Here is a 112812-nt window from a genome sequence, read left to right as displayed (position 1 = left end):
TGCCGCGATCGTCGGTACGCCCGTAGGCAGTGGGCGCATTCTCGGCATCGACGTCAGCGCCGCTGAGGCGTTGCCCGGTGTCATCGCCATCATTCACAACGATCCGCGCATGCCGGCCGGCGAGTCCAACTCTCGCGCGATGCCGATGTTCGATACCGACGTCATTCTCCACCTCGGCCAGCCGGTCGCGATCGTCGTTGCGGAGGACCAGGCGATCGCGCGCGATGCCGCGGCACTGGTCGTGGTCCGCACCGAAGCGGGCGAGGATCGGTTCGATGTCGAGGCGCAGCCGGTCGACACCGCGCCGAAGATCGGCTTCCTGCCGCCGATCGACAATGGCGATCTCGACGCGGTGATGGCGGACGCGGCGGTGACGTTCGACCGGACCTACACGACGCCCGTGCACTTCCCCGCCGCGCTGGAGCCGCACGCGACCACTGCGTGGTGGGAGGGCGACAAGCTCACCGTGCGGTCGAGCAACCAGGTGATCGGCGGGGCGCGCAAGACGATCGCGAAGGCGCTAAAGATCGACGCGGACAAGGTGCGCGTGTTGGCGCCGTATGTCGGCGGCGGGTTCGGGGGGAAGACCGGCGTCGGTCCCGAGGCGATCCTCGCGGCGATCGCGGCGGAGGTCGTCGGGCGGCCGGTGAAGGTCGCGCTGCCACGCCGCCAGACTGCGTACATGGTGCATCACCGCTCCCACACTACGCAGCGCATCCGGATCGCGGCCGACGCAAACGGCGTGATCCTCGGCATGGGGCATGAGAGCGTCGTCGCGCAGAACGATGATGGCGAGTTTCTCGAGCCGGTGCCGTTCGGGACGCTGCCGCTGTACCGAGGCGACGCGCGGCGGTTCAAGACCGACCTCGTGCGTGTCGACCTGCCCGCGAGCGGTGCGGTGCGGGCGCCGGGCGAGGCGGTCGGGACGTTCGGGGTCGAGTGCGCGATGGACGAGCTGGCCGAGCAGCTCGGGATCGATCCGATCGAACTGCGGCGGCGCAACGAGCCGGAGACCGATCCGGTGAGCGGCAAGCCGTTCTCCACGCGGCGGATGCTCGATTGCTACACGCAAGGCGCCGAGCGGTTCGGCTGGCCGGCGAACGTGCCGGCGCCGGGGTCGGTGCGCGACGGCGATTGGCTCGTCGGGATCGGCATGGCGGCGAGCTTGCGCGGCAACTTCACCGTCGAAGCGCAGGCGCGCGTGCGGCTGGAGGCGGATGGCCGTGCGACGGTCGAGTGCGACATGACCGATATCGGCACGGGGACGTACACCATCCTCGCGCAGACCGCGGGCGAGATGCTTGGGCTACCGGTGGCCGAGGTGAACGTGCGGCTCGGCGATACCGACTTCCCGCCGAGCGCGGGGTCGGGCGGGTCGTTCGGTGCCGGCAGCGCGTGTTCGGCGGTGGTGCTCGCGTGCGAGGATATCCTTGGCGAACTGGCGCTGCGGATGAACGCCGCGCCCGAGGATCTGAGCCTGCACGATGGCTGCGTGAGCGCTGGCGGGCGATCGGTGAAGCTTGCCGATCTCGTGCGTGGTGAGCCGATCGTGGCGATGGGCAAGACCGGGCCGGGGGCCGAGAGCAAGCGCACCAGCCAGGCTAGCCACGGCGCGCACTTCGTCGAGGTCGCGGTGAACGCGGTGACGGGCGAGACGCGCGTGCGGCGGATGCTGGGCGTGTTCGATGTCGGACGGGTGCTCAACCGCAAGACGGCGACGAGCCAGATCACCGGCGGGATGGCGTGGGGAATCGCCTATGCGCTCAGCGAGGAGGGCATCGTCGACACGCGGACGGGGGCGTTCGTGAACCCCGATTTCGGCGAATATCACGTCGCGGTGAATGCCGACATTCCGCAGCTGGAGGTGCATTTCATCGAGGAGATCGACGACTCCGCGAACCCGGTGGGGGCGAAGGGCGTTGGGGAGCTCGGGATTTCCGGCGCGGGGGCTGCGGTGGCGAATGCTATCTACAACGCGACGGGGGTGCGGGTTCGGGAGTTTCCGGTGACGCTCGACAAACTGTTGGCGGGTTTGCCCTCGATTTAAGAGCTGTTCCCCCGCGCAGGCGGGGGGCCAGGGTTTCAAACGGAGCGTTCGTGGCTCCTGGGCTCCCGCCTTCGCGGGAGAACGAGAAGAGAGACAACATGGCCGAAAACGATAGCGTGCTCGCTGCTGCGAAGACCTGGAAGGGCGAGAAGATGGCGATCGCCACGGTCGTCTCGACCTGGGGCTCCGCGCCGCGGCCCAAGGGTAGCCACATGCTCGTCCATGCCGATGGGCGGTTCGAGGGATCCGTGTCCGGCGGCTGCGTCGAGAGCGATATCCTCGCCACCGCCGCCGAGGTGATCGCGGGCGCGCCGTTCCAGGTGCGCAACTACGGCGTGGCGGATGCGGCGGCGTGGGAAGTCGGGCTGCCGTGCGGCGGCGAGATCGCGGTGATGGTGCAGCCGGTGTCCGCCGAGGGGTTCGATCCCGAACTGTTCGACCGGATCGCGGATGCGCGCGACCAGGGCGATGCGCTGACGGTGACGACCGATCTCGCGACCGGACACAGCGATGCGCGGCCGTTGGAGACGGGCGAGGTGTTCGTCAACCGCTACGACCCGCCGCGTCGGCTGCTGATCGTCGGCGCGGTGCAGATCGCGCAGGCGCTGGCGGGGCTCGCGCGAGAGCTTGGGATCGAAACCGTAGTGATCGATCCGCGCGCGCGCTTCCTGACCGAGGAGCGGTTTCCGGGCGTGACTCTCGACGACCGCTGGCCGGACGAGGCGATTGCGGCACTCCGCCCAGGCCCCTCGACCGCAGTGGTGACGCTGAGCCACGACATCAAGATCGATGACCCTGCGCTGATCGCGGCGCTCGCGTCCGATGCCGCCTATGTCGGTGCGCTCGGCAGCCGCAAGAGTCATGCGGCGCGGCGCGAGCGGCTTGCCTCGGAAGGCGTTACGGCGGAGAACATCGACCGGATCGACGCGCCGGTCGGGCTCGACATCGGCGCGATCGGACCATCGGAAATCGCGCTGTCGGTCGCGGCGGCGATGATAGGAGCGTTCAATGATCGCCGCTGAAAACGTCTTCCTCATCCTCCTTGCGGCCGGGCGCTCGGAGCGGTTCGGCATCCCGAACAAGCTCGAAGTGCCGTTCCTCAACAAGCCGCTCGGGATGCACGTCGTCACCGCGTTCGAGAACATTCCGTTCAAGCGGCGGCTGGTCGTCACCGACGGCTGCAAGCTCGACTTCATCAGCCATCATTTCGAGGTGGTGCATAACGACGATCCGTCGTCGGGCATGTCGCAGTCGGTGAAGCTCGGCGTACAGTGCGCCAAGGATGAGGGCGCGGAGGCGGTGCTGATCGCGCTGGCGGACATGCCGCGGGTGACCGCGGCGCATATCTACCGGATGCTCGATGCCGCCGACAGCGCGGATGCGGTGGTCGCGTCGAGCGATGGCGAGAAGCCCTCGCCCCCTGCCCTGTTCGGGCGCGAGCGGTTCGATTTCCTGCTGACGCTGGACGGCGATGCGGGCGCGCGCGATCTGGTGAAGGCGGGGCGGCACGTCGTGACCGCGCCCGCCGAACTGATCGACATCGATACGCCCGAGGATCTGGACCGGCTGCAGGCGCTGGTCCACGATCCCAAGGCGGCGATCACTCGTGCCTTAACGCGTCGATAGGGTTCATCGCCGCCGCGCGTCGTGCCGGGAAATAGCCGAAGACGACCCCGATCACTGCGGAGATCGCGAACGCGAAGATGTTGATCTCGGGCACGAACAGCCACTGAACCTTGATCAGCGGCGCGATGATCGCGATCGCAGCCTGCGCGACGATCAGCCCGATGACGCCGCCGAGGCACGACAGCGCGATCGCCTCGACGAGGAACTGCAACAGCACCTCGCGTGCAACCGCGCCGATCGCGAGGCGGATGCCGATCTCGCGCGTGCGTTCGGTCACCGACACCAGCATGATGTTCATGATGCCGATCCCACCGACCACCAGGCTGATCCCGGCGACCGCGGCGACGATGCCGGTCAGCAAAGTCGTGGTGCCGGTCAGCGTGTCCGAAATCTGCTTGGTATCGAAGATGTTGAAGTCGTCGGGCTTGTCGCCGGTGATGGTACGGCGTTCGCGGAGCAGGTCAGTGATCCCGGCCTGCACGGTGCTGGTGGAGAAACGCTCGTCGACGCCGACCAGCATCAGGCGGATATCGCGGTTGCCGGTGAAGCGCCGCTGGACCGCCTTGATCGGCATGACCACGGTGTCGTCCTGATCGCCGCCGAACCCGGCCTGGCCGCGCGTGGTCAGCACGCCGATCACGTCGCAGCTGATCGGGCCGATACGGAAACGGTGGCCGACCGGATCGCCGCCGGGGAACAGGTTTTTCGAGACGGTATTGCCGATGATGCAGACCGCGGCACCGGCGCTTTCCTCGACCGGCGTCCAGCGGCGCCCCGAGGCGAGCGGCCAAGGCTGGACCTGGAAGATTGTGTCGGTGGTGCCGTTGATCGTGGTCGACCAGTTGGCGCCTTCGTAGATCGCGGTGGCGGTGGCGCTGGCTTGCGGCGCTACCGCGGTGACGCCGGCGATCTGGTTGGCGATCGCGGCGACGTCCTCGGGCTTGAAGTCGGGCGGACGAGGGCCGCCACCGCCACGACCGAAGCCCTGGCCGGGGCGGACTTGCAGGATGTTGGTGCCGAGCGCGGAGATCGACTGCTGGACGGCGGCGGTGGTGGCCTTGCCGAGCGTGACCATCGTCACCACCGCGCCGACGCCGATGACGATCCCGAGGATGGTGAGGAACGACCGCAGGAGGTGGCGGCGGATCGAGCGGAGCGCGAGGACGAGGGTGGTGCCGAACATTATCGCGTCGCTCCGGTGTCCAGGACGCTGCACTGCTGCTCCCCTTCCGCTTGCGGGAGGGGTTGGGGGAGGGGTTCGCCCCACCGACCGGACGCCAGTACGTACGTCACGCCCTCCCCTGACCCCTCCCGCAAGCGGGAGGGGAATGCTTCGCGGGCGCCGCTCACGACTCCACGCTTTCGCCTTGGCGGTGCTGGCTTTCGATGCGTTCCACCAGGCCGTCCTTGAAGTGGACCACCGTCCGCGCGAACGCCGCCATGTCGGGTTCGTGCGTGACCATCAGGACCGTGATGTTCTTCTCCGCGTTCAGTCGCGTGAGGAGTTGCATGATCTCTACCGAGCGTTCGCTGTCGAGATTGCCGGTCGGCTCGTCGGCGAGCAGCACATCGGGGCTGGTCACCAGCGCGCGGGCGATCGCGACGCGCTGTTGCTGGCCGCCGGAGAGTTCTGCCGGGGTATGATCCCACCAGTCCGCGAGCCCGACCGTGTCGAGGCTCGCCATCGCCGCGTCACGGCGCGCGCGCTTCTCGTCGCCGCGGTAGAGCAGCGGCAGTTCGACATTCTCCAGCGCGGAGGTGCGCGAAAGGAGGTTGAAGCCCTGGAACACGAAGCCGAGATATTTCCGGCGGAGCAGCGCGCGCTGGTCCCGGTCGAGCGTCTCGACGTGGTGGCCGCGGAACAGGAAAGTGCCGTCGCTCGGCACGTCGAGGCAGCCGAGGATGTTCATCGTCGTCGACTTGCCCGACCCCGACGGCCCCATCACCGCGACGAAATCGCCCGCCGCGATGTCGAGGTCGACGCCCTTGAGCGCTTGGAACATCGTCGCGCCCTGCCCGTACGTCTTGGTGACGCCGCGCAGGGTGATGAGCGGTTCGGCGGTGAGCGGCGCGTTACTGGCCACCGCCCCCACCCTTGCTCGCGCCGCCTGAGCGACGTGCGCCGCCACTGCGCTTGGCGTCGTCGCCGCCGCTCGCCAACTGGCCGGTGATGACCTGCGCGCCGGGCTGGAGATTGCCCGACAGGACTTCGGTCATCGTGCCGTTGGTGTCGCCGGTGGTGATCTGCACCGGCTGCGGCGTGCCGTCCGCGCCCTTGACGTAGATCGTCTGCTGCGCCCCGCGAGCGACCGTCGCGGTGCGCTCCGCACCGCCGCCACGGCGCGGACGGAAGGTCAACGAGCCGGCGATGCCACCGCCTGCGTCGCCGGACGCCGCCGTCGGCTTGAAGCGCAACGCGGCGTTCGGGACGAGCAGGACGTTGCGCTTGTCCGACGTCACGATGTCCGCGGTCGCGGTCATGCCGGGGCGCAGCGTCAGCGACTGATTACCCACCGTCAGGTCGGCTGCGTACGAGACGACCTGCCCGGTGGTCGAGGTCGCGGTGGTCGAGGTCGACGAGGTGGCCGAACTGACCGTCAGGTTCGAGCCGAGATCGACCCGGCTGATCGTCGCGGGGAAGGTCTGTCCGGGGAACGCGTCGACGGTGAAGCTGGCCTTCTGGCCGATCTTGACCTCGCCGACGTCGGCTTCGTCGATCGCGACCTCGAGCTTCATCTTGGTGAGATCTTCGGCGATCACGAACAAAGTCGGCGTATTGAACGACGAGGCGACGGTCTGGCCGGGATCGATCTGGCGCGCGAGCACCACCCCCGTCACCGGCGAGCGGATGATCGCGCGGGCACGCTGAGTCTGGTTCTGCGCGAGGAGCGCGCGGCTGGCGACGACGTTGGCCTCCGCGACCTTCTGCGCCGCGACCGCACGCGCGTAGTCGGCGCGGCCGGTCTGGAGTTCGGTCTTCGACGGCACGCGACCACCCGACAGGCGCGAAACCTCTTCGAGACGGTTCAACTGCGCGCGCGATTCCGCGACGGTGGCCTGTGCCTGCGCGACCTGCGCCTGATTCGCCGCGAGCTGTGCACTGGTCTGGCGGATCTGGTCGTCGAGCTGTTCGGGATCGATCAGCGCGAGCGGTTGCCCTGCGGTGACGCGGTCGTTGACGTCGACGACGACCTTGGTGACGAGGCCCGACAGCTGCGAGCCGACCGTGACCTGCGTGGTCGGGGCGAGCTTGCCGGTCGCCGAGACGCTGACGGTCAGGTTGCCGCGTTGCGCCGCCTGCGTCGAATATTGCGTCTGCTCCTTCGCGCCGAAGCACTTGGCGAGCAGCAGGCACAGTAGGACTACGCCGACCGCGATCACGACCCACTTCACATAGCGTTTCCAGGGGGCCTGCGGCTTTACGCCGAGGAAGTCGTCGATCGATGCGTCGGCCATCAGCGTGCCTCTGGATTGGATATGGGCGCTTGCGGGATCACGGTGGAGTCCCAGCCGCCGCCGAGTGCGGCATAGAGTGCGATCAACGCGGTCGCGGCATCGGCGCGCGCCTGCGTCGCGCCATTGCGCGCGGACAGGAGCGCGGTTTCCTGCTGGTTGAGCGTGGTGAAATCGGTGAGGCCGGTGCGGTACTGGCTGCGGCTGAGGATCGCGGAATTGTTCGACGCGTCGAGCGCGATCGCGAACTGGCGCTCGCGTTCCTGCGCGGCCTGCAAGGCGACGACGGCGTTCTCGACATCCTCCAGCGCGGTGAGGATTGTGGATTTATAGAGCGCCAGCGCACCGTCGGCGGCGGCTTCGCTGGTGCGGACCTGGCTGCGCAGACGGCCGCCGTTGAAGATCGCCTGCGTCAGCCCGGCGAAGAGGCTGCCGGTGATCGCGTCGCCGATGTTGCCGATCGAGGTCGCGTTGGTGTTCAGATTGCCGGTGATCGCGAGCGCGGGATAGAGCTGCGCCTTGGCCACGCCGATCCGCGCGGTGGCGGCGGCGAGCGCGCGTTCGGCGGAGCGGATGTCGGGGCGCTGGCGCAGCGTGTCGGCGGGGATGCCGACGCCGACCGCGGCGGGGCCGGTCGGGATCGCCTTCACCGGCGCCATCATCGCCCGGAGCGCGCCGGGCGCCTGCGCGGTCAGCACGCCGATGCGGGCGACCGCGGCGGCATATTGCTGGTCGAGGCTGGGGATCGTCGCGGCGGTCTGCGCGCGCTGGGCGCGGGCCTGTTCGGCGTCGACGCTGGAGACGAGGCCGGCTTGGACGCGGAAGCCGGCGATCTCGAGATTGTCGTCCTGGATCGCGAGCGAGGCGCGGGAGTTGGCGAGCTGCTGCTGGTACGAGCGCGCGAGCACGTAATTGCGCGCGACCTCGCTTTCGACGGAGATGAGGACGGTGGCGTAGTCGTAGCCCGACGCGGCGTACTCCGCGCGGCTGGCCTCGACGGTGCGACGGATCTCACCGAAGACGCCGACCTGGTAGCTGGCGCTGGCGCCGAGCGTGAAGCTGTTCGCGCCGCCGCCGCCGGTGTCGACGACGGTGCCGTCGGGCAGCGTGAACGACCGCCCGCCGCCGCGGACGTTCTCGTTGCGCTGGTAGCCGGCCGAGCCATTGACCGTCGGGAGCAGCGACGCGCGGTTCTGGAGCAGGCTTTCGCGGGCCTGGCGGAGGCGAGCGACCGACTGCGCTATGTCGAGGTTCGCGGCGGCGGCCTGCTCGACGAGCTGGCCCAGGACGGGGTCGTCGAACTTCTGCCACCAGCGGGTGAGGTCTTCGGGCTTGGTTTCGGGGGTGACCGAATACGCGTCGGGGACACCGAGCTCCGCGGCGGCCTTGGGATGGTAGTCTGGGCCGACGGTGCAGCCGGCTAGCAGGACGGCCGCGGATACGGGTGCGATGAGGAGGGCGCGGACGCGGGACATGGGCGGCAGGCATGACCAAGCGGCTGGGGCTAGTCCAGCGGTTTTGTGTCGCGAGGTGTCGCAGGTGGGGTGGATTGGAGGGGTGGCTTCATCTAGCGCCGTCCACGCGAACTTGCCTGGCCGCTATCCAGAAGGGACGTTGATGCGCTGTAACGCGGACCACCCCCCGCTGCTTGTTCTCCCGCGAAGGCGGGAGCCCAGTCTGGGTCCCCGCCTTCGCGGGGAAACAATGTTTGCAGGCCTCAAGGATTGAGATGTGCATCCTTTAGCACCCCCCGCTTTAGCACCTCCCCGGCGGAGGCCGGGGCCCAGCTGGAACGTCTGAGGTAATAGCGCGCAACGTGCTTCATTGCCGTCCCCCAACTGGGCCCCGGCCTTCGCCGGGGTGGTGGGATGGGATAACTTTCGTGGCGTTTATCGCAGCCACCCCACCCCACCCCGAAATTCGAACCGCACCCGTTCCAATTTTGCAGTGCAGCGGAACGTAGCGGCGGCGCTATGGGTTCAGGGATGATGCTAGCCGAACGCCAGCCCGCGACTGATGTCCTCGCGCCGCCCCTTGCCGTGCCCGACGCCGTGAGCCTTTTCTTCGATTTCGACGGGACGCTTGTCGACCTTGCCGCGACGCCGGATGCGGTTGTGGTGAGCCAGACGCTGCTCGATACGCTCGATACGCTCGCCGAGCGCTTCCCCGGTCGCGTCGCGATCATCAGCGGGCGGTCGATCGCGCAGCTCGACGCGATGCTCGGGCGGCACGCGCATTTGTTTGCGGTCGCGGGCAGCCACGGGGCCGAGACGCGCACGCCCGACGACGGTCATGTCGCCGCCGAGCGCCCCGCCTCGCTCGAAGCCGCCGCCGACGCCTTTCGCGACTTCGCCGAGGCCAACGGTCTCGTCTACGAAGCCAAGAGCCTCGGCGCCGGGCTGCACTACCGGATGGCGCCGAACTTCGAACCCGCCGCCGTCCGCCTCGCCGAGGACCTCGCCGCTACCCACGGCCTTACGCTCCAGCGCGGCAAGATGATGGTCGAACTGCGCACCCCCGGCGACAAGGGCGCCGCGCTCCGCGACCTGATCGCCGCGCCGGCGATGGCGGGCAGCGTGCCGTATTTCTTCGGCGACGACGTCACCGACGAGGACGGGTTCGAGGCCGCGCGCGACCTTGGCGGGGCGGGCGTGCTCATCGGTGAACAACGGCCTACCGCCGCCACCTACCGCCTGAACGACGTTGCCGCACTTCGCGACTGGATTGCTGCCATATTGGAAACACCCACGTTGGAAACACGATGACCGCACCTACCCAAAAAGCCGACATGAACCTGTGGCCGATCGGCAATTGCCAGGTCTCCGCGCTGATCGACAAGACCGGCACGTTCGTCTGGGGCTGCGTGCCCCGCGTCGACGGCGACCCGGCGTTCTGCGCGCTGCTCGGCGGCGATGCGCCCAAGACCGGGTTCTGGGCGATCGAACTCGAGGGCGGTGCGAAAACCACGCAGGCGTATATCCGCAACACGCCGATTCTGGTCACGCGGCACGAGGACGAGGCCGGCAACGCGGTCGAGGTCATCGATTTCTGCCCGCGCTTCGTGCGCGAAGGCCGCACCTATCGCCCGACCAGCTTCGTGAGGATCGTCAAGCCCGTGGCCGGCTCGCCGCGCATTCGCGTTAGGATGCGGGTCGCGACGAACTGGGGGAAGCCGACCGAGCACACGCAGGGCTCGAACCACATCCGTTTCCTGATGGACGACCAGACGCTGCGGCTGACCACCGATGCGCCGGTCGGGCATATCGTCGGCGAGAACTGGTTCCGCCTCGAGCGCCAGATGCACCTGTTCCTCGGCCCCGACGAGAGTTTCGCGGGCGTGCTGCACGAGGCGGCCGAGGCGATGCTGTCGCGGACCAAGGACGAGTGGCGGCACTGGGTGCGCGGGCTCGCGACTCCGGTCGAGTGGCAGGACGTCGTCATCCGCGCCGCGATCACGCTGAAGCTGTGCCAGCACGAGGAGACCGGCGCGATCGTCGCCGCGCTCACCACCTCGATCCCCGAGCATGAGGGGTCGGAGCGTAACTGGGACTATCGCTACTGCTGGATCCGCGACGCCTATTATACCGTTCAGGCGCTGAACCGGCTGGGTGCGCTCGACGTGCTCGAGGGCTATCTCGAATATCTGCGCAACATCGTCGACGCGTCGAAGGGGGGCCATGTCCAGCCGCTCTACGGCGTCGGCGGCGAGGCGACGCTGGTCGAGCGGATCGAGAGCGACCTGCCCGGCTATCGCGGCATGGGTCCGGTCCGCGTCGGCAACCAGGCGTACGAGCAGATCCAGCACGACGCGTACGGCCAGATCATCCTGTCCGACGTCCAGGCGTTCTTCGACAAGCGGCTGTTCCGGATGTCGAGCGAGGAGGATTTCAAGAGCCTCGAACTGGTCGGCGACCGCGCGTGGGAGACGTACGACAAGCCCGATGCCGGGCTTTGGGAGCTGCGGACCAAGGCGCATGTCCACACCTATTCGGCGGCGATGTGCTGGGCGGCATGCGATCGGCTGGCGAATGCGGCGGAGGTTCTCGGGCTCGAGGATCGCCGGACGTTCTGGGAGGAGCGTGCGAACACCATCCGCACGACGATCGAGCAGTCGGCGTGGCGCGAGGATACGCAGCGTATCTCGGCGACGTTCGGTGGCGACGACCTCGACGCGAGCCTGATCCAGCTGCTCGACCTGCGCTTCTTCGCGCCCGACGATCCACGCTTCCAGTCGACGCTCAAGGCGGTCGAGGAAGGGCTGCGGCGTGGCAGCCACATGCTGCGCTATGCGACCGAGGATGATTTCGGCCTGCCGCACACCGCGTTCAACGTCTGCACCTTCTGGCTGATCGAGGCTCTGCACGCGACCGGCCGGACCGCCGATGCCCGCGCGCTGTTCTGCGAGATGGTCGCGCGTCGCACCCCTGCCGGGCTGCTGTCGGAGGATATCGACCCGAATACCGGCGAGCTGTGGGGCAATTATCCGCAAACCTATTCGCTGGTGGGGCTGATCAACTGCGCGGTCCTGCTCAGCAAGCCGTGGAGTGCCGTCCGATGAGCCGCCTCGTCGTCATCTCGAACCGCGTCCAGTCGGTCGATGCGCCTTCGGGCAACCAGGGCGGCCTCGCGGTCGCGTTGCTCGCTGCTTTGCGCGAAAAGGGCGGGGTGTGGTTCGGCTGGTCCGGCTCGACCACCGAAACCTTCACGGGCCACATCAATTTCCAGCAGGGCAAGGGCGTCACCACCGCGACGATCGATCTCGAAGAGCAGGATTTCGACGAATATTATAACGGCTATGCGAACCGCACGCTGTGGCCGCTGTTCCATTACCGGATCGACCTGACCGAGTTCGAACGCGATTTCTCCAGCGGCTATGCTCGCGTGAACAAGCGGTTCGCGGAGACGGTGCTGCCGTTGATCGAGCCCGAGGATCTGGTGTGGGTTCACGACTATCACCACGTCCCGCTCGGCCAGGAACTGCGCAAGCTGGGCGTCGAGAACAAGATCGGGTTCTTCCTCCACATACCGTGGCCGCCGATGGCGATGCTGCTGTCGCTGCCGAGCCACCGTGCGCTGGTCGAATCGATGTTCGCGTACGATGTCATCGGCTTCCAGACGCAGGACTGGCTCGACAGCTTCCTGCATTACGTGACGAGCCAGCTCGACGGCGTGGTCGGCGAGGATGGCTGGGTGACGGTCGGCGACCGGACGATCAAGGCGATCACGACGCCGATCGGGATCGAGACCGCGGACTTCGAGAAGTCGGCGAACAGCGACGCCGCGCGGCATGCCAAGGAGCGGATGTACATGTCCGCGACGGGCCGTAGCCTGATCGTCGGGGTCGACCGGCTAGATTATTCGAAGGGGCTCGCCGAGCGGTTCGCGGGGTATGAGCGGTTCCTCGGGTCGCATCCGGACCGGCGCGGGCTGGTCTACATGCTGCAGATCGCGCCGCCTTCGCGCGAGAAGGTCGACACGTACCAGGAGATTCGCGCGAACCTCGATTCGATGTCGGGGCGGATCAATGGCGAATATTCGGACATCGACTGGACGCCGATCCGCTACGTCAACCAAGGCTTCCCGCGTGACGTGCTGGCCGGGATTTACCGCGCGGCGCGCGTCGGGCTGGTGACGCCGTTGCGCGACGGGATGAACCTCGTCGCGAAGGAATATGTGGCGGCGCAGGACCCCGAGGATCCGGGCGTGCTGGTGCTGTCGCACTTCGCGGGCGCGGCGACGCAGTTGAAGGACGCGGTGCTGGTCAATCCGTACAGCCCCGAGGAGATGTCCGACGCGATCGACCGGGCGCTGAAGATGCCTCTCGCCGAGCGTAAGGCGCGCTGGGAGAAGCTGATCGACAACGTCCGCAAGGAGGACGTGATGTGGTGGTGCGAGCTGTTCATCACTGCGCTCGAGGCGGTGCCGGAGCACGTCGAGGCGTAATTCAATCCTCCCCCGCCAGGGGGAGGTGGCTGGCACTTGCCAGACGGAGGGGGAGGACACGGAACGCACGTGGCGCGTGCCTCCCCCTCCGTCGCCTTCGGCGCCACCTCCCCCTGGCGGGGGAGGATTCGCTTAGGTCCGCGGCACCGGATCCGGCGCCATCAGCAGGCGGTTGCGCGGGATGGCTTCGGGCATTTCCTCGCGGATATACTTTAGCAGCGCTTCCCGCACGTCACACCGCAGGTCGAACGCGATCGCCGCATCTTTCGCGGTCATCAGCCCGCGCAGTTCGATGCAATCCGTCTTCACGTCGGTCACCTGGAGGTTGTAGAACCTCTTGTCCCAGCGCGGGTTAGACGTGACGATCTCGCCCAGTTTCTCGCGCAGCCGCGGCACGTCCGCGGACGGATCGAGATACCAGAACACCGAGCCCATCAACTGGCTGGTCTCGCGCGTCCAATTCTGGAAGCTCTGCTCGAGAAACTTCGAGACCGGCACGACTAGGCGGCGCTCGTCCCAGATCTTGATGACCACGAACGTCAGGTTGATCTGCTCGACCCGCCCCCATTCGCCGTCGACTATCAGCACGTCGTCGATCCGGATCGGCTCGGTGAAGGCCATCTGCACGCCGGCGATCAGGTTCTTCAACGCAGGCTGTGCGGCGGCACCGACGACGAGGCCGGCAATACCCGCCGACGCCATCAGCGTGACTCCGATCGAGCGGATACCGGGCACGCTCAGCAGCATCAGGCAGACGCTGACGAAGATGATGAAGAACGTGCCTATCCGCCCGAGAATCGCCGCGCGCGTGCGTTTCCGGCGGGCGCGGAGATTGTCCTCGACCGAGATGTCGGCGCGGATCTCGATGACGTCCTGGAACGCGCGGAGCGCCGCGACCGCGAGCCAGCCTAGCAACCCGGGGACGAGGAAGCCGAGCAGTTGCTTCCACAGATCCTCGATGTCGTTGTCCATCGGCAGGATCCGCGAGACGAACGCGACCGCGACCGAGACGAATACCGCACGCAGCGGGCGGCGCACGCGGGCGAGGACGAGGCCATCGGTCTTGGCGGTCGAGCGACGCTGGGCATGGCCGCCGATCCGCATCGTCAACCAGTGCGCGACCAGCGCGACGAGGACGGCCGCCGAGACGACGGCGACGCTCTCCAGCCAGACCCATTCGGGGGGTATGTGGAGCGATCTGAACATGCGCATTTTAGCGCAACGGCCGGGTGGGCATGCGAGTTCCGCTGCAGTGCAGCATAATCGCGCGATACATGGCAGCTTTTTTCCTGCCACACTTCGTGCGTAAGTCCGCGCCCATGAAGGCCATCATCCTTGCTGCCGGTCACGGATCGCGACTGCTGCCCTTGACGCTGACGACGCCGAAATGCCTCGTGCAGGTCGGTGGCCGCGCGATCCTGGATCATCAGCTCGACGCGGTGGCGGAGGCCGGGTTCGAGGGGGCGGTGATCGTCGGCGGCTACCGGATCGAGCAGGTCGCGGCGCATCTGGCGGCACGCGTGTCCGAACTGCCGACCGAGCTCGTGTTCAATCCGTTCTGGTCCGCCGCCAACAGCATCGGCAGCGTGTGGGCGTCGCGGGCGTATCTCGAAGCGCCGTTCGCGTTGATGAACGGCGATACGCTGTTCGACGCGGCGATTTTGCGCGCGGCGCTAGCCGATCGAGGCGTCGATCCGGGATTGGGCGTGAAGCTGGTCATCGAGCGGCTGGCGGCGCCGGGGCTCGACGACATGCTGGTCGAAGCGGACGGCGACGCTGTCGTCGCGGTCGGCAAGCATCTGGTCGGGCACCAGGCGACCGATCGATCACTCGGGCTGATCGTCTCGACCGGCGGCGGCGCGTATGCCGAGGCGTTGCGCGCGGTGATCGGCGAGGAGGATGGTATCCACGCCTATCATCATGCGGTCGTCCGCCGCGTCGCGGAGACCGTCGGCGTCCGCGCAGTGCGGATCGGGGGCGATGTCCGCTGGCAGGAGATCGACCGACCGGAGGACATCGCGCTGTGGCAGCATGACCATGACGCGCCTGCGGGCGGCCCTTCCGGGTCATGACGCGGAAGGTCGCGTTCCTGTTTCTCGGCGAGACGCTGCTGATCCCGCATCTGTATCCGATCGTCGAGGCACTCGCGGTGACGTCGGCCATGCCGATCGAGTTGTGGGTAAGCACGTCGGTGCACGAGACGCTGCTGACGCGGTGGACGGCGCCCTTCCCTACAGTCCGCATTCGGCGCGCGCCGGGGTTTCGCGTGGTTGCAGACGATGGGACCGGGCGCAATCCGGTGCTGCCGGCGAAGATGCCGATGCTGCTGCGGCTGCTGCCGTATCTGCGCAGCGCGACGGTCGTCGTGTGTGCCGAGCAGACGAGCCTGTGGCTGCCGCGGCTGTTTCCGATGCGGGCGAAGTTCGTGAAGACGTCGCACGGAGTCGGCTCGATGAGCGCGCGCGACGATCCAAGGCGGCGGGCGGCGGCGCTGACCTTGGTGCCGAGCGAGTTGGAGCGGCGGACCTATCTCGACCGCGGGTTCGCGGCCGATCGGTTCGTCACGACGGGCTATGTGAAGGCCGACTTCACGCACCGGACGCACGCCGCGCCGCCGTTCGCGGATACGCGGCCGGTCGTCCTGTACACGCCGCATTGGCAGCAGCATCGCTCGTCCTGGTGGCGCTGGGGGGCGGAGGTGGTGCGGCGGCTAGTCGCGGACGGGCGCTACAATCTGATCTTCGCGCCGCACCAGCGACTGGTCGAGCGCGCGCCCGAGGTGGCGGATTTGATGCGCGAGATCGGGGACTTGGCGCATGTGCACTGCGACATCGATGGGTTCGCGATGGTCGATGGGAGCTATACCGGCGTGGCGGACGTGTATCTGGGCGATACGTCGAGCCAGGTGATCGAGTTTCTCATGCGGCCGCGGCCTTGCGTGTTTCTTAATGCCGGGGGCGTCGCGTGGGAGGGTGATCCGAATTACGCGATGTGGGCTTGTGGGGAGGTGGTTGAGGACGTGGCGGATGTAGTGGCCGCGGTGGATCGGTCGGCGCTGAAGCATGCGGGGTATGCGGCGGTTCAGGCGGAGTTTGCCGGGCGGTCGCTCGGGGCGGTCGAGGGTGGCGCGGCGAGAGCGGCGAGGGAAATCCAGCGATTGCTGGAAACCACGCTCATTCGATAAATGCACCACCCCGGCGGAGGCCGGGGCCCAGTTGGGGGACGTCGCTAACTACGGACTGCGCGCAGTTACTCCGGACATTCCAACTGGGCCCCGGCCTCCGCCGGGGTGGTGGACTTGGGTAGCGCCCCTTCCTTCGCCGTACGCTCTCGATCTGCCCCTCTCGCTTTCACGACCAGATCGGGTAACGGGTGCGGCATGGTAGATTCGACAGCCCCTACGCCAGCGCTCCGGACCGTCCGGGCGAACGACACGCTGCTCTGGGGCATGACCAATGCCGAGCGGATCCGGCGGATCGGCGTCGCGCAGGGATTGCGGGCCGATGGCGACGGCGACACCGGGCCGGTGATCCTCGCCAACCTCGCCTATGCGTTCGACCCGATGTGGATCGCGTATCTGAAGACGCGGCCCGGCACCGCCGTGACTCGTACCGGCGTCCCCGTGCTCGCGCATGTCCGGGATGCCGACGAGCATGCGCGGATGACGGCGGCGATGCTTGGCGAGGCGCCGCTGGTGACCGGACTGACGGTGATCGCCGCGGAGGCCGAGGAGGGCATCCTCAACGAGGCGCTGCGCAAGCGCGAACGGCCGTTCGCCGAACTGCTGACTCCGGCCGCGGTGCCGGCGATCGAGCGCGCGAGCTATGTCGGCGCGTACAAGGGCGTCACCGACCTGCTGACCAAATACCTGTGGCCGGAATGGGCGCTGGCGATCACGCGGGTTTGCGCCCGCGCCGGGATCACGCCGAACCAGGTGACCGCGCTCGGATCGGTGCTGTGTATCGTCGCTACCGTAGCGTTCTGGTATGGCTGGTTCTGGACCGGGCTCGCTACGGGTCTGTTCTTCATGGTGCTCGATACCGTCGACGGGAAGCTGGCGCGGTGCACGATCACCTCGTCGAAGCTCGGCAATGCGTGGGATCACGGGGTCGACCTGGTGCATCCGCCGTTCTGGTGGTGGGCGTGGGCGGCGGGGTGCGCGCCGTACGGGCGGCCGCTCGAGGACGGCATGTTCTGGGCGGTGATCGGGACGATGCTGTTCGGCTATGTCGCGCAGCGGTTGATCGAGGGGGCATTCATCGTCCGGTTCGGGATGCATATCCATGTGTGGGAACGGTTCGACAGCTGGTTCCGGCTGATTACCGCGCGGCGCAATCCGAACATGGTGATTTTGTTCGCGGGGTTGCTGGTGATGCGGCCGGACTGGGGAATCGTCGGGGTGGCGGCGTGGACCGCGATCTCGTTGGTGGTGCATCTGGTAAGGCTGGTGCAGGCGATGGTGCGCAAGGCCAGGGGTGAAGTGTTGGTGAGTTGGCTGGCTTGAGGGCTTCGCCGTTATCCTGACGAAAGTCAGGACCCAAGGTGACAAAGGTGGACGTCCGTTGCTCTGGGTCCTGACTTTCGTCAGGATGACGGTGAGTGATTGGTGCCCTGTTCTCCTGCGAACGCAGGAGTCCAGGATTACGAGGGGTGGCATTTGTAACCCTGGGCTCCTGCGTTCGCAGGAGAACGGGGTCAGAAAGTGGTGACAGCCAAGGCTTTGGGTCGCCCGATCCACCACAGGCAGTAGATCGCCAGCGCATACAGGAAGCGGCTGTAATCCCGCTTGCCCGCACGGTGATCGGCGAACACCTTGTCGACCGCGCCCGCGCGCCACATCCCTTGCTCGCGGACGCCGCTGTCGCGCCAGAGCTGCTCCGCATACGCACCGAAATCGCCGGCGAACCACGCCGCCAGCGGCATCTGGAAGCCTTGTTTGCGGCGGTCGAGGATCCTTTCCGGCAACCACGGTGCGATGGCCTGGCGGATGACGTATTTGCCGATCTTGCCGTGCAGCTTCATGTCGGCGGGCATCGACAGTGCGAGGTCGACCATGCCCTGCCCCAGCATCGGTACGCGGACTTCGAGCGAATGCGCCATGCTCGCGCGGTCGACCTTGGTCAGCATCGCGCCGGGGAGGTTGAGCGCGAGGTCCGCCAACCCGAACTGCTCGAGCGTGTCGGTCGAGATCGCGTCTGGATCGGGGAAATATTCCGCGACCAGTGCGGCGATCCCGCCCTCTTCCTCGGCGATGAACTCGGCGGAGAATATCTGGCGGCGGAAGGCTTCGTTCGTGATCTGCGTCTTGGCGAAGAACCGTGCGATGCCGTTCGGGAGTGCGGCGCTGCCGGTGGTCTTCCGCCAGCGCTGCAACACCGCATTCGCATGCCGCGACGGCAAGGTCGGCACAGCATCGAGCGCTCGCGCCAAACGACGCAACGGCGCCGGCAGCGCCCCGATCCGTCGCTCGGTCGCGTGGCGTTTATACCCGAAAAACAGTTCGTCGCCGCCATCGCCCGACAGCGCGACCTTCACCTCCTGCGCGGCGATCTGGCTGACGTACCAGGTCGGCACCGCGGACGGATCGGCGAACGGCTCGTCATAGCAATGCTGGACCTCGGGGAGCATCGCCTGCGCATCCGCCAACTCCAGCGTGCGCGTGACGTGGTGGCAGCCGAGATGCCGCGCGATCGCCTCGGCATGCGGCGATTCGTCGAAGCGCGGGTCGGGGAAGCCGATCGTGAAGGTGCGCACCGGCCGATCCGAGACCCGCGCCATCGCCGCGACTACCGCGGAGGAGTCTACGCCGCCGGACAGGAATGCGCCGACATCGACATCCGCGACCATCTGCTTGCCGATCGTGTCGAGCCATTCGTCTCGGAAACGCTCGATCCACTCCGCCTCGGACCTCGGTTCAGAGGGATGATAGGCGGGCGTCCAATAGGCGCGCAGCGTCGGCGCACCGCTCGCCTCGATCGTCATCACATGGCCCGGCGGCAGGGTGCGGACCTGCGCGTAGATCGAGCGCGGGGTGCGGACATGGCCGAAGCTGAAATAATCGTGGAGCGCGCGGCGGTCGACGTCGAACGCCATGCCGGGCAGCAGCGTCAGCGTCTTCAGCTCGGAGCCGAACGCGAACCCGGCGGCCTGGTCGGTGTAGTAAAGCGGCTTGATCCCGATCGGGTCGCGCGCCAGCGTGAGGCGGCGGGCGTGCGTATCCCACACCGCGACCGCGAACATCCCGTCGAGCCTTGCCCAGACATTATCGCCCCAGCGTTCGTAGCCGGCGAGGATGACCTCGGTATCGCCCGCGCTCTCGAATACGCGGCCGAGCGCCTGCAACTCGCGGCGCAGTTCGTGGAAATTGTAGATCTCGCCGTTGAAGACGAGCGCATAGCGGTGGTCGGGCGAGTGAAACGGCTGGTGCCCGCCCTCGATGTCGATGATGCTCAGCCGGCGCATCCCGAAGCCGAAATCGCCATCGGTCATGACGCCCTGGTCGTCGGGCCCGCGGTGCAGGATCGTGTCGCATTGCGCAGTGATCAGGCGCGGCGAAACGACACCGCCCCCCCGCGCGTAAAGTCCGGCAATTCCGCAGATGGCGAACGATCCCTCGCATGACGGCAGCACCGCCGCCCGATCGCGTGCGGTCTAGGAGCCACCCGGCGCTTTGTCACGTTTGCCGAGATTCGCACGCACCTTGCCGCACCGCCGATCGCGCTCTAGGGGCCGGTGACTTATGGTCCAGGACCCCGCTCCTACACCCGCTCGTGCCGGGACCACCGGCATCTTCCGGGCCGCGGCGCGCAATCTCGGCTGGCTCCTCGCCAGTCGCAGCGTGCTCGCGATCCTGTCGCTCTTCTATCTCGGCTTTGCTACGCGCACGCTGGGTGTGGTCGATTTCGGCCGGTTCGCGCTGATCAGCGGCGCGGCGCAGGCGCTGGCGACGTTCGTCGGGTTCCAGACGTGGCAGATCATCGTCCAATACGGCGTCGAGCCGATCCAGCACGACGACACGCCCCGGCTGGCCCGGCTGTTCCGACTCTCGGCGCTGCTCGATCTGAGCAGCGCGCTGGTTGGCGCGGTGCTCAGTGTCGGGATCCTGTATGCGTGGAGCGACGGTTTTGGCATCCCGCCCGACCTGATGCGCGACACGCTGATGTTCGCGGTGGTGCAACTCGTGACGATCCGCTCGACTCCGCTTGGGATCCTTAGGCTACGCGACAAATTCTCGCTGTCGGCGGTGGCGGACAGCATGACGCCGATCATGCGGTTCGTCGGCGCCGGCGCAGCGATACTCTTCGAACCGACGATCCGTGGCTTCATGCTAGCCTGGGCGGTCGCCGAGATCGTCACTGCCGCGACCTACTGGATCATGGTCGCGAAAAGCGGCGACCTGCGGCTGCTGTCGCGCGGGCGTGGCACATGGCGGCAGGTGCGCGACGAGAACCCCGGGATCGTCCGCTTCTCGCTGAGCACCAACGCCAGCGCGACATTGGGCCTGTCGAGCAAGCAAATTCCGTTGCTGCTGGTCGGCGCGTCGATCGGGCCGGCAGCGGCGGGCGCATTCCGGCTGGCGACCCAGTTGGCGCAGGCGCTCGCCAAGCTGTCGCAGATGATGTCGCGCGCAGCCTTCCCCGAAATAGTGCGGGCGGTCCGCACCGCAGAACCGTCGCGGCTGCGCCGTATCCTCTGGCGGACGATGCTGGCGAGCACGGCAGCCGCGCTCGTGATCCTTGTCATCGTCGCGCTGGTGGGCGAGCCAATCCTGAAGCTGGTCGGCGGCAAATCGTTCGCCCATGCCTATCCGGTGCTGCTGTGGCTGGCGGCGGCGGGATGCTTCGATCTCGCGACCGTCAGCCTCGATACGGTGATGACCGCGCTGCACCGTGCGGGCACCGTCTTCGCGATCCGCGCTGTCGGCGTCGTACTGCTTTTCGCAGCGGCGTTCACGTTCATGCCCGCCTATGGATCGACCGGTGTGGCCGCAGCGGTGGCGGCCGGCTCGGTCGCGGTCGCGATCCTGCTGGGCCTGGCAGCGGCCCGGATGACGCGGACGATCGACTAGAGTTCGCCCGCAACGATATGCCGCACGACCACGCAGGTGGTGATAAACGCCTCGTTCACGTCGCAAATGTCATGCCCCCGCCGCGCTATCGCCATGTTTTGCGGGTCTTGGTCTGTCGATGAACTATCCCCTGTCCTTGGCCGTCGTTGCGGCAACCACGCTCCTTGCGCCCTGTGCGGCGCAGGCTGCCGACATGTGCGAAGGCACGCCCGGCAACGGCAATGCCAAGCTGGTCCTCGAAGCGACGGCGATGCACAACGCGGTCGGCCAGGTCGCGTTCACCGTCTATCCCGACGACAAATCACGGTTCCTGTCGAAGGGCGGCAAGCTGGTCCGCGCCCGCGTCTCCGCCGCCGCCCCGCGCGCCTGTTTCTGGCTGAAGCCCGGTTATTACGCGATCGCGCAATATCACGACGAGAACAGCGACCATAATTTCAACCGGACGCTGTTCGCGCCGAAGGAGGGCTTCGGCTTCTCCAACGACGCGCCGACCTCGATCGGCCTCCCCTCCTTCGATTCGGCGCGATTTGCGTTGTCTGCGGGGGGAACCGTCGTGCGGATGAAGATGCGCTATCGTCGCTGAGACGAAACCGACGCAAATTCGACATAAATTTGTAGCGGTTCCATGCCGTGACGGGTAACTTGTATTGTGGCCGATGCCGTATCCAACTTTCAGGCCTTCAAAGGTCCCACGCTGTCGCCGCCGGGCTGGCTGCCCGATATCGTGTCGGATCCGGTCGGCGTGAGCCCGCGCGAGGCGGCGGCGAAGATTCGCACCGGCATCATCTGCAATCCGAAAAGTCACCGCAACCGTAGCAGCGTCGAGGCGACCAAGCCGTTCCTGTCGGGCACCGTGCTGGCGGTGACGCCGCGCACCCAGGCCGAACTCGCCGACGTGCTGACGGATTTCGCGCGCCACGGCATCGAGCTGCTCGTGATCGACGGCGGCGACGGCACGATCCGCGACGTGATGACTGCAGCGGCGCGCGTCTGGACGGGGGCCGCTCCCCGCGTGGCGATCGTGCCGTCGGGCAAGACCAACGCGCTCGCGCTCGATCTCGGCATTCCCGACGACTGGACACTCGACCAGGCATTGACGGCTGCGCGGCATGGTCGCGTCAAGTCGCGTAGCCCGATCGAGGTGATCCGCAAGGACACCGGCGCCAAGCTCTGCGGATTCCTGCTGGGCGCGGGCGCGTTCGTCGATGCGACCGCCTTGGCGCAGCGCACGCATCGTGCGGGCGCCTTCAACGGCGTCGCGGTGGGCTTGGCCCTGTGCTGGGCGATCCTGCAGACGCTGTTCGGCGGCGCCAACAGCGCGTGGCGCGCGGGCAACCGGATGCGGATCCGATTCGATTCGCGCGGCGACGAGGGCGTGCATGCCGCCGGAAAGAATACCGAGACCGACCGCGCGCGCTACATCCTGCTTGCCTCGACGCTGAAGCGGATGCCGATCGGCATTCGTCCGTTCGGCGTGCCACGGGCGGGGCTGAAGACGCTGGTGGTCGATGCACCGCCGCGGTGGCTCGCCGCCGCGACGCCGCTGATCGTCGCCGGGTCGCCCGCCGCATGGCTCGATCGCGCGGGCTACCATCGGATCGATTCGCCGAGCTTCGACCTGTCGATCGAGTCGGGCTTCATCCTCGACGGCGAAGTCTATCCGGGTGGCGACCTGACCGTCCGGGCGGCGCGCCAGCTTAGTTTCGTCGTTCCGTGATTACGCTCGGCGACGTCGTCTGCCGCCAGTTGCACGTCCCGACCATCCCCGCAGTCCGCAATGTCGCGGCGACGCTGGCGGAAGGTCCCGATGTCGTCGCGGTGCTGTTCTACGGATCGAACCTGCGCACCGGCGAGACCGAGGGTGTGCTCGACTTCTACGTGCTGACCGCCGGCCCGCCCGAGCGCGGCATCTGGCCGACCGTCAGCTACCGCGAGTTCTGGCTGCACGGCGACACGCTGCGCGCGAAGATCGCGACGATGCGGCTGGCGACGTTTGCGAAGGCGGCGGCGGCGCAGACTCTCGACACAACGATCTGGACCCGCTTCGTCCAGCCCGCCGCGCTGGTATGGGTACGCGATCCGGCGACGGCGAACATGGTGGCCGCTGCGATCGGCGATGCGGCGATATCGGCAGCACGCTTCGCCGCCGCGCTCGGCCCCGAAACCGGGACTGCCGACGATTATTGGCGCGCGCTGTTCCGCCAGACCTATGCCGCCGAGCTGCGCGTCGAACGCAAAGGCCGCGAGGGCCAGATCTTGGGCTTCGATCCCGCCCGCTACGACGCACTCCTGCCGCTCGCCTGGACCGCGGACGGCATCGCCTTTCGCGATGAAGCGGGTGTGCTGAAACCCGAGATCGCCCCGGCAGCCCGTCGCGCGCTGCTCACTAAGTGGGGGCGGCGGCGGCGGGCCGGGAAGCCGCTCAACATCGCCCGCCTGGTCCGCGCGGCGTTCACGTTCGAAGGCGCGGCACGCTACGGCATCTGGAAGGTCGAGCGGCATACCGGGGTCGTCGTGCCGCTGACACCGTGGCGCGAGAAGCATCCGATCCTGGCTGCGCCCGGCGTGTTCTGGCGCGTCTGGCGTGCGCGGTCGCAGACGGCATGAGCACGACCATGACGACCGGTTTCAACGCGCTGATCCTCGCCGGCTCGCGCGGCGGCGTCGATCCGGTCGCGACCTATGCGAGGGTAGCGCACAAGGCGCTGATCGTGCTCGACGACCGGACGCTGCTCGCGCGCGTCGCGCAGGCGTTGCGCGACGCCGGCGCCACCCACATCGCCGTCTCGGTATCCGACGATGCGGTGGGGGCGGAAGCGGCCGCGCTTGGTCTGACCGTGCTCAACGCCGCGACCGGCCCGAGCCTCAGCGTTCGCGCGGGAATCGTCGCGCTCGGCACGCCGTTGCTCGTCACCACCGCGGATCACGCGCTGCTCCAGCCCGACTGGATTCGCCGGTTCCGCGCCGATACGCCGGCCACCGCCGACGTCGCCGCCCTGCTCGCCCGGCGCGACGTGATTGAGGTCGCCGCCCCCGGCACCGCGCGCACCTATCTGCGCTTCGCGGACGGCGCCTGGTCGGGGTGCAACCTGTTCCAGTTCGCCACCCCGCGCTCGGTCGCTGCGCTCGACCTGTGGGCGCAGGTCGAGGCCGACCGCAAGCGACCGTGGCGGATCGTGCGGCGGCTCGGGATCGGCACGCTGCTGCGCTATCTGTCGGGTCGGCTGACGCTGGTCGAGGCGATCGCGCATCTCGGCCGGCTCGCCGGACTCGAGGCGGCGGCGGTGGCCAGCCCGTTCGGTCTGGCCGCGGTCGATGTCGACAAGCCGTCCGATCTCGATCTCGTCCGGACGCTGTCGACCGGCTGACGCTGCCAGGGGATGCCGGACCATCACGGTGGGGGCATGATCGCAAAGCCGGACGCCACGGCCCGCCCCGATTAAATCACGCCTATTGCGATCCACCCTGCCCCGCGCAGCGGTTTTGTGGCAGGGTCGCACGATGCAAACGACGACGCTCTCAACCCTGCCGGACCGCCCCGCCCCTGCCCTCCAGCCCGCGATCGGCATCTACGGCAGTGCCGGCCGGATGGGTCGCGCGATCGTCGACGCGATCGAGGCTGCGGGCGCGACATTGGCCGGCGGAGTCGATGCGGGCGAGGATCCCGCCCCGCTCGCCGGAATCGCCGACGTGCTGGTCGATTTCTCCACCGCCTCCGCGATCGAGGCCCATCTCGCCGCGGCGCGTGCGGCGGGCACCGGGATCGTCATCGGCACCACCGGCCTGTCGCCGCACCACCAGTCGCTGATCGACGATGCCGCCGCCGACATCGCCGTGCTGCAGACCGGCAACACCTCGCTCGGCGTCACGCTGCTCGGCATCCTGGTGCGCGACGCGGCCGCCCGCCTCGGCCCGGACTGGGATATCGAGATCGTCGAGATGCATCATCGTCACAAGGTGGACGCGCCATCGGGCACCGCGCTCCTGCTCGGCGAAGCGGCCGCCAAGGGCCGCGGCACGTCGTTGCTGGAACTGCGCGTCGACAGCCGTGCCGGCCTGGTGGGTGCTCGCAGCGAGGGCACGATCGGCTTTGCATCCTTGCGCGGCGGATCGGTGATCGGCGATCACAGCGTGATCTTCGCCGGCGAGGGCGAGCGGATCGAACTCAACCACCGCGGCGACGATCGCAGCATTTTCGCGCGAGGAGCCGTGCGCGCGGCGGTATGGCTCGCGGGGCAGCCGGCCGGACGCTACCGGATGGGCGACGTGCTCGGCCTGTGAACAAGGCCGACGTCGTCGCGTTCTATGCGCGCCTGGCGGAAGCCGACCCGCATCCCGAAACCGAGCTCGAATTCGTCAATCCCTATACGCTCGTCGTGGCCGTCGCATTGTCCGCGCAGGCGACCGACATCGGCGTCAACAAGGCGACGCGCGCCCTGTTCCGCGAGGTCGACACGCCGGAAAAGATGGTCGCGCTCGGGCTCGACGCGTTGAAGCAGCACATCAGGACGATCGGGCTGTTCAATACCAAGGCGAAGAACGTCATCGCGCTCTCGCAGATGCTGATCGACGAGTTTGGCGGCGCGGTGCCGAACGATCGCGCGGCGCTCGAACGCCTGCCCGGCGTAGGCCGCAAGACGGCCAACGTCGTGCTCAACGTCGCGTTCGGCGCGGAGACGTTCGCGGTCGACACGCACATCTTCCGGGTCGGCAACCGCACCGGCCTCGCCCGCGGCAAGACCCCGCTTGCGGTCGAACTCAAGCTCGACAAGGCGACCCCCCAGCCGTTCCGGCTCCATGCGCATCACTGGCTGATCCTGCACGGCCGCTATATCTGCAAGGCGCGCACGCCCGAATGCTGGCGGTGCATCGTCGCGGATCTATGCGCGTTCAAGGCCAAGACGCCCGCGCCAAAACCCAAGGCTGCGGTCGCCGCGGTGCACCGCCCAAGCTCCTGATCGTCGCGTCGCGCCGAGGACAGAAAACGACTGGCGTCCGGGGAGCGGCTTTGCTAGGCGCAACATTCAGGCACCCGTAGCTCAGCTGGATAGAGCGCTGCCCTCCGAAGGCAGAGGCCACTGGTTCGAATCCAGTCGGGTGCACCAGTTTTTCGGCTTGGCGATTTACGCGACTGCAAGTATGGATCGCGTTGCCGCGTCGCGCCGACGTCGAACTTTGCAGTCATAATCCATTAACGCGCACTCAATAGCACGAAGACGATTAATGACGCCGGTGGATATATTTGCGCGCGCCGGTCGAGTGGTTCAGGTCGGCAGGTACCAGCAAACTGTCATCGGTATTCGTAGCGGCGAAACGCTTGAGGCTCCATCATGCTAGAAGCGTTTCGACTTATGCCTTGCACGCTTGAAACAACTCGCTGATCGCGAGGATCCGATACCGCGTTTATGGCGGGACCGAATCGTCACACGGGCGCAAAACTATGATTCGCCCATGGTCGGGATCCTCTCGACTTGTGTTTTCAGCGCTCTCAACGTGCCGTAGGACGCCTGCGAGGCGGTGCGCTGAGCATGGCCAAGAAAAAGGTGTCGCATGCAAACTGAGTGGATCGAGCTGGCGACAGACAGTCAAGGGTATGACGCGGCGTCCGCGGCAGCCCCTGACATCGTCCAGAGTTTTCGTCAGTCCGAAGAGTACGCCGCGATCGACGCGGTTTGGCAATCGCACGCCCATGCCGAGGGCGTGAGCGAGTCAATATGCCGGGAAGTTTCCCTGCTCCCGAGCCAGCTCCACCGGCTATATCTTCTTGCATCCGACGCGTTTTCCGAGACCTTTTCTCCAACTCTGGCCGTATCCCGCCCGCCCGAGGATCCGCTCATCGACTGGCAACGAGTCCGCGCCGATGCCGCGCGTCTCATCAATTTCTCGCAAGGTGATTTGCCTGTCTGGCTGGCCGAGGCGAACTACGCGTCTCAAACTGCACGTGACGTCGTGTTGAGCACGGAAAAGTTTTGCGCGTTTCAGGACCGGGCCATCAGCGCGAAAGAACTTCGCGTACCCGATCTCGCAACCGGGCTCGAAAGAGCCGCGCGAGATTCCTACCATACGTATGGACGCGGCGTTTACCTGTTTGGCGGGATGGAACCCTATTATCTGCTGACGGGTGGCGCAGGGCACAAAGCCAGCGCCATCTATGTGCCGGCAAGGCGGCTCATAATCGACCTGCGCGCGGGCAACAAAAAGATTCTGAGCCCTGACGTCCTGGCAACGACGTTCGCAGCCCAGGTAAAACGCCTGGCCGACCATAACGAAGACTTCGCAAAATCGATGGCGATGGCAGAAGCCACGATCCATAAGTCGAAGTTAGTTCTCATGGCCGGGCAAATCGAAAATCCCGCGCACCACATATGGAACTTCTACCCTGGTATCGAGAAAATAGTACGGGGTGGACATAGTGCGAATATCGATGAACTACAGACGTTCGGCTCGGAGTTTCTTGGTAGATTCACGAATATATTTCCAGAATTTTCAGACCGTCACACCCATTCGCCGCGGGCGGCGATCCACAGCTTGAATCCGTTCGACCCATCGTCGCTGCTGTTCCAGACTGGTGGGTACTTTATTACTGAGATGCTCAAACAGCGCTTGTTGAAAACCAGCGCCGCGTCCGCCGCCACGTTGCCGGCGACAGATGTTCCCTACGTTTGGTTCGGTCTCAGAGTTGGCTCTCGCTCCTGGGCAGATCAAGCCGAGGAAATACCGCTGCTCATCGCGCAGATTCTCGCCAAGGAACCGCGTGCGCAGTTTGTTCTTGACGGATTCAACTACCCTGTCGGCGAAGACAATATCAGCCAAAAGTGGCAGACCGCCATTCAGGATATTGGTGATATCGCGAGATCGATAATAAAATCATCCCCGCCGTCTGCCATTATAACAAATCTCGTTGGACAAAAGCTGGATCAGGCGCTGGTATTCGCGGCAAAAACCGCAGTTTATGTAACGCCAATTGGCTCTACGCAACATAAGGTCGGATGGTTTTCCCAAGGCGATGGAATAATTTATTCCGGACCGAATATCCTGACTACAAGACCCGACCGCCGGCCCGGCTGTTGGGAAGTAGAAAATATTCTCGTCCCAAAATATGTAATTGGCTCCAGCGTTAGCTCCGGTGAAAGAAGATCGATCAACGACAACCGGCCAAATCTGGAAAATATAAAATTGGATTTTGATGATATTTTACAGAGAATACTTGACTCTCTGAAAAATTGGCAAGGGCTCCATAGTTAGATTGGCAAATTGTAATTTACAAAATTGATTTATATCAACGCTCCGTGATCGACGCAAAAGGAGGGCCGGCCGCCCGTTGGTGAACGGTCCCCGTCGGGCTGAAGTAGTCAAGTCTACAATGACCGAGGTCGCTGCGCCTTACTCGATCCCTTACAATTTCGGCATTTCAAATCCTCGAATGTAGCTCGTTTAGCAAGAGATTAAGACATTCGTCACTGCTCCCGGAAATCGCCGAGTCGTTTTACCGTCGCAATTCGTCCTAATTCGTTGGATATTCGCAGACGTTAAACCGATTCGGTTCGATTGAATAAATGGGGAGGGCAGTTCTATGCGAATAAATACGGTGAGCCTGAGTGCTATCACACTGATTATGTGCGGATCTTCGGTTTCTGCGCAGGTCACGACTTTCCGAGGCTTCCGTGTCGAGGCAAAAGCTGGCGCAGACCGTTTCCAGGCCAATGGGCGTCACGACGATCGTTTCACCTATGGGGGCGCCGCAGGTTGGGACGGCACCATCGGTGAAAAAATCGTTATCGGGCCCGAGGTCAGCTACCTAAAGACAAACGGCAGAAGCTGCGCGAGCGGCGTTCGGGGCGGTCAGGTCTGTACGCGTACACGGCGAGAGATCGGCGCTGCGGTCCGGGTCGGCTATCTAGCGACACCTGACTTTCTGATTTTCACCAAGGGCGGCTACGTCAACGATCACCAACGCAAGACGTTCACGGGCGATCCCGCCGGTGGAACCGGGTTCGACAATCGATACGGTACGGATGGCTACCAACTGGGCGGGGGTGCCGAGTATTCGTTTACCCGCAACGTCTATGTCAGTGCGGAATATAAATACTCCAACTACCATGGTCACACCTCGCGCCAGAACCTCCTCGGTGGTTTCGGCCTTCGCTTCTGATTGATCGACAGGACGGCGCACCTCACGGGGTGCGCCGTCTTTCTATTTGACGTGGTGGTAGGGATCGCGACGAGGATGCCACGTTCGGGGCGGTGGCAACGCTGGAGAACGCTCCCTATCCCAACGCTACATACGGCGCTCGCATCGGTCATCCCCGATGGCCAACGCTCGGAAGAAGTGCGGAGCGATCCTGGGGACCCGGCCGGATCCTAGATCGGTTCGAAGCTTCCGACGAGCCTGCTGCGAACAGGGTCAGCGCTCGGTTACCTCCAACGCCACGATCTCGAAGTCATGGCGTAGCCAGCCGCGCTGGGTTGCGGCGTCGGCCAGGGCAGTGCGCTTTTTCCGGGCTTCGGCGAGCGACTTTGCGTGGCCCCAGAAGACCTCGGTCTTGCCGTTGGCGAGCACCGCGACGATCCGCCAGTAATGCGTGAACGGCACGGACGTCGGGCCGATCGTCTTCACATAACCATCGGGCAAGGTAGCGGTCAGATAGCGTTTCCTCGGCATGGAGCGTGCAATAGACGGTGCCGCGTTCCACGGGAATGCAGGATCGCGCCGGGCGGCGTTCGACACCGAAGCGAGCCCTCCCGTACGGACTAGGCGCGACCGATTGCAGTCGGCCGTACCGATGCGATCGAGCGCGGCGACGGCGTTCGCAAGCAAGTTGGGCTGCGTTGCCGCCAAATTCTCCTGCAGACGATCGGATCAGGCAATTGGTGACTTGAGGAGCGGAGAAATCGCTCGTGTCGATAGGGTCGACACCTGCGCCCCTGCGGCGCGCGGCACGGCGATCGCCCCGTCGTGATCCTTGGGTGCCCCGAACACGTCGGGTCCGGCCACGTGCATCACGCCATAGCCGAGGCGGCTCACGGTGAGATTGCCGAGCGCGAACGTCTCGGCAGTGGTGATATCGGTCATGCGGTCCTCGAGATCGGATCCTGCATAGGGGCCGACGGGCATTTCACGATAACAGGGGAGATCGGCACACGCTGATCCGGAGAGCGCACAATGTCGACGGAAAGCGGCGATCTCGACGCATTGGTCGCGGTTGCGCGGGCGGGCGGCTTTCGTGACGGTTGCGCGGGCCAGTGGCGGCAGCGCGTGGCAACGACCCGCGTACCGATCCCCTGCCGCTTACAGGACCGCCCGAAGTCGGCGAGGCCGCCAGCGCGTTCAACCTGATGCGGGAGCGGCTCAACCGCTATGTCGAGGATCGTACGCCCTTGATCGCCGCAGTCGCGCACGATCTGCGCACGCCATCGACGCGGCTGCCGCTTCGCCTGGAAGACGCGGCCGACGATATCCGCGTATCGAGCGAAGCCGACATCAAGGATATGCGCGCACGGATCGGATCGGCGATGGCGTCGTCCGCAACATGACGCGCCACGTCCGCCGCGAGCAGCTCGACCTGCGATCGCTCGCGGAAAGCGTCGCCCACGAGTTCGCGGAGATCGCCGCGCCGCGCCGCCTGCTGGCGAGCGCTGGATCGGCTCGCCCCGAACGTCGCGGTGTCGCGAGCGTGGCGTATGATGACCGAGCGCATGTTCGGCCGGCCGTGACGATCATCGTAGCTGCATCGCGGCCCCGCCGGTAAATCGGATATTCCTTGTGGCGGGACTATTTGTCCGCGGCGTTTGGATACAATGACCGATCCGCTCCCGTGATGGCCGAACTACTCGCTTTCGTCTGGCCTTCCGTTCGATTTCGGCGTCCTGTTGGGTAGGCGCCATTCCGCGCCTTGCGTGGAGCCCATCATGGCCGACACCGGTCTCGTCGCCTTTTCCCATATCCAGTTGAGGCCCGATCCGTCGCGGACCGTGATCCGGCCGTTCAACGTCGAATATCCCGGCGCGTTCAAGGTCGACGGCCATCCCCGCGCCGGGCGCGTGATCGACCGCGTGTTGTCGCTCACGCCCGACGAACTTCACGTCGAGCGCCGCAGGGTGACGGTGTCGCTCGACGAACGCCACCGCGATGTTGACGACCTGCTGCTGCACAGGTTCGACGAGGTGATGACGGTGCTGCATGATCCGCGGACGATCGATCGCGATCAGCGCCTGCTGATCGGCGCGTATCTGAGCGAGGAATATTCGTTCGAGGCTGCTGCGCTGTTCAATCCGAGCATGGTCCTGGCCCCGGACCAGACCGCTGCGCCCGCGGACGGCCTGCGTTTCATTCTGTCGCTGCGGGGAATAGGCGAGGGCCATGTGTCCTCGGTCACGTTCCGTACCGGCAGTTGGTCGGCGAGCGCCGGGTTCATGGTCGACCCCGTCAGCCCGACCGCGGTGCCGCCACGGATCGAGCCCGGCGATCAGGGCGCATCGGACGGCGGCCCGACCCGGCTGCGCTGCGGCGGCAGTCGCGACCTGTCCGAGACCGTGCTGTTCCCGATCCTGCCGAGCCAGCGCCAGGGGATCGAGGACATGCGTCTCGTCCGATTCGAGAATGACGGCGAAATCGAGTATTTTGGAACCTACACCGCGTTCAGCGGCTCCGAAACGCGCTGCGAACTGCTGCGCGCGGAGGATTTCCAGAATTTCGAGATGCAGCCGATGCGCGGTTCGGTGGCCGGCACGAAGGGCATGGCGCTGTTCCCGCGGAAGATCGCCGGGCGCTATGCTATGATCGGCCGGCAGGATAACGAGAATATCTGGTACCTGACGTCCGACGATCTGCTGACATGGGAAGGCGGCACCAAAATCGTCGCGCCAAAATGGCCCTGGGAATATATCCAGATGGGCAATTGCGGATCGCCGATCGAAATCGACGAGGGCTGGCTGGTGCTGACGCATGGCGTCGGCAGCGTCCGCAACTATTGTATCGGCGCGTGCCTGCTCGACAAGCACGACCCGACCAGGTTGCTCGCGCGGATGACCGATCCGCTGATCGTCCCGAGCCCCAAGGAGCGCGACGGCTATGTGCCCAACGTCGTCTACAGTTGCGGCGGGATCGTCCATGGCCGCACGCTGTTGCTGCCATTCGGCGTCGCGGACAATTTCGCCTCGTTCGCGACGGTCGAGGTCGGGCGATTGCTCGCGGCGATGGCGTGAACGCCGGCAGCGTGAAAGCATGTTCCCCCGCGGAGGCGGGGGTCCAGCCTGGGCTCCCGCCTTCGCGGGAGAACAAGGGGGAAGAGCATCGCTGGACTTGGGGATGCCGGCTTATGCGAGGACTGGCTCGACAACCAGCCGCGCACCGGCAAAATCCTCTGCGGCGACCACGTCGATCTGCCGTTCGATCCCGCGCGTGAGGCCTGCCGGGACGGTCACCGTGAAGCCGCGCGCGATCAGGCCTTCGATGGCCCAGCGGACGCAGTAATCCGCCGCGACGCCGATCACCGTGACGTCGGTGACGCCGTTCGCGACCAGCGCTGCGAAAAAGTCTTCGCGCAGGATCGTTGGCTTGCTCGCGTCGCGGGCGTCTTCGATCGCCAAGCCCGGTTCGGCCCACATGTCGAACACGCCCTTCTCGATCCGCCACGCCGGGATCGCCGGGTCGACCAGCGCGACGTCGAGCACGTTGGACCACCCTCGCGTGCCGCGGACACAGTGGATCGGGAACATCTGCGCTTCGGGCGATGCGGCATAGGTCTCGACGAAATGCGTGTCGAAGGTGAACAGCACGCCTGTAACATCACTGGGGCTGAGACCCGACAGCCACGCCTGCATCGGCGCGACCAGTGCGTCGGCCCCCGCCACGCTGAGCGCGCCGTCCTCTGCCATGAAATCCCACTGCGTATCCACCACGACCACGAACCGCGCCATCGCCCGTCTCCTTTGCCCGCTGCTTGACACAAACGCGTCTTCTCGGACACCCGCACCGCAACAACGCAGGAGCCCATACGCATGGCCGTGACCGATATCGCCACCCGGACGTACAATCACAATTTCCGGCTCGATCCGATCGTGCGGAGCCTGCTCGATACCGATTTCTACAAGCTGTTGATGTTGCAGATGATTCGTCAGGTGTATCCCGACGTCAGCGCCACCTTCGCACTGATCAATCGAAGCAAGACGGTGCGGCTCGCGGAGATCGTCGACGAGGCCGAACTGCGCGCGCAGCTCGATCATGCGCGGACGCTGCGGTTCGCGAAGAAGGAGCTGATCTGGCTCGCGGGCAACAGCTTCTACGGCAGGCAGAAGATGTTCGGGCCTGAGTTCCTCGCGTGGCTCGCGGAGTTCCAGTTGCCCGCCTACGATCTGCGCAAGGTCGACGGGCAGTATGAACTGCATTTCGAAGGGCCTTGGAGCCACACGACGATGTGGGAAATCCCTGCGCTGACCATCATCAATGAACTGAAATCGCGCGCGGCGCTGCGTGATCGCGGCCGGTTCGCGCTCGATATCGTCTACGCGCGCGCCAAGGCCAAGCTGTGGGAGAAGGTCGAGCGGCTGCGCGAACTACCCGACCTGGTGCTGTCGGACTTCGGCACGCGGCGGCGGCACGGCTTCCTGTGGCAGCGCTGGTGCGTCGAGGCGCTGAAGGAAGGGCTCGGCGACCGGTTCATCGGTACCTCGAACGTGCTGCTGGCGATGGACGCCGACCTGGAGGCGATCGGTACGAACGCGCACGAGCTGCCGATGGTGACCGCCGCGCTGGCGAACAGTGACGCCGAGCTTGCCGAAGCGCCGTACCGCGTGCTCGAGCATTGGCGGCAACATTATAACGGCAATCTGCTGATTGCCCTCCCCGATGCATTCGGGACGACGGCGTTCCTGCGCAATGCGCCGCACTGGCTGGCGGAATGGACCGGCTTCCGTCCCGACAGCGCGCCGCCGATCGCGGGCGGCGAGCAGATCATCCGCTGGTGGGAGGAACAGGGCGTCGATCCGAAGACCAAGCTGCTGATCTTCTCCGACGGGATGGACATCGACACTATCGAGCAGGTTTACCGCCATTTTCATGGTCGCGTGCGGATGAGCTTCGGCTGGGGGACCAACCTGACCAACGACTTCCGCGGCTGCGATCCCGATGGCGCGGCGGCGCTGGAGCCGATCTCGCTGGTCTGCAAGGTGATCGCGGCGAACGGCCGGCCGGCGGTTAAGCTGTCGGATAATCCGGCCAAGGCGACCGGCGAACCGAGCGAAATTGCGCGGTACCTGCGGGTGTTCGGCGAAGCAGACCGCGAGACCGCACCGGTGTTGGTGTAACCCTATCGATCCTCCCCCGCCAGGGGGAGGTGTCGCCGAAGGTGACGGAGGGGGGGACACGGAACGGTAGTTTCCCTTTCCGCCCCCTCCGTCAGGCAAGCGCCTGCCACCTCCCCCTTGCGGGGGGGATCGGACATTCTCTGCCTAGTCCTCGACCAGTTTCATGAAACGGCGCTCGACTGGCGCCAGCACTGGTCCGAGTTCATGCCCGCGCTTCACCACCGCGCCGGCCTCGCCGATCAGCGCCCACATCCCCTGCTTGTTACGCAGCGACGGGCGTTTCTCGATCCGGAACTCGGGGCGTTCGGCGGCGCGGCGGAAGGCGGCGAAGACTGCGGCGTCCTTGCCGAGATCGATCGCATAGTCGCGCCAGTGGCCCGCTGCGACCATGCGGCCGTAAAGGTCCAGGATCCGGTTAAGCTCAAGGCGTTCGAAGCCGACCTGCGTTGCCTTGGACGGTGTGGGGAAAGGTACGACGCCCATCAGTTACTCACCATCATGCGCGGTCGCGGCGGTCCTCTGGATGCTCGTCGGCGAGCAGCGCATCGAGCCGCTTGCGCATCGTCTCCAGCTCGCAGCGCATGATCTCCATCTTCTGCGTCGCCGGATCGAACATCTCGCTGCACGGCGTACCGTAGGGCACGAAGCGCGGCACCTCGGGCGCGTTGCCGCCCTCGATCGTCGTCGCGCGCGCGGGAATGCCGACCACCGTCGTGCCCGCAGGCACGTCGCGCGTGACGACCGCGTTGGCGCCGACCCGCGAGCGCTTGCCGAGCGTGATCGGGCCCAGTACCTGCGCACCCGATCCGATGATCGCGCCGTCGGAGATGGTCGGGTGGCGCTTGCCCTGCACGCCGTTATCGGGGCTGGTGCCGCCGAGCGTGACACACTGGTAGATCGTGACGTCGTCGCCGATCTCCGCGGTCTCGCCGATCACGACGAAGCCGTGGTCGATGAAGAAGTTGCGGCCGATCGTCGCGCCCGGATGGATGTCGATCGCGGTCGTGAAGCGCGACCAGTGGTTGACGCAGCGCGCGAGAAAATAGAGTTTCGCCTTGTACAGGCGGTGCGCGATGCGGTGATAGCCGAGCGCCCAGACGCCTGGGTAGAGCATGATCTCGGCACGCGAATGCGGAGCGGGATCGCGGGCGCGGATCGAATCCAGATAGGCCAGTAATCCGCTCGACATCCGCAGTCCCCTTCGCGATTTCCGTATCTAGGGTATCGAACGACCGATTTCCAGAACCGCGCGCAAGTGCAGCGTCGGCCTATCAGGATCGGGGTAAAGCCTATCTTTGTTGTGGGATAAGCCCGCGCGTTGCACTCTGCGCGCGATATTGAGGGGATGCCGATGTTCGACTTGACGACCTTGAGCTTCGAGACGCTGTTGCCGTTCATCCTGGTCGGGTTCGCCGCGCAGATCGTCGATGGCGCGCTGGGGATGGCGTTCGGGGTGATTTCGAACACGCTGCTGCTGTGGGTCGGCGTACCACCCGCCGCGGCGTCGGCGGGCGTGCATACCGTCGAGACCTTCACCACCGCGGTGTCGGGAATCAGCCACGTGCTGCACAAGAACGTCAACTGGACGCTGTTCCTGCGGTTGATGATTCCGGGCGTGATCGGCGGCGTGCTGGGCGCGTACGTGCTGTCGAACATCGACGCGAGCACGGCGAAACCGTTCATCCTCGCGTATCTGACGTCGATCGGCGTGTACCTGCTGTACCGTGGGCTTCGCTATCCGCCGAAGCAGAAGGAGCCGAAGATCGTCGAGCCGCTCGGGCTGGTCGGTGGGTTCCTCGACGCGGCGGGCGGTGGCGGCTGGGGTCCGGTGGTGACGTCGAACCTGCTCGTACAAGGCGCATCGCCGCGCACCACGATCGGCACGGTAAATACGGCCGAGTTCTTCCTGACCGCGACGATCTCGGCGACGTTCATCACGCAGCTGGGCTGGGCGGCGTTCACGCAGGCCACCGTGGGGCTGTTGATTGGCGGCGTGTTGGCCGCCCCGTTCGGCGCGATGCTGGCGAAGCGCGTGCCGGCAAAGACGCTGATGGTGCTGGTCGGTGTGATCCTGACGATCACCAGTCTCTTCGGCCTGTACCGCGCAATCTGGCACTAAGTCCTTCCCCCGCCAAACTCGCTCCCGTCATCCTGGCGAACGCCAGGATCCAGAGTATCGGGCACAACGGTCTTGGCTCTGGATCCTGACTCTCGTCAGGATGACGGAAGCGGTTTGGGAGGGGGATTACTTCACAGCGTAGCGTGGACCGTCGCGACTGCTGCCATCACCGCGCCGATCCGTACCGACGTCTGGATCGCCTCGGCCGTCACGCCCGCCTTCTTCAGGATCTGCTCGTGGCTGTCGATGCACATGCCGCAGCCGTTCATCGCCGACACGGCCAAGCTGAACAGCTCGAAATCGACCTTGTCGATGCCGGGCTGGCCGATCACGTTCATCCGCAGCTTGGCGGGCATGTTGCGGTATTCCTGGTTCCCGGCGAGATGCGTGAACCGGTAATAGACGTTGTTCATCGCCATCACCGCAGCGGCTGCACGCGCTGCGTTCGCGGCCTCGGGCGAGAGCTTCGGCACGCATTCGGCTTCGGCGGCTTCGACCAGCGGCTTGTATCCCGAGCCGTGTGCGCAGGTGAGCAGCAGGCCGTATTTGCGCTGATCGGTGAGATGCGTCTCGTTCAGCAGCGAGCCGACATTGAGACGGATGTCCTTGGCGTAGTCCGGGAGTGTCCCGGCGAATTCCTTGAGCGACATATCTTACTTCCTTCTGCTCCCCTTCCGCCTGCGGGAGGGGTCGGGGGAGGGACTGGAGACAAAAAGAGAGGGCGGTCCGTGTGGACACGCCCTCCCCCATCCCCTCCCGCAAGCGGGAGGGGAGTTTCAGTTACGCAGCGAGCTGGAGGACGTCGTCGCCCTTGTTCCAGTTGCACGGGCAGAGCTCGTCGGTCTGCAGCGCGTCGAGCACGCGGAGCGTCTCCGCGGGGTTGCGGCCGACGTTCAGGCCGTTGACCTGGACCGCCTGGATGACGTTGTCCGGATCGATGATGAACGTCGCACGGAACGCGACATGCTCGTTCTTGTCGACGATGCCGAGCGCGTCGGCGAGCTTCGCGCCGTTATCCGCCAGCCACGGGAAGTCCGCCGCGGCGAGGTCCGCGTCCGACTTGCGCCAGGCGAGATGGACGTGCGCGGTGTCGGTCGACGCGCCGATCAGCACGGCGTCGCGGTCCTCGAAATCGCCGCGGATGTCGCTGTAGCCGACGATCTCGGTCGGACACACGAACGTGAAGTCCTTCGGCCAGTAGAACAGCACCTTCCACTTGCCGGGATAGGCGGTCGTCAGGTCGAGCGTCTCGCCGGCGGGCAGCGCTGCAATGCCCTGCTGGACGGGAATGGTCGTCGAGGGGAACTGGTCGCCGATGGTCAACATGATGGAAGCCTCCTGAAAATAACTTGGCTCCAGGCATCCTCAAAGGCAGCGGTTGGCCCGCTCGGTCGTTGTGCAATGCGGTATATGGGGGCTGGTGTAATCGATCCAACGCTCTATTTATCATCTGATGATCGATAGAGGCGATTAATGGCTGCGACCTACCTACCCACGTTGAAACAGTTGCAATATCTTGTTGCGCTGAAGGACCACGGCCATTTCGGACGCGCCGCGGAGGCGTGTTTCGTGACGCAGTCGACGCTGTCGGCGGGTCTTCGCGAACTCGAAACGCTGATCGGCGTGGTGCTGGTCGAGCGCACCCGGCGCGTCGTGCGGTTCACGCCGCTGGGCGACGGGATCGCCGACAAGGCGCGGCGTGTGCTGCGCGAGGCGGAGGAACTGGGCGACATGGCGCGCGCCGCGGGCCAGCCCTTGTCGGGCGACATGCGGATGAGCGTCATCCCGACGATCGCGCCGTTCATGCTGCCGAGAATCCTGCCGCGGTTGCGGAAGGACTATCCGGATTTAAAGCTGTTCCTGCGCGAAGAGCCCAGCGGTCCGGCATGTGAGGGCCTGCACAACGGTCGCACCGATTGCGTACTGCTGGCCCTGCCCTATGCGTGCGGCGAGGTGACGTCGGAGACGCTGTTCGAGGATCGCCTGTTCGTGGCGTATCCGTCGGGCGAGGAACCGACCGCGCTTCCCGCGATCCCGGCGTCGGCGATCGACGAGACCCGGCTGCTGCTGCTCGAGGACGGACACTGCCTCAAGGATCATGCGCTCGGCGCCTGCAACCGGCCCGAATTGCGCGCGGAGGCGACGATGCTGGGCACATCGCTGCACACGATCGTGCAGATGGTCGACAATGGGCTCGGCATCACGATGCTGCCCGAGATGGCGCTCAAGGCCGGCATTCTTGACAACACCAACATCACGGCAAGGCCGCTCGACGAGAAGAATGCGGTGCGGCGGATCGCGCTCGTCTGGCGCCGCGCCAGTCCGCGCGAGAAGGACTTCCGGTTGATGGCAAAGGCGCTGGCGGACGTTCAGTAACTGCACTGTCGTAAAGCCCCGCCCTTACTTCTGCCCCCATCCCTGAAAGGGAGGGGTCGGGGGCGGGTCCGCCAGCTTGTGTTGCTGACGGTCCAAGATGCGGAAGCCGACCCACCCCCTGCCCCTCCCTTTCAGGGATGGGGGTCCGTTGCGGTCCGGGCCGGTCAATCGACTACCCACATCGCCCCATCCCGAGATCGACACGCTTGCGCAACCAACTCGGCCTTCGATCGTATGTTTCCTAGTTCCCGCTGGAGATCGAACGATGTCGAAGACGCTTCCACTGCTGCTGATGACCAGCGCGCTGGCACTCGCCGCGTGCAGCGGCAAATCCAAGGACGACGTGGCCAGCGCCTCGACGACGCCCGCCAATCCCGCACTGGCGGTACCGAACGGGCCGCCCGCAGTCGCCAATCCTACCGTCGGCGGCGTACCGATGATGGCGACGCGGACGATCGTCGACAACGCGTCGGCTGCGCCGAACCTGTCGACCCTGGTTGCCGCATTGAAGGCCGCAGACCTGGTCGGCACGCTGTCCGGCCCCGGCCCCTTTACCGTGTTTGCCCCGACCAACGATGCGTTCGGGCGGCTCGCACCCGGCATGGTCGACACGTTGCTGAAGCCCGAGAACAAGGCCTCGCTGACCAAGGTCTTGACCTACCACGTCGTTCCGGGCGCCATCACCGCCGACGATCTGCGCCAGCGCATCGCCGCCGGTGGCGGCACTGCGACGTTGACCACGGTCGAGGGTGACCCGATCACTGCGACGATGGTAGGCGCAGTCATCGCGCTGACCGACGTCAACGGTAACAAGAGTTATGTCGAGACCGCAGATGTCCGCCAGTCGAACGGCGTCGTTCACGTCGTCAATGGCGTGATCGTCCCCAAACTGAGCTAAATCTGGGTTAGACAGGCTCGGTTCATCGTACGGATGCTACGGTTTGTCGGTGAAATTGTTGAGATCGCCGAACATCTACCCAAGTTGCACCGTTCGAGTTTCTTTCGTCCTAATCACAATCTCTGGAGTTGCAGATGACTGTTAAGACCAACCTGATGATTGCTGCGGCAACGAGCCTGTTTATTGCCACCGGCGCGACTGCCCAGACGGCTGCGCCAACCGCGCCGCGGACCGCGGCACCGCAGACGGCCATGCCAGCGACGCCAACCACTCCGGTAGCACCCGGCACGGCGGTTGCTCCGCAACAGCCCGGCGCGCCCGTTGCCCCGGCCGCTGCGGCTACCACGACTATAGCAGCGGCACTGCCGACGCTGCCGAACCGCGCGACGCTGGCGAAGCTGGTGACCGCCGCGAAATTGCAGGCGACACTCGCAGGCCCTGGCCCGTACACGCTGTTCGCGCCGAGCGACGAAGCCTTCACTCGTCTGCCCGCCGGTGCGCTCGACACGTTGCTGAAGCCTGAGTCTGCACCGACGCTGGCGACGATCATCAAGTATCACGTCGTCGCCGGTGCGCTGACCGCTGATCAGTTGAAGGCGCAGATCACCGCCGGCGGTGGCAAGGCCACGCTGACGACGCTGGCAGGCCAGCCGCTGATCGCAGGGCTTGGGCCGAACGGAAACATCGAGTTGACCGACACGGCCGGTATCAAGTCGTACGTCGATACGGCGGACATCAAGGAAACGAACGGCGTCGTTCATCTCACCAACGGCATGAGCGTTCCGAAGCTCGGCTGATTTGACTGCGGGCCGCGATCTCGAATGGGGTTGCGGCCCGTTTTTGTTTCCCCGCGAAGGCGGGGACCCAATCTGGGCTCCGCCGTCGAGGGAGAACAAGCTTTGAGCTAGCCGATCGATTTATCCCAGCGTGCCGCGGCGGCGTGGTCGCCATCACGCGCTTCGACCCAGCTAGCTTCGACTCCACGCGTCTCGCGCTTCCAGAACGGCGCATCGGTCTTCAGCCGGTCGATCAGATACGCGCAGGCCTCCAGCGCGGCGCCGCGATGCGCCGCCGTTGCCGCGACGAACACGATCCGCTCCCCCGGATGCATCGGTCCGACGCGGTGCACGATGATCGCGGCACTCAGCGACCAGCGCTCGATCGCGCCATCGGCAACCTTGAGCAACGCAGCCTCGGTCGCACCGGGATAATGTTCGAGCTCGAGCGTACCGACACCGTCATCCGCACGAACCAGGCCAGTGAACGTCGCCACCGCGCCGGCCCCTGCGGCTTCCGCGCGGGTCATCTCGGCGGCGATATCGATCGGCGATTGCTGGACCGAGATATGGATCATCCGCCGGTCACCGGTGGGAATATCGCGATCTCCTGAGCGCGACCGATCGGCGTATCGAGTGGCACGAAATCCTGATCGACCGCCGCGCGCAACCGCGATCGGTTCTCGAACGCTTCGGCGTGCCCGGAACTCGTTTCCGCCAGCCAGTTGACCAGGTCCGCCACCGTCACGACGCTCGCCGGCGGTTCGACCGACTCTTCACCCGTGCCGATACGCTCGCGCACCCAGGCGAAATACACCATCCGTATCGTCATGATCAGTCCATGTGCTTCAGGCCGACGCGGAGATAATCCCATCCGGTCAGCAACGTAAGAACGGCCGCGCCCCACAGCGCGACAATGCCGACGGTATGCACCCAGACCATCTCGGGCACCGACCCGCCAAGGATGATCCCGCCGAGCGATACGAGCTGCAACGTCGTCTTCCACTTGGCGAGCTGCGATACCGGCACCGAAACCTGCACCTGCGCCAGGAACTCGCGCAATCCGGACACCGCGATCTCGCGCAGCAGGATGACCAGCGCGGCGATGATGTGGATGCCGGCGATATCGCGCGTGCCGACCAGGATCAGGATCACCGCGGCGACCATTATCTTGTCCGCGATCGGATCGAGGAATATCCCCAGTCGCGACACCGCACCGCTCGACCGCGCGAGGTATCCGTCGAAATAATCGGTGATGCCCATCAGGCAGTACAGCACGAAGGCGATGCCGTACCCGGCCTCCCAGTCGGGCCACCACAGGAACCAGACCAGCAGGGGTACCGCGACGATCCGCGACAATGTCAGGAGGTTAGGCAAGCTCAGCACCCACCACCCCTATACCGGTCGGTCGCGGGGCGAAACCGGTTTAACGTTGGCGTGCGGATGACGCTCGGCTAAGGGTTCGACATATTACCGCAACGATCAGGGCCATTTCCCGTCATGCTCAATGCCCTCGGGTTGCTGAAGCAACGTCGCTTCCTGCCCCTGTTCACCACGCAGTTTCTCGGCGCGTTCAACGATAACCTGTTCAAGACCTCGATGGTCCTGTTCGCGACCTATGCCGTCTTCAACGATCCGAAGATGGAGGCGAACTTCAACGCGCTGGCGACGGGACTCGGCATCCTGCCGTTCTTCCTGCTGTCCGCGCTCGCCGGGCAATTGGCGGACAGCCACGACAAGGCGCGGATCATCCGGATCGTGAAGACGGTCGAGATCGGCATCATGCTGCTCGGCGCGACCGGGCTTATGGTCGCGCGTGCCGGGCATCCGTCGCTGGGGATCGGGCTGATGCTCGGCGCGGTCCTGTGTCTCGGCGTCCATTCGACATTCTTCGGCCCGATCAAATACGCGATCCTGCCGCAGCATTTGAAACCGTGTGATGTGCTCGGCGGCACTGGGCTGGTAGAGGCCGGGACGTATCTCGCGATCCTCTTGGGCACCGTCACCGCGGGCTGGATCCCGATCGAGGGCGCTGCCGCCAGCGTGTTGATCGTTGCCCTGGTCGGCTGGTTCGCCGGCCGGCAGGTGCCCCCCGCCCCTCGCGAAGGCCCGCCGCTGAAGCTCGACTACAACCCGTTCACCGCGTCGTGGCGACTGATCAGCGCGACATTGCATATTCCGCGGCTGTTCCTGGCGATCGTCGCGATCAGCTTCTTCTGGACGATCGGCGCGGTGCTCATCATTGTCTTCCCACCACTGGTGAAGAACGTGCTGACCGCCGACGAGCGAGTCGCGAGCTTCGTGATCGCGGTGTTCTCGGTCGGCGTCGCGATCGGATCGGTGGTGATCAACTCGATGCTGCGCGGACGGATTTCCGCGAAATTCTCGCCAGCGTCGGTGATTGCGATGGGCGGCTTCGTCGTGCTGTTCTCGTTCCTCGCGCGGACGTGGACGCCGGCACCGCCGGGGCACTTTTACGACTGGGCGGGGTTCATTCACCAGCCGGGCGCGATCCCCGTGCTGGCGACGTTGCTGGCGATCGCGATCACCGGCGGGATGTTCGTCGTGCCGCTCTATGCGTTCCTGACGACCACCGTCGAGAAGGACCAGACCGCGCGCACCGTGGCGGCGAACAACGTCGTCAATTCGGGCGCGATGACGATCGGCTCGATCCTCGTCATCGGCATCACCGCGATGGGCGTGACGCCGGAGGACATGCTGTTTCTCGTCGCGGCGATGTGCCTGGTCTCGGCGTGGCTCGCACAGAAGCTGCATCGGGCTTGCGACGATGAAGCTATCGGGTGCTTGCCGACGTTGCGAGGATAACCGTTAAACCATCCTCCCCCTCCAGGGGGAGGTGGCAGGCGTCTGCCTAACGGAGGGGGAGGACACGGAGCAGACGTGGCGCGCGCCTCCCCCTCCGTCGCCTTCGGCGCCACCTCCCCCTAGCGGGGGAGGATTGCTCGCCTCAGAAAATGAAACTGTAGAAGCATGTGAAGAACGCGGCGAAGCTCAGTAGGAACAGCTTAACGTCCTGATCGTCGTTCTTCGCGCTCGCGATTACCGGCGGCGGCAACGAACGGCGCAGCGGATGGCGGGCGGCTTCGTTGGTGAGGACTAGGCGTCTGGTCATGATGCAAACGTTAACGCCGCGTTTACCAATTCGACCAGTGACAAAGGTGGTTAAGGTGGCGGCGTCCGGCAATGGGACAGAATTGGACCCGCGGCGACGATCCGAAAACTCTCCGCCGCGCCGCTATCCTTGCGTAAAAACCGGGTATAAGCTTCGGGCTTTCCCCGCGATTCTGCGGGGGCGAGGACCCGAACCATCGAGCAGATCGGCGCACTTCCCTATGTGATCGACGAAGCCGGCCACGCCCGCGTGATGCTGATCACCTCGCGCGATACCGGGCGCTGGGTGATCCCTAAAGGCAATCCCATTGTCGGCCTCGCCAGCCACGAGGCCGCCGCGCAGGAGGCGTACGAAGAAGCCGGCATCCGGGGCATCCCCTGCCCCTCCCCGGTCGGGCAATTCGCGTACCGCAAGCGCCGTCGCACCGGCCGCTACCGCGACATGATCGTCACCGTGTTTCCGCTCGCATTCGTCGAGCAGGTCGACGACTGGCCCGAGCGTCATCAGCGCGACACACGCTGGTTTACGCTTGATCGCGCGGCGGAGGCTGTCAATGAGCCCGGCCTGAAGGCGCTGATCGCTGCTTTCCGTGAGCCGCCGATCCCGGCATCGCTCGCGCAACGTATCTTACCCGTCGTGCGCACGAGTGCGAAAAGGAGAATTCCGATGCTGGGCTGGTTCCAGTCGCTGATGCCGAAGCAAGGGCGGTTCTTCGAACTGTTCGACGCGCATGCCGCGACTTTGGTCGCCGGTGCCGATGCGCTCGCACGGCTGCTCCACGGCGAGGGCTCGATCGAGGGTCAGATCGCCGAGATCGTCAAGCGCGAGCACGAGGCCGACGATATCACGCGCGAGGTGTTGCAGGACGTCCGCCGGGTGTTCGTGACGCCGTTCGACCGCAGCGCGATCACCGACCTGATCGGCGTGATGGACGACGCCATCGACCAGATGAACGGCACCGCCAACGCGATTGCGCTGTATGAGGTCACCGAATTCTCGCCGCAGATGCGCGACATGGCCGGCATCATCGTCGAGGCTGCGAGGATCACCGCGGAAGCGATCCCGCTGCTGCGGTCGCTCGGCACCAACGCAGGCCGGTTGCACGATCTGACCGCACGGCTGATCCAGATCGAGGGTCATGCCGACGATATTCACGACACGGGTTTGCGCGCGCTGTTCCAGGCCTCGAAGATCAGCGCGGACCCGATGACCTTCATCATCAACCGCGAGATCTACAGCAGCCTGGAGAAGATCGTCGACCGCTTCGAAGACGTCGCGAACGAGATCCAGGGGCTGGTCATCGACCATGCTTGAGGTGTCGACCGCGTATGCTCCCCTCCCTGGAAGGGAGGGGTTGGGGGTGGGTCGGCCTGATAGGAAGCGTGACACCCGCCCCACACCGACCCACCCCCTGCCCCTCCCTTCCAGGGAGGGGAGTCCGACGGCGTCCGGGGTGACGGCATGATCCTCTCGCTCCCCCTCCTCATCGGCCTGATCGGCATCGCGCTGCTGTTCGACTTCCTGAACGGCCTCCACGACGCGGCGAACTCGATCGCCACCGTCGTCTCCACCCGCGTCCTGAAGCCGCAATACGCCGTCCTCTGGGCCGCGTTCTTCAACTTCATCGCGTTCGCGGTGTTCGGCCTCCACGTCGCGCAGACCGTCGGCACCGGCATCGTCCAGGCGCACGTCATCGACGCGCAGGTAATCTTCGCCGCGCTGATGGGCGCGATCGCGTGGAACGTCATCACCTGGGTGCTCGGCATCCCGTCGAGCAGCAGCCACGCGCTGATCGGCGGGCTGCTGGGTGCCGGCATCGCCAAGGTCGGCTTCGGCGCGATCGTCTGGAAAGGCGTCATCGCCACCGTCCTCGCGATCTTCGCCTCGCCCGCGATCGGCCTGATGCTCGCGCTCGTGCTCGTCCTGATCGTCGCGTGGACCAGCCTCAAGCTCACCCCGCTCGGCGTCGACAAGCGTTTCCGCAAGCTCCAGTTGATCTCCGCCGCGCTCTACTCGCTCGGCCACGGCGGCAACGACGCGCAGAAGACGATGGGGATCATCGCCGTGTTGCTCTACTCGCAGGGCCTGCTCGGCGGCGAATTCCACGTGCCGCTCTGGGTCGTGCTATCCTGCCAGGCGGCGATGGCGCTGGGTACGTTGTCCGGCGGCTGGCGGATCGTCCACACGATGGGCTCGAAGATCACTCGCCTTACGCCGGCTCAGGGGTTCTGCGCGGAAACCGGCGGCGCGATCACGCTGTTCGCCGCGACCTTCTGGGGCATCCCGGTGTCGTCGACGCATACCATCACCGGCTCGATCGTCGGCGTCGGCGCGGCTCGGAGACTGTCCGCCGTCCGCTGGAACGTCGCCAGCAACATCGTCGTCGCGTGGACGCTGACGCTCCCCGCCGCCGGACTGATCGGCGCGGGGACGTATCTGCTGGTCGGGCTGTTCGTCTAGGCGCGCGCAGCGACGAAGGCGGCAAGCCCGGCTTCGAGATCGGCGATCAGGTCGGCGGGGTCTTCGAGGCCGATCTGGAGGCGGACCATCGGGCCTGCGGCTTCACGCTTGGTGACGGTGCGATGGCGCTGCGGGTCGGCGGGGATGGCGAGGCTTTCGAAACCGCCCCAGCTATAGCCTATGCCGAACAGTTGCAGGGTGTCGATCAGCGCGGCGCGCGATGCCTCGTCGCCGCCGTTGAGGACGAACGAGAACAGGCCGCTGGAGCCCTTGAAGTCGCGGACGAACAGGTCGTGGCCGGGGCAGTCGGGAAGCGCTGGGTGAAGAACCTGCGCGACTTCGGGGCGCGATTGCAGCCATCTGGCGATGGTCAGTGCGCTCGACTGGTGCTGCGCGAGGCGGACCGCCATCGTGCGCAAGCCCCGGCTGCCGAGCCAGCAATCGTCCGGGCTGGCGACCTGGCCGAGCTGGAAACTCGTCTCGCGCAGTTTCTTGAAGTAAACGGGCGCGGCGGTGACCGAGCCGAGCATGACGTCCGAATGGCCGACGACGTACTTGGTGCCGGCAAGGATCGTCAGGTCTACGCCGCGCTCGATCGCGGGGAAGAACAGCGGCGTCGCCCACGTGTTGTCGAGCAACGTCGTCACGCCACGCGCCTTGGCGGCGGCGACGATCGCGGGGACGTCCTGCACCTCGAAGCTCAAGGAGCCAGGGCTTTCCATGAAGATCGCCCGCGTGTTCTCGCCGATCAGGTCAGCGATTCCCGCCCCGATCATCGGGTCGTAATAGCGCGTGGTGATGCCGAACCGCTTGAGCAGCCCGCCGGCCATCCCGCGCGTGGGGTCATAGGCGCTGTCGACCAGCAGCAGTTCGTCGCCGGGCGAAAGGACCGACAGCAGAGCCGCCGCGATCGCCGCGACGCCCGAGCAATAGAGGAACGTCCCCTGCGCGCCGGGTTCGAGCGAGGTCAGCGCATCGGCGAGGCTCCACTGCGTCGGCGTGCCCTTGCGTCCGTAGAACAGCCGGTGATGGGTGTCGCGCGTGGCGCTTTCGCGGAGATGGCCGACTGAATCATAGAGGATCGTCGAGGCGCGCCAGACCGGCGGGCTGACGATGCCCTGCGTCCATTCCGGCCGGCGACCGGCGACGACGACCTTGGTCGCATCGCCGACCGGCTTGTTCGTGTCGCTCATGCCGTGCCTGTCGCCTTGGGTGTTTCGGGATCGCCGCCCCATTCGGACCAACTGCCGTCGTACAGCGCCGCGTCATTGCCGAGCAGGTGCGCGCCGAACGCAAGGACCGACGCAGTGATGCCCGAGCCGCAGGTCATCACGATCGGCTTCGCCAAGTCGACGCCCGCCTTGTCGAACTCGGCCTTCAGCGCGTCACCGGTCTTCCACGTGCCGTCCGCGTTGAACACCGCGCCCTGCGGCAGGTTCTTCGAGCCCGGAATATGGCCCGGCGCGGTGCCCGGCCGCGGGTCTTCCTCCGCGCCGGTGAAGCGCGACGCGGACCGCGCGTCGAGCACCTGCTCCGCACCGCTTTCGACGTTCGCCTTCATCTGGTCGAGATCGCGCACGCCCTTCAGGTCCGCCCAGGTCGTGAAGTGTCGATGCCGCTGCGTCTCTTTCCCCGTCGCAATCTCGCGCCCCTCGGCCTGCCATTTGGCGAATCCGCCGTCGAGCATCGCCACATTGTGCGCGCCGAACAGTCGCAACAACCACCACGCCCGCGCGGACGTGTGCCAGGGGGAGCTGTCATACAGCACGATCCGGCTGCCATCACCGAGCCCCAGCGTCTGCATCCGGCTCGCGAACTTCTCCGCCGACGGAAGCGTATTGGGCAGGTCGCTGTCGGTATCGCGCAACTCGCTGAGGTTCATGAACACCGCGCCGGGGATGTGCGCCGCCTCATACTCCGCCGCCGCATCGCGGCCCTCGGCATAGGTCGCGTCGACGATCCGAAGATCGCTCGCGCCCAGTTCGTTCGCCAGCCATTCGGTGCTTACCAACGCGTCCATATGCGGCTCCTTGTGCTCGATCGGTCAGTAGCCAGCCGGGCCGCTCGCGTCGAGGGACGCGAGGAACCCCGCCGCCTGCGCACGCGTCGCCTCGCGGTCCGCCTCCGACTGTTTCGCCCAGTTGCGATACGGCATCGCCAGCCGGTTGTTGCGCCCCAGCTTGTCCTCGTGCCGCGCGAGGAAATCCCAGTACAGCGCGTTGAACGGACACGCATCCGGCCCGATCCGCTGCTTCACGTTATACCGGCAGTGCCCACAATAATCGGACATCCGGTCGATATACGCGCCCGACGAGATATACGGCTTAGACCCCAACAAGCCGCCATCGCCGAACTGGCTCATCCCCAGCGTGTTGGGCAGCTCGACCCATTCGTATGCGTCGACATACACCTCCAGATACCAGAGGTGCACTTTGGCCGGGTCCGCGCCGATCAGCAGCGCGAAATTGCCCGTCACCATCAGCCGCTGGATGTGGTGCGCATGCGCGGTCTCCAGCGTCTGGCCGATCGCCTCACGTAGGCAGTGCATGTCGGTCTCGCCGGTCCAGTACCAGCCGGGGAGTTCGCGGTGGTGGTCGAGGAAGTTGCGCTCGACATACTCCGGCCCCTCGCGCCAGTAGATCCCGCGCATATATTCGCGCCAGCCGATGATCTGGCGGATATACCCCTCGACCGCATTGAGCGGCGCGCGCCCGGCCCGATATTCCGCCTCAGCGCGCCGGCACAAATCGAGCGGATCGAGCAGCCCCGAATTGATGTAGGGCGACAGGATCGAGTGCCACAGATGCCGCTCGCCGGTGAGCATCGCGTCCTCGTAATCGCCGAACTGCGCGAGCGCATGCTTGAAGAAATTCGCCGCCTGCCGTTCCGCATCCTTTGCGGTCACGGCGTATTCGAACCCGTCGAGACTCCCCGGATGCTCGGCGAACCGCTCCGCCACCAGCGCCAGCACACCTTGCGTGATCGCGTCCGGCGCGAAGACCAGCGGGCGCGGCATCAGCAGGTCGTTCTTGGCGGGCTTGCGGTTCTCCTTGTCGAAGTTCCAGCGATCGCCCTCGGGCTTGCCGGCAGTCATCAACAACCCGGTGCGTGTCCGCATCTGGCGATAGAACCACTCCATCGTCAGCGATTTGCGCTCGGCCGCCCAGGTCTCGAAGTCGGCATGGCTGGCGAGAAAGCGGTCGTCGCTGCGGATCTCGACGGGGATGCCGAACAGCGTCTCCCAGCTTTCGAGCATCGCCATCACGCGCCACTCGCCGCCCTCGGTCACGACGATCCGCTCCGGGTCATGCCGCTCGACCGCGCGCGCGATCTCGCCGGTGAAGCTGCCCGCATTGTCGGGGTCGTCGAGCTTGGTGTATTCGACCGTCCACCCGGCCTCGCGCAGCGCCTCGGCGTGGTGCCGCATCGCCGACAGGATATACGCGATCTTGCGCTTGTGGTGGCGAACGTAGGTCGTCTCTTCATCGACCTCCATCATCAGCACGATCGTCGCCGCCGGGTCACAGTCCCGCAGCGAGGCGAGGTCGATCGTGAGCTGGTCGCCGAGGATCGGTACGAGTGTCGTCGTCATATCAGCACCCACTCCGTCACCCCGGACCTGTTCCGGGGTCCACCGTTCCGCACGCTCGCCGCCCGTGGAGTCCGCGGACGGGTGGATGCCGGAACGAGCCCGGCATGACGGAGGAAAGCATCACCCACTTTGCGGCATTCGAATCGCATCCTACATGGCGGCACATGACCGCTCCCCAGAACCCATTGCATCTCGGCCAGAACAGCGCCCTCCCCGCCTCTCCAGAAGAGGCCGTGCTCGATTATGTTCCGAACCCGCGACCCGGCCGGACGTATCTCGTCCGGTTCGCGGCGCCCGAGTTCACGTCGCTGTGCCCCGTCACCGGCCAGCCCGACTTCGCGCACCTCGTGATCGACTATGTCCCCGGCGAGACGATCGTCGAATCCAAATCGCTCAAGCTCTTCCTGAGCAGCTTCCGCAATCACGCCGGGTTCCACGAAGACTGTACCGTCGGCATCGGCGAACGCCTGTTCGACGAGATGAAACCGGTGTGGCTGCGCATCGGCGGCTATTGGTATCCGCGCGGTGGAATCCCGATCGACGTGTTCTGGCAATCGAGTGCACCGCCGCAAGATCTGTGGCTGCCGGACCAGGGTGTCGCCTCGTATCGCGGTCGCGGTTGAGGGCCCAGGACGACGACGCGAAATATCGGTTTGATTTAGATTGATATTATTCCCGTGCTGCACTGCAGTATGCGATGAAACTTTATGCTACCTGAACCGTTCAAATGGATGCGCGACCGGGTTCTCCCAGAAGTGCGCGCTCAAACGAGGGACAGGGTATGGTGAAACCGGCGGACGGTGGGAATATCGCGCGACTGGCGCTGATCGGTAATTTCCTGCCGAGACAGTGTGGCATCGCCACCTTCACGACCGACGTTTTCACGGCCATGCGCGCGCGCTTCCCCGAGATCGCGGTCGACGTCTATGCGATGGACGATCACCCCGGCAAATACGACTATCCGCCCGAGGTGACCGGCACGATCCCCCAGCCCGATCTGTCGGCGTATATCGACACCGCGCGAAAGATCGAGGCCAGCGGCGCGCAGGCGATCTGGGTGCAGCATGAATACGGCATCTACGGCGGTCCCGCGGGCGAGCACATCCTCGCGCTGCTCGATCGCACGACGCTGCCGGTCATCGTAACGCTGCACACGATCCTCGAAAAGCCCAATGCCGACGAACGTCGCGTGCTCGAAGGCCTGTTGCGTCGCGCCGCCCGCGTGATCGTCATGGCCGAGCGTGGCCGCGACATTCTCCAGCGCGTGTATGGCGCCAATGCGCGCCAGATCGTCATGATCCCGCACGGCGTCCCCGATCGCGACCTGCTCGATACGGCCGCCGTGAAGGGCAAGTTCGGCTGGGATGGCCACAAGGTCATGCTGACGTTCGGCCTGCTCGCGCCCAACAAGGGCATCGAGACGGTCATCAACGCGTTGCCCGCGGTGATCGAGAAGCATCCCGATTTGCTCTACGTCGTGCTCGGCGCGACACATCCAAACCTCGTCGCGCATGAAGGCGAGAAGTACCGCGACAAGCTGAAGACGCTCGCTGCCGACAATGGTGTGGCGGACAACGTCGCCTTCATCGACGCCTTCCTCGAGCATGGCGAACTCATCGACTATCTGCAGGCCGCGGACGTCTATGTGACGCCGTACACCAACCCCGCGCAGATCACGTCGGGCACGCTCAGCTACGCGATCGGCGTCGGCAAGCCGGTCATCTCGACGCCCTACGTCCACGCGACCGAGATCCTGGCGGACGGCCACGGTGTGCTCGTCCCGTTCGGCGACGTCGACGCGTTCGCGCGCGAGATTGACGCGTTGCTCTCGAGCGACCGCGATCGCCTCCGTCTCGCCGAGCGCGCCTATGCGCGTGGCCGCACGATGATCTGGCCGAAGCTCGCCGAGGCGACGATGGCGGAGATCAACGCGATCGTCGCCGCACGCCCGTTCAGGCTCCCCAAGGTGCAGACGCACCTGAAGCAATTGTCGCCCGATTTCGCCGCAGTCGAGCGGATGAGCGATTCGACCGGCATGCTCCAGCATTCGATCTTCTCGATCCCCGACCGCCGCCACGGCTATTGCATCGACGACAATTGCCGAGCGCTGATGCTGATGAGCGCGCTGCCCGATCTGGACGACGTCACGCGAGATAAGTGGATGACGATCTATGCGTCGTTCGTGCAGTACGCCTGGAACCCGGACACGCGCCGCTTCCGCAACTTCATGAACTTCGACCGGACGTGGTGCGAGGATTCGGGGTCTGAGGATTCGAACGGCCGCACGCTATGGTCATTGGGCGTCACCGCGCGCGATGCGCAGGCCGGCAAGCACCGCGACTGGGCGACCGCGATGTTCGATTCGACCGCGACGATGGCGCTCGAACTCGGCTCCTTGCGCGCGCAGTCGTTCGCGATGCTCGGCGCCGCGGCGATGCTGGAGGCCAAGCCCGGTCACCAGCTGTCGCTGTCGATCCTGGAGGCGTTCCCGAAGATCCACCTCGACCTGCTCGCGGCAGCGCGTCGCCCCGAGTGGCAGTGGTTCGAGATCGTGCTGGCGTACGACAATGCGCGGCTTCCACAGGCGCTGATCCGCGCCGGCCAGGCGCTCGACCGTCAGGACCTGATCGACTGCGGCATCGCCACGCTAGACTGGATCGTCGCCAAGCAGACTTCGCCCGAAGGTCGTTTCCGGGCGGTCGGGTCGGAAAGCTTCAACCGGCCCTATGCCGATCCGTTGCAGTTCGATCAGCAGCCGCTCGAGGCGCAGGCGACGATCGATGCCTGCTCCGCGGCGTTCGAGGCGACTGGCGACATGCGCTGGCATGACGAGGCGCAGCGCGCCTATGGATGGTTCCTCGGCGCGAACGACCTCGATCTGCCGCTCGCGAGCGTGCTCGACGGTGGCTGTTTCGACGGGCTGATGCCGAGCGGGCTCAACCGAAACCAGGGTGCCGAGTCGATTTTGGCGCTGCAACTCGCCAATTGCGCGATTTCGGGGGTATCAAAGGCAGCGCAAAGCGTGGCAGGAGCGACCCGCGTCGTCGCCTAGTTCGCTAGCGACAGCCTTGCAGGCGACGGTGCGCTGAGTGGAACGACGCGGGGCACTGCTACGATGGATCTGTTCAACCACCAGCTGCGGCTGCACGCGGACCCTTCGCGTGTCGTCGTGCGGCCGTTCCATATCGCCTGGGGCGGCCATGGCGGCGCACCGAGCCGCACCGAGCGGCTCGTCGGCGAAGTGCTGGAAATGTCGCCCGCACAGGCGCGCGCGCAGCTCGAGGTCGTGCTGAAGGATTTCGAGGCACGCCACTGGCAGACGCGGCGCGTGTTCATGACGCGCTACGATCAGATCGAGGACATGCTCGGGCTGAACGGCGCGGAGATCGGCGACGAGAAGCGCCAGCTGATCGGCGCGTATTTCTGCCACGAGTACAGCTATGCCGCCGCTGCGCTGATGAACCCCAGCGCGGTGCCGCATTTCGACCAGTCGGGCATGCCGCCGGGCTCGATGCGCATTCTGATGAGCTTGCGCGCGGTCGGCGAGGGTCACATCTCCTCCGTGGCGTTCCGCGAGGGCATCATCACCTGCGAAAACCAGATGAAGCTCGCGCCGGAACCGCCGTTCGCGACCGCGACCGATGCGGTCGGCAGCGGCGAGGACGAGATGCCGATCGGCCCAGTCACCGTCTATCGCCACCGCGACAGCACGCTGAGCGGCACGGTGATCTTCCCGATCACGCAGGCGCAGTCGAAGGGCCTCGAGGATCTCCGCATCGTCCGCTTCCAGCACGAGGACGGCGACTATGAGTGGATCGGCACCTACACCGCGTATAACGGCTCGGTGATCCAGTCCGAGCTGATGCGCACCCGCGATTTCCGCGCGTTCGACCTTGTGCCGATGACCGGCCCCGCCGCGCGCAACAAGGGCATGGCCTTGTTCCCGCGGAAGGTGAACGGCCAGTATATGATGATCGGCCGGCAGGACGGTGAGAATTTGTTCCTGCTGAAGTCCGACACGCTGACCGACTGGGATGACGGCGAGAAGATCCTGACGCCCGAATATCCGTGGGAGCTGGTGCAGATCGGCAATTGCGGTCCGCCGATCGAGCTCGACGAGGGCTGGCTGCTGCTGACGCACGGCGTCGGCGCGATGCGGAAATACTCGATCGGCGCGGTGCTGCTCGACAAGGACGATCCGTCGAAGGTGATCGGGCGCACCAAGCAGCCGATTCTTGCGGCGAAGGACCAGGACCGCGAGGGGTATGTGCCCAACGTGGTGTATAGCTGCGGCGCGTTGAAGCATGGCGACACGATCTTCATGCCGTACGGGATCGCCGACAGCTCGGTGGGCTTCGCGTTCGTGCCGATCAAGGACATGCTTGCTGCGATGATGTGAGGGGGGCGTCCAGACGGACGCCGTCCTTCTCCCACGCGTTAGCACCACCCTGGCATTAAGGCGCCATCCCCGCGTAAGCACCACCCCGGCGAAGGCCGGGGCCCAATCGGGGGACGCAGATAACGGCGAACTGCGCTCCGTTACGGCCACCTTTCCAATTGGGCCCCGGCCTCCGCCGGGGTGGCGGAATGGACCAAGGTCCCAACCCAATCTTGTTCTCCCGCGAAGGCGGTAGCCCAGCCTAATTCCCGCCTTCGCGGGGAAACAAGGGTTACCGCGAAGCCGCCATCGTCCGCCGGTACATCACCCACGTCAGCACCGCAAACAGCAGCGTCCCGCCAACCAGCGCCACGCTAGCAAACCCATCCCCAACCAACGCCAACGGCGTCTCCTTGTTGGTAAGATACACGATCCCCGCAAAGCCAACGCCCCACAGCGACTCCCCGACGATCATGCCGGTCGCGGTCAGCACACCCATCCGCTTCGCCAGTTCAGGATCCCGCGCCCGGTCCGCCCAACGATCATACGCAAACCCCACGACCGCCCCGATCGTAACCGGCAACGTCACCGACATCGGCAGATACACGCCAAGCCCGACCCCGAGCGGCGGCAATCGTAGCTTCCCCGCCTTGCCCAGCAATTCATCGACCGCGATCACAGCCACGCCGGTCAGCGCGCCATAGCCGATCATCGCCCAGTTGAGGTTCCCCCCCAGCACACCCTTCGCGAGCGCCGAGATCAACGCAGCCTGAGGCGCAGCCAAAGCATTCGGCCCCGCCCCCGGCGCGCCGGCAAACCCGAGCGTGCTCCCCAGCAAGTTCAAAACCGGCGGCACCACGATCGACCCGAACACCACGCCGATCAGCAACGCGACCTGCTGCTTCCACGGCGTCGCGCCGACCAGCTGCCCGGTCTTCAGATCCTGCAGATTGTCGTTCGAGATCGTCGCGATCCCGAACACGATGCCCGTCACGATCAACCCGTAGGCGACCAAAGCCTGCGTCGTCCCCGGCTCGACCGCGCGGCCGAACCACGACACCAGCAGGATCGACGCCGCGAGGATGGCGAGGATGCCGATCCCCGACACCGGCGAATTCGACGCGCCGATCAGCCCCGCCATGTACCCGCACACCGCCGCGATCACGAGGCCGATGACTAGGATGAACACGAGGCTCCCCGCGATCAGCCCGATCGCCGACGCTTCCAGCGGTCCGCCCTGCAAGACGGTCCAGAGCAGGACGCCGATCGGCACCAGCATCGCAAGCGAGCCGATCCCGACGATCCCGATCGGAATGTCACGCTCTTCGAGAGCCAGCACTTCGCCGCCACGCTTGGCCGCCGAAGCCGCCAACGCCGAACGCACGCCGCCGACGACAGGCCCGGCGATCTTCAACAACGTCCAGATCGCCGCGACGCCGATCACGCCCGCGCCGAAGAAGCGGACGTCCGAGCGGAACACGGTATTGGCGATCACTTCCGCGGTCCCGGTGACGCTCCCGCCCGAGGTCAGGATCGGCAGCAATATCCACCAGCCGATCACCACGCCCGCGAACATCGCCATGCCGACCGAGATGCCGACCAGATGCCCCGCGCCGAGCAACGCGAACGACAGCCCGCCCGAAATCCCGGTCGCACCAGCGCCGACGCGGAACCACGTCGCGGCCTCGGCGGCGGCGAGCTTGGTCTGCGTCAGGATCGCGAACGCGGCCGAGACGACCGCATTTGCAACGATGATGCCCAGCCCGCGCGCGCTCTCCTCGCCGCCTTCGCGACTACCCGCGCCGACCTTCAGCACCTCGGCGGCCGCGCGGCCCTCAGGGTACGGCAGCACGGTGTCGACGACGAGCGCACGGCGCAGCGGCACCGAGAACAGCACGCCGAGCACGCCGCCGAACATCGTGATCGCCGCGGTCGTGAAGAACGGAAAGCCCTGCCACCAGCCGATCATCACCAGCCCCGGCAACACGAAGATGATCGCCGCGAGCGTGCCCGCGGCGGACGCGATCGTCTGGACGATGTTGTTCTCGAGGATCGTCGAATCCTTGAACAACCGCAGCACCGCCATCGAGATCACCGCCGCCGGGATCGACGTCGCGAACGTCAGCCCGATCTTGAGCCCGAGATAGACGTTCGCCGCAGTGAACAGCAGCGTGATGATCCCGCCGAGCACGATCCCGCGGAATGTGAGTTCGCGCATGCTGGTCTCGGGGCCCGTCTCGGATACGCCCCGCGTTGCGTCGGTCATCTAGTCAGCCTCAAAGCAATTTGGGCGACTTGTGGCATGATGTGCGGCCAGAGGAAACCGTATCGAACGTTACTAGCTTGTTCTCCCGCGAAGGCGGGAGCCCAGACTGGGCTCCCGCCTTCGCGGGAGAACAAGGAAGGGCGGGTTTACCTTGCCTACCGCTACCGGTTCTACCGCGTCGCCATCCGTCGTGCGAAATTTACCTCGACCGCCCGCGTTACGCTTTCCGCGATCCGGTGCCGCCCTTCCTCGCTGTCGAGAAACGCCGCGTCCTGCGGGTTCGAGATATACCCCGTCTCGAACAGGATCGACGGCATGTCCGGCGCCTTCAGGACCATCAACGACGCCATCCGGTGGAAGTTCGCCTTCAACGGCATCAACGGCCTGGCCTCGCGCCCGAGCAGCCGCGCGAACGTCGCCGAGGCGTTCATCGTCTCGCGCTGCGTCAGGTCGATCAGGATCGACGACACGTCCGCCGGCGCCTCGCCGAGGTTCACGCCCGAGATCACGTCCGCCTTGTTCTCGCGCGCCGCCAGCCGCGCTGCTTCCTTGTCCGAAGCCACCTCGGACAGCGTGTACGCGGTCGCGCCGGTAGCGTTCTCCGAACCCGTGCTGTCGCAATGGATCGAGATGAACAGATCACCCTTCAACCGCCGAGCAACCCCATACCGCTCGCGCAAGATCAGATAGCGGTCGTCGTTCCGCGTCAGCGCCACGCGGACGCGCCCCGATGCGAGCAGCTCGTCGCGGATCGCCTTGGCGACCTTCAGCGTCACGTCCTTCTCGCGCAGTCCGTTCGGCCCGATCGCACCCGGATCGACACCGCCATGCCCCGCATCGATCACCACCAGCGGCCGCGTATCGTCGCCCTGCACGCGCGGCAGTTTCATGCCCCGCGCCTTGGGTGGCACCGGCACCGACACCTTGTACTTCGGCCGCGACGCAGCCCCGAAATTGAACGGGAAGAAGTTCAGCGGCCCGGCGATCCCGGCTTCCGCGAACTGATCGTAATCGACCGTGCGCAACGCCAGCGTCAGCTCGCGGCCATCGGAGTCGAACCCGCCGTCCGTCACGATCGCCGGCTCCGCCAGATCGAACACCATCCGCATCCCCGACCGGCCACTGCGCATCTGCGTGACGCCGGTCACCAGCCCGCGCCCGACGACCTCGCGGCCTGGAGTCGCACCCGACACGTCGACCGCAATCTGGCGCGGTCCGGTCAGCACGCGGCTGACGGCATCGCCGACTGCCTCGTCGAAGCGGATGACGATCCGCCCGTCCCTGATGGCGACGCTCTGCACGGTCGCCGCCCAGGCGGGGACGCTCGCCAGCCAGCCGGCGATGAGGGCGATGACCGTCAACACCTCGCGTCCTTGCCGTGCGGCCCTGCCGCCGGTCCAGCGAAAACCCATGCTACACCCCTTTGATCGATACATCCGATCTCTGTGAGCGAGCGATAGCGCCTCGCATCACAAGACGCGGTTGCGCAGTGCGGTTAATTTGCCGTTTGCCACGTATTGGCCGGCAAGGCTCTGCCGCCCCAGCAAGTCTGCGTCCCCCCGCCCTTAATTCGAGCCGAAACGCCCGCGAAAGCGACGGTTCCGGGGCTAGTTGCGGGATCGGGTATGCAGTGCTAGTCCTGTCGTACAGCCGTGTGTCGCCTGGATTTTGCCAGCGACGCGCCGGTCTCGACGCCCGCCTGCGGATTCTCGCCGGCGCGGCAATTCAGGTTGACGCTCGAATGACGCATTCCCCCCGCCCCGCACTCCGACCGGCCTTCGCCGACGGACTCGCGGTCGTGCGGGCGCCGCAGGGAGAGTTCCCGCGGCATGCACTTCGCGCAGAGGCAGTTTCGCATACCATCCGCGAGTCCGGGCGTCCGTGCCTGACCGCACCACCATCAAGCGCGCGACGGCTGCCGACAGGCCCGGCGCGCGCGCGGAGAATCTATAATGACAACGCGCATGCTGATCGACGCACGCCACCGGGAAGAAACCCGGATCGCAGTCGTCAAGGGTAACCGGATCGAGGAATTCGATTTCGAGAGTGCCGAACGCAAGCAGCTCAAGGGCAATATCTACCTCGCCAAAGTCACGCGGGTCGAGCCGTCGCTCCAGGCGGCGTTCATCGATTACGGCGGCAATCGCCACGGCTTCCTCGCGTTCAGCGAGATCCACCCCGATTACTACCAGATCCCCAAGGAAGATCGCGACGCGCTGCTCCGTGAGGAAGCCGAGCACGCCGCCGAGGAGGCAGCACTTCGTGCCGACTACGACTCGGACGACGAAGAGGGTGACGACGAGGACGATATCGAGCGCTTCGAGGACGATGGCGGGGTAGATCCCGACGTCGCCGAGGAACTCGAAGGCGGCGAAGAGGCCGGTGAAGCCCCCCGTCGCAAGCGCAAGCCGAGCGCCGACGATGCCGCGGTCGAGGACCTGCGCGAGCGTCGCATGAACCTGCGCCGCCGCTACAAGATCCAGGACGTGATCCATCGCCGCCAGGTGTTGCTCGTCCAGGTCGTCAAGGAGGAGCGCGGCAACAAGGGCGCGGCGCTGACCACGTACCTGTCGCTCGCCGGTCGCTACTGCGTGCTGATGCCGAACACGTCGCACGGCGGTGGCATCTCGCGGAAGATCAGCAACGCGGGCGATCGCAAGCGTCTCAAGACGATCATGGCCGACATGCAGCTGCCGCCGTCGATGGGCTGCATCGTCCGCACTGCGGGCCTCCAGCGCTCGAAGGTCGAGATCAAGCGCGACTTCGATTACCTCGCCCGCCTATGGGACGGCATCCGCGAGGCCACGCTCAAGGCGTCGGCTCCCGCGCTCGTCTACGGCGACAGCGACCTGATCAAGCGCGCGATCCGCGACATCTACAACAAGGAAATCGAAGAGGTCATCGTCGAGGGCGAGGACGGCTATCGCCAGGCGCGCGAGTTCATGCGCCTGCTGATGCCGACGCACGCCCGCCGCATCAAGCATTACGCCGACCCCGTGCCGCTGTTCCAGCGCGCCGGCGTCGAGGATCAGCTTGCCGCGATGTACCACCCCGTCGTCCAGCTGAAGTCGGGCGGCTACCTTGTCATCAACCCGACCGAGGCGCTCGTCTCGATCGACATCAACTCAGGGAGGTCGACGCGCGAGCATTCGATCGAGCAAACCGCGACCGCGACCAACCTCGAGGCGGCCCAGGAAATCGGCCGCCAGCTCCGCCTGCGCGACATGGCCGGGCTCGTCGTCATCGACTTCATCGACATGGATAACAATTCCAACGTCCGTAAGGTCGAGAAGGCGATGAAGGAGGCGCTCAAGAACGATCGCGCGCGCATCCAGATCGGCCGCATCTCGTCGTTCGGCCTCATGGAAATGAGCCGCCAGCGCCTGCGCACCGGCGTACTCGAAGCGTCGACCCGCGCCTGCCCGCATTGCGAGGGCACCGGCCTGGTCCGCACCGCATCGTCGTCGGGCATCTCCGCACTTCGCCTGATCGAGGACGAGGCGGCACGCGGTCGCGGTTCGCTACTTACCCTGCGCGCGAGCCAGGAAGCAGCGGTCTACATCCTCAACCGCAAGCGCGCCGACATCGCCGAGATCGAGGATCGCTACGGCGTGATCGTCGAGATCATCCCCGGCCAGGACGAGGAAGGCGCGCACATGACGGTCGAGGCCAGCGGCCCGCCGCCCGCGCACGCCCCGAAGTTCGTCCAGATCATTGAGGAAGACGAGGACGACCTCCCCGAGGAGATCGAGGACGAGATCGAGGAAGAAGAGGTCGAGGAGGCCGAAGCCGAGCAGCCGCGTCGTCGTGAAGGCGGTCGTGAAGGCAATGGCGAGCAGCGTGCGCCCCGTGAAGCTCGCGATGCAGACGGTGAAGGCGGCAAGAAGCGCCGTCGTCGTCGCGGCCGTCGCGGTCGTGCACGTCCCGGTGAGGAAGGTGCGGCAGAAGGCGTCAACGAGGACGGTAATTTCGAGGACGCCGACACCAACGTCGAGGAGATCGACGAGGTCGAGGGCGACATCGTCGAAGTCGGCGGTGGCGAAGCGGTCGAGGCTGGCGCACCTGCCGAACAGGCGAATGGCGCAGAGGGCGAAGGCCGTCGTCGTCGCGGTCGCCGGGGACGTCGCGGTGGTCGCCGCAACGAGCAGGGCGCCGAGAACGGCCAGTCGGTCGCCGTCAGCAGCGTAGACGACGCCCAGCTGATCGCCGAGGCGCCCGAGCCGGAAGCGTACGAGCCGGTCGAGTCGACCTATGCCGAGCCGCCTTACGAGCCGGCATTTGAGCCCGCCGTCGAGGAAGCGCCGGTGGCGGAAGTCGCCGAGGGTCCGAAGATGCGCCGTCGTCCGCGTGCTCGTGCAGCAGCAGCTGCGGCAAACATCGCCGAGGCGGTGGCCGATGCAGCACCCAAGCCACGCCGCGGTCGCAAGCCACGCGCGGTCGAGGCGGACGCCGAGTCGGTCGCACCGGAACCAGTGGTTCCGGCGCCCGTCGCTGCCGAGCCGGCTGCACCCAAGCCCGGTCGTCGCCGTCGCGAAGCGGTCGCAGAAGCGACGATGGACGAGGTGAGCGCAACGCCCGCCGAGACCATCGAAGCGTCGGCGCCCAAGCCCAAGCGTGCACGTCGCAAGGCGTCGGACGCGGCGGTCGAAGCCCCAGCGGTTGAAGAGGTAGTCGAGGAAGCGCCCGCCAAGGTCGCCAAGCCCCGCGGTCGTCCGCGCAAGGCAGCGGTGGTCGATGCCGGCGATGCCGCCCCGACCAGCGAGCCTCTCGCCGAGCCGATCGCAACCACCCCGCCCAAGGCCGAAGTCCAGCCCCAGGACGTCACGACGTCGGACACCAACGACGGCGCCAACGACGACCCCGACGGCGCCCCCCGCCGCGGCTGGTGGCAGCGCACCTTCGGCTAACGCCGGACGCAGTGACCAAAAAACGGGCGCGACCGAAAGGCCGCGCCCGTTTTCATTTGTAGGGAAGCAGGACGTCGTCGACTGCGCGGTCTCCTCCAGCGTTCACCGCCCCGCGGTAACGATAAAAGCATGTTTCCCCGCGAAGGCGGGGACCCAGACTGGGCACCCGCCTTCGCGGGTGAACAAGACACGGGGGCAGCCCGGGGTTTGTGTTCCAGCCCCGTAGTGAGGCACGCCGAACTCCACCCACCCACCACCACCCCGGCGAAGGCCGGGGCCCAATTGGAAAGGTGGCAATAACGAAGCGCCGTCCTTCGTTAGCAACGTCCCCCAATTGGACCCCGGCCTACGCCGGGGCGGTAGCGCATGGAGCAGCCCGATTGCGCCCGCCTTCAGATCAAAGTGCGCCCTGCCAAAGCCTCAGCCCCTAAACCGCCATCCCAATGACGACCCGTCATCCAAACCAATACTGCGATCCAAACCAGATCCGTCACCCCAGCGAAAGCTGGGGGATCCCCCCGTGGCACGCGGCACCCGCCAAACGACGATATCCCAGCTTCCGCTGAGATGACGGCCTGTGGGACAAAGCCCGGGGACCACGGCGGCACCCCAGACGCCCCCCGACCATCGCACGCCCGACCGCACGACCATTGCCCCCCCGCCCCCAATCGACGATACCCCGTAATATGAAGCGCCTAGTAGCCGCCGCAGCCACCGCCCTCCTTCTCTGGACGACGCCCCTCAAGGCCCAGTCGATCCTCCGCGACGCCGAGACCGAAACCATGTTCGCGGAGATGTCGAACCCGCTGATCAAGGCGGCCGGCCTCTCGACGCGCGACGTGAAGGTCGTCCTTATCAACGACGAATCGATCAACGCGTTCGTCGCCGGCGGGCAGACCGTCTACGTCCACTCTGGCCTCATCCAGGCCGCCGACAACGCCAACGAAGTCCAGGGCGTCATCGCGCACGAACTCGGCCACATCGCCGACGGCCATGTCGTCCTCGCCGATCGCGGCACCAAGCCGGCAATGGGCATGTACCTGCTCTCGATGGTGCTCGGCCTCGCCGCGATGGCGGCCGGGTCCGGCGAAGCAGGCGCAGGCATCATGGCGGCTGGACAGCAGGCGGCGATGGGCACCTACCTCTCGTTCAGCCGCGTCCAGGAATCGACCGCAGACGCAACCGGCGCGAAGTTCCTCCGCGAGGCAAACATCTCCGGCCGCGGGATGCTGAGCTTCTTCAAGAAATTGCAGCAGCAGGAATACCGCTTCGGCACCGCCAACATCGATCCGTTCATGCAGTCGCACCCGCTCTCGGGCGAACGCGTCGCGACGCTCACCGCCGACCTCCAAGCCTCGCCCGCCTGGGCCAACAAACCCGACGCCGCGCTCGAAGAACGCTTCCGCCGCGTGAAGGCCAAGCTTGCCGGCTACGTCATGCCCGCCGACCAGACGCTGCAGGCCTACCCACCCAGCAACCAGTCGATCTACGCCCACTACGCCCGCGCCTACGCGTATCACAAAGCCGGCTATCCCGAGAAAGCCGACGCCGAGGCCAACGCACTGGTGAAGGCCGAACCCACCGACCCGTATTTCCTCGAGATCAAGGGGCAGATTTTGCTCGAAGCCGGCAAGCCGACCGAGTCGCTCATCCCTCTGCGGGAAGCCACTGAAGGGTCGCGCAACAACCCGCTGATCGCCACCACCTTCGGCCACGCGCTGATCGCGACCGAGAACAAGGCGAACTACCCCGAGGCCACCAGGGTACTCCGCACAGCAGTCGGCCGCGACGACCAGAACCCGTTCGCCTGGATGCAGCTCGGCACCGTCTACGAGCTGACGGGGGATACCGCGCGCGCCGCGCTCGCCACCGCCGAGCGCGCCAGCATGGGCGGCGACATGCGGACCGCCTCGGCGAGCGCACAATATGCGCTCGCGAACATCCCGGCGAACACCACCGACTGGATCCGCGCGCAGGATATCGCGATGGCCGCGCAGAACGAGATGGACGATAATCCCAAGCAGTATAAGCGCCGCAAATGAGCAAACTTACATTCCCCGCGATCGCAGTCGCTGGCGCCGTCATCGGAGGCCTCGCGGTCTGGGGCTATGATCGCCAGGGCGGCGGCGTAGAGCGCGCGCAGGTCGAATCGATCGTCCACGACTATGTCCTGGCGCACCCCGAAATCCTCCCCGAGGCGATGGAGAAACTGCGCGACCGCGAGTCGGGCAAGACCGTCACCGCCAACCGCGATGCGATCGTCACGCCGTTCGGCAGCGCCTGGGCCGGCAACCCCAAGGGCGATGTCACGCTCGTCGAGTATTTCGATTACAATTGCGGATATTGCCGCGCGAGCCTGCCGATGATCGCCAAGCTGATCGCCGCCGACCCGAAGGTCCGCGTCGTCTTCCGCGAACTCCCGATCCTCAGCGCCGAAAGCCGCATCGCCGCCCGCGCGAGCCTCGCCGCCGCGCAACAGGGCAAGTTCGCCACCTTCCACGACGCGCTCTACGCCGGCGGCCCCGTCAGCGACGCCTCGATCGCAGCGGCTGCGAGCAAGGCTGGGGTCGACGCGACGCAGGCCAGCTTCACCAAGACCGCCGACGCCGAAATTGCCAAAAACATGGAAACCGCCGCCAAGCTCGGCATGACCGGGACGCCCAGCTGGGTGGTCGGCGACCGAGTCCTGTCCGGCGCATTGCCGCTCGAAGACCTCCAGAAAGCGGTAGCAGCAGCGCGCGCCGGCTGACCCCTCCTTGTTTCCCCGCGAAGGCGGGGACCCAGGCTGGGCTCCCGCCTTCGCGGGAGAACAAGAAGGTGCGGGAAGGCCTATCATTCCCCCCTCCCCACCCCCATCTTCCCCTCACAAAAAGGGGTGCCAATGACCGAACCGATCCTGTCCATCGCGGGCGTCACCAAGACCTACAAGAGCGGCACCACCGCCCTCCACCCAGTCGACCTAGACATCCAAAAGGGCGAGATCTTCGCCCTCCTCGGCCCCAACGGCGCGGGCAAGACGACGCTCATCAGCATCATCTGCGGCATCGTCACGCCGTCCGCCGGCACGATTAAGGTCGCCGGCTACGACGCGATCCGCGACTATAAGCAAGCGCGCAGCCGCATCGGCCTCGTGCCCCAGGAACTCAACGTCGACATGTTCGAGACGGTGCTCGCCACCGTCACCTTCAGCCGCCGCCTGTTCGGCCGCTCGGGCCACAGCGCGTACATCGAACAGGTGCTCCGCGACCTCTCGCTCTGGGACAAGCGCGACGCGAAGATCCGCGAACTTTCGGGCGGGATGAAGCGCCGCGTGCTGATCGCGAAAGCGCTCGCGCACGAACCCGAAATTCTGTTCCTCGACGAACCCACCGCGGGCGTCGACGTGGCATTGCGCCGCGACATGTGGAAGCTCGTCCACCGCCTGCGCGAAGGCGGCACGACGATCATCCTGACGACGCATTACATCGAGGAAGCCGAGGAGATGGCGGACCGCGTCGGCGTCATCAACAAGGGCAAGCTGCTCCTCGTCGACGACAAGGCGTCGCTGATGAAGAAGCTCGGCAAGCGCGAACTCGATATCGCGCTCCAGGATCCGATGACGACGATTCCCGCCGACCTCGCCGACTGGGATGTGTCGCTGGAAGACGACGGCAAGCGCCTGCGCTACGTGTTCGACGCACAGGCCGACCACACCGGGATCCCGTCTTTGCTCCGCAAGCTCAGCGAACTCGGCATCGGCTTCAAGGACCTCGAAACCAGCAAATCGAGCCTCGAAGACATCTTTGTCGACCTGGTGGGGGAACGCGCATGAATACCCATGGCATCTGGGCGATCTACCGCTTCGAAATGGCGCGTGCGCTGCGCACCCTGTGGCAGAGCCTCGTCACGCCCGTCCTCACGACATCGCTGTATTTTATCGTCTTCGGCGGCGCGATCGGCAGCCGGATGCAGCAGGTCGGCGGCGTCGATTACGGCAGCTTCATCGTCCCCGGCCTGATCATGCTGTCGCTGCTCACGCAGAGCATCTCGAACGCATCGATCGGCATCTACTTCCCCAAATTCACCGGCACGATCTACGAACTCTTGTCCGCGCCCGTGTCGGCAATGGAGATGGTGATCGGCTATGTCGGCGCGGCGACCACCAAGTCGGTGATCCTCGGGCTCATCATCCTCGCCACCGCGTCGTTCTTCGTGCCGCTGCGGATCGAACACCCGTTCGCGATGATCGCGTTCCTGATCCTCACCGCGGTGGCGTTCAGCCTGTTCGGGTTCATCATCGGCGTGTGGGCGAACGGCTTCGAACAGCTGAACTTCGTCCCCGCACTGTTGATCACGCCGCTGACGTTCCTCGGCGGCGCGTTCTACTCGATCGACATGCTGCCCCAGCCGTGGCGCACGTTCAGCCTCTTCAACCCGGTCGTCTATCTGGTGAGCGGCTTCCGCTGGAGCTTCTTCGGGGTAGGCGACGTCGCGGTCGGGGTCAGCCTCGCGGTGACGGCCGGCTTCCTCGCGGTGTGCCTGATCGCGATCGCCTGGATCTTCAAGACCGGCTGGCGGATGAAGAACTGACGCGCCACGCGCCGGTCACGACCGGGCGCACGACCAGCGCGTTGAGGTCGATGACGATGTGGAACAGCATTGCGAGCCACAACGCGCCGCTCGCCAGATAGACGTAGCCCAGCACCGCGCCGACCAACGTCGTCGCGATCACGCCGCGCATCCCCTGATACCGGTGCACCGCGCCGAACAGCAGCGTCGCGGCAACAAACCCGAGCAGCGCGCTGCCGCTGACAAGCGCGACCAGCAAAGGTACGAAAAGGCGAAAGAACGCTTCCTCCGACACCCCGGCGGAGATCGACAGCAACACCGCCGGCAGCAGGTCGCTCCGTACGGCTGGCTTCACGTCGGGAAAATTGCCGATTTGGATCTGCGCGCGGCCGGTCCGGACCCGCCAGACCCCAAAGAGGACGTTGACGATCGTCCCGCCCACCATGCCGATCATCAGTGGTTCGGGCGTCACCAACAGACCAAATGACGCCAGCCTGAAGACCAGCGGCAGGAACGCGGCGGGCATCGTGTCTAACACGGTACGCTGACCGAGGATCATCAGCCCGATCAGTGCGGGCAATCCGAACGAGATCGCGACGCTCAGCGCCCAGATACGCAAAGAGGCGGCGCGACCGTCACCGGCGCGCCGCCTCAGCAGATCGGTACGAAACAGCCGCCCCCGCCACAGGATCGCGGCCAGATAGATGGCCACGAGCGCAAGAAGGACGGCGGCCACTATCGGTTGAGCATCATCGATCGAACATGATCAATCGGTGCGATGCTCGCCCTTGACCCAACGGACGGTGCCCGAAGACGCGCGCATCACCACGCTCTCGGTGGTCATCTTGCCCTTCTTCCGCTTCACGCCCGCCAGCAGCGACCCATCCGTCACACCCGTCGCGGCGAAGATGCAGTCGCCCTTGGCCAGCTCGGACAGGTCATACTGCTTGTCGAGATCGGTGATCCCCCACTTCGCCGCACGGCCACGCTCGTCGTCGTTGCGGAACAACAGCCGGCCCTTGAACTGGCCACCGACGCAGCGCAGCGCCGCGCACGCCAGCACGCCCTCTGGTGCGCCACCCGAGCCCATATACACGTCGACCGTGGTCTCGGGATCGGACGTCGCGATCACGCCGGCGACGTCGCCATCACCGATCAGCATGATCCCGCAGCCGACCTTGCGCAGTTCGGCGATCAGCGCCTCGTGACGCGGCCGATCGAGCACGCACACGATCAGGTCGCGCGCGGGCACGCCCTTGGCAGCGGCGACGGCGTTGATGTTCTCGGTCGGCGTCTTGTCGAGGTCGATGATGCCCTCGGGATAGCCCGGGCCCACGGCGATCTTGTCCATGTAGACGTCGGGCGCGTTGAGCAGCCCGCCCTCTTCGGCGATCGCCAGCACGGCGAGGCTGTTCGGCCCCGCGGTCGCGCAGATCGTCGTGCCTTCGAGCGGATCGAGCGCGATGTCGATCTTCGGACCCTTGCCGATCGCCGAGCCGACCTTCTCGCCGATGAACAGCATCGGCGCCTCGTCGCGCTCGCCCTCGCCGATCACCACGGTGCCGTCCATGTAGAGCGAGTTGAGCGCCTCGCGCATCGCCTCGACCGCGGCCGCATCCGCCGCCTTCTCGTCGCCGCGCCCGACGAGCGTCGACGCGGCGATCGCCGCCGCTTCGGTCACGCGGACCATTTCGAGGACGAGTACGCGGTCGAGAACCTGGCTGGCGGCAGCGGTCAAAATCTATCTCCTCGGTATGTTTCGACCCGGATAGGCAGCGCCCGCCGGGTTGTCGACCCGATCAGTCCCTTAGAAGGTCATTGATCGAGGTTTTGGAACGAGTTTGCGCATCGACCCGCTTGACGATGACGGCGCAGTACAAGGCCGGCTTGCCGTCACCGCCACCTATCGAGCCTGGCACGACGACGGAATAGGGCGGCACTTCGCCCTTGAAGACTTCGCCGGTCGCGCGGTCGACGATCTTGGTCGAGGCGCCCAGATACACGCCCATCGACAGCACCGCACCCTCGCCGACGCGGACGCCCTCGGCGACTTCGGCGCGCGCGCCGATGAAGGCGCCGTCGCCGATGATGACGGGATCGGCCTGCAACGGCTCGAGCACGCCGCCGATGCCGGCGCCGCCCGACAAATGGACGTTCTTGCCGATCTGCGCGCACGACCCGACCGTCGCCCAGGCGTCGACCATCGTCCCCTCGCCGACAAAGGCGCCGATGTTGACGAAGCTCGGCATCAGGATCGCGCCCTTGGCGATGAAGCTCCCGCGGCGAGCGACCGCACCCGGCACGACGCGGATCCGCGCCGAGCGGAACTCGGCATCGCCCCAGCCCGCGAACTTCGACGGCACCTTGTCGAACCCCGGCGAGCCGGCCGAACCGCCGTCGATCACGACGTTGTCGTTGAGCCGGAACGAGAGCAGCACCGCCTTCTTCAACCACTGGTTGACCTGCCAGCCATCAGCGGTCGGCTCGGCAACGCGCGCGGTCCCCGCGTCCAGCATCGCCAGCGCGGACTCGACGGCGTCGCGAACCTCGCCCTTGGTATCCAGGCCGAGGTTCGCGCGATCATCCCAGGCGGCGTCGATGATGGTCTGCAAGGTCATGATGTCTCCAGGATGGTTTCGAGCCATGGCGCAAGCACCGGCACGGTAAAATCGATGTGATCGCGCGCGACGTCGGGCGACTGCTCGGAGCCGTTGTCGATCCACACGGTCGTCATCCCGATCGCCTTGGCCGGCGTCAGGTTGCGCGCCATGTCGTCGGCGAACAGCGACGCGCGGGGATCGATGTCGAACGCCGCGCAGAACCCTGCATAGGCCGACGCATGCGGCTTCGGCATCAGGTTCATCGCGTGGATGTCGTGGATAGCCTCGAAGCTCTCGCTCAGTCCGAGCCGATCGAGGATCCGCGTCGCATACGGCGTGTCGCCGTTGGTGAAGACGAGTTTGCGCCCCGGCAACCTGGCGATCGCGGCGACCAAAGGCGCGTCGTGCTCGATCACGTCCATCTCGATGTCGTGAACATGCGCCAGGAACGCGTGCGGATCGACGTGGTGCTCGGCCATCAGCCCCGACAGCGTCGTGCCGTGATTGTGGAAATACCCCTTCTGCACGCGGCGCGCCTCGTCATGCTCCAGCCCGAGCAGATCCTGTATGAACCCGGTCATCCGCGCATCGACCTGCGCGAACAGGTCCGCGCTCGCCGGGTACAGCGTGTTGTCGAGATCGAAGATCCAGTTGCGGACGTGGTCAAGGCGGGCAAGCATCGCGCGAACCTCTAGGCACCGCGACCGATCGGGGCAAGGCGACGGTGCCTTCGCAACGTGCGGCGGACGCATAAGGGCTGGATAAGCTACCGCTCGGTACCTATCTCTGGTGCATGACACGTTATTCCCTGCTCGATCTGGTCCCCGTCATCGAAGGCGGCACCGTCTCCCAATCGCTCGCCAACGCGGCCGACCTCGCGCGGCACGCCGAGAGCGTCGGGTTCCAGCGTTACTGGGTCGCCGAACACCACGGCATGACCGGCATCGCGTCGGCCGCGACCGCCGTCGTGATCGCGCACATCGCCGCCGCCACGAAGACGATCCGCGTAGGCTCGGGCGGCATCATGCTCCCCAACCACGCGCCGCTGACGATCGCCGAGCAGTTCGGCACGCTCGACGCGCTGTTCCCCGGCCGCATCGACCTCGGCCTCGGCCGCGCACCCGGCTCCGACCAGCGCGTCGCGCGCGCAATGCGCCGCACGCTCGAGACCGACGCCAACGCCTTCCCGCAGGACGTCATGGAGTTGCAAAGCTACTTCGCCAACGACGGCCAGACCGGCATCGTCGCCACCCCGGGCGCAGGCGCGGATGTCGAGATGTGGATCCTCGGCTCCAGCACGTTCGGCGCGCAATTGGCGGCAGCACTTGGCCTGCCCTACGCGTTCGCCTCGCACTTTGCGCCCGATGCGCTGGATGCCGCGCTGGCGATCTACCGCCGCGACTTCCGCCCCTCGGCGCGGCTCGCCAAGCCGCACGTCATGGCCGGCTTCAACGTGTTCGCAGCCGAGACCGATGCGGAGGCCGAACTGCTCGCCACCTCGCAGCAACAGTCGTTCGTGGCGTTGCGCACCGGTAACCCCGGCCAGATGAAGCCGCCCCTCGCCGGCTATCGCGAGTCGCTCGGTGCGCAGGGCAACCAGATCCTCGACCACGTCCTGCAATGCTCGGCAGTCGGCAGCCCGGCCAAGGTCGCCCGCGGCATCGCGGCGTTCGTCGAGCGGACCGGCGTCGACGAGGTCATGGTGACCAGCGCGATCTACGACCACGAGGCCCGCAAGCGGAGTCTGTCGATCACGGCGGATGTGATGCAGGAATTGAAGATCGCGGCGTAAGCCAGCGACTTCCCCCCTCCCTGAAAGGGAGGGGACGGGGGTGGGTCGGTTTCCGCAAGCTCCAACCGGAGCGGCTAAAACCGGCCAACCCACCCCCAACCCCTCCCTTCCAGGGAGGGGGGGCGAGTTATCTTCTGGGCGACCTACTCCCCCGCCCATTCTTTCAACAGCGTATACGCAATCGCATAAGGCGGCGGCGCCACAAACGGCCCCTCCTCCCCGCGCAACACCGCGCGCACCATCTCACGCGGCACCCACATCGCATCCTCGAGTTCGTTCACGTCAAGCGTGATCGCATCGTCCTCCGCCTCCGCGACGCACGCCATCATCAGCGAAGACGGAAACGGCCAGGGCTGGCTCGCGACATAGCGCACCTTGCCGACCCGCACGCCCGACTCCTCGAGGATCTCGCGCGCGACCGCCTCCTCGATCGACTCGGCCGGCTCGACGAAACCGGCAAGCGCCGAATACCGCCCCGGCGGCCACCCTTTGCCGCGCCCGAGCAGCGCACGCCCGTCATGCTCGGCGATCATGATGACCACCGGATCGACCCGCGGGAAATGCTCGGTCCCGCAGTTCGGACATTTCCGCGCCCACCCCGCCCGGAACATCTCGGTCGGCGAACCGCATTTCGCGCAGAAACCATGCCGGACATGCCAGTCGATCACACTCCGCGCCGCCGCATAGGTCGCCGCCTCGCCCGGAGCGAGCGCCGCCAGCACCGCCATCAGCGCAGGCGAGCGCATCGCCGGCGCATTGTCGACGCGCATTCCGTTCAGCAGCGCCGCGAAATGCGGCCGCCCGCTCTCGTCGAGCCCGAGCAGGATCGGCTCGGAATCGTCCGGCATGTCCGCCATCGACGTCCAGGCGAGATGCCCGTCGTCGGTCGTGCCGGGCAGCAGCCCATCGAGCACCAGCAACCGCGCACGCCAGTCGCGCTGCGCCGCCGCCAGCCCCTCTGGATCGTGCCGCAGCGCATCGGACCGGTCGAGCGTCCCACCGGTAAACCCAGGTGCCTCGATCACGCTCATCGGCGCAACCTCGCCGCATCCTGAATCAATGCCGCGACCACCTGCTCCCGCAGCGGAATGCGGTCCGCGGGGAAGTAATTGACCATCACGTTGCCGCGGGACCGCTTGAGCGGATCGACCCACGCGATCGTGCCCGCCGCGCCGCCCCAGGCATAGGTGCCCTTGCCCGGCCCGTTCGGCGTAGTGGCCAGCACCACCGATCCGCCCGCGCCGAAGCCCATGTTGCTGCCCTTCGTACCACCGGTACCGCCGCTCACGCCGCCATAGGTCACACCCGCCGGCAACAGGTTTGACGTCGCCAGTGCGATCGTCTCGGGCTTCATCACGCGCACGCCATCAAGCGTGCCGCCGTCCTGGATCATGTGGAGGAACCGGTCGTAGTCACGCGCCGACATCACGAGACCGGCACCGCCATACGGAAAGCTCGGCTTCTGCAGGAACACCGACGTCGCCGCCGGATCGAGCGGCGTCCGCGTGTCGCCGACAAACGCATAGTTGGTCGCCAGCCGCCCGACCTCGCTCTGCGGCACCTGCCAGAAGCTCGACTTCATCTTGAGCGGATCGAACAGTCGCGTCTGCACGAACCGCTCGAAGCTCATGCCGCTCGCGACCTCGATCACGCGACCCATCACGTCGAGCCCGATCGAATAGCTCCACTTGGTGCCAGGGTCCGCGATCAGCGGCAGCTTCGCGACACGGTTGGCGAACTCCTCCAGCGACTTCGGCCGGACGGGCCGCATCTTCTCTTCCATCGCCGCGCTGACCGACAGCGGCAGGATGCCGAGCCGCTCATATTCCTTGAGCAGCGGCCCCTTGGTGACGATCGTGTAGCCGAGCCCGGCGGTATGCGTCAGCAGGTTGCGGATCGTGATAGGCCGCGTCGCCGGCCGCGTGGCGAGCGACGTGTCGGGGCTGGTCGCGACCTTCATGTCCTTGAACGCCGGGATATATTTGCTAACCGGATCGTCGAGGTTGAGCTTGCCGTCCTCGACCAGCATCATCGCCGACATCCCGGTGATCGGCTTGGACATCGAATAGACGCGCCACAGCGAATCGGGGCCTGCCGCCGGAGCATTGGGGTCGTCGCTGATCTTGCCCGCCGACGGAAACAACGTCGGACCGTCGCCAGCCCCGAACGCACCGACGATCCCCGGCATCTTGTTCTGCGCGACATAGCTGTCGAACAGCGCGGACGTGGCAGGCAGCAGCGCGTTGACCGGGATCGTCATCCGCGGCGTCGGCCGAGCCTGCGCGCTGACCTGCGGACGCGGCTGCGCCTGCTGGGCATAAGCCGTGGCGGCTGCCAGCGCGGCAAGTCCGCCCGTCGAAATCCAGTGCACCAATTTCATGCAGCTCTCCGTATGGTCTTGCCGGCCTTGGCGAAAACGGTCGGGAGCCCGGCGGTATCCAGCTCGTCGATCGGCCACCATTCGCTTGCCGTTGGAACGCGCGGTTGATGCGCCTCGACCGTCGCCACCGCAAGCGTCAGTTGCAGATCGAAATGCGTAAATCCGTGCGCGACGGTGACGTCCAGCATCCGCCAGTCCGCCTGCGCCGGTGCATCCTCGAAACCGGGCGCAACATCACCCCAAAGCCCGGTCGGAAACGCCCGCATCCCGCCCAGCAAACCCTTGTCCGGCCGCCGCACCAGCAACACCTGCCCATCGCGCTCCAGCCAGAAGATCGTCCCGTACCGCTGAGGCTTAGCCGCCTTCTTCGCCTTCACCGGCAACCGCTCCGGCGCGCCCTGCTTGAAGCCTTCGCAAACCGCGCGGATCGGACACAGCAGGCATTTCGGCGCGCGCGACGTGCAGATCCCCGACCCCAGATCCATCATCGCCTGCGCGAAATCCCCCGCCTGAGCATCCGGCGTGATCGAATCCGCCGCCACCCGAATCGCAGGCCGCGCCGCCGGCAAAGGCGTCTGAATCGCAAACAACCGCGCGACCACCCGCTCGACATTCGCATCGACCACCACCGCGCGCTCGCCAAACGCGATCGCCGCCACCGCCGCCGCCGTATAAGCGCCGAGCCCGGGCAAAGCGCGCAGCTCCATCTCGGTCCGCGGAAACACGCCGCCATGCTCAGCGACCACGGCCTTCGCCGCCTTCACCAGATTGCGCGCCCGAGCGTAATACCCAAGCCCCGCCCAAGCCGCCATCACATCGGCATCCTCAGCCGCCGCCAGACTCGCGAAATCCGGCCACCGCGCGGTCCACGCCAGGAACCGCGGCGTCACCGCCGCCACCGTCGTCTGCTGCAACATCACCTCGGACAGCCAGACCCGGTACGGATCGACCACCTCGCCCGGCTTGGCGCGCCACGGCAGGTCGCGGCGATGCGCGTCATACCAGTCTAGCAGGGCCCCGGAGACCGAAGAGCGCTTGGCGTTCACGCGTCGCCTATGGCATGGGATTGCGGATGAGCAAGCCGCCCGTTTCTCTGCCTAAACCCGCGACGCCCAAGCCGGCGACGAAGCGCATTAAAGGCAGGACCGACCCAGACGCCCCGCGCGAGAACCGCTCACGCGCGGTCGCCGAACTGTTGCCCGCGATCGGCGGCGCGGCATTCCGGCGATTCGGCTTCGTCCAGTCGTCGATCGTCAGCCGCTGGCCCGAGATCGTCGGCGCAAAACTGGCAGGGGCCAGCATTCCCGAATCGATCCGCTTCCCGGTCGGCAAGAAACAGGACGGCGTCCTAACCCTTACCGTCCGCGGCGCGCACGCCCCGATGATGCAGCACATCGCGCCCGAGATCATCGAGCGCGTGAACCGCTTCTTCGGCTACGCCGCGATCGTGAAGGTCGCGATCCGGCAGGGCGAGGTCGCCGCGCCCGTCCCACGCAAGGCGCCGCCTTCATTGCGCCCGGTGCCCGTCGATCTCGGTATGAGCCTGAAGGGCATCGCCGATCCGGAACTGCGCGCCGTCCTCGAATCCCTCGCCGCCGGCGTCGCCTCGACGCACGGCCTTCCCAGGATCAACTGATGCGCGTCCTCCTTGCCGTCTTCGCCCTCTTCCTGCTGACCGGTGCCGCGCCGAAGCGCGACTGGTCGCAAACCGCGCGTATCCTCCCCTCGGGCGCCTACCTGATCGGCAACCCCGCCGCGCGCGTGAAACTGGTCGAATACGCCAGCTACACCTGCTCGCACTGCGCCGACTTCTCGGTGAAGTCCGAACCCGTGCTGAAGCGCCAGATGATCGCGTCGGGCTCGACCAGCCTCGAAGTCCGCAGTTTCATCCGCGACCGGCTCGATCTGGCGGCAGCGATCCTCGCCCGCTGCACCGGCCCGAAAGGCTTCTCCGCCACCTCGTCGGCGATCTTCGCCGCGCAACCGCAATGGCTGGAGCGCGGGATCGAGTATCAGCAGGGCAACGCCGCGCGCCTGAACATGTACCCGGCGGCGGCCCAGATCCGCGCCAACGCCGACGGCTCCGGCCTGACCGCATTCGTCAAGGCGCGCGGGCTCTCGGATGCGGCGATCAACGCGTGCTTCGCCAACCAGCCCGAGATCGACCGCATCGTCAAACTGACCGCCGACGCGCCGAAGGAGATCGACTCCACGCCGACCTTCTACCTCAACGGCAGACTCGTCCCGCATGTCGGCTGGGAACAGCTCGAACCCGCGCTCCGCAAGGCAGGCGCTCGTTAATTCACGTGATCCACTGGAGTAACCCGATGAAGTTCCTGACCACGCTCGCCGTCCTGCCGCTCGCGCTCGCCGCCTGCTCGAAGAACGATTCGACCGGCAACGTCGACCAGCCCGCCGCCGCGCCGGTTGCGGCCGCCGCAGCCCCCGCCGGCCAGAACTGGACCGAGACGGTCGTGAAGACCCCCGAGGGTTACCTGATGGGCAACCCGAACGCGCCGATCAAGCTCGTCGAATACGGCGCGCGCTCGTGCCCGACCTGCGGCGCGTTCGGTCGCGAGGCGTACAAGCCGCTGACCGAAAAATACGTCTCGACCGGGAAGGTCAGCTTCGAATTCCGCGACTTCCTTGTCCACGGCGCCCCCGACGTGGCGCTGACCCTGCTCGGCCAGTGCGGCGGCGTCGCGCCGTTCTTCCCGATCCTCGAGCAGATGTACGGCAACCAGATCGCCTTCCTCGACAAGCTCCAGGCGATGACCCCCGACCAGCAGAAGGCGCTTGCCAACCAGCCGCCGACGGTCGTCGCGACCAAGCTCGCCGAGCAGATGGGCGCGATCGATTTCGTCAAGCAGCGCGGGATCCCGGAAGCCAAGGCACGCGCATGCCTCGCGGATCAGAAGCAGCTCGAAGTGATGGCCAAGCCGACCGAGAATGCGATGCAGGCCGGCACGGTCACGGGCACGCCGACCTTCCTGATCAACGACAAGAAGCTCGATCAGGTCGTGAGCTGGGACCAGATGGAGAAGGCGCTGAAGGCCGCTGGGGCGTAAGCGCGGCCGCCTCTTAAGAAGGTAGACGGCAACCTAACCCATCGCACCACCCCGGCGGAGGCCGGGGCCCAGTTGGGGGACGTCGCTGATCAGCGCTGCGTTCCGTTACTGCCACCTTTCCAACTGGGCCCCGGCCTCCGCCGGGGAGGTGGAGTTTGGGCTGGCGGCAGCTCTTTCTTGTTCTCCCGCGAAGGCGGGAGCCCAGTCTGGGTCCCCGCCTTCGCGGAGACACAAGCTTTTCAGTTCGGGATAACAGCAACATCAGTCGTCGGGGGGCGCAAGAATGCAGATCAAGCGCCTCCGCATCACCGGCTTCAAGAGCTTCGTCGACCCCGCCGATCTCCGCATCGAACCCGGTCTCACCGGCGTCGTCGGCCCCAATGGCTGCGGTAAATCCAACCTCCTCGAGGCGCTCCGCTGGACGATGGGCGAGGCCAGCGCCAAGTCCCTGCGCGGCGCCGGCATGGAGGACGTCATCTTCGCCGGCACCGCGACCCGCCCGCCGCGCGACTTCGCCGAAGTCTCGATCCTTGCGGAAATAGCCGGTGACGAACGCGAGATCGTCCGCCGCATCGAACGCGGCGCCGGCTCCGCCTACCGGATCGACGGCCGCGACGTTCGCGCTAAGGACGTCGGGCTGTTGTTTGCCGACGCCGCCACCGGCGCGCACTCGCCCGCCCTCGTCAGCCAAGGCAAGATCGGCGCGGTCATCGCCGCCAAGCCTGCCGACCGCCGCGCGATGCTCGAGGAAGCCGCCGGGATCGCCGGCCTCCACGTCCGGCGGAAAGACGCCGAGGGCAAACTCCGCGCCACCGAAGCCAATCTCGCCAAGCTCGACGAGATCATTGCCGACCAGGACGCGCGCGCCGCCACGCTGAAGCGCCAGGCCCGCGCCGCCGAACGCTACCGCCTCATCTCCGCACAGATCCGCGTCGCCGAAGCACGCACATTGTTCGCCCGCTGGCGCGAAGCCGCCACCGCAGCCGATGCCGCCAAAGCCGAAGCCGCCGCTACCGAAACCCGCGTCCACGCCACCACCGAAGCCGAACGCGCAGCCGCCGCCAACCAGCATCGCGCGATCGAAGCCGTCGCCACTGCCCGCACCGCAGCGCTCGCCGCGCGCGACCTGGTCGGCGATCTCGCCCACCGCCTCGCCGCGCTCAAGACCGAGAAGGCCAGCGTCGAGCGCAGGATCGCCGACCTCACCGACGCCCGCGCCCGCATCACCGACGACCGCGCCCGCGAAGGATCGCTCGCCAGCGACGCCGCCGCCGCGCTCGCCCGCCTCGCCAACGAGGCCAGGGCGCTCGACACCGCGATCGCCAATGCCACCGCCGCGATCCCCGATCTCGACGCCGCACTCGCCGACACCGAACGCAAAGCCCGAGACGCCGAAGTCTCCCTCGCCCAGGCGCTCGCCACGCAAGCCCGCGACGCCGCCGAAGTCCGCGTCGCCAGCGCAGCCCTGGCCGCCGCCCGCACGCGCGCCGACCGCGCCGACCGCGATGCCGCGCAGATCGCCGCCGCCCTCCGCGCCCTCGGAGACCCGACGCCGCTAGCCGCAGAACGCGAGACCGCCGCCGAAACCCGGCGCACCGCGACCGCCGCCGCAGAGTCCGCTCGCCAGGCCATCACCCAGGCAGACACCGACGAAGCCGCCGCGACCAGTGCGCAAGACGCCGTCGAAACCACCCGCGCCACCGCCCGCGCAGACCTCGCCGCGATCGACGGCGAAGTGACCGCGCTCACCAAGGCGACGCAGCGCAGCGGTCGCGACAGGCTGCTCGACCACGTCTCCGCCAGCGCCGGCTACGAGCGCGCGCTCGCCGCAGCGCTCGGCGACGATCTCGACACTGGCCTCGACGCATGGGCAGGCGCCGAACCCCGCGAAGACGACCCCGCCGCGCCCGCCGGTGCCGAACCGCTGGCAAAGCATGTCGATGCGCCCCCCGCCCTCGCCCGCAGGCTCGCGCAAATCTTCGTCGTGGACACCGACGGCCAGCAACACCTCGCCGTCGGCCAGCGCATCGTCACGCGAGACGGCCAACTCCGCCGCTGGGACGGCTTCACCGCAACCGGCACCGGCGCGGCCGCCGCCGAACGCCTCGTCCGCCGCAACCGCCTCGCCGCACTCCAAGCCGCCCGCCCCGCCGCAGCGAAGGCGCTGGACGACGCCGAACGAACCCGCGCCGCGATCGACGAGCGGATCGCCCAGGCTAGAGGCCAGTCGCAAACCGCCCGCGCCGCCCTGCAACGCGCCGAAACCGCCGCGCGCGACGCCCTCCGCCAGGAGGACCGCGCCGCCGCCGCGCTCGAACGCCTCGCCACCCAGCGCGCCGACCTCGACGTCCGTGCGCACCGTATCGCCGACGACGTCGCCGACGCGCACGCCGACCGCACCCGCGCCGAAGCCGCGATGGCAGCCGTCCCCGACGGCACCGCCAACGCGCGCCAGGTCGCCACGCTCCAATACGACGCCGAAAATGCCCGCGCCGCCGTCGCGCAGGCCCGCGCCGATCGCACCACGCTCGACCGCAGCATCGCCACGCACCGCGAACGCCTGTCCGCCGCCCAGGCCGACACCCGAAGCTGGCGTGCGCGCGCCGGTGAAGCCGCCAAGCGCATCGCCGCCATGGACTCGCGCGAAACCACGCTCGGCACCGACCTGGCTGCGATCGCCGCTCGCCCCGCCGCCCTCGACCCTGAAATCGAGACGCTCGGCGCCGAACACCAGGACGCGCGCACAACCGCCGACGCGCTCCTCGCCACCGAACGCGCCGCGGAGACCGCCGCCCGCACCGCCGACGACGCCCACCGCGCCGCCACCGAAGCGCTCGCCGTCGCCCGCGAAGCCCGTGCCGGCGCGATCGCCCGCGTCGAAAACCACGAAGCGCGCCGCCTCGATCTCGGACGCCTCTCGGGCGAGCGCTTCCAATGCCCCGCTCCCGTCCTCCCCGAACGCCTCGGCTTCGCGGTCGCAGACGTCCGCGCGCCAGCCGAGGAGTCCACCACGCACGACCGCCTCACCACCGATCGCGAGCGGATCGGCCCAGTCAACCTCGTCGCCGAAACCGAACTCGCCGAACTGGAAGATTTCGCGCGCGGCAACGCGGTCGAGCGCGACGAACTCGGCCAAGCGGTCAACCGCCTGCGCGGCTCGATCGGCACGCTCAACCGCGAAGGCCGCCAGCGCCTGCTCGCCGCGTTCGAGGCGGTGAACGGCCATTTCCAGCGCCTTTTCACCACGCTCTTCGACGGCGGCGCCGCGCACCTCGAACTGATCGATTCCGACGACCCGCTCGAAGCTGGACTAGAGATCATGGCGCAGCCACCCGGCAAACGCCTCCAATCGCTCACCCTGCTATCCGGCGGCGAACAGGCGCTGACCGCGGTCGCGCTGATCTTCGGCCTGTTCCTCACCAATCCCGCGCCGATCTGCGTCCTCGACGAGGTCGACGCGCCGCTCGACGACGCCAATATCGAGCGCTTCTGCGACCTGCTCGACCGCATGTCGCGCGACACCGACACGCGCTACCTCGTCGTCACGCACAACGCCGTCACGATGAGCCGCATGCACCGCCTGTTCGGCGTGACGATGATCGAACGCGGTGTCAGCCGCCTCGTCTCGGTCGATCTGCAAGCCGCGACCGGACTCATTGCAACCGCGTAGGGAGACAATCCCCGCTCGCGACGTTGAACGTCGATGTTCCTCGACGAATCCAGCATCTGGCCACGCAAGGAGGACCTGCCTCCACGCAAGCCCGTGTATCGGCACGAGAAAGCGCTGACCCGCCTGATCTTCGTCTATCTCTTCCTGTTGCTGCTCCTCCCCGTGAGCCTCGGCGGCATGGTCGACCTGATCCGCTACGTGTTCGACTGACTGATCGCTGTCCTACACGCCCCGATCCTGACAGCGTTCCGACGCCTCGATCGCCAGATTTTCCTACCCACGAAACTGCCCTCACGAAAACGCTCCCAGCGTCTGCACTTTCTATACTTCACTCTGCCGCCACGACCGAGAACCGCCCCGCATCAGCGACATAGCAACAAGTTGATCTCCATCACTCGACACCCCTTTTCGCGGAACGTAAGACGAACGGATGGCCCAACTCGACACCCGTGAAAAGCTCGAGATCCTCGCCGATGCGGCCAAATACGATGCGTCCTGCGCGTCGTCGGGGACGACCAAGCGCAATTCGAAGGACGGCAAGGGGCTCGGCTCGACCGAAGGCATGGGCATCTGCCACGCCTATGCGCCCGACGGCCGCTGCATCTCGCTGCTGAAGATCCTGCTGACCAACAGCTGCATCTTCGACTGCCATTACTGCATCAACCGCAAGAGCTCGAACGTCCGCCGCGCCCGCTTCACGGCGAAGGAAGTCGTCGATCTCACCATCGCCTTCTACAAGCGCAATTATATCGAGGGCCTGTTCCTCTCCTCGGGCATCATCGCGTCGTCGAACTACACGATGGAGCAGATGGTCGAGGTCGCGCGGTCGTTGCGCGAGGACCATCATTTTCGCGGCTACATCCACCTCAAGACGATCCCCGACGCCGATCCCGAACTCGTCCACCAGGCCGGGCTGTACGCGGACCGCGTCTCGATCAACGTCGAGCTCCCGACCGCGAACGGCCTGAAGCGCCTTGCCCCGGAAAAGGACGGCGTCCGCATCGAGACCGCAATGGCGGAGGTGAAAGCCTCGATCATCGACGGCAAGGACGCCAAGGCCAAGTACAAGTCGGCGCCTCGCTACGCCCCTGCCGGCCAGTCGACGCAGATGATCGTCGGCGCAGACGCGGCGACCGACGGCGACATCGTCCGGAAGGCGTCGACCCTGTACGACCGCTTCGGCCTGCGCCGCGTCTATTATTCCGCGTTCAGCCCCATCCCCGATGCGAGCGCCGTGCTACCGCTGCAACGCCCACCCTTGATGCGCGAGCACCGTCTGTACCAGTCCGACTGGTTGATGCGCTTCTACGAATTCCAGCCTCACGAGGTGGTTGCCGCCGCCGACGACGCCACCGGGATGCTCCCGCTCGACATCGACCCCAAGCTCGCTTGGGCGCTCAAATTCCGCGGATCTTTCCCGGTAGACGTCAACCGCGCCCCCCGCGAAATGCTCCTCCGCGTCCCCGGACTCGGCGTGAAAGCAGTCAACGGCATCCTCACCAGCCGCCGCTGGCGCCGCCTGCACCTCGCCGACATCGCCCGGCTGACCGTGTCGGTCGCCAAGCTCCGCCCCTTCATCATCGCCGAAGACTGGCGCCCCGTGACGCTAGCGGACAAGGCCGAACTCCGCCCCATCGTCGCCCCAAAACCCAAGCAAATGGAAATGTTCGCGTGACGCCGACGCATTCCTCCCCGGCACGGGGAGGATTATGCGGGTCGTAACCCTTTCCGAACCCGACGACTTCGACGGCTGGCGCGACGCCGCGCGTGGCCTGATTACCGAGGACGTCCCCCCCGACGACGTCGTCTGGCAAGTTGGCGACGAACCCGTCGACCTGTTCGCAATCGTAGCGGACCCCGCCCCCGCCCCGCCCCCAGGCGCGTTCTCCGTCCCCCGCGCTTTCATAGACCTAGCCCGCAGCGCCATCCTCGGCAGCGATCCCGAACGGTTCGCCCTGCTCTACACGCTGCTCGCGCGTCTCCGCCGCGAACCGAAACTGATCGAGGACCGCGCCGATCCGCTCGTCCGCCGCCTCGACAGGATCGCCAAGGACGTCCGCCGCGACATCCACAAGATGCGCGCCTTCCTCCGCTTCCGCGAGGTCGAGGAGGACGGCACGACGCGCTTCGTCGCGTGGTTCGAGCCCGACCACCACATCGTCCGCGCCAACGCCGCATTCTTCGTCAACCGCTTCGCCAGCATGCGCTGGTCGATCCTGACGCCCGAAGTCTCGATCCACTGGGACGGCAAGGCGCTCAGCGAAGGCCCCGGCGCGAGCAAGGCCGACGCCCCCGACGGCGACCCGACCGAGGAAGTCTGGAAGACCTATTACGCCAGCATCTTCAACCCGGCGCGGGTGAAGATCGGCGCGATGCTGAAGGAGATGCCAAAGAAATACTGGAAGAACATGCCCGAAACCGCGCTGGTCCCGGGCCTGCTAGCAGCGGCGCAAGCGAGAGAAAGTGGGATGATTGCGAAAGCGCGCGACAACGTTGGCGGCAACAGCCTGATCGCATGGGAAGCGCTGCGCGACGAGGCCGCCGGTTGCACCCGCTGCCCGCTCTACAAGCCCGCGACGCAAACCGTGTTCGGCGAAGGCCCGGTCGACGCGCCGCTGATGTTCGTCGGCGAGCAGCCGGGCGACCAGGAGGATATCGCCGGCCGCCCATTCGTCGGCCCCGCCGGCCAGATGTTCGACAAGGCGATGGCGGAAGCCGGCGTCGACCGATCGCGTGCGTACGTCACCAACGCGGTGAAGCACTTCAAGTTCGAACAACGCGGCAAACGACGCATCCACGCCAAGCCCGGCGCCGGCGAGGTCGACGCCTGCCGCTGGTGGATCGAGCAGGAGCAGATGCTGATCAAGCCGAAGGTGACGGTGGCGCTGGGTGCGACGGCGGCACGGTCGCTGTTCGGCAAGGTGATGACGATCGGCCGGGAGCGTGGACGGGCGCTGCAATTGCCCGACGGCGGCGAGGCGTGGATTACGGTGCATCCAAGCTATTTGCTTAGATTGCCGGATCCGGTGCTGGCTGCTGAAGAATATGCGCGGTTCGTCGAGGATCTACGGGTCATAGGCGGGCGGACCGACTAAGCTTTGTCGGCATCGTCGCAATTTGAATGTCCCCCGCCCGTCATCCTGACGAACGTCAGGACCCAGAGCCGCAAGAGCTATCCTCGTAACCCTGGGTCCTGACTTTCGTCAGGATGACGGAGCAAGTTAGAGCGGCATCTCCGCTACTCACATCGCGTTCGGTTCTGGTCCCAGGCGGCCAGCAGGATCGTCGAGCGCTTCGATCGCGGTCATGTCCTCGTTATCAAGCGTCAGGTCTAACGACTCAAAATTGTCGGCCAGATGCTCAGCATCCGAAGCCTTCGGGATTACCGAGAAGCCGTTCGCAAGATGCCACGCCAAGATAACCTGCGCCGCACTTCGCCCATGCTTGTCAGCGATCCGGACGATCGCGCCGTCCTGCAGCAGCGTCTTACCCTGCCCCAACGGGCTCCAGCTCTGCGTCACGATGCCGTGTGCCTCGTGATACGCGCGCTGTTCGCGCTGCTGGAAGTTCGGATGGAGTTCGATCTGGTTGACCGCCGGCGTCACGCCGGTCGCCGCCACGATCGCGTCGATATGCTGGGGCAAAAAGTTCGACACGCCGATCGATTTCGCCTTCCCAGCATCGCGCAGCGCGATCATCGCCTTCCACGCGTCGACATACTTGTCCTGCTTCGGCACCGGCCAGTGCATGAGGTACAGGTCGACCGACTCAACACCGAGCAGCGCGAGGCTCTCGTCCATCGCCGCTTCGGCGTCGCCCTGTCGGTCGTTCCAGAGCTTGGTCGTCAGGAACGCGTTGGAGCCCTTGTAGCCGTCGCCGACACCGCGCTCGTTGTCGTAGATGGCGGCAGTGTCGACCAACCTGAAGCCGATATCGAGCCCGGAGCGGACGATCGCCGCGGCCTGGCTGTCGGGGATCTGCCATGTGCCCATGCCGAGCTGTGGCATGGTGCGGCCGTCGTTGAGTGTGAGATCTGTCATGCCGCACCAGCGAACGAAGCGCGTGCCGGTTCCGATTTTAGCGCTTTCCTTCGTCGCCCGGTTCGCGCAATCGACCGATCCATGTTCGAAAAGATCCTGGCCGTGCTGGCCACCTTCACGATCGGCGTCATCTCGTCGGGTGGCTATGTCGGCATCGCGCTGCTCATGGCGATCGAGAGCGCGTGCATCCCGCTGCCGTCCGAGATCATCATGCCGTTCGCCGGCTATCTCGTCTCGACCGGGCGGTTCGACCTGTATCTCGCCGCCACCGCTGGCGCGATCGGCTGCAACCTCGGCTCGATCGTCGCGTACGAGATCGGCAAGCGTGGCGGACGCCCGATGGCCGAACGCTGGGGCAAGTATTTGCTGATCGGGCCGGGGGAGCTCGATGCCGCAGACCGGTTCTTCGCCCGCTGGGGCTCGATGGCAGTGCTGATCGGGCGACTGCTGCCGGTGATCCGCTCGTTCATAGCCTTTCCCGCCGGCGTCGCGCGGATGAAGCTGGTGCCGTTCCATGTCTACACGTTCGTCGGATCGTGGCCGTGGTGCTTCGGACTCGCCTGGGTTGGCATGAAGCTCGGCGACAAGTGGGACAGCGATCCGCGCGTGAAGGCCGCCTTCCACAGCGCCGACCTGCTGATCGGGGTCGTCCTGATCGCGCTGGTCGGCTTCTACATCTGGCACCGGGTGCGCGGGCTGAAGCGCCACCCTTAAGCCTCTCTGGGGTAGCCTCGGCGTTTCGCCAGCGCGCGCAGGTCGGCGTCGCGCGTTGGCACAAGCTGCGCCGTTCGCCGCTTCACCGCCTCGAGGATGTCCGCGTCGGCCTTCTCGGGTGAGCCGCAGTCGAACGGCGGTGCGGGATCATATTCCAGGCTGAGCTGGACCGCCTTCGCATGTGCCTCGCCGCGGATCATCGCGGTCAGCGTCAGAGCGAAGTCGATCCCTGCGGTGACGCCGCCGCCCGTTACGCGGTTGCGATCGACCACGGTGCGCGCATCGACCGGGATCGCGCCGAACAGCGGCAGCATCTCGCGCTGCGCCCAGTGGCACCCTGCGCGATACCCTTCGAGCAAGCCCGCCGCACCGAGGATCAGCGATCCGGTGCAGACGCTCGTTACCCAGGTCGCTTCGGCTCCGACCGCCTTTACCCAGGCCATGACCTCATCGTCGGCGATCACATCGTTGATGCCGAAGCCGCCGGGGACGCAAAGGATGTCGGCGTACGACAGTTCGGCGAACGTCGCGGTCGGCAGGATCGAGAAACCGGCATCGGTCACCACCGGGTCGAGCGTCTTCCAGACGAGATCGAGCCGGGCGTTACCGAGCCGCGACAATACCTGCGCGGGTCCGGTCAGGTCGAGCTGGGTCACGTTCGGGAACAGCAGGAAGGCGATGCGCAGGGGATCGGACATGGCAGGCGCTCCGGTTACGAGGGCTGCCCAGGCGCGCGGCATATCGGTTCGCGCTCCCCTGTGGTGATCCACTCGGCGCCAGTCACGCGAACCGCGTCAGGGTAGGCACGGTGCGCGCGGTAGGCAAGCCACGCCAACGTCGGCAGGGCTATGGTCACCCACACCGCAAACCCCTGCCACGGCGACAATCCCCAATATTCGCTGCCGATCGTCCGCAGATCACCGCGAAAAAAGCGCGGCTGCAGCACCGCGGTCCAGATCGGGAAATGGAATGCGGGCGGCGCGAAAATTTCCGCGGCGGCGATCGCGGCGTTGAGCGCGATCGATGCCAGCAGAACCACGGCTAGTGCGACCCGCGCGGCGATCGGCCGGCAGATCGCCCAGACCGGCGCCAGGCCGATCGCCAGCGCGCCGACCAGCGGCATCGCATGGCGCGGGCCCGTGGAATTGCCGCCATCCCAATAGACATAGGCGGCATTGACTAGCAGCACCGCGAGGACGACCCCCGCTGCCATCACCGCCACGCCCCGCGTCGATCTCCGTTCGGCGAGCAGGAACAGGCCGAACGGCGCAAGCACGAGGATCGGCGCGACCCAGATCATGCCGCGATCGAACCCGAAGACGATCTTGCGCAAGATCGACAGGCTGGGCGTCACGAGGCCGAACAGCCCACGATCCATGCCCTCGAACCCGACCACGCCCTGATAGCCAACGCGAAACGGGGTGCCGAACGCGATTATGTTGTAGGCGGCGAGCAACAACAGCGCGACGCTGCCGGCCGCCAGTGCGCTGCGGATGAGGCGCCAGCGATCGGCACGGTGGCGGATCCGCCAGAGCGCCCATAGTCCAATGATGCCGCCGGCGATCACCGCCTGGTGCTCGATCACGACCGCCCAGCCGAGTGCGAACCCGGCGACGGCGGCAAGGCGCGGGCGCGTCACGTCGCCGATCGTTCCGCGCCAGATCGCCCAGATCGCAACGATATAGAGCGCCGCCACCGGTGCGTGGCCGAGCAAGGTCGTCGACCAGCCCCAGGCGGGCGTGCCGAGGGCATAGCCAAGCGCTGCGAACAGCGCGGCGCCGCGGCTCGCGGTCAGCCCCAGCGCAAGATCGTAAAGCAGTATCGCGGCAAGCGCGGTGAGCAGGGCGGGCCCTGTCGCGACCGCAAGCCGCGTGCGGAGTCGCATGAACTGCGCGAAGGCGGGATCGTATATCGTCTTCGAAAGTCCGGTTGCCGCCTGACCCGCCGCAGTCTGGCCGGTCATCGCGTCGGCCACCGCCACCGCCGGCATCGCCATCAGCGTCATGCCCGGCGCCTTGTCGAGATAGATATGGCCGCCGAACACCGCCTTGTCGATCGTGGCATCGGCATAGTCGTCGATCGTCGCGTCGTGCTCCTCGACCAGCGACAGCGCCGCATAAAGCCGCGTTGCCTGGTTGGGGTTCATTTCCCACGAGCCGAACCAGGCGCAGGAGAACCAGACGAGCAGAAACAGCACGATCTGCGTCTTGCGATCGGCCTTTGTCGCGGGCCTGTCGAAGGTCATCGAACACCCGCCAATGCATACCGTGGAGGCACGCGATCGGAGCGAAGTGCACAAAGTGCAGACGCTGGCCCGGATAGTCCAGTTACGGCGCCGTCACCGCAACAGGGGGGGCGACGGGCCGTCGTGAGGGAAGCGTTCGACATCATGGGTGCGTCATCTCACGAACGATCGGTGGAGGACAGCGGCCGGTGACGTGGCTCAGGCAAACAGCCAGGTGCCGAGCATGCGGCCGAACGGGAAGGTAAAGATCCCTGCGATCAGCAGCGCGCCGGTGACCATGCCGCGGACCGCGCTCCGGTGGCGCGCCAGCTCGTGCGTGCGCGCCGACCACCAGATGATCGGCACCTGGATCAGCGTCCAGACCGACAGGATGTGGATGATCCCGAACCCGCCGCCGCTCGTGCGGATGCCGAACGAGGCCAGCGCGGTGGCGAGCATGGCGACGACCCAGATCGTACCGAGCGCGCGGTGCGGGCGGTCGCCGCGGGTGCGCAGAAGCATGATGGGCGTGAGCGCCAGCGCGACGAGGATGGTGGCGAGGTGTATCCAGACGATGCTCGGAACCTCGGGCCAATGCGGGCGGCCGCGGATCAGCGCGGTCAGGACGGCAATGAGTAGGAGAATGGCAGCATAGGCGAGGAGCTTTTCGTAGCCGTCGGCGCGGATAGGCCTCAGGCGTGTTTTGCGTCGGCCGCGTGCGAATGTCATTGCGTTTGCCCGTGCCCCTGTTTGGCGGTGACGCTAGGGGACCGCAGGTGGGAGAGCTAGAGCGCCCTCTCCAGCGGAGGCCGGGGCCGAGTTGGAAAGGTTGGCATAACGAAACGCGGCATTCGATGATTACCGCCGCCCAACTAGGCCCCAGCATTCGCCGGGGGGGGGTGAGTAGCGGGGCATCTTCCTTAATGGCGTATCCCATGGATTTCGGCGAGCGGCGGGCCACGACCGCTATGCGCTCCCATCCCTGGAAGGGAGGGGCTGGGGGTGGGCCGCGTTGTTTTAGTCGCGTGGGTTCGCGCTTGGGGACGCCGACCCACCCCCTACCTCTCTCTTCCAGGGAGGGGGAAGGAGGGGCGGTTTTAGTTTTACGGGAGAACGGGGACTTCCGCGGCGCGGGTCTTGTTCTCGAGACGCGACTCGCGGACGCGCTGGCCGAAGCAGCCGGTAGCGCCGCCGGCGCCGACGGTCGAACAGCTGCCGATCGTGTTCACTCCGGAGCCGGCGTCGAGCGTGCCCTGCGCTTTGGTCGCCCAGCTGGCGTTCTCGGGGGTCACGACAAACTCGCGGAGTTCCTTGGGGACGCGGTATTGCTCCTGCGCGCTGCGGCGGACGCAGACGACGATTTCCTCGCCGTTCTGGTTGGTCGGGCAGCGCTCGTTGCCGAACAGCGTCAGCACGCCATTGATCGGCGCATTGCGCGACACCTGTGGTGGCGCTTCGACCGGCTTGGGCTTGGCGATCGCACCCGGCAACGCTGGCACTTGCGCCGGCGCCTTGACGGGCAACTGCGCGAGTGTTGGGCCGGTGTTCGGAGTCGACATCGGCTTCGCCATCTGAGCGACCGCGGGTCCGGCGACGAGCAGCGCCGTCGCAAAAAGCATCTTCATACGCATCACTCCCACGCGCTTGGTACGCTCGTTATATCCGCTTCGCCGTGGCGATAGCGACCTTGCAACCGAACCGGATCACGGCGCTCAGCACCGGGTAACCCGGCGTCTCCTCGGCCCCTGCAGCGATCGCAGTGGCCTTGTGTTCGAGTTCCTCGGCCTGAAAATCCAGGATTGCGGCCGATAGCGCGGGGTCGCTGGCGCCAAGCTGAACGAGCTGTTCCTCGTAATGCTTGTCGATCTCGGTCTCGACCGCGGCGGTGCACGCCATCGCAGCCCGCGGGCTGATCGCCGCGGTGACCGCACCGAGCGCGAAGCCGGCGACTTTCCAGATCGGCTGCAGCACCGTCGGCCGCACGCGGCGCTCGACGATCATCCGGTCGAAAAACGCGCGGTGGCGTTCCTCCTGCTGCGCCATGTGATGGATCGAGCGCGACGCCGGGTGACAATCGCCAAGCACGGCAAGCTGGCCCGCATAGATACGGATCGCGCCGTATTCGCCGGCCTGGTCGACGCGGATCATCGAGTCCGTCGCCCGCTTGGCGTCTCCTGGCTTCCAGCCGCTCATCTCGTCTTCCTCATGAGTGCGAATATGGTGAACGCACCGACGAGGGAAAAGATCGCGTTGAACCCGGCAAGCGAAATCCCGAGCAGTTTCCACTGTGGCGAATCGCAGCGCACCATCGGCGCGTTCATGATCGCCGCGAGCCGCTCGGCGGCGGTGGTGCCGGCCATCGAGACGGTCGTGGTGCAGGCGGTGAACCCGTTCCACCAGTGATATTCGACACCCGCGTGCGCAACGCCGATCAGCCCACTGAGGCCGATCAGCAACCCGGCGATGATGACCAGCGTGGCGCGTAGCGAGCGACCCGGGACCAGGAACGTCGCGCCGGCGACGAGCACCGCGGCATAGTGCGGCCAGCGCTGCCAGTGGCACATCTCGCACGGGTACAGCCCGCCGAGATATTGCGAGCCGAGTGCGCCGAGCAGCAGGAATGCCGGCAGCAGCAGCGCGATGGCGCGCGCGATCTCTTCGTTCTTGGTCATGCCAAGTCCCCGACGCACGCTCACTTGGTGGGCGCCTTGGTGGCGTCAGTGGGATCGGGCTTGATCGGGCGCGGCTTGGTCGCGGCGGCGACCTGCGTTGCCCCGCCGAGGCGCGCGACGGTCTTCAGCGCGTAGTAGAGCTGGAAGTCGTCGATCCCCTGTTTCTTCAACTGGTCGGGGGTCTGCGAGAAACGGGGGTCCGTCTTGGTATCCTCCTCGAGCACCGCGTTGTCGGCCTTCACCTCGTTGATCAGATGCTTGCGCAGGTCGGCCTCGCGAAACACCGGCCGCGACTTGTAGTCGGGATCGGTGAGCTGCGGCACCTTGATGTCGGGCTCGATTCCGCCCTCCTGCACCGAGCGGCCGGACGGCGTGAAGTAGCGCGCGGTGGTCAGACGGAGCGCGGTCTCCGGGCCGAGCTGAAGCACGGTCTGGACCGAGCCCTTGCCGAAGCTGCGCTCGCCCATGATCAGCGCGCGGTGATGATCCTGCAGCGCGCCGGCGACGATCTCGGACGCAGACGCGGTGCCGGGATCGGTCAGGACGACGACCGGCAGGCCGTGCGCGTCGTCGCCGGGCTTGGCGTAATAGCGCTCGATATCGGTCTTCTCGCGGCCACGCTGCGAGACGATCTCGCCGTGATCGAGGAACGCGTCGCTGACTTCGATCGCTTGCGTCAGCAGGCCGCCGCCATTCTCGCGAAGGTCGACGACATAGCCGAGCGGGCGGTGACCGAGCGACTTGTCGATCGCCATGATCGCCGCGCGGGTGTCGGCGCCGGTGTTCTCGCTGAAGGTGTTGATGTTGATATAGCCGACGTCGCCGCGGACTTCCCACTTCACCGGCTTCTGGACGATGATCTCGCGCATCATCGTCACGTCGAGCGGCTTGTCGCGGCCCGGGCGGACGAGGCCCAATGTGATCTTGCTGCCGGGCTTGCCGCGCATCTTGCCGACCGCTTCGTCGAGCGAATCACCGTAGATCAGCTTGCCGTCGATATGCGTGATGTAGTCGCCGGACTTTACGCCTGCGCGCGCGGCGGGGGAGTCTTCCTGCGGGGCGACGACCTTGATCGCGCCGTCCTCCATCTGCACCGTCAGGCCGAGACCGCCGTAATTGCCTTCGGTCATGATCCGCAGGTTTTCGTAGTCGAGCGCGTCGACATAGCTGGAGTGCGGATCGAGGCTGGCGAGCATGCCCTGGATCGCGCCCTTGATCAGCGTCTTGTCATCGACCTTGTCGACATATTCCGCCTTCACGCGGTTGAAGACGTCGAGGAACTGGTCGAACTCGCGGTACGTGTCGGTGTCGACCGCCGCCATCGCCGAGGTGGCAAGCGGGATCAGCGTCAGCGCGCCGACGATCGCGGTCGCGGCAAGGAACGGGGTACGCAGTATAGGACGAGGCATCGATGGTCCTGCAACCTGAGAAATGACGTGTCGTACGGTCGTGACGGCGTAGCGTAGCCGAACGCCGGCGGCAACGCGCGCGCGGAGTGAAGGCGGGTTGGGGTTAATGGGGGATGACTGGGGGCTTGGTCGTTAACGATCGCCTATTGCATCGATCCTCCCCCGCAAGGGGGAGGTGGCGCCGAAGGTGACGGAGGGGGAGGACACGGAACATCGGTTGCCGCTTGCCTCCCCCTCCGTCTGGCAAGGGCCAGCCACCTCCCCCTGGCGGGGAAGGATCGGAGCATGGCCGCCCGTTCCATCAGCCGATCAGCGCGATCCTATCAACGCGGCGACATCGACCGGGCGGCCCCGGCGGCGGAGTTCGACGGTGATGCGCGGGTCTTCGCGGGGGGCGTTGCCAAGCGGCGCGCCCATCGTGACACGGTCGCCGGGCTTGGCGGAGGTTGCCGCAAGGCCGGTAACGAGGCTCGTCCAGCCATCGGCGTGGTCGATGATGACGATGACACCGTAGTCGCGGAAACGACGGGCGTAGCGGATCGTCCCTGCAGCGGGCGCGACGACGCGCGCGCGGGGGGCGGCGGCAAAGGTCAGCCCGCGCGATCGGACGCCGGAGTCCGAAACCTCGTCGAAGCCTGTGAGGAGCCTGCCCGCTACCGGCGCGCGATACACGCCGCTCGGGGGCGGGGGCGGCGTCGTACCCGGCGCGATCGGGCGCGGGATGGGGCCAGACAGCGCGATCAGGGAAGCGGCGGTCGCCTTTGCGTTGGTCGTGGCCACCATACCGTCGACCAGATCGCGCGCGCGTTCGCCCAGCGCCAGCGCGCGATCGGACTCGCTGAGCGCGCCGCGGCCAAGCGTCTGGCTGCGCTGACGGTGCCGAGCCTCCAAGTTGGCCAGCGCTTGCCGGTCGCTTTCCAAGCGCGCGCGGCCATCGGAGAGCGCCTTGGCGGCGAGCGTTGCGCTAGCTTGGAGGCGCCGCGTCTCGCTAAGTTCGGTGCGAACGGCTTCGGTCCGCTGGCGGACGACGGGGAGCGCGCTGCCGAGGACGGCGCGGACGTGGACGAGGTCGTCGACCGAACCCGGCTGCGCAACCGCGACGATCGTCGGGCGGCGGGCGAGCGATTCCAGCGCGGCGAGCAACCGGGCGACGGGGGCTTGCGCGCGACCGAGCTTGGCGCGTTGATCGGTCAGGAGACGGTCGACGAGCGCCACGCGAGCGCTGGCCGTTGCAAGATTAGCTTCGGCGGCCGTCACGCGGGCGGCCAGAGCCTGTTCCTCACGCCGCGCCTTGTCGGCGGCGTTGCGCTCCTGGGTAGCGGCTGCGGCGAGTTTCACAGCGCGACGCGCGGCGATCGCGGCATCGCGCTTGGCTGCAACCAGACGCGCCTGCTCGCTCGCGACCTCCGCCGTGTCGTTGGTCTGCGCGGTCACGCCGCCCGCCACCGCGAGCAGTGCCGCGACGACCAGGCCCCTCCCCATTCTCATGCATCACCCTTCGCGGTGATAGGGGTGATTGGCAAGGATGCTGGTCGCGCGGAAGAGCTGCTCGGCGAGCATGGCGCGCGCGAGCAGATGCGGCCAGGTCGCGCGGCCGAACGAGAATAGCAGGTCCGCCTCGTCGCGCGCCGCGTCGTCGAAGCCGTCGGCCGCGCCGATCATGAACCGCGCCTCGCGCACGCCGTCGTCGCGCCAGCGTTCGAGGTGTCGCGCGAACTGCGTCGACGACAGGGTCTCGCCCTTCTCGTCGAGCAGGATGCGTTTGGTCTGCTCGCCGACGAGCGGGATCTTACCGCCGGTGTCGGGGAGTTCGCTGACCTTGGTTGGCCAGACGATCCGCTTCAGATAGCGGTCGACCAGGTCCGCCTCGGGCGAACGCCCGATCCGACCGCGGGCGACGATGTGGAGCAGCATGATCCGACCTGGGGCCGCCTCGAGGTCTAGTCTTCGTCGGTGAAGGTCGGCACGGGTGGCGGCGTCGGTGCGTCGCCGAATGCCCACATCCGCTCGAGATTGTAGAAGCTGCGGACTTCGGGGCGGAACAGGTGGACGATGACGTCGGTCGCGTCGATCAGCACCCAGTCAGCCGTGGGGAGCCCCTCGATCTTCACCGGGCGCTTGAACTCGGCCTTGATCCGCTCGGCCAGCTTCTGCGCCATCGAGGCGACCTGGCGGGTCGAACGACCGCTGGCGATCACCATGTAATCGGCGATGCTGGTCTTGCCCGCGAGCGGGATCGAGATGGTCTCGACCGCCTGGTCGTCGTCGAGCGACGCGAGGATCAGGCGATGCAGCGCCTCAACCTCTTCGGGGTCGGTCGCGCGAGGGGCAGTAGGGGAAGTGGCCAAGTCAGCTCCTGGGTAAGGGTATCAATCCGGCAACGTGCCGGAACGGTCGGGCGGCCCAGCAACGTGCCGGAACCAGTCGGGATTCACGGCGCGCAGGCCGGTTGCGGAGGTCGGGTCGGGTCGGAAGCGCAACAGCACGAGGGCCGGCAATCTCCACGTCGTCCAGCTCTTCGCATGGTCTGTGCGCCGTTGGAAGCGCCGCAGCCAACCCATCGCGGGGGCCGCGAGGGCGCGCCCGTCATATCCCGGACGCGCGATTACCGCAATCGGAACCTCGCGAGCGATCTGGCGCCAGTTTCTCCACCGGTGGAAGTCGGCGAGATTGTCCGCGCCCATCAGCCAGATGAACCGGATTTTCGGGTAGCGCCGCTTGAGCTTGCGGATCGTATCGAGCGTGTAGCGGGTGTGCAGCCGCGCCTCGATATCGGTCGCGCGGATCGGCGCGCGGCGGGCCATGCGTCGCGCCGAGACGAGGCGCGCGGGGAGCGGCGCCATGTCGTTGGCGGCGTCCTTAAGGGGGTTACCGGGGGACACCAGCCACCACGCCTCGTCGAGCGCGAGCGCGTCGATTGCTGCCAACGTGATGCCGCGGTGGCCACGGTGTGCGGGGTTGAACGACCCGCCTAGGATGCCAACGTGGGTCAAGCTTGGAAGGGCCGGTCTTGCTTGGTGTGCATCAGGCGAACCACGTCGACGCCGTCAGGCATTGGCCGGTACAGGATCAGATACTCCGTTCCACGGATCGACCATTTCCTGAGATCGCCGTTGGCGACTGGCCCCAAATACGGGTTGTCAGCCAGCAGACGTACCGCGGCGACTGCCATGCCGCCGACGCGTCGCGCATGATCCGCCGAATACTCTCGAAGATACCGATCGACTTCACCGAGGTCCGCGAGCGCCGAGGCGGACCAGATCGCACGCGTCACTCGGCCGCTATGTCGCGGTGACGCGCCTCAAACCACGCTTCGACCTGTTCCTGCGTGTAGGAGCGGCCGGCATCAATATCGTCGATACCTTCCTGCACGAAGGCTGCGAGTTCGATATCTATTCGCGTGGCGGTTTCAACGACCGACTTCACATAAGCGTCGACCGACATATCACGCCATGCGGCGGCAGCCTTCAGCGATGCCAGCGACTCAATGTCGAGATCGAGGGTCAGCGAAGCACGCTCTGTCATGCAGCGAGAATATGCCTCTGCCCGCTCTTTATCAACCGCGCACCTGGCCGGTGCCGCGGCCGATCCATTTGTAGGTGGTGAGCCCTTCGAGCGCGACCGGGCCGCGGGCGTGGAGGCGGCCGGTGGCTATGCCGATCTCCGCACCAAGGCCGAACTCGCCGCCGTCGGCGAACTGGGTGGACGCGTTCCACAACACGATCGCACTATCGACCGCGGTGAGGAAGCGTTCGGCAACGGCGGCGTCTTCGGTGACGATCGCGTCGGTGTGGTGCGAGCCGTGGCGGGCAATGTGCGCGATCGCCGCGTCGAGGCCGTCGACGATCGCGACCGAGGCGATTGCGTCGAGATATTCGGTATCCCAGTCGGTTGCGGCAGCGGCGGCGATCTCTGGAACAAGAGAGCGCGCGCTTGCATCGCCGCGTACTTCGCAGCCCGTTGCAGCGAGTCTTCGGATCAGGGCAGGTGCGTCTGCGTAGTCACGGTCGATCAGCAGCGTTTCCATCGATCCGCAGACGCCCGTGCGGCGCATCTTCGCATCGACGACGACCGCCGCCGCCATTGCCGGGTTTGCGGAGGCGTCGACGTAGACATGGTTGATACCGTCGAGATGCGCGAGGACGGGGACTCGTGCCTCGGCCTGGACGCGCGCGACGAGACTCTTGCCGCCGCGGGGAATGATCAGGTCGATCACGCCGTCCGCCTTCAGCATCGCGCCGACTGCCGCGCGATCGGTAGTCGGCACGAGTTGCACCGCGTCGACGGGCACGCCGCCAGCCTTCAGCCCCGCGACCAGTGCCGCGTGGATCGCGCGATTGCTCTTCACCGCTTCAGATCCGCCGCGCAGGATCGCCGCGTTACCGGCCATCACACACAGCGCTGCGGCGTCCGCGGTGACGTTCGGGCGGCTTTCGTAGATGATGCCGATGACGCCGATCGGCACGCGGACGCGCGAGAGCTTCAGGCCGTTCGGACGCTCGCTGGCGTCGATCACCTGCCCGACCAGATCGGCGAGCGCCGCCACCGCCGCTACGCCGTCCGCCATCGCCGCTACGCGCGCCTCGTTCAGTCGCAACCGATCGAGCAGCGCACCCGACAGACCCGCCTCTGCCGCGCGCGTCATGTCCTCCGCGTTGGCCGCAACGATCTCAGCAGATGCCGCCCGGATCGACTCCGATGCCAACACCAGCGCGGCGGCCTTCCTCTCGGACGGCATCGCCACCAAGACCAGCGCGGCAGCGCGCGCGCGCGCGCCCATTTCGGCGATCATTTCGGTCGGATTCTCTGCGTCGGCCATGCCGCACGCGCTACCATGCGAAGCCTCTCGCGCCAACGTCGCGAACTCGTTACGCTGCCGATATTGCAGGGGGACGCATGACTGGGGATATCGGGGCAGCGGCGGATATCGCCACGGGTACAATCGTCGGGCGCGCGTTCGAACCGGGCGCGGGCGAAGCGCATCGCGCGCATACCGGCCACGATCCGGACGACGCGCTGTGCCTGAATTGCGGGACGCGGCTACTGGGCGAGCATTGTCATGCCTGCGGTCAATCGGCGCATGTCCACCGCTCGCTCGGCGGGATCGGGCATGAGATCGCGCACGGGGTTTTCCATTTCGAAGGCAAGATTTGGCGGACCTTGCCGCTGCTTGTGCTGCATCCGGGTGCGCTCACGCGGCGGTACGTCAATGGCGAGCGGGCGCGGTTCGTGTCGCCGCTGGCGCTGTTCCTGTTCACCGTCTTCCTGATGTTCGCGACGATCGGCGCGGTCGGCGGGGAAATGACGAAGGACTTCATCCGGGACGATCGCACCGGCAAGACCTCCGACTATGCACACGAGGCCGCCAGGGCTCGCCTCGCGCTGAACAAAGTGGAGGCGCAGCAGGAGGTTGCGAAGCGTGAACCCGCCAAATATTCGGGGGAACAGCTTGCCACTCTCGATCGGCAGGCGAGCGCGCTGCGTACCACTGTCCGTGCACTGAGGGTCGCCGCCGATATGCAGAATGGGGACGCCAACGGGACGCTTTTCGACCTCGGCGACTTCAGGACCGGCTGGAAGCGGCTGGACCACGGGATCGCCAAGGCGAACGGCAATCCGGGCCTGATGTTCTACAAGCTGCAGACCAGCGCGTATAAATACAGCTGGGGGCTGATTCCATTATCCGTGCCGTTTATGGCGCTTCTTTTCCTCTGGCGCCGCCAACATCACCTCTACGATCACGCAATCTTCGTGACCTATTCGCTGGCGTTCATGATGCTGCTGACGATCGCGCTGATCATCGCGGGCGTGATCGGCGTCGCGGAGGGATGGATCGTGATGGCCGCGATATGCGTGCCGCCAATCCACATGTTCGCGCAGCTTCGGGGCGCTTATAAGTTGCGGAAGTGGTCGGCGGCTTGGCGAACGGTGGCGCTGTTGACGTTCGCGTTCACGGTGTTGCTGGCGTTTATCGTGCTGCTGTTGCTGCATGGGTTGACGGACTGATCGCGACTAGGTCGATTCTGCCAACTCTCGTTCGTGCTGAGCGAAGTCGAAGCACCTGCGTGCGGGGCATGCCCTTCGACTTCGCTCAGGGCGAACGGATGAAAGAAGACCTGCTCAACCTCCCCCAGACACCTCAGCGGCAGGGGTAGAGGTTCGCCAGGACGCGGGCGTAGCCGTCCTTGAGGGGGCGCTTCTGGTAGCTGGCGGGGAGTTCGTTCAGGCCGTCGAGCATGTCCATGATGCCGACGGACTCGCCTTCCGGAACGCAGGCGATCGGTGGTTTGCCTGCCGCGGCGCGGGCGGCGCGTTCTGCCTTCAACTGATTGGTTGCGGCCTTGGCTTCGGCCTTCAGTGCTGGGAGGTCAGGGGACATCAGTGCCATCGGGCCTTGGTCACGCAGCGCGTTAGCGCGGTTCAGGAAGGTGCCGACGGTCATCGCCGCGCTTGCCGGCATTGCCACCCCGACCATGATCAGCGCTGCGACTACAGCCTTGGAACGCGAATACGACATGGGCGGCCTTTCCGAGAAAAGACCGCCCATAGAGCTACTTAGGTGACTGCCCGGTGAACCGGATCACGCCCCCAAAGGTGTTGGCGTACCGAACGGACCAGACGGACGCCGCGTCTTCGGTATCGACGTACCCGCACGTGGGACGGTCGACGCCTTCGCACCCGGATCCGGACGATCAAGATCCTCGCCGGCGATCAGCTTCTTGATTTCGTCACCCGTGAGCGTCTCGAATTCGAGCAGTGCGCCGGCCACGGTATGGAGCTGGTCGACATGATCGCTCAGCACCTGCTTGGCGCGGTCGAGACCGCCTTCGACGATCCGCTTGATCTCGTCGTCGATCAGCTGCGCGGTCTGGTTCGACATGCGCGACGGACGGCTCGACGAGTAACCGAGGAACGACTCGCCTTCGGGCTCGCCGTATTCGAGCGGGCCGACCTTGTCGGACATGCCCCAGCGCGTGACCATGTCTCGGGCCAGACCCGTGGCATACTGGATATCGCCCGAGGCTCCGCTCGAAACCTTGTCGTAGCCGAAGATGACCTCCTCGGCGACGCGGCCACCCATCGAGACCGCGAGGTTCGCGTACATCTTGTCGCGGTGATAGCTGTACGAGTCACGCTCGGGCAGCCGCATGACCATGCCCAGCGCACGACCGCGCGGGATGATCGTCGCCTTGTGAATCGGATCCGAGGCGGCCTCGTGCATCGCAACGACGGCATGGCCGGCCTCGTGATACGCGGTCATCCGCTTCTCGTCGTCGGTCATGACCATGCTGCGACGCTCAGCGCCCATCATGACCTTGTCCTTGGCCTCCTCGAACTCGGCCATTGCCACCAGGCGCTTGCCCTTGCGCGCCGCGTGCAGCGCAGCCTCGTTAACAAGGTTGGCGAGATCGGCACCCGAGAAACCGGGCGTTCCGCGTGCGATAACCCGTGCATCGACGTCGGGGGCGAGCGGCACCTTCTTCATGTGCACTTCGAGGATCTTGATGCGGCCTTCGATATCCGGACGCGGCACCGTGACTTGGCGATCGAAACGGCCCGGACGCAGCAGCGCGGGATCGAGCACGTCGGGACGGTTGGTCGCGGCGATGATGATGATGCCTTCGTTCGCCTCGAAGCCGTCCATCTCGACCAGCAGCTGGTTCAGCGTCTGCTCGCGCTCGTCGTTACCATTGCCGAGACCGGCACCGCGATGACGACCGACTGCATCGATTTCGTCGATGAAGACGATGCACGGTGCGGACTTCTTCGCCTGCTCGAACATGTCGCGAACGCGGCTCGCGCCGACGCCGACGAACATCTCGACGAAATCGGAACCCGAGATCGTGAAGAAGGGCACGCCGGCTTCACCCGCGATCGCGCGAGCGAGCAGCGTCTTGCCGGTACCCGGCGAGCCGACCAGTAGCGCGCCCTTGGGGATCTTGCCGCCTAGACGCGCGAACTTGGTCGGGTCCTTGAGGAACTCGACGATCTCTTCCAACTCTTCGCGAGCCTCGTCGATGCCGGCGACGTCCTGGAAGGTGACTTTACCTTCCTTCTGCGTCAGCATCTTGGCGCGCGACTTGCCGAAGCCCATCGCGCCGGAGCCCGAATTCTTCTGCATCTGCTTCAGAACGAAGAACGCGATGCCGAGGAACAGCAGGAACGGCAGCGACTGATAAAGGAGCAACGCCAGCATCGACGGGCCCTCTTCGGGCTTGGCGCTGATCGACACGCCCTTCTCGCGCAGCTTGGGCACGAGCGTCGAATCCGGAATCGGGTACGACTTGAACTTCTCGCCCGACGACAGCGTCCCCGAGATGATATCGCGCGAGATGTTGACGTCCTTGACGGTGCCCTCGTCGACCTTGTCCAGGAACGCCGAATACGCGATCGTGTTACCACCCGTCGTCGCCGTGCGGCCATCGAACATGGTCACGAACAGCGCCAGCGCGAGCAGGATGCCCACCCAGATCAGCAGGCTTTTCATCCAAGGATTGCCACCGCCGTTTTCGGGGCCACCGTTTCCAGGCCCCTGGGGCTTCTGACCGCGGTTGTCGTTGTCGCTCATGGGTGCACGATACCTTTCACGCCACAAGATAAGCGTGCGCAGGTTAATGGCAATGGAACAACGCGCGACTTGCGTTGATCAGTGTGAACGAGCGGTCACGTTACCCGGCGCGGGGGCGCTTCGCGGAACCGCCACACGTCGCCGCGTATGCTGGCAATGACGCCTGCCTGGGTCGTGCGCTTGCCGGCCATCAGCGAGTCGAGCAGGCTTTCGATGTTCGCGGCCTCGGTCCACGCGGGCGCGACGATGCCAGCCTCGGTGCGAACCACGGCGATCGCGCGGCGGGCGAGGCGGCGGAGGATTTCGCGGGGGAGGTTCTCGACCGCGAGCTTCACCTCGCCGCCGCCGACCTTGGCGCGTTCGGTCCAGATCCAGTCGACCATCGCGCGGACGTCGGTGTCGGTCTCGGCGAGTGCCGCTGCGGCGCGGGCGAGGTTGGGCGTGCCGAGCCATTCGTTCTCGTCGAGCAACCGGCGGAAGCGGGTGCGATCGTGACGGTCGTCGTGGTTCGAGGGGTCGTCGAAGAACGGTACCTCCGCACGGCGGACGATCGCGCGGAGTTCGGCGCGGCGCCAGTCAAGCAAGGGGCGGATCACCGTGATGCCGTGGACTTCGGTGCGCGCCCGGACCCCGGCGAGACCGGCGAGCCCCGACCCGCGTGCGGCGCGCATGAGGAAGGTTTCGGCCTGGTCGTCGGCGTGATGGCCAGTGACGAGCGCCCCTGCCCCGATCGCGCGGGCGTGATCGGTGAGGAGAGCGTAGCGCGTGGTGCGGGCCTGCGCCTGGATGCTGGCACCGGTGATCGGTTCGCTGGGAGCGAGCGTGGCGTGGGGAATGCCGAGCGTTGCGCAATGCGCGGCGACCATCGCGGACTCTTCAACCGCTTCGGGGCGAAGGCGGTGATCAATGCTGGCGACCGTGAAGCCGGGGGGGAGTGCTTCGTGCGCGAGGGTGAGCATCGCCATGCTGTCGGGGCCGCCGGAGACCGCAAACAGCGGGGTGGTGATGTCGCTGGCGAGCCGCGCGAAGTCGGCGGCGAAGCGGCGTCCTTCTTCGGTCATGCGGTGTGCGTCATCATCGTCAAAAGCTCACCACCCCGGCGGAGGCCGGGGCCCAGTTGGGAGACGGTGCTGATCGAGCGCCGCGATCCGTTACTGCGACCTTTCCAACTGGGCCCCGGCCTCCGCCGGGGTGGGGCCGGTTCGCGAGGTGCAGACACGAGCAGGCGATCACGCTTGACCATCAAGATATCGCTTACTTGCACTTCGCCGCGCTGCGCCCGGCGGCAACCTGCCCCTTCATCGCCGACGCCATCTTCGCGCCGTAGACGTCGTTCAACTCGTCATACACCTTGCACGCATCCGCCGGCTTGTTGAGCTTGGTCAGCGCTTGCCCCAGATACAGCAGGCTGTCCGGCGCACGCTCGCCCTCGGGCATCTTCTTGTAATTGTCGTAGAACGCCATCGACGCGAGGCTCGGCTTGCCTTCGTCTAGATATGACCGGCCGAGCAGATTCTGCGCATAGCTGGCACGCTTGCTCTTCGGGTATTCGGCGACGACCTTCTTCAGCTGAGCCTCAGCCTGCGGGTATTGCTTGGCTGCCCAGAGGCGATAGCCGTACATATACTCGTCTTCCGCCGGATCGCCGGTCGAAGGCTTCTCGACCGAGACCTTGGTCGGTGTCGCCGCGCCGGGCTTGCTCGCGGTTTCGGGGCGCGTGGTCGGGCGCGAGGGGCCGCTCGACTGGTCATCGGACTCGATCGGGCCGCCTGCCCCCGTCGCGATCGGCGCGGGGCCGGTCTCGAGCGTCTTCAGCCGTGCGTCGTTCGAGCGGCGATAATTGTCGAACGCGTCCTGCAACTGGCGGGTGCGGTTCTGGTTCTGCTCGATCTGCTCGGTGAGCGAAGTCATCTGCTGTTCGAGCGACGTCACGCGCTGGTTTACGTCGGCGAGTGCGCTGGTCGCGGGCGAGCCCGGTCCGGGGCCCTGCTCGCTCTGTGGCGCACGGACTTCGGGCTGGAGCATCTGGCCCGCACCGCCCGGGAAGACCTTGCGCTGGACCGCGCGCATTTCGCTTTCGAGCTTGCCGACGCGGCCCTCGACATTTTGTGCCTGTGCGGCGGCGGGCAGGAACGCCGCGAGGCAGACGCCGACCAGAATTGACTTAAGCATGGGTCACACCCCCCGGTGATTGGTTAATCGTCCGGGTATAGCTGCACTACCCATCCTGTCGCCAGCCTTAAGACCTTGGCGCCGATCTGCCGCCGTTACGGATTGGGCGTTGCCGTAGCGGCGGGCGGCGGGTTGGCAGCCGCATCCAGGTTTGCGCGCTGCGTTTCGCTCAGTGGACGACGCGGCGTGCGGGGTCGGCTAGCCGTGCGCGGACGCTCGGACGATCGTGTCGACGTCGCTTCGGTCGCGGTCGGCGTGGCCTGAGGCTTGGGCGTGCCGGCAATCCGCGCCGCGATCGCCGGCGCACCCACGGACACGTCCTTGATCGCGCGCTCACCCGTGCCGAGCGCAGGGGCAGCGGCGCCGTTGAGCGTCACCGCCAGCTTGTCCGCGCGACCGATGTTGATCTTCGGGTCCTTGGCATCCTTCGGCACGTCGAACTTCTCGCCGGGCTTCATCGTGCCGAGGTACAGCGTCTTGTTGTCGGCATCGTAGACGCGCATCCACACCTCGTCCGAGGCGGTCAGCGTGACTTGTCCGTTGGCAGGCGTGGCCGGCGCAGGGACCGGTTGCGCGGTCTGCGCGGCGGGGTTCGGCGCGGTCTCGGCGATCGGCGTCGTGATCGAGGCATTGTTCGAGCCGCGGAACATGTCGGTGCCGTACCACAGCCCGACCAGCACCAGCACCGCGATCGCGATGCCCAGCGCAACGATCGCCAAACCACGCGAAGGCACGCGCGACGGATCGGTCATCTCGTACGGTTCGTATTCTGGCTTCTTGCTGCCCAGCTTGGCGACGTCGCTACGGACGATGTTCGCGATCTGCACCTCGTCGATGCCCATCGCGCGCGCATAGGCGCGGCTGAACCCGACCGCGTAGGTCGAGGACGGCAACGTCGAATAATCGGACGCCTCGATCGCTTCGAGATGACGCAGCGGCACGCGGGTACGCGTCGCGATATCTGCGACGGTCAGGCCCTGCGCCTCGCGCGCCTTACGGAGAATGTCGCCAGCACGCTCTGGTTGAGCGGGTGCTGTGTTCTGGCCGGTTTCGACCTCGTCCATTCTTATCTCCGAGTGCGGGCGCGTAGCGTTGCCCGCCATGTCACCCGTCTTTCAGAGGCCCTTAGCCGTGTCAACGCACCGAACGTCTTAACCGCAGCTTTCCGCCGATCAGACGATTTCGACGCCGTTTTCGGTCGCCCAGTTGGTCAGCGCACCGCGCATGTCGCGCGGCGGGTTGGCCAGCAGCCCTGCCATGAATGCGACGAGAGCAGCGCGATCGAGCGAGCGCGTCATCGCCTTGATCGGGCCGACGGCCGCGGGGGTGATGGACAACCTCTCAATGCCGAGCCCGATCAGCGCCATCGCCTCCAGCGGCCGTCCGCCCATCTCGCCGCAGACCGCCAGATCGACGGAGGCGTCGCGGACCGGCGATACCAGCCGCGCGATGAAGCGCAGGATCGACGGGCTGAGCCAGTCGTAGCGCTCGGCGAGCTTCGGGTTGGCGCGATCGGCGGCGAACAGGAACTGCGTGAGATCGTTCGTGCCGATCGACAGGAACTCGATCTTCGGCAACAGAATGTCGAGCATCTCGGCGAGCGCCGGCACCTCCAACATCGCACCGTAGCGGATCGCGAGCGGCATCTTCCGTCCGCGCCCCTCGAGCCAGGTCCGCTGCGCCTCGAACAGCGCACGTGCCTCGTCAAACTCCCACGGCTCGCTGACCATCGGGAACATGACGTTGAGCGTGCGACCGGCGGCGGCTTCGAGCAGCGCGCGCGCCTGGACCTTCATCAACCCGTCGCGCTCCAGGCCGAGGCGCAGTGCGCGCCAGCCCATCGCCGGGTTCTCCTCGTCCGAATCTTCCTTGTTGAGATACGGCAGCGCCTTGTCGCCGCCGATATCGACGGTGCGGAAGATCACCGGGCGGTCGCCCGCCGCGTCGAGCACCTCACGGTAGAGCCGCTGCTGACGCTCGCGCTGCGGCAGGGTCGCGGAGACGAGGAACTGGAATTCGGTGCGGAACAGGCCGATCCCGTCCGCGCCGGTGACGTCGAGCGCGGCCACGTCGTCGCGCAGCCCGGCGTTGACCATCAGGGTCAGTCGGTGGCCGTCCTTGGTAATCGGCGGCACGTCGCGCAGCGCCGCGAACGCCGCCTTGCGCTTCTGCCGCATCGCGAGGCGCGCCTCGAACGCTTCCTCCATCGCTGCCGAGGGCCGCGCGAAGACGTTGCTCTCGGCGCTGTCGAGCAACAGCATGTCGCCCTCTGCGACCAACCGGCGGATGTCGCGAACGCGGCCGAGCACGGGCACGCCCATCGCGCGCGCGACGATCGTGACGTGTGCGGTGAGCGATCCCTCTTCGAGGATTACGCCCTTGAGCCGCCGCTTGTCGTACTCGAGCAGTTCGGCGGGGCCGAGGTTGCGCGCGATGAGGATGGTGTCCTGGCGGAGGCCCATCTGTGCGGCGGTGCCCATCTGGCCCGAGACGATCCGGAGCAGTCGGTTCGACAAATCCTCCAGATCGTGCATCCGGTCGGCCAGCAGCGGATCGTCGATCTGGCGCATGCGCTGGCGGGTGCGTTGCTGGACGCGTTCGATCGCCGCCTCTGCCGTGAGCCCGGAGTCGATCGCCTCATTGATCCGCCGCGCCCAGCCCTCGTCGTACGCAAACATCTTGTAGGTCTGGAGCACTTCGACGTGCTCGCCGCCGACACCGAATTCGGCCTCGCGCGTCATCCGGTCGATGCCTTCGCGCATCTTGTCGAACGCCGCATAGACGCGGTGGCGCTCGGCGTCGGTATCCTCGGCGACCGTGTGTTCGATGTGGATGCGCGGCTGGTGATAGACCGCGAAGCCTGCGCCCATGCCGTCGACGAGCTTCTGGCCGGGGATGCGCATCGCCGCGGTCGACTGCGGCCGGTCCGCGCCGCCGCCGGTGGTGTCGATCAGGCCTGCGTTGGCGATCAGTTCGGAGAGCACCATCGCGACCGTCTGCAACGCCTCGATCTCGACGTCCGCATATTTGCGCTGGTCCGTGTGCTGGACGGCCAGGACGCCGACGGAGCGCTCGCGGCGGATGATCGGCACGCCCGCAAAACTGTGGAAGCGATCCTCGCCGGTTTCGGGCTTGTAGGCGAAGTCGGGGTGGCTGGCGGCTTCGTCGAGGTTGAGCACCTCGACGTCCTCGGCGATCGTGCCGACCAGACCTTCGCCGAGCGCGAGCTTCGTGACGTGGACCGCCGCCTGGTCGAGGCCGCGGGTCGCGAACAGTTCGAGCACGCCTTCACGCAACAGATAGATCGAGCAGACTTCGCTGTTGATCGCGGTGGCGATGATGCCGACGACGGCGTTCAGCTTGGCTTGCGCGGACGTGCGCGAGGCCATCACGTCGTGAAGGCTGGTGAGGATTTCGCGGGCGGAGGCGGCGGCCGAAAGGGGCATGGCGGTACGGCTATCAGATGACGCGCCTGGGTGCCACGCAACAAAAGCAGTGTCGCACCCAAGTTCGATCGATCTTCAGATGCGATTTTTTACAAGCGTGACATCGGCGTTAGCGGAAAAGCGCTCATTGCCGACGAACTTAAACTAATCCTCCCCCGCCAGGAGGAGGTGGCGCCGTAGGCGACGGAGGGGGAGGACCCGGAACAGGCGTTTCGCCTGTCTCCCCCTCCGTCTGGCAAGCGCCAGCCACCTCCCCCTGGCGGGGGAGGATTGCAGAATAGTCTAGGTGTCGAAGAGGCCGTCCTGGCTGCCGGCTGGCGGGTTCAAGCCCAAGTGTTTCCAGCCGCCAGCGTTCAGGAACCGGCCGCGTGCCGTTCGCGCGATCAGGCCCAACTGGATCAGATAGGGCTCGATCACTTCCTCGATCGTGTCGCGCGGCTCGCTGAGGCCCGCCGCAAGAGTCTCCACGCCGACCGGGCCGCCGCGGTAGATGTCGGCGATCATCATCAGGTACCGTCGATCCATCGCGTCGAGCCCAAGCGAATCGACCTCCAGCCGGTTAAGCGCCGCATCCGCCGCCCGCGCGTCGACCGTCTCGTGCCCCGCGACATTGGCGAAATCTCGTACACGCCGCAGCAGGCGCCCGGCGATACGCGGCGTCCCGCGGGCGCGGCGCGCGATCTCCATCGCACCGTCCTTGGCGATCCCCAGCCCGAGCAGCCCGGCGGCGCGCGTGACGACGCGCTCCAGTTCCTCGACCGTGTAGAATTGCAGGCGCACCGGGATGCCGAAGCGATCGCGCAACGGCGTCGTCAGCAACCCCTGCCGCGTGGTCGCACCGATCAGCGTGAACCGCGGCAGGTCGATCCGCACCGATCGTGCGCTCGGGCCCTCACCGATCATCAGGTCAAGCGCACGGTCCTCCATCGCCGGGTAGAGCACTTCCTCGACCGCAGGCTGCAACCGGTGGATCTCGTCGATGAAGAGGACGTCGCCGTCCTCAAGATTGGTCAACAGAGCGGCGAGATCGCCGGACTTGGCGATCACCGGCCCCGAGGTGGCGCGAAACCCCACTCCCATCTCGCGTGCGACGATCTGCGCGAGCGTAGTCTTGCCGAGCCCCGGCGGCCCGAAGAACAGCACGTGATCGAGCGCATCGCCACGCGACTTCGCCGCCTGGATGAAGATGCGCAGGTTCTCGCGCGCGGCCTTCTGCCCGACGAATTCGTCGAGCGTCTTCGGGCGCAGCGCGGCGTCGACGTCTTCGGGACGCTTGGCGGCAGTCAGGATGCGGTCTGTATCGGTCACACCCTGCGATAGCGCGCTCGCGGTGAAGGGGGCAAGGCGGCTATGGGTGCGGGATGACCAACGACACCTCGCACCCCGATTTGTATCTGCTGGGCGGAGTTTCGCCCGCGCTGGAGGCGACGCTCGCCGAGCGCTTTGCGCTGCACCGCAAGGATCCGCCGGCGACGACGCGCGCGATCGTCGGCGGCGGGAGCAGCGTGGTGGGTGCGGCGCTGCTCGATCGCCTGCCCGCGCTGGAGATCATAGCGATCCACGGCGTCGGCTACGACGGAATTGACCTTGCCGCGACCAAGGCGCGCGGCATCGCGGTGACGACGACGCCCGACGTGCTGACCGACGACGTCGCGGACCTCGCGATCGGACTGATGCTGGCGGTGCAGCGGCGGATCGTCGCGAACGACCGTGCGGTGCGGGGCGGCGGGTGGTCGGTCGACCTCGCTCGACGTGCTAGCGGACGGCGGATCGGGATCTTCGGACTGGGCAGGATCGGCAAGGCCATTGCCAAGCGCGCTGCGCCCTTTGCGAGTGAGTTCCACTATACGGCGCGCTCCGCCAAGCCAGATTTCGCAGGCGTGTTCCATGCCGACATCGCTTCGCTTGCGGCGTCGTGCGACGTGCTGATCATTGCCGCGCCTGGGGGCGAGGCGACGTCGCATATCGTGGATGCGGGGGTTCTCGCGGCGCTTGGCGAGGACGGTATTTTCGTCAACATTGCTCGCGGTAGCCTGGTCGACGAACCGGCGTTGGTGGCGGCACTTCTAGACGGGACGATCGCCGGGGCGGGGCTCGATGTGTTCGCCGACGAACCTGCGGTTCCCGACGCGGTTAAAACGATGGATCAGGTTGTTCTGTCACCGCATCAGGGTAGCGCGACCGTCGATGGGCGGGCGGCGATGGCGGCGTTGGTGGTTGCGAACCTCGATGCACATTTCGGCGGGAAAGCGCTGCTCACCCCGCTTTGAACCGAGCTGGATAGCAATCCTCCCCCGCCAGGGGGAGGTGGCACCGCAGGTGACGGAGGGGGAGGACACGCAACAAACGTGTCGCGTGCCTCCCCCTCCGTCTGGCAAGCGCCAGCCACCTCCCCCTTGCGGGGGAGGATTGTTAGATACGCGACCTGCAATTTTTGCCGACGCTAAGCCTTCGACGCTTTCCGCAACGCCAGCCGGACCAATGCGTCGAGCGAGGCTCCCGGCCCCAACTCCTCGTCCGCCGCCGCCACCGCGACGCTCGCCTCGTTCGGGCGGAACCCGAGGTTGAGTAGCGCCGACACCGCATCCGCCGACGCGCCCGGCGCGGCATTGACCACCGCCGGCCCGAGCCCGAGCGCTATACCGCCGACCTTGTCCTTCAATTCCATGACGATACGCTGGGCAAGCTTCGGCCCCACGCCGTTCGCGCGCGCGACCATCGCCTTGTCGCCGCTGGCGATCGCTCGTGAGAGATCGACGGGCTCCAGCGCGGACAGGATCGCTAGCGCCACGCGCGCGCCGACACCCTGCACGCCCGTCAGCAACCGGAACCAGTCGCGCTCGTCCGCGCTCGAAAACCCGACCAGCCGCTGAAAATCCTCGCCAACGAGCAATTCGGTGAACACCGTGCAGGCCTCGCCGATCGGCCCGAGCGCCGACAGCGTGCGCGCCGATGCGCCGACGAGATAGCCGACGCCGCCGACGTCGATCACGGCATGGTCGATGCCGGTCGAGTCCAGCCGTCCTTTGAGATGCACGATCATGGCGCCGGGGTAGAACACTGCGACGGCGGCGTCATCCCGGCAAAGACCCAGCGACACCGAATCGCTGATCCCACGCCTTTCGCGGGTCGTACGCGTCAGCCGTTGGAGTGACGGCGCAGGATCTCCGATTGCGCCAGACCTGGAACGGCCGCAAGCGACGATGCGGAGGCACCGTGCAGCGCCTGCGTCGGCGTACCGATCACGGCGGCGCGCGCGCGCAGGCTGGCGCGCAGGAACGTCGTATCGGATGCGATGAACCGTCGCGGCGTCGTCCCGAGGAACGTGCCGGCGTCGCGCAGGAAATGCGACGCATCGAAATAGCTGCTGTCGATCATCGAATAATCGGCCAGCCCCTCGGCCGTCATCAACCGGATGAACGACCGCAGGAACCGCGCGCGCCGCAGCAGCAGCTTGGGCGGCATGCCGAAATGCCGTGTCGCCATGCGCCGCAACTCGTGCGTCGCGACGCCGAGCCGCTCGGCGACGTCCTTCATCTCGATCACGCCGTCGGTCACGCTGAGTGCGGTGAACGCCCGGATCAGGTCGTCGCGCGGATGGCGATGCCCGAACAGCGGCGCGAAAATGCCGTCGAGCAGCGGCGCGATCTGCGCGTCGTCGTCGAGCGCATCAAGCCCATCGATCAGGCGCTTTGCCAGCGCCGACCCCATCACGGTCGACAAGGGCGCCACCCGATTGTGAAAATCCCCTGCCGACCGCATCGTCAATCGAGACCAGCCCAGCGCGCTCAAGCCGACACCGACGGAAATCCCAGTCCTCGTCTCCGTGCGCAAGGCACGGCTGGTAGGACCGTAAAGACTGGCGCGATCCAGCGGGCCAAATCGATGATTGCCGATCGACACATTCACCGGCCCCGCTTCGACCAGCACCGATATCATCGCCGGCGAGGGCAGGTACCAATTGATCATCGGCGCAGGATCGTCGGCGGCATAGATCGCGTAGCCGGTCAGATACGCCGACAATTCCGGCGCGGGACGATCGTAGCGCATGCGCATTCCGGGTGGCATCGCGAACGCATCATCCGACACGCCGTCGATGTTCGTGCCCCCTCGCATTTGATCGAGTTTCATCGCCCCGCCATTGATTCAGGTTATAAAGTTTCGGCGGGCAGCCGCGTGCCACAGCATTCTCGCTTTGGCTACAAAAACTCTTAACGACTGTAATCGCGCAAGAAATAGGATCATTTTGGACTAGATTCATCGACGTGCTGTGTTTGGTCATGGACGCCGATCGATGTAGCGGTGTCCTGTTGGTGGTCAGGACGATCATCAATCTGGTGCTCAGCCGCCTAACCCATTGCCATCGGGCGATTCAGGCACCGATGCCGCTTCGTCGCGACAAGGCAGCCGCGCTGGCGACGTGATGCGCGTGAGTGATCGCCACCGCAAGCGCATCGGCGGCGTCGGGGCCGGCCAGTTTCGCACCGGGCAGCAGCACGGCCATCATCGCCTGGATCTGTTTCTTGTCCGCGCCGCCAGTGCCGACGACGCCCTTCTTGACGGTCGAAGGGTGGTATTCGCCGATATGCAGCCCGGCGCCGGCGGCGGCGAGCAGGACGACGCCGCGCGCTTGCCCGAGTTTCAGCGTCGACTGCGCGTTGGTGTTCCCGAGCACTTCCTCGACCGCCGCGCCGTCCGGGCGTTCGGTGCGGATGACGTCGATCAGCGCGTTGTAGAGCGCGGTAAGGCGGCGGGGGAGCGCCATCGACGGATCGGTCTTGATCTGGCCGTTGGCGATATGGCTCAGGCGGTTGCCATCGGCACGGATGACGCCCCAGCCGGTGGTGCCGAGGCCGGGGTCTAGTCCGAGGATGATCATGAAGATTGGTTCACGCAAAGGCGCAAAGGCGCGAAGGTGTCACGTGCTCGACAGCCCTGCCGCGTTAGCGGCATCCTCATCAGTGCTCTTGGCCACCAAACATACATTCCGCCTTCGCGGACCACTAGCCCACGCGAACCTCTTTGCGCCTTTGCGCCTTCGCGTGAACCAATCTTCATCTCAACCCAGCGACTCCATGATCTCGTCGGAGATCTCGTAATTGCCCCACACCGTCTGCACGTCGTCGTCGTCGTCGAGCGCGTCGATCAGCTTGAACAGCGTTGCCGCATCGTCCGCACCGACCGCGACCATCACCTGCGGGCGCCAGGCGAGCTTGGCGCCTTCGGCCTCGCCGAGCTTGGCTTCCAGAGCCTTGGCCACCTCGTGCAAGTCGCCCTGCGCGGTCCAGACTTCATGGCCGTCCTCGCTCGACGTGACGTCCTCGGCGCCAGCCTCCAGCGCCGCTTCGAACACCGTGTCGGCGTCGCCTGCGCTCGCCGGATACGAGATCAGCCCGACGCGGTCGAACGCGTGGCTGACCGAACCGCCCGCGCCGAGGTTGCCGCCGTTCTTGCCGACCGCGACGCGCACGTTGGTCGCGGTGCGGTTGCGGTTGTCGGTCAGCGCCTCGATGATCAGCGAGACGCCGCCGGGGCCAAAACCCTCATAGCGGATCTCTTCGTAATTCTCGGCATCGCCGCGGCTCGCCTTGTCGATCGAGCGCTGGATGTTCTCCTTCGGCAACGACGCCGCCTTGGCCGCATTCACCGCCGCGCGCAGGCGCGGGTTCATGTCGACGTCGGGCAGGCCCATCTTGGCTGCGACCGTGATTTCCCGGCTGAGCTTGCTGAACGCCGACGAGCGCTTCTTGTCCTGCGCGCCCTTGCGGTACATGATATTCTTGTATTTGGAATGGCCTGCCATCGGTGCCTCTAATAGCCTGATGCGGTGGCTTTAGGACGGTGAGGCCGTTTTCGCCAGAGCGTCGATCTTCTGCTCGATCGCGTCGAGCCGCGCGAGCACCAGGTGATCGATCTTGTGATGCACGCGCAAGATATCGAGTTCGGCGCGCAGGTTGGTCTCGTAGTCGAGGCTCGCCGCCAAGCGATCCTTCGCCGATTGCCGGTTCTGGCTCATCATGATGACCGGCGCCTGGATCGCCGCGACCGTCGACAACAGCAGGTTGAGGAAGATGTAGGGGTACGGATCGAACGCGCGCCCGAAATGCGCGAGAATGTCCGAATTCAGCAGCATCCAGCCAATGAGCACCGCGGTGAACGCGATGATGAACCCCCACGACCCGCCGATCGCCGCGACCCGGTCGGACAGTCGTTCGCCAAAGGTCGACTGTTCGTCCGACACGTCGGCGGCGTCGCGGCTGACGGTGGTGCCTGACTCGATGCCGGCAAGGACGCGGCGCTCCTCGTCGTCGAGATCGCCAGGCGCCTTGCCCAACAAGCGTTGCGAGAGTTCGGCGAGGCGGGATAGATTCGTGGCCATGACGCGCGCCTTATCCCGGTTCTCGGCAAAAGCCACAAAGACTCCTTGCCCCGACGCGCCCGCACCTGCCACACGCGCCGGATGACCGTAAGCGTAGACATGGGAACGGACGGCACCGGCGCGTCCGTGGGCGTCGACCTGGAGGAACTTCTCGCCACTCGACTGCTTGTCCAGGGCAACTCAGGATCGGGCAAATCGCATCTGCTGCGCCGTCTGCTCGAGCGATCGGCGGGGCATGTCCAGCAGATCGTGATCGATCCGGAAGGCGATTTCGTGACGCTCGCCGGCCCGCACGGTCACGTCGTGATCGAGGCCGGCGAGTATAGCGAACGCGAGATCGCACGGATGGCGGGGCGGCTGCGCGAACATCGCACGTCCGCGGTGCTCAGCCTCGAAGGGCTCGAGGTCGAGGGCCAGATGCGCTGCGCCGCGTCGTTCCTGTCGGCGCTGTTCGATGCGCCGCGCGAGCATTGGTATCCGGTGCTGGTGGTGGTCGACGAGGCGCAGATGTTCGCGCCCGTCACCGGTGGCGAAGTCTCAGAGGAAGTGCGCCGCGCCTCGCTGGCGGCGATGACCAACCTGATGTGCCGGGGGCGTAAACGTGGCCTCGCCGGCGTGATCGCGACGCAGCGGCTGGCGAAGCTTGCCAAGAACGTCGCGGCGGAGGCGTCGAACTTCCTGATGGGCCGCACCTTCCTCGATATCGACATGGCGCGCGCGGCCGATCTGCTCGGGATGGAGCGGCGCCAGGCGGAGGCGATTCGCGATCTCCAGCGCGGCACGTTCATGGCGCTCGGTCCGGCGGTGTCGCGGCGACCGATTACCGTGAAGATCGGCGAGGTCGATACGTCGGCGCGCAGCGGCAGCCCGAAGCTTACCCCCCTCCCCACCGCGGCACCGATGGATCTCGAAAGCCTGTTGTTCGAGCCGGTGGTCGACGCGCCCGAACTCGGCCTGCTCTTCGACTCGCGCCCGCGTCGTGTGCCCGCCGACGAACTGATCGACGGCATCGGCCGCGCCCCCGAACCGCGCACCGCGGCGGCGCCACCGCCCGACAAGACCGACGCCGAGGTGGAGGCGATCTATGCCGACGTGTTCCGCGCGATCGTCGAGGACCGCGAGTCCGCGTTGCGACCGCCCTCGGTGCTGTTCCAGGATTTCCAGGTGCGGTGCCGGATGGGCGGGCTCGCGCGGCCACCGCTCGACCTGCCTGGGTTCACGCGCCGCCTGAGTTGCGCGCGCGCGGGGATCTTCGACGCGACCGATCCCGAATGGGCCGAGGCGCTGGAGCTGGCGAGCGCGCTGCCCGACGACATGCTCGGCGCGTTCCTGCTGATGGCGCGGGCCGCACGCGAGGGCGAGCCCTGCCCGTCGGATGCGCGGATCGCGGAAACCTACGGGACGAGTTCGCTCGGACGCATCCGGCGGCTGGTCGGCTATATCGAGAGCCGCGACCTGATCGTGTGCCGGGTCGACCTGTCGGGCAAGCGATCGATCACGATCCCGCGGCTGGGCTGGACGACGCAGCCGGCGGAAGCGGCCTAAGCCTTCGTCGCGAACCAGATGACGTGTCGTCCGCCACCTTTCCGCGTGGCGCGGGCGACGACCTCGTCCACGGCGAACCCGGCATCGGCGAGGCGGTTGGCGAAGGGCTTGCTCGGCGCGGCCGACCACACGGCCAGCACGCCGCCGGGCCGCAACGCCGCGCGCGCCGCCGCCAGTCCGCGCAAGCCGTAGAGCCGGTCGTTCCCCGGGCGCGACAGGCCGTCCGGACCGTTGTCG

Annotated in this window: 106 protein-coding genes, 1 tRNA gene and 1 riboswitch (2 of these 108 running past the window's edge); of the genes, 51 read left to right on the top strand and 56 right to left on the bottom strand. The window is 66.4% G+C overall.

Annotation, left to right across the window (positions count from 1 at the left end):
* From O6Y00_RS02975 to O6Y00_RS02965, 3 genes are all read left to right on the top strand, one after another.
* Positions 1–2047 carry the 3' portion of a xanthine dehydrogenase family protein molybdopterin-binding subunit gene (locus O6Y00_RS02975; RefSeq protein WP_353441130.1) on the top strand. Its footprint begins 158 nt before the window's first position, so the window shows 2047 of its 2205 coding nt (coding positions 159–2205); its start codon lies beyond the left edge, outside the window; it ends in the stop codon at positions 2045–2047.
* 98 nt (positions 2048–2145) lie between these two features.
* Positions 2146–3069 (top strand): XdhC family protein, encoded by a 924-nt coding sequence (locus tag O6Y00_RS02970; RefSeq protein WP_107964075.1) that lies wholly within the window; start codon positions 2146–2148, stop codon positions 3067–3069.
* On the top strand, positions 3056–3673 hold the full coding sequence (locus O6Y00_RS02965; protein WP_056060724.1) for a nucleotidyltransferase family protein: 618 nt from the start codon (positions 3056–3058) through the stop codon (positions 3671–3673). The genes O6Y00_RS02970 and O6Y00_RS02965 overlap by 14 nt, the downstream gene beginning before the upstream one ends.
* Here the strand turns inward: O6Y00_RS02965 and O6Y00_RS02960 are convergent.
* From O6Y00_RS02960 to O6Y00_RS02945, 4 genes are all read right to left on the bottom strand, one after another.
* Positions 3648–4856, bottom strand: a complete 1209-nt coding sequence (locus O6Y00_RS02960) for an ABC transporter permease (RefSeq protein ID WP_353441129.1) — start codon at positions 4854–4856, stop codon at positions 3648–3650. The genes O6Y00_RS02965 and O6Y00_RS02960 overlap by 26 nt on opposite strands.
* A 163-nt stretch (positions 4857–5019) precedes the next feature.
* Positions 5020–5676, bottom strand: a complete 657-nt coding sequence (locus O6Y00_RS02955; RefSeq protein ID WP_243643425.1) for an ABC transporter ATP-binding protein — start codon at positions 5674–5676, stop codon at positions 5020–5022.
* Between the two features lie 70 nt (positions 5677–5746).
* Positions 5747–7129 carry an efflux RND transporter periplasmic adaptor subunit gene (locus O6Y00_RS02950; protein WP_332754303.1) on the bottom strand — a complete coding sequence of 461 codons (1383 nt, stop codon included), beginning with the start codon at positions 7127–7129 and terminating at the stop codon, positions 5747–5749.
* Positions 7129–8601, bottom strand: coding sequence for an efflux transporter outer membrane subunit (locus tag O6Y00_RS02945; protein WP_353441128.1), 1473 nt, complete (start codon positions 8599–8601; stop codon positions 7129–7131). The genes O6Y00_RS02950 and O6Y00_RS02945 overlap by 1 nt, the downstream gene beginning before the upstream one ends.
* A 576-nt stretch (positions 8602–9177) precedes the next feature.
* Here O6Y00_RS02945 and otsB point away from each other — a divergent pair.
* From otsB to O6Y00_RS02930, 3 genes are read left to right on the top strand one after another with little or no spacing between them, the layout of a single operon-like run.
* Complete coding sequence (otsB, locus tag O6Y00_RS02940; RefSeq protein ID WP_353441127.1) at positions 9178–9891, top strand: trehalose-phosphatase; 714 nt, start codon at positions 9178–9180, stop codon at positions 9889–9891.
* Positions 9888–11684, top strand: a complete 1797-nt coding sequence (locus O6Y00_RS02935; protein WP_353441126.1) for a glycoside hydrolase family 15 protein — start codon at positions 9888–9890, stop codon at positions 11682–11684. Before otsB ends, O6Y00_RS02935 begins: the two co-directional genes overlap by 4 nt.
* Positions 11681–13069: an alpha,alpha-trehalose-phosphate synthase (UDP-forming) gene (locus tag O6Y00_RS02930; RefSeq protein WP_056060743.1), complete on the top strand. Its 1389-nt coding sequence runs from the start codon at positions 11681–11683 to the stop codon at positions 13067–13069. Before O6Y00_RS02935 ends, O6Y00_RS02930 begins: the two co-directional genes overlap by 4 nt.
* A 132-nt stretch (positions 13070–13201) precedes the next feature.
* Here O6Y00_RS02930 and O6Y00_RS02925 read toward each other — a convergent pair whose 3' ends face one another.
* Positions 13202–14275 carry a mechanosensitive ion channel family protein gene (locus O6Y00_RS02925; protein WP_332754308.1) on the bottom strand — a complete coding sequence of 358 codons (1074 nt, stop codon included), beginning with the start codon at positions 14273–14275 and terminating at the stop codon, positions 13202–13204.
* 113 nt (positions 14276–14388) lie between these two features.
* Here O6Y00_RS02925 and O6Y00_RS02920 point away from each other — a divergent pair, with 113 nt between their 5' ends.
* From O6Y00_RS02920 to O6Y00_RS02910, 3 genes are all read left to right on the top strand, one after another.
* Positions 14389–15141, top strand: coding sequence for an NTP transferase domain-containing protein (locus O6Y00_RS02920; protein ID WP_353441124.1), 753 nt, complete (start codon positions 14389–14391; stop codon positions 15139–15141).
* Positions 15138–16253, top strand: a complete 1116-nt coding sequence (locus tag O6Y00_RS02915; RefSeq protein WP_353441123.1) for a hypothetical protein — start codon at positions 15138–15140, stop codon at positions 16251–16253. The genes O6Y00_RS02920 and O6Y00_RS02915 overlap by 4 nt, the downstream gene beginning before the upstream one ends.
* A gap of 195 nt (positions 16254–16448) precedes the next feature.
* Positions 16449–17573, top strand: a complete 1125-nt coding sequence (locus O6Y00_RS02910) for a CDP-alcohol phosphatidyltransferase family protein (protein WP_353441122.1) — start codon at positions 16449–16451, stop codon at positions 17571–17573.
* Between the two features lie 191 nt (positions 17574–17764).
* Here O6Y00_RS02910 and asnB read toward each other — a convergent pair whose 3' ends face one another.
* Positions 17765–19699 (bottom strand): asparagine synthase (glutamine-hydrolyzing), encoded by a 1935-nt coding sequence (gene asnB / locus O6Y00_RS02905; protein ID WP_353441121.1) that lies wholly within the window; start codon positions 19697–19699, stop codon positions 17765–17767.
* 109 nt (positions 19700–19808) lie between these two features.
* Here asnB and O6Y00_RS02900 point away from each other — a divergent pair, with 109 nt between their 5' ends.
* The 10 genes from O6Y00_RS02900 (at position 19809) to O6Y00_RS02855 (ending at position 29289) form a co-directional block, all read left to right on the top strand.
* Positions 19809–21137, top strand: a complete 1329-nt coding sequence (locus O6Y00_RS02900) for a lipopolysaccharide biosynthesis protein (protein WP_353441120.1) — start codon at positions 19809–19811, stop codon at positions 21135–21137.
* Between the two features lie 118 nt (positions 21138–21255).
* Entirely contained in the window at positions 21256–21720 is a 465-nt protein-coding gene (locus tag O6Y00_RS02895; protein ID WP_353441119.1) for a DUF2141 domain-containing protein, read from the top strand.
* Positions 21721–21786: 66 nt separating this feature from the next.
* A complete protein-coding gene (locus O6Y00_RS02890) occupies positions 21787–22854 on the top strand; it encodes a diacylglycerol/lipid kinase family protein (RefSeq protein WP_353441118.1) in 1068 nt (355 codons plus the stop codon).
* Positions 22851–23744 (top strand): hypothetical protein, encoded by an 894-nt coding sequence (locus O6Y00_RS02885; RefSeq protein ID WP_353441117.1) that lies wholly within the window; start codon positions 22851–22853, stop codon positions 23742–23744. Before O6Y00_RS02890 ends, O6Y00_RS02885 begins: the two co-directional genes overlap by 4 nt.
* A complete protein-coding gene (locus O6Y00_RS02880) occupies positions 23741–24505 on the top strand; it encodes a nucleotidyltransferase family protein (RefSeq protein WP_353441116.1) in 765 nt (254 codons plus the stop codon). The genes O6Y00_RS02885 and O6Y00_RS02880 overlap by 4 nt, the downstream gene beginning before the upstream one ends.
* A 133-nt stretch (positions 24506–24638) precedes the next feature.
* Complete coding sequence (dapB, locus tag O6Y00_RS02875; protein ID WP_353441115.1) at positions 24639–25418, top strand: 4-hydroxy-tetrahydrodipicolinate reductase; 780 nt, start codon at positions 24639–24641, stop codon at positions 25416–25418.
* A complete protein-coding gene (nth, locus tag O6Y00_RS02870) occupies positions 25415–26095 on the top strand; it encodes an endonuclease III (protein WP_353441114.1) in 681 nt (226 codons plus the stop codon). The genes dapB and nth overlap by 4 nt, the downstream gene beginning before the upstream one ends.
* 70 nt (positions 26096–26165) lie before the next feature.
* Positions 26166–26242: transfer RNA gene (locus tag O6Y00_RS02865), tRNA-Arg, on the top strand.
* A gap of 445 nt (positions 26243–26687) precedes the next feature.
* The gene (locus O6Y00_RS02860) at positions 26688–28382 is read left to right on the top strand and encodes a hypothetical protein (protein ID WP_353441113.1); all 1695 of its coding nucleotides are present in this window, start codon (positions 26688–26690) and stop codon (positions 28380–28382) included.
* 328 nt (positions 28383–28710) lie between these two features.
* The gene (locus O6Y00_RS02855) at positions 28711–29289 is read left to right on the top strand and encodes an outer membrane protein (protein WP_353441112.1); all 579 of its coding nucleotides are present in this window, start codon (positions 28711–28713) and stop codon (positions 29287–29289) included.
* Between the two features lie 252 nt (positions 29290–29541).
* Here O6Y00_RS02855 and O6Y00_RS02850 read toward each other — a convergent pair whose 3' ends face one another.
* Positions 29542–29799, bottom strand: a complete 258-nt coding sequence (locus tag O6Y00_RS02850; protein ID WP_353441111.1) for a hypothetical protein — start codon at positions 29797–29799, stop codon at positions 29542–29544.
* 198 nt (positions 29800–29997) lie between these two features.
* Positions 29998–30210 (bottom strand): hypothetical protein, encoded by a 213-nt coding sequence (locus O6Y00_RS02845; RefSeq protein ID WP_353441110.1) that lies wholly within the window; start codon positions 30208–30210, stop codon positions 29998–30000.
* Positions 30211–30380: 170 nt separating this feature from the next.
* Between O6Y00_RS02845 and O6Y00_RS02840 the strand changes: the two genes are divergently transcribed.
* From O6Y00_RS02840 to O6Y00_RS02830, 3 genes are all read left to right on the top strand, one after another.
* A complete protein-coding gene (locus O6Y00_RS02840; protein ID WP_353441109.1) occupies positions 30381–30671 on the top strand; it encodes a HAMP domain-containing protein in 291 nt (96 codons plus the stop codon).
* Positions 30668–30886 (top strand): hypothetical protein, encoded by a 219-nt coding sequence (locus O6Y00_RS02835; protein WP_353441108.1) that lies wholly within the window; start codon positions 30668–30670, stop codon positions 30884–30886. Before O6Y00_RS02840 ends, O6Y00_RS02835 begins: the two co-directional genes overlap by 4 nt.
* 160 nt (positions 30887–31046) lie before the next feature.
* Complete coding sequence (locus O6Y00_RS02830; protein WP_353441107.1) at positions 31047–32342, top strand: glycoside hydrolase family 130 protein; 1296 nt, start codon at positions 31047–31049, stop codon at positions 32340–32342.
* 111 nt (positions 32343–32453) lie between these two features.
* Here O6Y00_RS02830 and O6Y00_RS02825 read toward each other — a convergent pair whose 3' ends face one another.
* Entirely contained in the window at positions 32454–33056 is a 603-nt protein-coding gene (locus O6Y00_RS02825) for a cysteine hydrolase family protein (RefSeq protein ID WP_353441106.1), read from the bottom strand.
* 81 nt (positions 33057–33137) lie between these two features.
* On the opposite strand from O6Y00_RS02825, the gene pncB reads away from it, so the two are divergent.
* Positions 33138–34442, top strand: a complete 1305-nt coding sequence (gene pncB, locus O6Y00_RS02820) for a nicotinate phosphoribosyltransferase (protein ID WP_353441105.1) — start codon at positions 33138–33140, stop codon at positions 34440–34442.
* A gap of 144 nt (positions 34443–34586) precedes the next feature.
* Here the strand turns inward: pncB and O6Y00_RS02815 are convergent, their stop codons facing one another.
* Entirely contained in the window at positions 34587–34925 is a 339-nt protein-coding gene (locus O6Y00_RS02815; protein ID WP_056051400.1) for a DUF2794 domain-containing protein, read from the bottom strand.
* Between the two features lie 13 nt (positions 34926–34938).
* On the bottom strand, positions 34939–35631 hold the full coding sequence (gene epsC / locus O6Y00_RS02810) for a serine O-acetyltransferase EpsC (protein ID WP_056057758.1): 693 nt from the start codon (positions 35629–35631) through the stop codon (positions 34939–34941).
* Between the two features lie 162 nt (positions 35632–35793).
* Between epsC and O6Y00_RS02805 the strand changes: the two genes are divergently transcribed.
* Entirely contained in the window at positions 35794–36561 is a 768-nt protein-coding gene (locus O6Y00_RS02805) for a sulfite exporter TauE/SafE family protein (RefSeq protein ID WP_056052944.1), read from the top strand.
* A 131-nt stretch (positions 36562–36692) separates the two neighbouring features.
* Here O6Y00_RS02805 and O6Y00_RS02800 read toward each other — a convergent pair whose 3' ends face one another.
* Positions 36693–37211 (bottom strand): carboxymuconolactone decarboxylase family protein, encoded by a 519-nt coding sequence (locus O6Y00_RS02800; RefSeq protein ID WP_353441104.1) that lies wholly within the window; start codon positions 37209–37211, stop codon positions 36693–36695.
* A 130-nt stretch (positions 37212–37341) separates the two neighbouring features.
* Positions 37342–37887, bottom strand: a complete 546-nt coding sequence (locus O6Y00_RS02795; protein ID WP_353441103.1) for a peroxiredoxin — start codon at positions 37885–37887, stop codon at positions 37342–37344.
* A gap of 147 nt (positions 37888–38034) precedes the next feature.
* Here O6Y00_RS02795 and O6Y00_RS02790 point away from each other — a divergent pair, with 147 nt between their 5' ends.
* The 3 genes from O6Y00_RS02790 to O6Y00_RS02780 all read left to right on the top strand — a co-directional run bounded on the left by O6Y00_RS02790 (position 38035) and on the right by O6Y00_RS02780 (position 40632).
* Entirely contained in the window at positions 38035–38937 is a 903-nt protein-coding gene (locus O6Y00_RS02790; RefSeq protein WP_056057748.1) for a hydrogen peroxide-inducible genes activator, read from the top strand.
* 265 nt (positions 38938–39202) lie between these two features.
* Positions 39203–39835: a fasciclin domain-containing protein gene (locus O6Y00_RS02785; protein ID WP_353441102.1), complete on the top strand. Its 633-nt coding sequence runs from the start codon at positions 39203–39205 to the stop codon at positions 39833–39835.
* A 134-nt stretch (positions 39836–39969) separates the two neighbouring features.
* Positions 39970–40632 carry a fasciclin domain-containing protein gene (locus O6Y00_RS02780; RefSeq protein ID WP_353441101.1) on the top strand — a complete coding sequence of 221 codons (663 nt, stop codon included), beginning with the start codon at positions 39970–39972 and terminating at the stop codon, positions 40630–40632.
* A gap of 107 nt (positions 40633–40739) precedes the next feature.
* Here O6Y00_RS02780 and O6Y00_RS02775 read toward each other — a convergent pair whose 3' ends face one another.
* The 3 genes from O6Y00_RS02775 to pgsA are packed head-to-tail and all read right to left on the bottom strand — an operon-like array spanning position 40740 to position 41997.
* Positions 40740–41189 (bottom strand): molybdenum cofactor biosynthesis protein MoaE, encoded by a 450-nt coding sequence (locus O6Y00_RS02775; protein ID WP_353441100.1) that lies wholly within the window; start codon positions 41187–41189, stop codon positions 40740–40742.
* Positions 41186–41443 (bottom strand): molybdopterin converting factor subunit 1, encoded by a 258-nt coding sequence (gene moaD / locus O6Y00_RS02770; protein ID WP_353441099.1) that lies wholly within the window; start codon positions 41441–41443, stop codon positions 41186–41188. The genes O6Y00_RS02775 and moaD overlap by 4 nt, the downstream gene beginning before the upstream one ends.
* Positions 41444–41445: 2 nt before the next feature.
* The gene (pgsA, locus tag O6Y00_RS02765) at positions 41446–41997 is read right to left on the bottom strand and encodes a CDP-diacylglycerol--glycerol-3-phosphate 3-phosphatidyltransferase (RefSeq protein ID WP_353441098.1); all 552 of its coding nucleotides are present in this window, start codon (positions 41995–41997) and stop codon (positions 41446–41448) included.
* A 114-nt stretch (positions 41998–42111) separates the two neighbouring features.
* Between pgsA and O6Y00_RS02760 the strand changes: the two genes are divergently transcribed.
* Positions 42112–43437 carry an MFS transporter gene (locus tag O6Y00_RS02760; RefSeq protein ID WP_353441097.1) on the top strand — a complete coding sequence of 442 codons (1326 nt, stop codon included), beginning with the start codon at positions 42112–42114 and terminating at the stop codon, positions 43435–43437.
* Between the two features lie 142 nt (positions 43438–43579).
* On the opposite strand, the gene O6Y00_RS02755 is transcribed toward O6Y00_RS02760, so the two are convergent.
* Positions 43580–43744, bottom strand: a complete 165-nt coding sequence (locus O6Y00_RS02755; RefSeq protein WP_165911472.1) for a hypothetical protein — start codon at positions 43742–43744, stop codon at positions 43580–43582.
* A gap of 195 nt (positions 43745–43939) precedes the next feature.
* Here O6Y00_RS02755 and O6Y00_RS02750 point away from each other — a divergent pair, with 195 nt between their 5' ends.
* Both O6Y00_RS02750 and O6Y00_RS02745 read left to right on the top strand, forming a co-directional pair.
* Entirely contained in the window at positions 43940–45058 is a 1119-nt protein-coding gene (locus O6Y00_RS02750; protein ID WP_353441394.1) for a DUF47 family protein, read from the top strand.
* A gap of 147 nt (positions 45059–45205) precedes the next feature.
* The gene (locus tag O6Y00_RS02745) at positions 45206–46204 is read left to right on the top strand and encodes an inorganic phosphate transporter (RefSeq protein WP_353441096.1); all 999 of its coding nucleotides are present in this window, start codon (positions 45206–45208) and stop codon (positions 46202–46204) included.
* Here O6Y00_RS02745 and metC read toward each other — a convergent pair.
* Genes metC through O6Y00_RS02730 form a run of 3 tightly spaced genes read right to left on the bottom strand, consistent with a single transcriptional unit; the run spans position 46201 to position 49796 of the window.
* Positions 46201–47397, bottom strand: a complete 1197-nt coding sequence (metC, locus tag O6Y00_RS02740) for a cystathionine beta-lyase (protein WP_353441095.1) — start codon at positions 47395–47397, stop codon at positions 46201–46203. The genes O6Y00_RS02745 and metC overlap by 4 nt on opposite strands.
* On the bottom strand, positions 47394–48224 hold the full coding sequence (locus O6Y00_RS02735; RefSeq protein ID WP_353441094.1) for a sulfurtransferase: 831 nt from the start codon (positions 48222–48224) through the stop codon (positions 47394–47396). Before O6Y00_RS02735 ends, metC begins: the two co-directional genes overlap by 4 nt.
* Positions 48225–48248: 24 nt before the next feature.
* Positions 48249–49796: a cryptochrome/photolyase family protein gene (locus O6Y00_RS02730; protein WP_353441093.1), complete on the bottom strand. Its 1548-nt coding sequence runs from the start codon at positions 49794–49796 to the stop codon at positions 48249–48251.
* Positions 49797–49960: 164 nt separating this feature from the next.
* Between O6Y00_RS02730 and queF the strand changes: the two genes are divergently transcribed.
* From queF to O6Y00_RS02715, 3 genes are all read left to right on the top strand, one after another.
* Positions 49961–50419, top strand: coding sequence for a preQ(1) synthase (gene queF, locus O6Y00_RS02725; RefSeq protein WP_056411723.1), 459 nt, complete (start codon positions 49961–49963; stop codon positions 50417–50419).
* Between the two features lie 158 nt (positions 50420–50577).
* The gene (locus O6Y00_RS02720) at positions 50578–52848 is read left to right on the top strand and encodes a glycosyltransferase family 4 protein (protein ID WP_353441092.1); all 2271 of its coding nucleotides are present in this window, start codon (positions 50578–50580) and stop codon (positions 52846–52848) included.
* A 63-nt stretch (positions 52849–52911) separates the two neighbouring features.
* Positions 52912–54195: a glycoside hydrolase family 130 protein gene (locus O6Y00_RS02715; RefSeq protein ID WP_353441091.1), complete on the top strand. Its 1284-nt coding sequence runs from the start codon at positions 52912–52914 to the stop codon at positions 54193–54195.
* Between the two features lie 271 nt (positions 54196–54466).
* Here the strand turns inward: O6Y00_RS02715 and O6Y00_RS02710 are convergent, their stop codons facing one another.
* Positions 54467–56440 carry an OPT family oligopeptide transporter gene (locus O6Y00_RS02710; RefSeq protein WP_353441090.1) on the bottom strand — a complete coding sequence of 658 codons (1974 nt, stop codon included), beginning with the start codon at positions 56438–56440 and terminating at the stop codon, positions 54467–54469.
* Positions 56441–56610: 170 nt separating this feature from the next.
* Positions 56611–57852, bottom strand: a complete 1242-nt coding sequence (locus tag O6Y00_RS02705; protein ID WP_353441089.1) for an N-acetylmuramoyl-L-alanine amidase — start codon at positions 57850–57852, stop codon at positions 56611–56613.
* 552 nt (positions 57853–58404) lie between these two features.
* Here O6Y00_RS02705 and O6Y00_RS02700 point away from each other — a divergent pair.
* From O6Y00_RS02700 to O6Y00_RS02680, 5 genes are all read left to right on the top strand, one after another.
* Positions 58405–61347: a ribonuclease E/G gene (locus tag O6Y00_RS02700; protein WP_353441393.1), complete on the top strand. Its 2943-nt coding sequence runs from the start codon at positions 58405–58407 to the stop codon at positions 61345–61347.
* 686 nt (positions 61348–62033) lie between these two features.
* Positions 62034–63389, top strand: a complete 1356-nt coding sequence (locus O6Y00_RS02695; protein WP_353441088.1) for a M48 family metalloprotease — start codon at positions 62034–62036, stop codon at positions 63387–63389.
* The gene (locus O6Y00_RS02690) at positions 63386–64096 is read left to right on the top strand and encodes a DsbA family protein (RefSeq protein ID WP_353441087.1); all 711 of its coding nucleotides are present in this window, start codon (positions 63386–63388) and stop codon (positions 64094–64096) included. The genes O6Y00_RS02695 and O6Y00_RS02690 overlap by 4 nt, the downstream gene beginning before the upstream one ends.
* A gap of 132 nt (positions 64097–64228) precedes the next feature.
* Positions 64229–65158, top strand: coding sequence for an ABC transporter ATP-binding protein (locus O6Y00_RS02685; RefSeq protein ID WP_136191224.1), 930 nt, complete (start codon positions 64229–64231; stop codon positions 65156–65158).
* Positions 65155–65916: an ABC transporter permease gene (locus tag O6Y00_RS02680; RefSeq protein WP_353441086.1), complete on the top strand. Its 762-nt coding sequence runs from the start codon at positions 65155–65157 to the stop codon at positions 65914–65916. The genes O6Y00_RS02685 and O6Y00_RS02680 overlap by 4 nt, the downstream gene beginning before the upstream one ends.
* Here O6Y00_RS02680 and O6Y00_RS02675 read toward each other — a convergent pair.
* From O6Y00_RS02675 to O6Y00_RS02660, 4 genes are all read right to left on the bottom strand, one after another.
* Positions 65888–66631 (bottom strand): CPBP family intramembrane glutamic endopeptidase, encoded by a 744-nt coding sequence (locus O6Y00_RS02675; protein WP_353441084.1) that lies wholly within the window; start codon positions 66629–66631, stop codon positions 65888–65890. The two genes, O6Y00_RS02680 and O6Y00_RS02675, sit on opposite strands and share 29 nt — an antisense overlap.
* 30 nt (positions 66632–66661) lie before the next feature.
* Positions 66662–67633, bottom strand: coding sequence for a class II fructose-bisphosphatase (gene glpX / locus O6Y00_RS02670; RefSeq protein ID WP_107963207.1), 972 nt, complete (start codon positions 67631–67633; stop codon positions 66662–66664).
* 61 nt (positions 67634–67694) lie between these two features.
* A complete protein-coding gene (gene dapD / locus O6Y00_RS02665; protein ID WP_353441083.1) occupies positions 67695–68513 on the bottom strand; it encodes a 2,3,4,5-tetrahydropyridine-2,6-dicarboxylate N-succinyltransferase in 819 nt (272 codons plus the stop codon).
* Positions 68510–69175, bottom strand: a complete 666-nt coding sequence (locus O6Y00_RS02660) for a pyrimidine 5'-nucleotidase (RefSeq protein ID WP_353441081.1) — start codon at positions 69173–69175, stop codon at positions 68510–68512. Before O6Y00_RS02660 ends, dapD begins: the two co-directional genes overlap by 4 nt.
* 113 nt (positions 69176–69288) lie before the next feature.
* Here O6Y00_RS02660 and O6Y00_RS02655 point away from each other — a divergent pair, with 113 nt between their 5' ends.
* Complete coding sequence (locus tag O6Y00_RS02655) at positions 69289–70287, top strand: LLM class flavin-dependent oxidoreductase (protein WP_093398758.1); 999 nt, start codon at positions 69289–69291, stop codon at positions 70285–70287.
* A gap of 143 nt (positions 70288–70430) precedes the next feature.
* Here the strand turns inward: O6Y00_RS02655 and nudC are convergent, their stop codons facing one another.
* Genes nudC through O6Y00_RS02640 form a run of 3 tightly spaced genes read right to left on the bottom strand, consistent with a single transcriptional unit; the run spans position 70431 to position 73713 of the window.
* Positions 70431–71318: an NAD(+) diphosphatase gene (gene nudC / locus O6Y00_RS02650; protein WP_353441080.1), complete on the bottom strand. Its 888-nt coding sequence runs from the start codon at positions 71316–71318 to the stop codon at positions 70431–70433.
* Positions 71315–72667, bottom strand: coding sequence for a serine hydrolase domain-containing protein (locus tag O6Y00_RS02645; RefSeq protein WP_353441079.1), 1353 nt, complete (start codon positions 72665–72667; stop codon positions 71315–71317). Before O6Y00_RS02645 ends, nudC begins: the two co-directional genes overlap by 4 nt.
* Positions 72664–73713 (bottom strand): A/G-specific adenine glycosylase, encoded by a 1050-nt coding sequence (locus tag O6Y00_RS02640; protein ID WP_435368573.1) that lies wholly within the window; start codon positions 73711–73713, stop codon positions 72664–72666. Before O6Y00_RS02640 ends, O6Y00_RS02645 begins: the two co-directional genes overlap by 4 nt.
* Positions 73714–73739: 26 nt before the next feature.
* Here O6Y00_RS02640 and O6Y00_RS02635 point away from each other — a divergent pair, with 26 nt between their 5' ends.
* From O6Y00_RS02635 to O6Y00_RS02605, 7 genes are all read left to right on the top strand, one after another.
* On the top strand, positions 73740–74303 hold the full coding sequence (locus tag O6Y00_RS02635) for a DUF721 domain-containing protein (protein ID WP_353441078.1): 564 nt from the start codon (positions 73740–73742) through the stop codon (positions 74301–74303).
* Positions 74303–74968, top strand: a complete 666-nt coding sequence (locus O6Y00_RS02630; RefSeq protein ID WP_107951907.1) for a thioredoxin domain-containing protein — start codon at positions 74303–74305, stop codon at positions 74966–74968. The genes O6Y00_RS02635 and O6Y00_RS02630 overlap by 1 nt, the downstream gene beginning before the upstream one ends.
* Positions 74969–74994: 26 nt before the next feature.
* The gene (locus O6Y00_RS02625) at positions 74995–75735 is read left to right on the top strand and encodes a thioredoxin domain-containing protein (protein WP_056051660.1); all 741 of its coding nucleotides are present in this window, start codon (positions 74995–74997) and stop codon (positions 75733–75735) included.
* A gap of 283 nt (positions 75736–76018) precedes the next feature.
* Positions 76019–79405 (top strand): chromosome segregation SMC family protein, encoded by a 3387-nt coding sequence (locus O6Y00_RS02620; RefSeq protein ID WP_353441077.1) that lies wholly within the window; start codon positions 76019–76021, stop codon positions 79403–79405.
* Positions 79406–79438: 33 nt separating this feature from the next.
* On the top strand, positions 79439–79615 hold the full coding sequence (locus O6Y00_RS02615) for a hypothetical protein (RefSeq protein ID WP_168371622.1): 177 nt from the start codon (positions 79439–79441) through the stop codon (positions 79613–79615).
* Between the two features lie 220 nt (positions 79616–79835).
* Positions 79836–81080 (top strand): putative DNA modification/repair radical SAM protein, encoded by a 1245-nt coding sequence (locus O6Y00_RS02610; protein ID WP_353441076.1) that lies wholly within the window; start codon positions 79836–79838, stop codon positions 81078–81080.
* A gap of 34 nt (positions 81081–81114) precedes the next feature.
* Positions 81115–82500 (top strand): UdgX family uracil-DNA binding protein, encoded by a 1386-nt coding sequence (locus tag O6Y00_RS02605; protein ID WP_353441075.1) that lies wholly within the window; start codon positions 81115–81117, stop codon positions 82498–82500.
* 147 nt (positions 82501–82647) lie between these two features.
* On the opposite strand, the gene O6Y00_RS02600 is transcribed toward O6Y00_RS02605, so the two are convergent.
* The gene (locus O6Y00_RS02600) at positions 82648–83445 is read right to left on the bottom strand and encodes an aldo/keto reductase (RefSeq protein ID WP_353441073.1); all 798 of its coding nucleotides are present in this window, start codon (positions 83443–83445) and stop codon (positions 82648–82650) included.
* Between the two features lie 81 nt (positions 83446–83526).
* Between O6Y00_RS02600 and O6Y00_RS02595 the strand changes: the two genes are divergently transcribed.
* Positions 83527–84159, top strand: coding sequence for a DedA family protein (locus O6Y00_RS02595; RefSeq protein WP_277984403.1), 633 nt, complete (start codon positions 83527–83529; stop codon positions 84157–84159).
* On the opposite strand, the gene O6Y00_RS02590 is transcribed toward O6Y00_RS02595, so the two are convergent.
* Positions 84156–84857: a DJ-1/PfpI family protein gene (locus O6Y00_RS02590; protein ID WP_353441072.1), complete on the bottom strand. Its 702-nt coding sequence runs from the start codon at positions 84855–84857 to the stop codon at positions 84156–84158. The two genes, O6Y00_RS02595 and O6Y00_RS02590, sit on opposite strands and share 4 nt — an antisense overlap.
* An 18-nt stretch (positions 84858–84875) precedes the next feature.
* Positions 84876–84953, bottom strand: a riboswitch (ZMP/ZTP riboswitch).
* 54 nt (positions 84954–85007) lie between these two features.
* On the opposite strand from O6Y00_RS02590, the gene O6Y00_RS02585 reads away from it, so the two are divergent.
* Positions 85008–85322 (top strand): hypothetical protein, encoded by a 315-nt coding sequence (locus tag O6Y00_RS02585; RefSeq protein ID WP_353441071.1) that lies wholly within the window; start codon positions 85008–85010, stop codon positions 85320–85322.
* A 1280-nt stretch (positions 85323–86602) separates the two neighbouring features.
* Here O6Y00_RS02585 and O6Y00_RS02580 read toward each other — a convergent pair.
* From O6Y00_RS02580 to O6Y00_RS02525, 12 genes are all read right to left on the bottom strand, one after another.
* Positions 86603–87112, bottom strand: coding sequence for a DUF2306 domain-containing protein (locus O6Y00_RS02580; protein WP_353441070.1), 510 nt, complete (start codon positions 87110–87112; stop codon positions 86603–86605).
* A gap of 374 nt (positions 87113–87486) precedes the next feature.
* Positions 87487–88008, bottom strand: coding sequence for a hypothetical protein (locus O6Y00_RS02575; RefSeq protein ID WP_353441069.1), 522 nt, complete (start codon positions 88006–88008; stop codon positions 87487–87489).
* A gap of 31 nt (positions 88009–88039) precedes the next feature.
* Positions 88040–88576, bottom strand: a complete 537-nt coding sequence (locus O6Y00_RS02570) for a demethoxyubiquinone hydroxylase family protein (protein ID WP_353441068.1) — start codon at positions 88574–88576, stop codon at positions 88040–88042.
* On the bottom strand, positions 88573–89055 hold the full coding sequence (locus O6Y00_RS02565; RefSeq protein ID WP_353441067.1) for a disulfide bond formation protein B: 483 nt from the start codon (positions 89053–89055) through the stop codon (positions 88573–88575). The genes O6Y00_RS02570 and O6Y00_RS02565 overlap by 4 nt, the downstream gene beginning before the upstream one ends.
* Positions 89056–89075: 20 nt before the next feature.
* Entirely contained in the window at positions 89076–90464 is a 1389-nt protein-coding gene (locus O6Y00_RS02560) for a S41 family peptidase (RefSeq protein ID WP_353441066.1), read from the bottom strand.
* A 309-nt stretch (positions 90465–90773) separates the two neighbouring features.
* Positions 90774–91952, bottom strand: coding sequence for a murein hydrolase activator EnvC family protein (locus O6Y00_RS02555; protein WP_353441065.1), 1179 nt, complete (start codon positions 91950–91952; stop codon positions 90774–90776).
* A 3-nt stretch (positions 91953–91955) separates the two neighbouring features.
* Positions 91956–92378, bottom strand: coding sequence for a 23S rRNA (pseudouridine(1915)-N(3))-methyltransferase RlmH (locus O6Y00_RS02550; RefSeq protein ID WP_132895442.1), 423 nt, complete (start codon positions 92376–92378; stop codon positions 91956–91958).
* 26 nt (positions 92379–92404) lie between these two features.
* On the bottom strand, positions 92405–92812 hold the full coding sequence (gene rsfS, locus O6Y00_RS02545; protein ID WP_131583613.1) for a ribosome silencing factor: 408 nt from the start codon (positions 92810–92812) through the stop codon (positions 92405–92407).
* Positions 92813–92833: 21 nt separating this feature from the next.
* Positions 92834–93457 (bottom strand): nicotinate-nucleotide adenylyltransferase, encoded by a 624-nt coding sequence (locus tag O6Y00_RS02540; RefSeq protein WP_353441064.1) that lies wholly within the window; start codon positions 93455–93457, stop codon positions 92834–92836.
* On the bottom strand, positions 93454–93738 hold the full coding sequence (locus O6Y00_RS02535; RefSeq protein ID WP_353441063.1) for a type II toxin-antitoxin system RelE/ParE family toxin: 285 nt from the start codon (positions 93736–93738) through the stop codon (positions 93454–93456). Before O6Y00_RS02535 ends, O6Y00_RS02540 begins: the two co-directional genes overlap by 4 nt.
* Positions 93735–93989: a hypothetical protein gene (locus tag O6Y00_RS02530; protein ID WP_353441062.1), complete on the bottom strand. Its 255-nt coding sequence runs from the start codon at positions 93987–93989 to the stop codon at positions 93735–93737. The genes O6Y00_RS02535 and O6Y00_RS02530 overlap by 4 nt, the downstream gene beginning before the upstream one ends.
* 31 nt (positions 93990–94020) lie before the next feature.
* Positions 94021–95283 (bottom strand): glutamate-5-semialdehyde dehydrogenase, encoded by a 1263-nt coding sequence (locus O6Y00_RS02525; protein WP_353441060.1) that lies wholly within the window; start codon positions 95281–95283, stop codon positions 94021–94023.
* A 77-nt stretch (positions 95284–95360) separates the two neighbouring features.
* On the opposite strand from O6Y00_RS02525, the gene O6Y00_RS02520 reads away from it, so the two are divergent.
* Positions 95361–96470 (top strand): DUF3667 domain-containing protein, encoded by a 1110-nt coding sequence (locus O6Y00_RS02520; protein WP_353441059.1) that lies wholly within the window; start codon positions 95361–95363, stop codon positions 96468–96470.
* Positions 96471–96603: 133 nt separating this feature from the next.
* Here O6Y00_RS02520 and O6Y00_RS02515 read toward each other — a convergent pair whose 3' ends face one another.
* From O6Y00_RS02515 to ruvB, 7 genes are all read right to left on the bottom strand, one after another.
* Entirely contained in the window at positions 96604–96981 is a 378-nt protein-coding gene (locus O6Y00_RS02515; RefSeq protein WP_353441058.1) for a hypothetical protein, read from the bottom strand.
* Positions 96982–97044: 63 nt separating this feature from the next.
* Positions 97045–99033, bottom strand: a complete 1989-nt coding sequence (ftsH, locus tag O6Y00_RS02510) for an ATP-dependent zinc metalloprotease FtsH (protein WP_353441057.1) — start codon at positions 99031–99033, stop codon at positions 97045–97047.
* Positions 99034–99128: 95 nt separating this feature from the next.
* A complete protein-coding gene (gene tilS / locus O6Y00_RS02505) occupies positions 99129–100094 on the bottom strand; it encodes a tRNA lysidine(34) synthetase TilS (RefSeq protein WP_353441056.1) in 966 nt (321 codons plus the stop codon).
* Between the two features lie 193 nt (positions 100095–100287).
* On the bottom strand, positions 100288–101205 hold the full coding sequence (locus O6Y00_RS02500) for a tetratricopeptide repeat protein (RefSeq protein WP_353441055.1): 918 nt from the start codon (positions 101203–101205) through the stop codon (positions 100288–100290).
* Between the two features lie 95 nt (positions 101206–101300).
* Positions 101301–102269: a RodZ domain-containing protein gene (locus tag O6Y00_RS02495; protein ID WP_353441054.1), complete on the bottom strand. Its 969-nt coding sequence runs from the start codon at positions 102267–102269 to the stop codon at positions 101301–101303.
* Between the two features lie 108 nt (positions 102270–102377).
* Positions 102378–104651: a phosphoenolpyruvate--protein phosphotransferase gene (gene ptsP / locus O6Y00_RS02490; protein WP_353441053.1), complete on the bottom strand. Its 2274-nt coding sequence runs from the start codon at positions 104649–104651 to the stop codon at positions 102378–102380.
* A gap of 282 nt (positions 104652–104933) precedes the next feature.
* Positions 104934–105959, bottom strand: coding sequence for a Holliday junction branch migration DNA helicase RuvB (ruvB, locus tag O6Y00_RS02485; protein ID WP_120299517.1), 1026 nt, complete (start codon positions 105957–105959; stop codon positions 104934–104936).
* Between the two features lie 53 nt (positions 105960–106012).
* On the opposite strand from ruvB, the gene O6Y00_RS02480 reads away from it, so the two are divergent.
* Positions 106013–106921 (top strand): 2-hydroxyacid dehydrogenase, encoded by a 909-nt coding sequence (locus tag O6Y00_RS02480; RefSeq protein WP_353441052.1) that lies wholly within the window; start codon positions 106013–106015, stop codon positions 106919–106921.
* Between the two features lie 173 nt (positions 106922–107094).
* On the opposite strand, the gene ruvA is transcribed toward O6Y00_RS02480, so the two are convergent.
* From ruvA to O6Y00_RS02455, 5 genes are all read right to left on the bottom strand, one after another.
* Entirely contained in the window at positions 107095–107694 is a 600-nt protein-coding gene (ruvA, locus tag O6Y00_RS02475) for a Holliday junction branch migration protein RuvA (protein WP_093399715.1), read from the bottom strand.
* Positions 107695–107789: 95 nt separating this feature from the next.
* Positions 107790–108782, bottom strand: coding sequence for a hypothetical protein (locus O6Y00_RS02470; RefSeq protein WP_353441051.1), 993 nt, complete (start codon positions 108780–108782; stop codon positions 107790–107792).
* 241 nt (positions 108783–109023) lie between these two features.
* Positions 109024–109530, bottom strand: coding sequence for a crossover junction endodeoxyribonuclease RuvC (gene ruvC, locus O6Y00_RS02465; RefSeq protein ID WP_131583635.1), 507 nt, complete (start codon positions 109528–109530; stop codon positions 109024–109026).
* A gap of 180 nt (positions 109531–109710) precedes the next feature.
* Positions 109711–110454, bottom strand: coding sequence for a YebC/PmpR family DNA-binding transcriptional regulator (locus tag O6Y00_RS02460; RefSeq protein ID WP_056477859.1), 744 nt, complete (start codon positions 110452–110454; stop codon positions 109711–109713).
* Positions 110455–110484: 30 nt separating this feature from the next.
* Positions 110485–111030 (bottom strand): DUF1003 domain-containing protein, encoded by a 546-nt coding sequence (locus O6Y00_RS02455; RefSeq protein ID WP_353441050.1) that lies wholly within the window; start codon positions 111028–111030, stop codon positions 110485–110487.
* A gap of 81 nt (positions 111031–111111) precedes the next feature.
* Here O6Y00_RS02455 and O6Y00_RS02450 point away from each other — a divergent pair, with 81 nt between their 5' ends.
* On the top strand, positions 111112–112575 hold the full coding sequence (locus O6Y00_RS02450; protein ID WP_435368572.1) for a helicase HerA domain-containing protein: 1464 nt from the start codon (positions 111112–111114) through the stop codon (positions 112573–112575).
* Here the strand turns inward: O6Y00_RS02450 and O6Y00_RS02445 are convergent.
* A protein-coding gene (locus O6Y00_RS02445; RefSeq protein ID WP_353441391.1) for a hypothetical protein crosses the window boundary here: on the bottom strand, positions 112572–112812 show its final stretch. The gene runs 422 nt beyond the window's last position; only the last 241 of its 663 coding nucleotides appear in the window; its start codon lies beyond the right edge, outside the window; it ends in the stop codon at positions 112572–112574. The genes O6Y00_RS02450 and O6Y00_RS02445 overlap by 4 nt on opposite strands.

This window comes from Sphingomonas faeni, assembly GCF_040407565.1.
Lineage (GTDB): Bacteria > Pseudomonadota > Alphaproteobacteria > Sphingomonadales > Sphingomonadaceae > Sphingomonas > Sphingomonas faeni_F.
This window is presented reverse-complemented; position numbering and strand designations above follow the sequence as displayed.

Coding starts and splice junctions, on each gene's coding strand:
- O6Y00_RS02625 (WP_056051660.1), top strand. CDS start 74,995: ATGAAGTTCCTGACCACGCTCGCCGTCCTGCCGCTCGCGCTCGCCGCC.
- O6Y00_RS02860 (WP_353441113.1), top strand. CDS start 26,688: ATGCAAACTGAGTGGATCGAGCTGGCGACAGACAGTCAAGGGTATGAC.
- O6Y00_RS02745 (WP_353441096.1), top strand. CDS start 45,206: ATGATCCTCTCGCTCCCCCTCCTCATCGGCCTGATCGGCATCGCGCTG.
- O6Y00_RS02655 (WP_093398758.1), top strand. CDS start 69,289: ATGACACGTTATTCCCTGCTCGATCTGGTCCCCGTCATCGAAGGCGGC.
- O6Y00_RS02850 (WP_353441111.1), bottom strand. CDS start 29,799: ATGCCGAGGAAACGCTATCTGACCGCTACCTTGCCCGATGGTTATGTG.
- O6Y00_RS02470 (WP_353441051.1), bottom strand. CDS start 108,782: ATGAAACTCGATCAAATGCGAGGGGGCACGAACATCGACGGCGTGTCG.
- O6Y00_RS02685 (WP_136191224.1), top strand. CDS start 64,229: ATGACCGAACCGATCCTGTCCATCGCGGGCGTCACCAAGACCTACAAG.
- O6Y00_RS02910 (WP_353441122.1), top strand. CDS start 16,449: ATGGTAGATTCGACAGCCCCTACGCCAGCGCTCCGGACCGTCCGGGCG.
- O6Y00_RS02855 (WP_353441112.1), top strand. CDS start 28,711: ATGCGAATAAATACGGTGAGCCTGAGTGCTATCACACTGATTATGTGC.
- ptsP (WP_353441053.1), bottom strand. CDS start 104,651: ATGCCCCTTTCGGCCGCCGCCTCCGCCCGCGAAATCCTCACCAGCCTT.
- tilS (WP_353441056.1), bottom strand. CDS start 100,094: ATGACCGAAGAAGGACGCCGCTTCGCCGCCGACTTCGCGCGGCTCGCC.
- O6Y00_RS02930 (WP_056060743.1), top strand. CDS start 11,681: ATGAGCCGCCTCGTCGTCATCTCGAACCGCGTCCAGTCGGTCGATGCG.
- O6Y00_RS02570 (WP_353441068.1), bottom strand. CDS start 88,576: ATGAGCGGCTGGAAGCCAGGAGACGCCAAGCGGGCGACGGACTCGATG.
- O6Y00_RS02450 (WP_435368572.1), top strand. CDS start 111,112: ATGACCGTAAGCGTAGACATGGGAACGGACGGCACCGGCGCGTCCGTG.
- O6Y00_RS02680 (WP_353441086.1), top strand. CDS start 65,155: ATGAATACCCATGGCATCTGGGCGATCTACCGCTTCGAAATGGCGCGT.
- O6Y00_RS02800 (WP_353441104.1), bottom strand. CDS start 37,211: ATGTCGCTCAAGGAATTCGCCGGGACACTCCCGGACTACGCCAAGGAC.
- O6Y00_RS02550 (WP_132895442.1), bottom strand. CDS start 92,378: ATGCTGCTCCACATCGTCGCCCGCGGTCGGATCGGGCGTTCGCCCGAG.
- O6Y00_RS02965 (WP_056060724.1), top strand. CDS start 3,056: ATGATCGCCGCTGAAAACGTCTTCCTCATCCTCCTTGCGGCCGGGCGC.
- O6Y00_RS02630 (WP_107951907.1), top strand. CDS start 74,303: ATGCGCGTCCTCCTTGCCGTCTTCGCCCTCTTCCTGCTGACCGGTGCC.
- O6Y00_RS02500 (WP_353441055.1), bottom strand. CDS start 101,205: ATGCTTAAGTCAATTCTGGTCGGCGTCTGCCTCGCGGCGTTCCTGCCC.
- epsC (WP_056057758.1), bottom strand. CDS start 35,631: ATGTCGAGCGGATTACTGGCCTATCTGGATTCGATCCGCGCCCGCGAT.
- O6Y00_RS02580 (WP_353441070.1), bottom strand. CDS start 87,112: ATGACATTCGCACGCGGCCGACGCAAAACACGCCTGAGGCCTATCCGC.
- O6Y00_RS02585 (WP_353441071.1), top strand. CDS start 85,008: ATGGTCACCCACACCGCAAACCCCTGCCACGGCGACAATCCCCAATAT.
- O6Y00_RS02845 (WP_353441110.1), bottom strand. CDS start 30,210: ATGACCGATATCACCACTGCCGAGACGTTCGCGCTCGGCAATCTCACC.
- O6Y00_RS02555 (WP_353441065.1), bottom strand. CDS start 91,952: ATGAGAATGGGGAGGGGCCTGGTCGTCGCGGCACTGCTCGCGGTGGCG.
- ruvC (WP_131583635.1), bottom strand. CDS start 109,530: ATGATCATCCTCGGACTAGACCCCGGCCTCGGCACCACCGGCTGGGGC.
- O6Y00_RS02605 (WP_353441075.1), top strand. CDS start 81,115: ATGCGGGTCGTAACCCTTTCCGAACCCGACGACTTCGACGGCTGGCGC.
- moaD (WP_353441099.1), bottom strand. CDS start 41,443: ATGACGATACGGATGGTGTATTTCGCCTGGGTGCGCGAGCGTATCGGC.
- O6Y00_RS02935 (WP_353441126.1), top strand. CDS start 9,888: ATGACCGCACCTACCCAAAAAGCCGACATGAACCTGTGGCCGATCGGC.
- O6Y00_RS02635 (WP_353441078.1), top strand. CDS start 73,740: ATGAGCAAGCCGCCCGTTTCTCTGCCTAAACCCGCGACGCCCAAGCCG.
- O6Y00_RS02735 (WP_353441094.1), bottom strand. CDS start 48,224: ATGGACGCGTTGGTAAGCACCGAATGGCTGGCGAACGAACTGGGCGCG.
- O6Y00_RS02710 (WP_353441090.1), bottom strand. CDS start 56,440: ATGACCGACGCAACGCGGGGCGTATCCGAGACGGGCCCCGAGACCAGC.
- O6Y00_RS02805 (WP_056052944.1), top strand. CDS start 35,794: ATGTTCGACTTGACGACCTTGAGCTTCGAGACGCTGTTGCCGTTCATC.
- O6Y00_RS02970 (WP_107964075.1), top strand. CDS start 2,146: ATGGCCGAAAACGATAGCGTGCTCGCTGCTGCGAAGACCTGGAAGGGC.
- ftsH (WP_353441057.1), bottom strand. CDS start 99,033: ATGAGCGACAACGACAACCGCGGTCAGAAGCCCCAGGGGCCTGGAAAC.
- O6Y00_RS02595 (WP_277984403.1), top strand. CDS start 83,527: ATGTTCGAAAAGATCCTGGCCGTGCTGGCCACCTTCACGATCGGCGTC.
- O6Y00_RS02895 (WP_353441119.1), top strand. CDS start 21,256: ATGAACTATCCCCTGTCCTTGGCCGTCGTTGCGGCAACCACGCTCCTT.
- O6Y00_RS02590 (WP_353441072.1), bottom strand. CDS start 84,857: ATGTCCGATCCCCTGCGCATCGCCTTCCTGCTGTTCCCGAACGTGACC.
- O6Y00_RS02815 (WP_056051400.1), bottom strand. CDS start 34,925: ATGGGCGTCGTACCTTTCCCCACACCGTCCAAGGCAACGCAGGTCGGC.
- dapD (WP_353441083.1), bottom strand. CDS start 68,513: ATGACCTTGCAGACCATCATCGACGCCGCCTGGGATGATCGCGCGAAC.
- O6Y00_RS02700 (WP_353441393.1), top strand. CDS start 58,405: ATGCTGATCGACGCACGCCACCGGGAAGAAACCCGGATCGCAGTCGTC.
- O6Y00_RS02945 (WP_353441128.1), bottom strand. CDS start 8,601: ATGTCCCGCGTCCGCGCCCTCCTCATCGCACCCGTATCCGCGGCCGTC.
- O6Y00_RS02950 (WP_332754303.1), bottom strand. CDS start 7,129: ATGGCCGACGCATCGATCGACGACTTCCTCGGCGTAAAGCCGCAGGCC.
- O6Y00_RS02775 (WP_353441100.1), bottom strand. CDS start 41,189: ATGATCCATATCTCGGTCCAGCAATCGCCGATCGATATCGCCGCCGAG.
- O6Y00_RS02955 (WP_243643425.1), bottom strand. CDS start 5,676: ATGTTCCAAGCGCTCAAGGGCGTCGACCTCGACATCGCGGCGGGCGAT.
- O6Y00_RS02880 (WP_353441116.1), top strand. CDS start 23,741: ATGAGCACGACCATGACGACCGGTTTCAACGCGCTGATCCTCGCCGGC.
- O6Y00_RS02715 (WP_353441091.1), top strand. CDS start 52,912: ATGGATCTGTTCAACCACCAGCTGCGGCTGCACGCGGACCCTTCGCGT.
- O6Y00_RS02780 (WP_353441101.1), top strand. CDS start 39,970: ATGACTGTTAAGACCAACCTGATGATTGCTGCGGCAACGAGCCTGTTT.
- pncB (WP_353441105.1), top strand. CDS start 33,138: ATGGCCGTGACCGATATCGCCACCCGGACGTACAATCACAATTTCCGG.
- O6Y00_RS02785 (WP_353441102.1), top strand. CDS start 39,203: ATGTCGAAGACGCTTCCACTGCTGCTGATGACCAGCGCGCTGGCACTC.
- O6Y00_RS02695 (WP_353441088.1), top strand. CDS start 62,034: ATGAAGCGCCTAGTAGCCGCCGCAGCCACCGCCCTCCTTCTCTGGACG.
- O6Y00_RS02610 (WP_353441076.1), top strand. CDS start 79,836: ATGGCCCAACTCGACACCCGTGAAAAGCTCGAGATCCTCGCCGATGCG.
- O6Y00_RS02825 (WP_353441106.1), bottom strand. CDS start 33,056: ATGGCGCGGTTCGTGGTCGTGGTGGATACGCAGTGGGATTTCATGGCA.
- O6Y00_RS02455 (WP_353441050.1), bottom strand. CDS start 111,030: ATGGCCACGAATCTATCCCGCCTCGCCGAACTCTCGCAACGCTTGTTG.
- nudC (WP_353441080.1), bottom strand. CDS start 71,318: ATGAGCGTGATCGAGGCACCTGGGTTTACCGGTGGGACGCTCGACCGG.
- O6Y00_RS02795 (WP_353441103.1), bottom strand. CDS start 37,887: ATGTTGACCATCGGCGACCAGTTCCCCTCGACGACCATTCCCGTCCAG.
- O6Y00_RS02565 (WP_353441067.1), bottom strand. CDS start 89,055: ATGACCAAGAACGAAGAGATCGCGCGCGCCATCGCGCTGCTGCTGCCG.
- O6Y00_RS02915 (WP_353441123.1), top strand. CDS start 15,138: ATGACGCGGAAGGTCGCGTTCCTGTTTCTCGGCGAGACGCTGCTGATC.
- O6Y00_RS02525 (WP_353441060.1), bottom strand. CDS start 95,283: ATGGCCGACGCAGAGAATCCGACCGAAATGATCGCCGAAATGGGCGCG.
- O6Y00_RS02645 (WP_353441079.1), bottom strand. CDS start 72,667: ATGAAATTGGTGCACTGGATTTCGACGGGCGGACTTGCCGCGCTGGCA.
- O6Y00_RS02480 (WP_353441052.1), top strand. CDS start 106,013: ATGACCAACGACACCTCGCACCCCGATTTGTATCTGCTGGGCGGAGTT.
- O6Y00_RS02705 (WP_353441089.1), bottom strand. CDS start 57,852: ATGGGTTTTCGCTGGACCGGCGGCAGGGCCGCACGGCAAGGACGCGAG.
- ruvA (WP_093399715.1), bottom strand. CDS start 107,694: ATGATCGTGCATCTCAAAGGACGGCTGGACTCGACCGGCATCGACCAT.
- O6Y00_RS02960 (WP_353441129.1), bottom strand. CDS start 4,856: ATGTTCGGCACCACCCTCGTCCTCGCGCTCCGCTCGATCCGCCGCCAC.
- O6Y00_RS02790 (WP_056057748.1), top strand. CDS start 38,035: ATGGCTGCGACCTACCTACCCACGTTGAAACAGTTGCAATATCTTGTT.
- O6Y00_RS02495 (WP_353441054.1), bottom strand. CDS start 102,269: ATGGACGAGGTCGAAACCGGCCAGAACACAGCACCCGCTCAACCAGAG.
- dapB (WP_353441115.1), top strand. CDS start 24,639: ATGCAAACGACGACGCTCTCAACCCTGCCGGACCGCCCCGCCCCTGCC.
- O6Y00_RS02530 (WP_353441062.1), bottom strand. CDS start 93,989: ATGACAGAGCGTGCTTCGCTGACCCTCGATCTCGACATTGAGTCGCTG.
- O6Y00_RS02660 (WP_353441081.1), bottom strand. CDS start 69,175: ATGCTTGCCCGCCTTGACCACGTCCGCAACTGGATCTTCGATCTCGAC.
- O6Y00_RS02730 (WP_353441093.1), bottom strand. CDS start 49,796: ATGACGACGACACTCGTACCGATCCTCGGCGACCAGCTCACGATCGAC.
- O6Y00_RS02520 (WP_353441059.1), top strand. CDS start 95,361: ATGACTGGGGATATCGGGGCAGCGGCGGATATCGCCACGGGTACAATC.
- O6Y00_RS02830 (WP_353441107.1), top strand. CDS start 31,047: ATGGCCGACACCGGTCTCGTCGCCTTTTCCCATATCCAGTTGAGGCCC.
- O6Y00_RS02615 (WP_168371622.1), top strand. CDS start 79,439: ATGTTCCTCGACGAATCCAGCATCTGGCCACGCAAGGAGGACCTGCCT.
- queF (WP_056411723.1), top strand. CDS start 49,961: ATGACCGCTCCCCAGAACCCATTGCATCTCGGCCAGAACAGCGCCCTC.
- O6Y00_RS02690 (WP_353441087.1), top strand. CDS start 63,386: ATGAGCAAACTTACATTCCCCGCGATCGCAGTCGCTGGCGCCGTCATC.
- O6Y00_RS02900 (WP_353441120.1), top strand. CDS start 19,809: ATGGTCCAGGACCCCGCTCCTACACCCGCTCGTGCCGGGACCACCGGC.
- O6Y00_RS02835 (WP_353441108.1), top strand. CDS start 30,668: ATGACGCGCCACGTCCGCCGCGAGCAGCTCGACCTGCGATCGCTCGCG.
- O6Y00_RS02755 (WP_165911472.1), bottom strand. CDS start 43,744: ATGACCAGACGCCTAGTCCTCACCAACGAAGCCGCCCGCCATCCGCTG.
- O6Y00_RS02620 (WP_353441077.1), top strand. CDS start 76,019: ATGCAGATCAAGCGCCTCCGCATCACCGGCTTCAAGAGCTTCGTCGAC.
- O6Y00_RS02515 (WP_353441058.1), bottom strand. CDS start 96,981: ATGTCGTATTCGCGTTCCAAGGCTGTAGTCGCAGCGCTGATCATGGTC.
- O6Y00_RS02575 (WP_353441069.1), bottom strand. CDS start 88,008: ATGAAGATGCTTTTTGCGACGGCGCTGCTCGTCGCCGGACCCGCGGTC.
- O6Y00_RS02760 (WP_353441097.1), top strand. CDS start 42,112: ATGCTCAATGCCCTCGGGTTGCTGAAGCAACGTCGCTTCCTGCCCCTG.
- O6Y00_RS02560 (WP_353441066.1), bottom strand. CDS start 90,464: ATGCCTCGTCCTATACTGCGTACCCCGTTCCTTGCCGCGACCGCGATC.
- O6Y00_RS02460 (WP_056477859.1), bottom strand. CDS start 110,454: ATGGCAGGCCATTCCAAATACAAGAATATCATGTACCGCAAGGGCGCG.
- O6Y00_RS02720 (WP_353441092.1), top strand. CDS start 50,578: ATGGTGAAACCGGCGGACGGTGGGAATATCGCGCGACTGGCGCTGATC.
- O6Y00_RS02920 (WP_353441124.1), top strand. CDS start 14,389: ATGAAGGCCATCATCCTTGCTGCCGGTCACGGATCGCGACTGCTGCCC.
- O6Y00_RS02600 (WP_353441073.1), bottom strand. CDS start 83,445: ATGACAGATCTCACACTCAACGACGGCCGCACCATGCCACAGCTCGGC.
- metC (WP_353441095.1), bottom strand. CDS start 47,397: ATGAGCGACACGAACAAGCCGGTCGGCGATGCGACCAAGGTCGTCGTC.
- O6Y00_RS02925 (WP_332754308.1), bottom strand. CDS start 14,275: ATGTTCAGATCGCTCCACATACCCCCCGAATGGGTCTGGCTGGAGAGC.